Here is an 81,703-nt window from a genome sequence, read left to right as displayed (position 1 = left end):
AGCACCTCTCGCAACTGCTGCCTCAGGCCCAGGCTCTCCCGGTACGCCTCCAGCGCCTGTCCGCCTTGCCCTGCCTTGCGCTGCGCATCTCCCAGCTTGTCCAGCGAGATCGACAGATCCCTCAGCAGCTGCGGGCTGTCTCCCAGCGTCTCGCGCAATCGACGGAATCGAAGCACCTCCTCGGCCATCGTCGCGACATGGGCAGACCACTGCGCCCAATGGATCGCCTCACCGTCGGCGGGCGCCGACGATACGGGCTGCGCCGGCACGGGGTCGACCGGCACCACGGATTGCATGCGGGCCGAATAGGCGCGGACATGCCACAGATCCGGCGCCTCGGTGGCCAGCCGGCTCGACCAGTGCAAGGGCAGGCACAGCACCAGCGGCCGCGCCAGGTCGCGCATCAGCCAAGAGCGGGCTTCGTTGAGGCGCGCCACGCTGTGGTGACGGGCCCGTTCCCAAGGCGCCAGGGCATTTTCAGCGTCTGGCGCGGTGCAGAGGTCCAGCCATACGGGCACCTGAACGTCCGGCAGGCGGGCACGGTGCTGCTCCAGCTCCGAAAAGACATGCTCGACCGCCGATTCGGCGTCAGGCGGGCGGATGACGGTGATGGCGGCCGTGCGCCACTGCCAGGCGTCGGCGAGTCGCTGCTGCAATCGCAGCAATTCGCGTGTCTGGTCGGTGAAGACGACACACAGACAGAAACCCTCGGCCCACTCGATGTGGAGCCGCATCTCCTGCCAGACCTGGTCGGCATCCACCGCCGCGCTCAGGCAGGCTGGGGCAGATAGGGCGCCACCTGGTCGTGCAGCAGGTACTGCACCTCGCACCAGTCGCCGATGCCGTTGCGGTACGACAGGATCAGCCCGCCATCGAACAGCCGTGCCACCTTGTGCAGGTTGTCCATGCTGTCGAGCGCGACCCCGTGGCGCACGCGCACCTGCGCCAGGTGCTTCAGGTCGTCCTCGGCCAGCGGCATCTCGTCGCGCAGCGTGCGCTCGGCAGTGGCGGGCAAGCTGTCATCCGGCAGGGGCAAGGCCGGCCGGATCACCGTCGCCTTGGCACAGACGGACTTGATGAGCCGGAAATAGTCGCGCACGCTGCCGCTGGACGCCAGCGCCAGCCGCTCCAGCATCGGCAGCGGAATGATCTCCTCGATCCGCGGGAAACGTCGCTGCACGCTCTGCACCATCCCGGCAATGCCCGGTGCATGCGGCGTGACGGGCTGGGCGCCCTTGGTCAGATCCGGTGTCGTGAACACCTTCACATGGGGCAGCTTGCACACATCCACCCCGAGATACCCGCCGATGCGCGGCACCAGGAACGGCAGGAAGGGCGGCACGCTGTAGACGGTGTGGACATGCTCCAGCTTGAGGTACTGGCCGCTCACGTCGAAGACCTGGATGATGGCCTCGTAGCACTCCTTGGCATTCGGCCCGGACACGCGCAGGCGTTCCAGCGAGTCGAGGATCAGCACCACCTCCATCTGCACGCCACGCAGGCGCTTGATGTCGTCGACCACCGAGGCGATGAAGCGCTTGACCTCCTCGAACCAAGCCCCTCGCGACGACTCCAGCGCCCGCTGCACCTCCGCCCGGAAGCTCGGGTTGTCGCGCAGCTGCGCCGTGAAGCTCACCTCGCCGCCGAGTTGCTCACTGGCCCTGGCCGACAGCTTGCCACCCAGGCCGGTCAGGTTGATCTCGGTGCGCGTCAGCCAGTCCCACAGGCGGCGGGCATAGGTGTGCTGCCCGGCCGTGCTGCCCAGATCCCGATCGGCCTGATCCGCCAGGGCGGCGGCCAGCGACACCAGCAGCGATTCGAGCTTGACCGCCTCGCCCAGGTTGAGCCGCTTCTCCATGTCGGCGACGACCACGTAGTAGTCGCCGGTCTGGCGCAGGTCATGCGCCATGCGGCGCAGCTCCGTCGATTTGCCGACCCCGCGGTGACCGGTGAACAGCCAGGTGCCAGGGCGATCCGACAGCTCGATGTTGGCCCGCAGCTCGTCCACCGGCGAGATCCCGCCGTCGCAATGCAGATTGGCGACATAGAGCGCGGCATCTGCAGGGTCGTCCAGATTCAGCTCCCGCTCGAAATCCAGCGCGCGGTAGAGAGTCTTGACATCGGAGAGCTGGGCCATCGAACGCCTCCGCTGGCTCAGGCCAGCTCTTCCTTGCGCAGACTCACGATCGGCGCCAGCACCGTCGGCAGCGCCTGCATCTGCGCCAGCGCGGCGCGCATCGCGCCTTCCTGGGTCTCGTGCGTCAGGATGATGACGTCGGTCTGGTGCTCGCCCTCGTTGGACTCGCGCTGCAGCACCGCATCGATCGAGATGTCGGAGGCAGCCAGGATCGAGGTGATCGACGACAGCACGCCCTTCTGGTCGGCCACGCGCAGGCGCAGGTAGAAGGCGGTGCGCACCTGATCGATCGACAGCACCGGCGTGTCGCGCAGCTCGTCGGCCTGGAAGGCCAGATGCGGCACGCGGTGGTCGGGGTCGGCGGTGTGCAGGCGGGTGATGTCGACCAGGTCGGCGATCACCGCCGAGGCGGTCGGCTCGGAGCCGGCGCCCTTGCCGTAGTAGAGCGTCGTGCCCACCGCGTCGCCCTGCACCATCACCGCGTTCATCGCGCCCTCGACATTGGCGATCAGGCGCTTGGCCGGCACCAGCGTCGGGTGCACGCGCAGCTCGATGCCGCCGACGTCGTCGCGGCGCTTGGCGATGCCCAGCAGCTTGATGCGGTAGCCGAGCTGCTCTGCATAGCGGATGTCGGCCGCGGCCAGCTTCGTGATGCCCTCGACATGCGCCTTGTCGAACTGCACCGGAATGCCGAAGGCCAGCGCGCTCATCAGCGTCGCCTTGTGCGCGGCGTCGACGCCCTCGATGTCGAAGGTCGGGTCGGCCTCGGCATAGCCCAGGCGCTGCGCTTCCTTCAGCACCACGTCGAAGTCCAGGCCCTTGTCGCGCATCTCCGACAGGATGAAGTTGGTCGTGCCGTTGATGATGCCGGCGACCCACTGCACCTGGTTGGCGGTCAGGCCCTCGCGCAGCGCCTTGATGATCGGGATGCCCCCGGCCACCGCGGCCTCGAAGGCCACCATCACGCCCTTGGCGCTGGCCGCTGCGAAGATCTCGGTGCCGTGCACCGCCAGCAGCGCCTTGTTGGCGGTGACCACATGCTTGCCGGCGTTGATGGCTTCGAGCACCAGCGCGCGGGCGATGCCATAGCCGCCGATCAGCTCGATGACGATGTCGATCTCGGGATTGGCGATGATCTCGCGCGCATCGGCCACGACGCGGGCGCGGTCGCCGACGATCTCGCGGGCGCGCTCGACGTTCAGGTCCGCCACCATCGTGATCTCGATGCCGCGGCCCGCGCGACGGCGGATCTCTTCCTGGTTGCGAGTGAGCACGTTGAAGGTGCCGCTACCGACAGTACCGATGCCCAGCAGGCCGACTTGGATGGGTTTCATGCGAACGGGTGGCGCTTGTGACTGCGCCGTCTCTTGGGTGAGAAACTGCACCGGAGTTCCGACGGTGCAGGCGAGAGAGGAGCGAGAGAAACGAGACAGGAGGCGGCTGAGCGCGCAGGCTCAGGCGCCATGCCGCCGGCGATAGCCGTCGAGGAAGCGGGCGATGCGCCCGATCGCGTCGGTCAGGTCGTCGGAGTTCGGCAGGAAGACGAGGCGGAAATGGTCCGGCGTCGGCCAGTTGAAGCCGGTGCCCTGCACGATCAGCACCTTCTCCTCGGCCAGCAGCTCGTAGGCGAACTGCTGGTCGTCCTGGATCGGGTACATCTTCGGGTCCAGGCGCGGGAACATGTAGAGCGCCGCCTTGGGCTTGACGCAGGACACGCCCGGGATCTCGGTCAGCAGCCGGTGCGCCAGATCGCGCTGGCGGCACAGCCGACCGCCCGGCGCGACCAGGTCCTTGATGCTCTGGTAGCCGCCCAAGGCGGTCTGGATCGCCAGCTGGCCCGGCGTGTTGGCGCACAGCCGCATCGAGGCCAGCATGTTCAGGCCCTCGATGTAGTCGCGCGCATGGCGCTTGTCGCCCGAGACCACCATCCAGCCGGCGCGGTAGCCGCAGGAGCGGTAGTTCTTCGACAGGCCGTTGAAGGTCAGGATCAGCACATCGTCGGCCAGCGAGGCGATGCTGGTGTGGCTGTGGCCGTCGAACAGCGTCTTGTCGTAGATCTCGTCGGCGAAGACGATCAGCTGGTGCTGGCGGGCGATCTCGATCAGCCCCTGCAGCACCGGCTCCGGATAGAGCGCGCCGGTCGGATTGTTCGGGTTGATGATCACCAGCGCCTTGGTGCGCGGGGTGATCTTGGCGCGGATGTCGTCGAGGTCGGGCATCCACTCCGACGACTCGTCGCAGAGGTAGTGCACCGGGCGGCCGCCCGACAGCGCCACCACCGCGGTGTAGAGCGGATAGTCGGGCGAGGGGATCAGCACCTCGTCGCCGTCGTCGAGCAGCGCGTTCATCGCCATCGAGATCAGCTCGGAGGCGCCGTTGCCCAGGTAGACGTCGTCGACGGTCACGCCGCGGATGCCCTTCTCCTGGGTGTAGTGCACGACCGACTTGCGCGGCGCGAACAGGCCCTTGGAGTCGGTGTAGCCGGCCGCGTGCGGCAGGTTGCGGATCATGTCCTGCACGATCTCGTCGGGCGGCTCCAGCCCGAACACCGCCAGGTTGCCGATGTTGAGCTTGATGATCTTGTGGCCCTCCTCCTCCATCTGGCGGGCCTTTTCCAGCACCGGGCCACGGATGTCGTAGCACACGTTGGCGAGCTTGCCGGACTTGGCGACGGTCTTGAGCACGAGGGATCCTGTTCGCGATGTAGAGGAGGAAAGCGCCGGAGAAACGGTACGGGACGCAGGGGGACAGCCGGGGCGGCCATTGTCGGCCAAAGGCTAGAATTTAGCGCATCCTGCCCCTGCCGCCCTGCCGTGAAACTCCAGCCCGACCGACTCGATGGCGTCAACGCCATCTTCAGCACCGCCACCGACGCCGTCTCGATCAACAACCAGAGCGCGCTGGTGCAGTGGCGCAGCAGCGTCATCGTGCCTTGGCGCGGCGAGGTGGTCGCCTGGCCGCGCAGCCGCGTCGAGGAGCTGCAGCGCGAGGACTTCGACGCGCTGCTGGCGCTGAAGCCGGAGCTGGTGATCTTCGGCAGCGGCCGCACGCTGCGCTTCGTTCATCCGTCGATCACCCGCGGCCTGATCGAGGCGCGCATCGGCATCGAGTGCATGGACACCGCCGCCGCCTGCCGCACCTACAACGTGCTGGTCAGCGAAGGCCGGCGTGCCGTGGCGGCGCTGATCATCGGCTGAAATCCCCCGCCCGGACGAAGCCGGGCACGTCAGAACGAGCCTTGAACTGGCAGTATAATGATGGGCTTATCCCCATCAGGGATCCACAAGACTACAGAACTTGCATGACGCCCGCTCTCAACAAACCTCTGCCGGAATTTGAAGCGAATGCAACCGGTGGCGTGAAGTTCACCCCCCAGGCTTTCCTCGGCAAGACGGTGGTGCTGTATTTCTACCCGAAGGACAGCACGCCCGGCTGCACCACCGAAGCGATGCAGTTCCGCGACCACCACAAGGACTTCGCCAACGCGGGCGCGGTGGTCTTTGGCGTGTCGCGCGACAACATGGCCTCGCACGACAAGTTCAAGCAGAACCTCGAGCTGCCCTTCGAGCTGATCGCCGACACCGAAGAGAAGCTTTGCCACATGTTCGGCGTCGTGAAGAACAAGATCATGTACGGCAAGAAGGTCAAGGGCATCGAGCGCTCGACCTTCCTGATCGACCCCGAAGGCCTGCTGCGCACCGAATGGCGCGGCATCAAGGTCGCCGGTCATGTCGAGGACGTCCTGAAGGCTGTTCAGGAGCTGAAGAAGCCGGCTTGAGCCGGATTGAGTCGGATTGGTACCGTGACAGCGGGCCTTGGCGCCTGCAGCGTCCTGTGCATAATGGGTTCATGCGCGTAAGCCCTGAACCGCATTCCCCGATCGAGAAGCCGCCCAGCTTGCTGTGCGGCTTTTTCTTTTCACGTTGACGCTTTCGCTCATGCCTCTGCCCAAACCCCCTGCCAAGCGCGGCTCCGTCCTCGACCCTTCCGCCTTCGACGCCCAGTCGGCGCCGAAACCGTCACGACGCTCGCTGCCCAAGCCAGCCGCCGTCGAGGACAGCAGCGCACTCGAACTCCAGCCGCCACAGCAGCCGGTGGCCGCGCCGCCGATCACCGCGGCGATCGCTCTTCCGGTGCCGGTCGAGGCCAAGGCGCCAGCTTCAGCGGCCACGCCGGTCAAGCCGGCACGTGCGCCCCGCGCCAAGGCAGCGGCCGCAGCTGCAGCCGCTGCACCGACCCCGGCGACCCGGCCCCGTCGCAACCGCGCCAGCACCGGCGGCCCGGCCAAGCTCTTCGTGCTCGACACCAATGTGCTGATGCACGACCCGATGTCGCTGTTCCGCTTCGAGGAGCATGACGTCTACCTGCCGATGATCACGCTCGAGGAGCTGGACGGCCACAAGAAGGGCATGAGCGAGGTCTCGCGCAACGTGCGCCAGGTCAGCCGCGAGCTCGACGCGCTGGCCGCCAGCCAGGGCGATGCCAAGGACTTCGACCCGGGCGCCGGCATCGCGCTGGCGCGCACCGGCCACCGCGAGGCCGGCGGCAAGCTGTTCTTCCAGACCACCTTCGTCGACTTCAAGCTGCCCGACGGCCTGCCGCAGGGCAAGGCCGACAACCAGATCCTCGGCGTGGTGCAGGCGCTGCGCACGCAGCAGCCCGAGCGCGAGGTCGTGCTGGTGTCGAAGGACATCAACATGCGCATCAAGGCCCGCGCGCTGGGCCTGGCTGCCGAGGACTACCTCAACGACAAGACGCTCGAAGACGCCGACCTGCTCTACACCGGCGTGCTGCAGCTGCCGGGCGACTTCTGGGAGCGCCACGGCAAGACGATGGAGAGCTGGCAGCAGGCCGGCTCGACCTTCTACCGGATCAGCGGGCCGCTGGTGCCCTCGCTGATGATCAACCAGTTCGTCTATCTGGAGAGCCCGGGCAACGCGCCGCTCTACGCGCGCGTCACCGAGATCACCGGCAAGACCGCCGTCATCCGCACGCTCAAGGACTTCACCCACGCGAAGAATTCCGTCTGGGGCGTGACCGCGCGCAACCGCGAGCAGAACTTCGCGCTGAACCTGCTGACCGACCCGGACTGCGACTTCATCACGCTGACCGGCACCGCCGGCACCGGCAAGACCCTGATGACGCTGGCCGCCGCGCTCAGCCAGGTGCTGGACGAGCGCCGCTACACCGAGATCATCGTCACCCGGGTGACGGTGCCGGTCGGCGAGGACATCGGCTTCCTGCCCGGCAACGAGGAGGAGAAGATGAGCCCGTGGATGGGCGCGCTCGACGACAACCTGGAGGTCCTGGCGCGCGGCGACACCAGCGCCGGCGAATGGGGCCGCGCGGCGACCAACGATCTCGTGCGCAGCAAGATCAAGATCAAGAGCCTGAACTTCATGCGCGGGCGCACCTTCCTGAACAAGATCGTCATCATCGACGAGGCGCAGAACCTGACGCCGAAGCAGATGAAGACGCTGATCACCCGCGCCGGCCCCGGCACCAAGATCATCTGCCTGGGCAACCTGGCGCAGATCGACACGCCCTACCTCACCGAGGGCTCGTCCGGCCTGACCTTCGCGGTCGACCGCTTCAAGGGCTGGCCGCACGCGGGCCACATCACGCTGGCACGCGGCGAGCGCTCGCGGCTGGCGGACTTCGCCTCCGAGGTGCTCTGACCGGTCTGCAGGCTCGGCCGACGAGCCTGCCATCACCCCGCAAGGGAGGTGCGATGCACCTCCCTTTTTTATGGTCGACTCTTGGTCGATTCGTGAGCTTTCGCACACATGAAACCGACATGAACCCAAGACACGCCAGCGTGCAGCACCTAAGCGAGTGTGAGATCGATCACTGCCGGGGGCCTGCAGCCGGTGTCAGCATGAAAGAAACAGGCCGTGGGTGGCGTGATCAGGTACGAAAATGTTTACCATTCGAAGTGATCAACCATCGCCATAGTCCATAACAGCAACAAGGCGTGATCCGGCTGAGGGGGGGCTCGCAAGAGCGGCCGAGGACGGATGATGCCGTTTCGAGCACATCACCACACATGCCATCCGGTCATGATGACCCGTCGGCGGCTTCGGCGCATCTTGCGCTGATCGCCGGCCATTGCGATCAGGCCGCAGCCCTGGCTCACGAGATGCTGGCCAGCGCCAAGCTGGGCGGCATGCTGCCCCGGCAGGCGGACGCCTTCCTGATCCTGGCTCGCGCCGAACTTCACCGCGAGCCGCCCTCGCCCGAGCTGGCCCTGGCCCAGGCCCGGCAGGCCGGGCATCTCTTCCATCTGGTCGGCGATGCGCGGCAGGAGTCGGATGCCCTGGCGCTGGCGGCGCTGCTGCTGACCCGGCTGGGCCGCTTCGAGGAAGCGATCGAGAACGCGACGCTGGCGGTCCGGCTGGCCGAGAGCCTGCCGGACGGCGCGCACACCGCAGTCGCCTACCACCATCTCGGCCTGGCCACCCATGCCCGCGACAGCGACTATGCCCGCCGGGCCCTGCTGCGCAGCATCGCGCTGGCACAGCAGCACTGCGGCGGTGAAGCCGCCACCGCCCAGCCGCGCCTGCAGCTGCTGCTGGGCGAGCTCTACCGGTTGGAGCAGTGCCGCCAGTCGGGCCAGCCGGCGCGCATCGACCCGATCGCGTTCGACATGCTGCAGGCGCTGCGCCAGATCCTGGCCAGCGGCACCGAGGCCCCGGCGCTGACGCCCCAGCCGGGCGGAGCCCAGCTGGCCGCGCTGCTGCCGCTGATCGAGACCGGAATCGGCTCTTTCCTGGCATCGGACGAGACGCTGCCCGCCGGACTGGCACCGCTGCAGGACGCCACCCGCACGCCGCCTGACCCTCTCCGGCCGGAGAGCCTGCGCGGACTGGCGGCCTGGATCTTCGCGCGCCGGGCGCTCGAGCGCGGCCAGCTCGCGCAGGCGCAGGCGTGCATCGCCGAGCTGCTCGACCCGGCCCTGCCGCGCGCCGATCAGCGTCTGGTGCAGACCGCACACCACCTGCACATCACCCTGCTCGAGCAGCAGGGGCGGCATGACGAGGCGCTGGCGGCCTTTCGCCGGCTGCGCGCCGATCAGCTGCTGCAGGACCGCGAGAACATGGCCTCGCGCGAACGCACCGCCACGCTGCGCATGGCCTGGCGCCAGCAGTCGCGCGCACTCGCCGAGCTGCGAACCAGCTCGCGCCAGTTCGAGCGGCTCTCGCTGGAAGATCCGCTGACCGGTCTGGCCAACCGCCGCCAGGTCGAGCGCGTGGCCGCCACGCTGCTGCAGCGCCTGCGCGACGAGCGCGAGCAGGCCGCGCCCTGGTGCCTGGTGATGATCGACATCGACCGCTTCAAGCAGATCAACAACCAGCATTCGCATGTGATCGGCGACGAGGTGCTGCGCGCGATGGCGCGACTGCTGCGCCATGTGCTGCGCCAGCACGATCTGGCTGCCCGGCTGGCCGGCGACGAGTTCGTGCTGATCCTGCCCGACACCGACGAGAACCTCGCCCGGCAGGTGATCGAGCGGCTGCGCGGCGAGATCTGCCGCCACGACTGGAGCGCGATCGCGCCCGGCCTGGCGGTCAGCGCCAGCCTGGGGCTGGCCGGCGCACGCGCCGAGGACAGTCTGGCCACGCTGATGCAGCGCAGCGACCTGCTGATGTACGCCGACAAGGCGCGGCGCGACCGGCCGCCCTTGCCGCCGTCGGTCTGAGCGCGGGCCAGGCGGCCCGCGCTCGCCCCAGACTCAGGCGTCCTCGCCGCCGGTCAGCAGCGGCAGCGCGCCGCCGGCCGAGCCGCCCAGCAGGCCGGCCTTGCCGTACAGGCCCAGCTTGGCGCGGGTGTCGCTGATGTCGAGGTTACGCATGGTCAGCTGGCCGATGCGGTCCAGCGGCGTGAACGCGGCGTCCTCCACCTTCTCCATCGACAGGCGCTCCGGCGCGTAGGTCAGGTTCGGGCTGTCGGTGTTCATGATGGTGTAGTCGTTGCCGCGGCGCAGCTCCAGCGTCACCTCGCCGGTGATCGCGCTGGCGACCCAGCGCTGCGCGGTCTCGCGCAGCATCATGGCCTGCGAGTCGAACCAGCGGCCGTGGTAGAGCAGCTTGCCCAGCACGCGGCCGTTGGCGCGGTACTGCGCCAGCGTGTCCTCGTTGTGGATGCCGGTGGCCAGGCGCTCGTAGCAGATGTGCAGCAGCGCCATGCCCGGGGCTTCGTAGATGCCGCGGCTCTTGGCCTCGATGATGCGGTTCTCGATCTGGTCGCACATGCCCAGGCCGTGGCGACCGCCGATGCGGTTGGCTTCCTCGAACAGCGCGACCAGGTCGGGGAAGGTCTGGCCGTTGAGCGCCACCGGCACGCCTTCCTCGAAGCGCACCGTCACGGTCTCCCGCTTGACCTCGACGTCGTCGCGCCAGAAGGCCACGCCCATGATGGGTTTGACGATGTGCATGCCGGCGTTCAGGAACTCCAGGTCCTTGGCCTCATGGGTCGCGCCCAGCATGTTCGAGTCGGTGGAATACGCCTTCTCGACCGACATCTTGTAGTCGAAGCCGTTCTTGATGAGGTATTCGCTCATCTCTTTGCGGCCGCCCAGCTCGTCGATGAAGGTCTGGTCCAGCCAGGGCTTGTAGATCTTCAGCGCCGGGTTGACCAGCAGGCCGTAGCGGTAGAAGCGCTCGATGTCGTTGCCCTTGTAGGTCGAGCCGTCGCCCCAGAGGTTGACGCCATCCTGCTTCATCGCGGCCACCAGCATCGTGCCGGTCACGGCGCGGCCCAGCGGGGTGGTGTTGAAGTAGGTGGCGCCGCCGGTGGTGATGTGGAAGGCACCGGACTGGATCGCGGCGATGCCCTCGGCCACCAGCGCGGCGCGGCAGTCGATCAGGCGGGCGATCTCGGCGCCGTAGGCCAGGGCCTTGCGCGGGATGTCCTCGTAGTCGCTCTCGTCGGGCTGGCCGAGGTTGGCGGTGTAGGCGCAAGGGACGGCGCCCTTGGCGCGCATCCAGTGCACGGCGGCCGAGGTGTCGAGACCGCCCGAGAAGGCGATGCCGACCTTCTGGCCGGCGGGGAGGTTTTGCAGGATGGTGGCAGACATGGCGCTGTTGACGGTCGCGACGGCCGCGACGACGAAGAACGGGATGAATCCACGATTGTCGCAAACTTGGGGCCCGGATCGAAAGCGCCGTCGCACGCGGCGCGCATGCCCCCATGGCCAGGTGCCAGGCACGGCTGGGCTAGACTGGCGCCGGGTGCCGGGCCGCAGGAGCCGTCAGGCAGGTATCACGCGAAGGTCGGGCCGCCTCGCGGGCCCTGCCCTTGGAGCGTCCGCGCATGACCCTGTCCGCGCCAGCCACCCCCGTCGAGCTGCTTGCCACCACCCTGTTCGCCATCGCGCTGCTGCACACCTTTGCGGCCAAGCAGTTCGAGCGCCTGGCCCACCGCCACCCCCGCCACGAAGGCGTCTTCCATCTGCTCGGCGAGGTCGAGGTCGTCTTCGGCTTCTGGGCCATCGTGCTGGTGCTGACGATGGCCCTCAGTGCCGGCGGCGACACCGCGCTGCAGTACGCCGAGTCGCGCAACTACACCGAACCGCTGTTCGTCTTCGTCGTGATGGTGATCGCCGGCTCGCGGCCGATCCTGGAGGCGGTGATGCGCACGGTGGCGGTGCTGTCGGCGCGGGCCGGCCGGGACGCGGCCCCACTGGCGGGCGCCTGGCTCGGGCTGGCGGCGGTGCCGCTGCTGGGCTCGCTGATCACCGAGCCGGCGGCGATGACCATCGCCGCGCTGCTGCTGGCCCCGCGCGTCTTCCGGCCGGACGTGCCGGAGCGGCTGAAGTATCTGGCCCTGGGCGTGCTGTTCGTCAACATCTCGATCGGCGGCACGCTGACCGCCTATGCCGCGCCGCCGGTGCTGATGGTCGCCGGTCCCTGGGGCTGGGACAGCGCCTTCATGCTGTCGACCTTCGGCTGGAAGGCGGCGGTGGCGGTGCTGATCAACGCCAGCGCAGCGGTCTGGATGCTGCGCCGGCACCTGATCGCACGGCCCGGCCTGCCCGCGGACGAGCCACCCGCCCGGCGCCCGGTGCCGTGGACGGTCACCGCGGTGCATGCCGCGCTGCTGGCCGGCGTGGTGCTGACCGCCCACCATCCGGTCGCCTTCCTCGGCCTCTTCCTGCTCTTCCTGGGCTTCACCCAGGCCTATGCACGCCATCAGGATCCGCTGCTGATCAAGGAGGCGCTGCTGGTGGGCTTCTTCCTGGCCGGGCTGGTGGTGCTTGGCGGCCTGCAGCGCTGGTGGCTGCAGCCGCTGGTGTCGGGGCTGGAGCCGATGGCGCTCTTCTTCGGCGCGGTCAGCCTGACGGCGATCACCGACAACGCCGCGCTCACCTACCTGGGCGCGCAGATCTCCGGCATCAGCGAGGCCGCGAAATACATGCTAGTGGCCGGTGCGGTGGCCGGCGGCGGCCTGACGGTGATCGCCAACGCGCCGAACCCGGCGGGTGCGGCGCTGCTGCGCCGTGGCTTCCTGGACGAGTCGATCGGCGCGCTCGGCCTGCTGGCCGGTGCACTGGCACCGACGCTGGTGGCGATGGGCGCCTTCCTGCTGCTCTGAGCGCTGCGGCAGGCGTGGATTCCCGCCTGCGCGCACCGCAGAACGACTGACTGACTATTCGAGCGCATCCTCCGACCAGATCTCGTCGGCGAACTTCGCTGCGGCATAGCCCATGATCCACTGGCCGCTGCGCACGAAATAGATCGGGCCATCCACGCCACGGTCATTCAGGAAGGCATCAAAGAGACTGACGCCGGCCAGCAGGTTGTCGCGCGAGAAGACCTCGACCACCCGGGCGGAATCCTTCTCGAAGACAGCCCGGGCCTTGGCGCTGGCCTTCGCGGACGGACGGTAGTTGGCCCAGCTTCGGTCATTGAGCGCGCCAAGAAAACGGCGCACATCGCTGCGCTCGAGCCTGACGAAGTCGCGAGCGCCCTGGTCGGGCCGCATGAAGGTGGCCAGGCTCCAGCCCGCGCCACCGATCCAGAAGACCTTCTTGCGGTTCATGACCCCCGGCAGCCGCGAGGAGATGTCCCGCAGGGCGGGCCGCACCGCGGAATCGACGGTCGAGCCCAGTGCACGGGAGAAGTCGGCCCCGCCGTCTGCCGCCTTCTTCGTCAGCGACACGCTGCCGTAAGGCAGATCGGCGGCACGGAAACGCCCTTCTCCCCGATAGCCGATCTTGGTGTTGGAACTGCCGATGTCGACCAGCACCGCCTGCGGCCAGTCCTTCTTCGGAATCGAGGAAATGAAGCCGAACTCGGCTTCCTGCTCGGCGGTGATGAAATCCATCGCACCGATGTCGATGCGCTGGGCCACCGCCTCGGCCAGACTGGCGGTGTTCTTGGCGAGCGCCACACCGCTGCTGCCCACGGCAAAGGCCTTGCAGCCCTCGCTGAGCCCGCGCATCTCCTTGATCACGGCGGCGACCGCATCGGCCGTCTCGGCGATCGCCGCCGCGCCCAGCTCGCCGTCCTTCATGCTGGCGATGATCGTGGTGTTGATGTCCTTCGAGAAGGACACGCGCAGCGAGGACTCCGAATCCTTGACACCGAACTCGAAGATTCTCGCCTTGACCCCCTTGGAGCCGACCTCGACGCCGCAGTAGATGCGGGATTGCGCCTGGGCCGGCGCCGCATGCAGGCACGACAGCGCCAGCAAGGCAGCGCCGCAAAAGGAAGTCATGAAACGCATGGTGGTCATCGCCCTTCTGTCTCCGCAGGACTCAGGATTCAGCACATGTCGAAATGAGGGATCGACATCGACAGGAATTCGTCGACCCGATTCAGTCAGTCACCGATCGCCGTCGTGAACGCCACGAATGAAACCGGTCGCCTGCCGCCATCCTTGTGAATGCCGAGAAAATCGGGGCGACCATCGCTGTCCACGTCATGCCATGACCGGGACACCTTGTCGCTGCGGGGGTTGATGTAATACCGGACATCGTAATAAGGCTCGGCCCCGCGCTCTGGCGCCCGGGTGCTGACATACAGGATGCGATCTTTTTCAGGATCGTCCGGCGTCAGCAAGGCGGCATTGGCCCGCCCCGTGCAACCGATGTCCATGACCACGATCTTGCCTGGCACTTTCTTCGATGGGCGCTCCTCGAGGGTGCGGGGTTCACATTTCTCTTCCGACTCCTGGGCCTGTCCATTCTCGGCCTTCGCGGAACGGGACGGCGCTGTCACCTGATGCTCGCCGCGCGAGGCCCGCTGCAGGAAAGCCTGCACCTCGTTGACCGCCACAGCGAAGTTGAGGTTCTGTGCGTCTCTACGAGAGAAGGTGTTGACCCCCACCAAGGCACCTGTACTGGAAATCAAGGGACCGCCTGAATTGCCTTGACTGATCGGAGCCTGGGTCTGGACGACATCCGCCACGAACGACGGAGCAAGCTGTTCTTTTTCACGGATCTGGCTTACCACGCCATTGGTGTAGGACCAGAGAATGCCTCGGGGATGTCCGATGGCATGGACTGTCTGACCGACCTCGACATCCTTCAGGCTGCCGATCGGCAAGGGCTTCAGCCCGGCGGGCGGTGACACGAGCGAGACCAGCGCCAGATCCTTGGTCGGATCAACCGCACGGACATGCAGCGCCAGAATGGGCGTGTCCTTGCCGATACTGACTTTTCCTTCAGGCTTGAGAACGGCAAAACATCTGTCGCTGCCCTCGATCACATGGGCATTGGTCAGGATCAATCCACTCTCAGCGATGATAGACCCCGCACCCAAAAAACCACCCGCGGACTTCCCGGATTTCTGGCATTCGATATAGACCACCGAGCGCACGCTGCGCGCATACACGGAACTGCCTGAGGGCTCCGGCGCGACACGCCCCTCCGTCACCGGTGCGGGTGCAACCGGGTTCGGCGACACATTCGGCACGTTCGGCAGATTGCGGGGGCTGGGTGAATTCTGGGCCTGAGCCGTCATCCAGCAGCCAGACAGTATGATGGCGATAATGCCCGCCGTGAGCCCTGCCGTGTTCACGTTTTGATGCATGGTGATCCCTGTTTCTTTTCCATCCCGATGGCAAACCATATCCAGCGCTCGGGCAAAGATCAAGGACAGGCAAACAACGCATGACTTTGGTCACAGATGACTTTGGTGACTGGCCATCGGCACGCGGTGGCCTCAGATTCGGCGGGAAAGGTCCGCCAGCCATGAAATTCACCTCGTCACAAGGAGTCACGATGGCCTCCCCGCGATCCGCACGCGCACGCGCACGCCTGGCTGTGTCCGCTGTTCTGGCCGCGCTGATGTTTGCCGCCAGCGGGATGCAAGCGGCCAGCGCCCAACTGGTCGACACCCGCATCCTGTTCGCCAACAGCAAGTGCAAATACCCGATCCGCTTCCTGATCCACCACAAGGACAGCGACAACCCGCACCATCCCCATGCCTGGTACCACTTCAGACCCTGGGAGGAGAAGCGCCTCCAGGCCAATGATGTCGTGCTGAGACAGATCGTCGGCCAGCCGTTGTATCTGTTCGCGGAAACGATCCAGGAGCCGGGTGTGCCCGGGCTGATCTGGGGCGGCGACGATGCCATCGCCACGCTCAACGATGTGGGCTATCGACTGCGCCGGGTCAGCCTGACCGTCAACAGCCGCGGTGAACTGGAGTTCGAGTTCAACTGCCCCGGCACCTGATGAGGCGCTGACACCGCCGCCCATCCGGCATTCATGCCTTGACCTGTCCCCATCGTGGCGCACGCATCGCAGGCGACGCCCGATTCAAGCGGCGCAGATGCACTGCAATAGTGCATTCCGGGGTTCACCAGACGTGTTTCCGGCCTGAACACGAGCCATGCAGACAGGCACGCATCCTGCTTGTCACCGTTTGACGCAAGCAAGGTAGCTCCGGCATCCGCTACCCCCAGCCTCTGCCAACGACGGCAGGGCGCGCACGCGCCGCACGGACCGGGCCTGATCGTTCATCGATCGCTGCCCCGTCGTCCGCGCCTTCTTCCCTTTCTTTCCCTCTCTCTCCGTTTCCCGGTGCGCCTGCGCTCGTCCCTCGAGCCGAGCCGGCCTCCCGGACGGAACCTTCGACGGCCGGGTTCTTCCGGTCCGTCATCACGGAGACCGCATGAAGATCGTCGTCGTCGGCCACGGCATGGTGGGCCACAAGTTTCTGGAAAGCCTCCACGAGGCCGGTGTGAAGGATGCCGAAGTCACGGTGCTGTGCGAGGAGCCGCGCGCCGCCTATGACCGCGTGCACCTGTCGGAGTTCTTCTCCGGCAAGAGCGCCGAGGACCTGTCGCTGGTGGCGCCCGGCTTCTTCGAGCAGAGCGGCTACACGCTGCGGCTGAAGTCGCAGGCGGTGAAGATCGAGCGCCGCGACAACACCGTCACCACCGCCGACGGCGAGGTGCTGCCCTACGACCGCCTGGTGCTGGCCACCGGCTCCTATCCCTTCGTTCCGGGCGTGCCGGGGCGCGACCGCGCCGACATCTTCGTCTACCGCACGATCGAGGATCTGGAAGGCATGAAGGCCTGCGGCGCGCGCTCGAAGAGCGGCGTGGTGGTCGGCGGCGGCCTGCTGGGGCTGGAATGCGCCAAGGCGCTGCGCGACCTGGGGCTGCAGACGCATGTGGTCGAGTTCGCGCCGCGGCTGATGGCGGTGCAGGTCGACGAGGCCGGCGGCCGGGTGCTGCGCACCAAGATCGAGGAACTCGGCGTGCAGGTGCACACCGGGCGCAACACCGTCGAGATCGTCGACGGCGCCACCGCGCGCCACCGCATGGTCTTCGCCGACGGCACCTGGCTGGAGACCGACATGATCGTGTTCTCCGCCGGCATCCGCCCGCGCGACGAGCTGGCGCGCCAGAGCCTGCTGCCGGTGGGCGCACGCGGCGGCGTCGCCATCGACAGCCAGTGCCGCACCGCCGACCCCGCGGTCTACGCGATCGGCGAATGCGCCGCCTGGAACGACCAGACCTTCGGCCTGGTCGCGCCCGGCTACGACATGGCCCGCGTGGTGGCCAGGCAGATCGCCGGCGATGCCTCGGCCGCCTTCACCGGCGCCGACATGAGCACCAAGCTCAAGCTGATGGGCGTGGACGTGGCCTCGATCGGCGATGCGCACGCCAGGACACCGCACTGCAAGACCTTCAGCTACACCGACGAGATCCGCCAGATCTACAAGAAGATCGTGGTCAGCGCCGATGGCAAACAGCTGCTGGGCGCGGTGCTGATCGGCGACGCGGCCGAATACGGCACGCTGCTGCAGATGGCGCTCAACGGCATCGCGCTGCCGGCCGACCCCGAGTTCCTGATCCTGCCCTCGGGCGAAGGCAAGGAAAAGCCGGGCCTGGGCCCGGACGCGCTGCCGGACTCGGCGCAGATCTGCTCGTGCAACAACGTCACCAAGGGCCAGATCTGCGAGGCCGTCGGCAACGGCGCCACCACCATCGCGCTGCTGAAGGCCGGCTGCAAGGCCGGCGCCACCTGCGGCGGCTGCGTGCCGCTGGTCACGCAGGTGATGAAGTCGGAGATGGCCAAGCGCGGCATGGCGGTCAACAACCACCTCTGCGAGCACTTCGCCTATTCGCGCCAGGAGCTGTATCACCTGGTGCGCGTCGGCCAGATCAGGAGCTTCGAGGAACTGCTCGAGAAGCACGGCAAGGGCCTGGGCTGCGACATCTGCAAGCCGGCCGCCGCCAGCGTGCTGGCCTCGGTCTGGAACGACTTCGTGCTGAAGCCCGAGCTGGCCGCGCTGCAGGATTCCAACGACTACTTCCTCGGCAACATCCAGAAGGACGGCACCTATTCGGTGGTGCCGCGCATGCCGGGCGGCGAGGTCACGCCCGACGGCCTGATCGCGGTCGGCACGGTGGCCAAGAAGTACGGCCTCTACACCAAGGTGACCGGCGGCGCGCGGGTCGACATGTTCGGCGCGCGGCTGGAGCAGCTGCCGCTGATCTGGGAGGAGCTGATCGCCGCCGGGTTCGAATCGGGCCACGCCTACGGCAAGTCGCTGCGCACGGTGAAGAGCTGCGTCGGCTCGACCTGGTGCCGCTATGGCGTCGACGATTCGGTCGGTCTGGCCGTCGAGCTGGAGAACCGCTACAAGGGCCTGCGCGCGCCGCACAAGATCAAGTTCGGCGTCTCGGGCTGCACCCGGGAATGCGCCGAGGCCCAGGGCAAGGACGTGGGCGTGATCGCCACCGACAAGGGCTGGAACCTGTATGTGTGCGGCAACGGCGGCATGAAGCCCCGCCACGCCGAGCTGATCGCCTCGGACCTGAGCAAGGCCGAGCTGATCCGCCTGATCGACCGCTTCCTGATGTTCTACGTGCGCACCGCCGACCGCCTGCAGCGCACCAGCACCTGGCGCGACAACATGGAAGGCGGCCTGGACTACCTCAAGAGCGTGCTGATCGACGACCGGCTGGGCCTGGCGGCCGAGCTGGAGGCGCAGATGCAGAGCGTGGTCGACACCTACCAGTGCGAATGGAAGACCGCGGTGACCACGCCGGCGGTGCGGGCGCGCTTCAGGAGCTTCGTCAACAGCGACAAGGCCGACGAGCGCATCGTCTTCGTCGAGGAGCGCGGCCAGATCCGTCCGGCCCGCCCCGAGGAGCGCGAGACCGCCGCCCTGACGGCCGCCGACGCCACCGACCGCACCACCGCCTGAGCCCGGAAGCCCGAGATGAGCCTTGACACCCTGAACTGGACCGCCGTCTGCGCGGTCGACGAGATCCTGCCCAACACCGGCGTGTGCGCCCTGGTCGAGGGCCGCCATGTCGCGGTCTTCCGCGTCGGCCCCGATCGTTTCTTCGCCATCGACAACATCGACCCGAAGTCCGGCGCCAGCGTGCTGTCGCGCGGCCTGGTCGGCAGCCTGGGCGAGCAGATCGTCGTGGCCTCGCCGCTGTACAAGCAGCACTACGACCTGAGCACCGGCGCCTGCCTGGAGCAGCCCGAGCTGTCGGTGCGCGCGCACGCGGCGCGGGTCGAGGCCGGCCGCGTGCTGGTGAGGCTGGCGAGCTGATTCGGCTGCGACCGTGAATTCAAAAGCCGGCGGGAGCCGGCTTTTTTCATGGGGCAAATCGCGTCGTCGTCAGTACCTGAACACACCTTTGCAGGCTGGACAGACGAAGTCGATGGCGTCGGCGGCAGCGGTCAGCGAATGACGGCAGGTCGGGCATGTGACGACCTTCGAGGGCGCGGGTTGCTGGCTTGGAATTGGAGCAATTGGAGCGGCGGGGGCGCTCTCGGGCGCGGCCGAAGGCTTGGGCGCTTTTTTCGATGGCGCAGGGGCTTTCAACTGCGGAATTTCCGAGATGCCGGGCCAGCGAGCGGCGGAAATTCCCCGCTCCTTGAGGTGAGCGATGAGCGGGTCGAAGCCGTTGTCTTTTGAAATGATGTGGAATGCTGCAGACGGATATCGTGCCGACAACTGCCCGATCCAGAACGCGATGTGGAAGTCCAAGGCGTTCTTGCCGTTTCCTGAGATCTTGACGTAGGCCGCGTCCGATCCCATTGGTTGAAGCGCCGCAGCCATCTCGAATGGCACTTTGGTCTGGCTGGCACCAACGAACACGATGACGCCAAACTTGGCCTGCGCAACCGAAGCCAGCATGCCTGGCTGCACATTCTCGAAGTCGACAAGTATGAAATTGCTGGTCATTTGTGAAGGTCTATGCAGTGGGCGTTGACGCCCGCACTCGGTCATCGCCACGCGCAATGATAGAATATCGCGCGAAATTCAGGTTTGAGTTCGAACGTTTATTGACACCCGGGTATTATAATGCGCGCTTGAGCCTACCAGGCCCCCGCAACAAAATCTATCTGAGCTTGAATTCTGCACACTCCAACTATTTTATAATTTGTTCTGTTGATTCAACAAATGCATCACAATACTCTTCTATTCTGCGTGGTTTTTTGGGGGTTGGCTCCATAAGAAACCGACCAACAGTGAAACCCGGCGGGAGTTTGGCGATTGACTTTTTCGCTTTCGCCAAGCGATTAAAATCCTGAACACATTTTTCCGACGAGTGAGCAACTCTATTTCTTATTAAAGTTGCCTCTCGGATTAAATTTTTATTATGATCCACCAACTCAGAATATGGTTTACCGTCAACAAAGAACAATGCGGCACGATTTTCCAAATGTTTTAAATTACTCCACGACAGATAATCTCTGCCTATTTTAAAGTCACTGGATCCGTTTAATAAATTGTACGCTGTTTGGATATTTTTGCACCCAGTGATGTTTAGTTTTGGAGCATATCCATTAGATGTTTTTGCCCCACACAAATACCGCACAAATGACTCTTCTAAAAAATCTTCCCACGCCGCGACAATTTTTAAAAAAGAAAGCCCAACAATTTGATGCGCTTGATTAGGATGCAATGGATTTACCGAAAATCCATCGCACGAATAATCAACATAAGGGTAAACGGCAGACAAAAGGTTAATTGCGCTGCTAAAGGCTGTATTGAAATTTTTAATTGCAACATCTACTTTTATCATTTTTATTTAGAGTAAGAAATTAATTCAAAATTGAAGGCATCATCTTGTCGGAACTTTTTCTCCAACGAATGACAGGCCCATGCGCTGCGCAGAGGATTGCATCAGTTTCTCGGGATCGATCTGGCCAACCATCACCCGCGCATGTATTTCATCAGGGTCAGCGGCACAGACAGCAGCAGCAAAGACCGGTTGTAGTTTTGCAGTCCGCACCTTGTTCTCCCTGTCAGTCGCTGGTTTCGTGTGCATTGACTGGATCGCTTGGACACTAATCAGGCGGGTTTCAGAAAAACTCGCCCGAAGAGGTTTTTTGGCTTTGTGAGGATGTCTTTTTTATTTTGAGCGGGCCAGCCCAGAATAATGAAATGACAGGTCAAATTCTGAATCGCTGAGCAGGGTCCGATTGAGCGAATTGTTAGACTTCTTTCGTGCTGAGCTTTTTGACGGAAATCACATTTGTTGAGAATATTTCGCTAATTCGGGCGTATAGGTAACCTTCATTCCCGTGCGGGAGCAAGTGAGTGTTACCTCATGTTCAGCATCGATATCAAGCGGGTCACCACGCAACCCTTGCCACATTGCCAAGTAAAGCAGTGATCCGTATTTCTGCGCTTGCTTTGTAGCGCGCTCGATACCACCCTTCCAAGGGAGGACAATCAATTCTCCATTGATCGCCGCTGCGGCAAGACTGGGATCTTCGCAGGCCTTCTCTCGCCCACGTTGCCAGCACGAAATTAGGCCGCCATCAGGACCTTCCCATCTTTCCTGCCAGGTCAGAGACGCGTGAGTGGGGTCCACTTCGACTATTTTGATTCGCATGGTGTAGTCACGCAGGATTGGAAGACAACGAGTTTGCCCAGCGATCTTCGTGAACGACGAGCAAAGACGCGCCCGCGCGCTTTAAGGCCATTGCCTTTTCGACTTTCGTCCCGAAGCTGCCGTGCTTCCATTCGGGGCTGCCAAGTCCGCCAACCACAAGGTAATTTAACTTTTTGCTCACTGCCGTTGCCACCTTGCCACCGCGACGCTCAATGGCTTCTGCGCAGAGCGACCGCGGCGCGAATACAAATTCACCTGTTAAGCAGAATGTATGCCCAGAAAAATTTACTGAGGGAACATCATCCAACATCAACTCAGAGACGTGTGTTGTCTGTTGTAATTCTTCAAGCGTACCACCGATCAATTTTTGCAAAGTCTCCAGCAAGTACTTTCTTTCGTCATCGCTCACTACACCATCCGCAAGAACATTTTTTACTCGTGCGTGAACAACGTCACCTGGCCACGACATTGATATATTTTCGTTTTCGTTCAACCAACTATTAAGAAAAGTTATCTCACTGTCATTTAGATGTGCATCGCAAACGAGCCCCTGGGCTATTCCGACGAGCGCACCAAGCGATCGATTCAGATCGTTTTTAAATGCTACGCCTTGGCGAACAAATAAGTTACTCATGGTATATAAAAAGGTCTATCGAATGAAAGGACCCTGTTGCATAAACAAATTTTCTTGCTGAGAAGGCCCAGATGAAGAAAAAAATGCTTAGCATATAGTGCAAGATTGTTGCGCTAGAGTAGAGTTCCGGAAAGAATACAGGTTTATGCAACAAAACCGTGCACCTCCAACCGACCATTATTCCGAGTCACCATAGTCAATTTCAACCTCAAATCTTTCGATAGAGTAGTTGCCATCAGCAATCTCGATTTCAGTAATCCAATCGCGCAGCGGTGTCTCTAAGTACACATCCGAACAGGTCAGGTAGACGTCAACGTCGACGCCATTTTGAGTGGTGAAGCTTTGTGATCCGAGGCTCAACTCTTCCTTGTCGATCCAATCCCACGCAAAGAACTCCACAGAAATGTGGACGTCTACAGTAATAGAAACTTTTAGCTCGACAACCCAAGTGGTGGGTTCGCCCTTCACGGACCAAACATTGACATCCCCCTCGATGCTGTACGCGGCAACGTCTGCGTCATAAAATTCTGATTCGACCCGGTACGACGAACTGGTGTAGATATCCGAGGTATCCCACTGTGAGTTGGCGACGTGTCGATTGATTTTCTCGATGAGAGCGGAGCCCAGCGGTGATCCAGCGTCTGCTATCGCGGCAGCGATCTTTTCTTTGATTGCTTTCGCGTGCTCGTTGGTTGCAGCGAACAGACGGGCTAACTCATCGATGGATTCTACGCAGTACAGCCTATCCGATCTTTCAGCGTACTGCTTCCATCCCTTGTCGTCCGAGGCGATGATGCCGATAGTGTCGTTTTCCTTGGCGTACTGCTCGAGAAGCCATAGGCACATTGCGTCGGGGAACTCGCACTTCTTCTTCTGACTCAGCCCGAATGGAGGTCTCTCAGCAAAGTAGTCGGCGAACAGACTTGCTGCTGCATCTGCACCCGCCGTGGGTAAGACTGCCCCTCGGCACTGCAACGCATAGTCGTGAACTTCTTCGGTGAATCGCTGGGTTGCCACCTCGATCGTGTTCAACTGGTCTATAGAGTCGCGCACCATTAAAGTATCGATTGCCGTTAGACGTTTCAATTCATCAGCCGAGTTTCTTAGCTGCGAGTGTGCCTTGTGCACTGAATTCATGCGATGCTTGACTATCTCGCTGACCACGATCTCCGGCAACTGAAGCCCGATTGACTCTGGCAACTGCTTTGGGAGTTGGTGCAGCGCACCTTGGGTGAAGTTGTAGCCTGCCGCCTGAATGAGATTAGTGTCAATCGAGAAAAATGTAGCCTTTTCCCAGGCTCGTGCGGGAGATAGAGGTTCTTTGGGCATGTTGGATTGTCTATGGTTTGATTGTGGTCGTCTGTGACAACCGCGACTTAAAACCCTACAGTAGGGTTTGACGTTCACGCCGTCTTTGCGACAGCAAACCAGCATAGCAACCGCAGATTTTTCCATCTACGGAACAATTTCACACTTGCCCCCTCCCCCGCTGTACCGGCCCCGCCCCCAGCACAGTGCGCGCGCGGACGGGCCGGCTGTGTCTGTGCGGGCCCCGAGGCGCTGGCCTAAAGTGCGGGATCGACCCTCATCGACCCCTCACCCCTCCCCGGAGTCCGCACCCATGACGCAGTCGTCCTCTCCTCTCGCCGCCCTCAAGGATCCCTCGCTGCTGAAGCTCGACGCGCTGATCAACGGCGAATGGGTCGCCGGCAGCAGCCGCTTCGACGTGACCGACCCGGCCACCGGCGCGACGCTGGCCAGCGTGCCGCGCCTGGGCGCCGCCGAGACCGAGGCCGCCATCGCCGCCGCCAACGCCGCCTGGCCGGCCTGGCGCGCCAAGACCGCCAAGGAGCGCGCCGCCATCCTGATGAAGTGGCACGCGCTGATGATCGAGAACGCCGACGACCTGGCGCGCATCATGACCGCCGAGCAGGGCAAGCCCCTGGCGGAAGCCCGCGGCGAGGTGGTCTACGGCGCCAGCTTCATCGAGTGGTTCGCCGAGGAGGCCAAGCGCGTCTACGGCGAGACCATCCCGACCACCGACCCGAACAAGCGCTTCGTCATCCTGAAGCAGGCCATCGGCGTGTGCGCGGCGATCACGCCGTGGAACTTCCCCGTCGCGATGATCACCCGCAAGGTCGCGCCGGCGCTGGCCGCGGGCTGCCCGGTCGTCATCAAGCCGGCCGAGCAGACGCCGCTGTCGGCGCTGGCCTGCGCCGAGCTGGCCCAGCGCGCGGGCCTGCCCGCTGGCGTGCTCAACATCGTCACCGGCGACGCCGACAGCTCGATCGAGATCGGCGGCGTGCTGTGCGCCTCCGACACCGTGCGCCACCTCAGCTTCACCGGCTCGACCGAGGTCGGCCGCATCCTGATGAAGCAGTGCGCGCCGACGATCAAGAAGATGTCGCTGGAGCTGGGCGGCAACGCGCCCTTCATCGTCTTCGACGACGCCGACATCGACTCGGCGGTCGAGGGCGCGATGATCTCCAAGTACCGCAACGCCGGCCAGACCTGCGTCTGCGCCAACCGCCTGTACGTGCAGGACAAGGTCTACGAGCAGTTCGTCGAGAAGCTCGCGGCCAAGGTCGCGGCGATCCGGGTCGGCAACGGCTTCGAGGCCGGCATCAACCAGGGCCCGCTGATCGACGAGGGCGCCTTCGCCAAGGTCGAGAGCCATGTGGCCGACGCGCTGGCCAAGGGCGCGCGCCTGGTCACCGGCGGCCAGCGCATCGGCGAGCGCTTCTACACGCCCACCGTGCTGGCCGACGTCACCGCCGACATGCTCTGCGCCACCGAGGAGACCTTCGGCCCGGTCGCGCCGATCTTCCGCTTCTCGACCGAGGCCGAGGTGGTGGCCGCGGCCAACGCGACCGAGTTCGGTCTGGCGAGCTACTTCTACAGCCGCGACATCGGCCGCATCTTCCGCGTCGGCGAAGCGCTGGAATACGGCATGGTCGGCATCAACACCGGCCTGATCTCGGTGGCCGAGGTGCCCTTCGGCGGCGTCAAGCAGTCGGGCCTGGGCCGCGAGGGCTCGCACCACGGCATCGACGACTATGTCGAGGTCAAGTACCTCTGCATCAGCGACATCCTGCGCTGACCCCTGCCCCGCGCCGACCCTCGACCCGGGTCGGGGGCGGTGCAACACGGCAGGCTCTATCATTTCGGGGCGCTGCCAGCCCCATCGGGAGACGCAAAAGTACACCGGGGATGCGGACCATCCCCGGCAGCCGAGTCGAGCGATTCCGTGTCCAATCCCGGCATCGGCCGTCTCGGCCCCACCGCGATTCCGGTTCACGCTCCCGACGAGATGCAGTCTTCTCCACGGTCCCTGCCCCTTCCCTCCGGCCCGCGCGCCCTCGGCGCGCTGGTGCTGATCCAGGCCCTGCTGCTGGCGGTGCCGATCGGTGCGGGCTGGTGGCATCTGGGGAAGGTCCGGCAGGAGGCGCTGACGCTGCGCGGCCAGGCCCTGCTGCACGGACTGGCCGATCCGGCCGGCAGCGATCCCGACCGCTTCGTGCGCCTGGCCATGGCCGCGCCCGACGTGCGCTATGCGCGGGTCAGCAGCGGCAACGGCCGGGTGCTGGCGCAGGCGGGCGACGCGCGTGTGCTGCTGCCCACCTCGCCCGGCCATGATGCGGCCGACGGCCTGATCCGGCTGGAGCGGCGCCAGGCAGGCGCCCAGCCGGGGCCGCGCGCCGAGCTGCGGCTGGAGATCGGCATGAGCGCCCAGCGCGACCGCGCCGCGCAGACCCGGCTGGCCTGGCAGGGCCTGGGGCTGGTGCTGCTGGAATCGCTGCTGCTCGGGGCGCTGCTGCTGGCGCGGCGGCGCCGGGCCCATGCCGAGGCGGCGCCGGCCGAGCCGACCCAGCCGCCCGCACCCGCCGAACTCGAGACGCTGCGGCAGGCCGAGCAGCGCCAGCGCCACATCCTCGAGCACATTCTGGACGGCATCCTGACGCTGGACGCGCACCAGCGCATCCGCCTGGTCAGCCCGGCGGCCGGCCGCATCCTGCACCGCGAGCCCGAGGCGCTCGGCGGCCTGTGGCTGGGCGATCTGTTCGCCGAGCCGGCCCGCGAGCTGATCGAGGACCTGCTGCGGCAGGACGATCCGATGGCGCTGGCCGAGCCGATGATCGTCGAGGCGCTGCTGCCCGAGGGGCGCGGCAGCGTGCCGCTGGAGCTGCGCCTGGCGCGACTCGACGGCGCCGGCAGGCAGACCGGCGCGGACCGCCATCTGCTGGTGATGCGCGACATGAGCGAGCAGCTCGCCGCGCAGGAGGCGCTGCGGCTGCGCGGGCGCATCATCGACGCGATCGGGGTCGGCATCGTCATCGCCGACGCCCGCCAGCCCGACCAGCCGATCGTCTACACCAATGTCGCCTTCGAGCGCATGACCGGCTGGCGCTTCGCCGAGGTGGTCGGGCGCAACTGCCGGCTGCTGCAGGGCCCGGGCACCGACGCGCAGCAAGTGGCGCGACTGCGCGAGGCGGTGCGCACCGGCAGCGACATCGAGGTGCTGCTGCTGAACTACACCCGCGAGGGACGTCCCTTCTGGAACGAGCTGCGGGTGATGCCGATCCATGACGGCGCCGGACTGCCGACGCACTTCGTCGCGCTGCAGACCGACGTCAGCGCCCGCATCGCCTCGCAGCAGGCGATCGAGCGCAGCGAGGCCCGCCTGCGCCGGGTCCAGGACGCCAGCCATGACGGCATGGTGGTGGTGGATGCGGCCGGGCGCATCGAGTCGATCAACGCCGGCGCCTCGCGCATGTTCGGCTACCCCGAGCCGGAGCTGCTCGGCCACGGCTTCGACATGCTGGTGCCGGGTGCCTTCGCCGAGGCCGGGCTCGAGCCGGCCGAGCGCGAGTTCGAGGCCCGCCACCGCGACGGCACCGGGCGCTGGATCGCGCTGCGCTGGAGCCGCCTCGACGACCACGATCGTCCCGACCCGGACGAGCTGCACTACCTCGGCGTGATCCACGACATTTCCGGGCGCAAGCGCACCGAGCAGGAGCTGCGCCACGCCAAGGAGGCCGCCGAGGACGCCGCCAGCGCCAAGAGCGAGTTCCTGGCCAACATGAGCCACGAGATCCGCACGCCGATGCACGGCGTGCTCGGCGCCATCGAGATGCTGCAGGACACGCCGCTGTCGGGCCGCCAGGAGCGCTACCTCGACACCGCGCGCACCTCGGCCTCGATCCTGCTGGGCGTCATCGACGAGATTCTCGACTTCTCGCGGCTGGAGGCCGGCAAGCTGCGCATCGAGTCGATCGACTTCGACCTGCGCCGCACCGTCGAGGACGTGACCGCGATGCTGGCGCAGCGCGCGCACGCCAAGAAGCTGGAGCTGGCCTGCTTCATCGCGCCGGAGGTGCCCGAGACGGTGCGCGGCGACCCGATCCGGCTGCGCCAGGTGCTGGTCAACCTGGTCGGCAACGCGATCAAGTTCACCGAGCGCGGCGAGGTGGTGGTCAGCGTCGCGCTGGAGGACGGCGCGCGGCTGCGGCTGGAGGTGCGCGACACCGGCATCGGCATCGCGCCGGACAAGCAGGCACAGCTCTTCCAGCCCTTCACCCAGGCCGACAGCTCGACCAGCCGGCGCTTCGGCGGCAGCGGCCTGGGCCTGAGCATCGCGCGCCGGCTGGTCGAGCTGATGCAGGGCGCGATCGGCCTGGACAGCCGCGGCGAGGGCCAGGGCGCGCGCTTCTGGTTCACGCTGCCGCTGCAGGCGGCCCCGCAGGGCGCGGGCGGCGGCGGGCTGCGCGGGCGCGACTTCAGCGGCACGCGCATCCTGGTGGTCGACGACAACGCCACCAACCGGGTCATCCTGCACCGCTACCTCACCGCCTGGAGCAGCCAGTCCGGCAGCGCCTCCAGCGGCGAGGAGGCGCTGGCCAAGCTGCAGGACGCGGCCGCCTCCGGCCGCCCCTACGAGGTCGCGCTGCTGGACCTGAACATGCCCGAGATGGACGGCTACACCCTGGTGCGCGCCATCCAGGCCGATCCGCTGCTCGCGCCGATGCCGCTGATCATGCTGAGCTCGTCGATCCAGGATCCGCAGCGGCTCGAGGGCCTGCGGGTCGACATCTGGCTGGACAAGCCGGTGCGCCAGTCCGACCTGCATGACGCGATCGCCACCGTGCTGCAGCGCCGGCCGCTGCCGGCGCCGGGCAGCCGACGCGCGGGCCGCCGTGAGCCGGTGCAGTTCGCCGGCGAGCGGGTGCTGCTGGTCGAGGACAACGAGATCACCCGCGAGGTCGGCGCGCAGATGCTGCGCAAGCGCGGCCTGGAGGTCGGTCTGGCCGAAGACGGCCTCAAGGCGGTCGAGGCCATCATGACCGGGGACTGGGACATCGTGCTGATGGACATCCAGATGCCCGGCATGGACGGCCATGACGCCACCCGGGCGGTGCGCCAGTGGGAGCTGCGGCAGGACCGGCCACGGCTGCCGATCATCGCGCTGACCGCGCACGCGCTCCCGGCCGACCGCGACAAGTGCCTGGCCGCCGGCATGGACGACCATGTGGTCAAGCCCTACAGCGCCGACACGCTGGCGGCGGCGATCGCGCGCAGGCTGCGGCCGGCGTCCAGCCGCGAGGGCCTGGCGCCGGCGACCCTGCCGGCCGAGGGCGAGGCCGAGCTGGATGCCGGCCGGCTGGCTGAGGTGCGCGCGCTGATGGGCGAGGCCTTCGACGCGCTGCTCGACAAGGCGCTGGAATCGCTGGCCGACGAGATCGCGCTGCTGCGCCAGGCCTGCGCGCACGACGACGCGCAGGCCGCCGGCGAGCTGCTGCACCGGCTGAAGAACACCGCCGGCGACATCGGCGCGATGCGGCTGCACGCGCTGGCGGCGCGGCTCGAGAAGGAAGGGGCCGGCAGTGCCGCGGCGCCGCACGGCCGGCTGCCGGCGCCGCAGGATCTGGCAGCGCTGGAGCAGGCCACCGGCCGGGTCGGCCAGGCGCTGCACGCGCTGCGCGACGACCGGCAGCGGAACACAGGACGAAGCGATTGACGCAGCCATTGAAGAGGCGATCGAGATGGGCTTGAACATGAACCCGCCGGGCCTGCTGCCCGGCAGCAACGAGGCCGACCCCGGCGCCCGGGTGCTGATCGTCGACGACGAAGGCCTGACCCGGATGATGATCCGCCGGGTGCTCGAGGACTCCGGCTACCGGGTGCTCGAGGCGCAGGACGGCCAGACCGCCACCCGGCTGTGCGATGCCGAGCAGCCCGACCTGGTGCTGATGGATGTGCGCATGCCGGTGATGAACGGCTTCGACGCCTGCCGCGCGATCCGCCGCTCGCTGCGCAGCCGTCACACCCCGGTGCTGATGCTGACCGCGCTCGACGACGTGATGGCGGTGCGGCTGGCCTTCGAGGCCGGCGCCACCGACTTCATCACCAAGCCGATCAACTGGGCGCTGCTGTCGCAGCGGGTGCGCTATGCGCTGCGCACCGCCCGCACCGAGCGCGAGCTGCGCGAGAGCCAGCTGGCGCTCGCACGGGCGCAGAAGATCGCGCGGCTGGCGCCGTGGCGGCTCGAGCTCGACGACGGCCGGCTGCACTGCTCGCGCGAGCTGCGCGACATGCTCGGCCTGCCCGGCAACGAGCCGGTGGCGATGCGCCGGCTGCTGCGCCAGGTCGCCTTCGAGGACCGCGGCGCGCTGCTGGCCTTCGTGCGCCGGGTGCGCGACGGCCGCAGCGAGTCCGAGGTCGAGATCCGCCTGGACGGCAGCCAGCAGCCCTCGCGCCATCTCTTCCTGTCGGGCGACGCGATGCTCGACGAGGGCGGGCGCACCTGCGCGATCTTCGGCGTCGCCCAGGATGTGTCCGAGCGCCGCCATGCCGAGGCCGAGCGCAGCTACCGCGCCCATTTCGACCCGCTCACCGGCCTGCCCAACCGGGTGCTGTTCCGCGACCGGGTCGCCACCGCGGCGGCGGCGGCGCAGCAGCGCCAGCAGCGCTTCGCGGTGCTCAACATCGATGTCGACGTGCTGCAGCGCACCCAGGCCTCGGTCGCGGCCGATGCCAGCGAGCGCATCCTGCGCGCGGTGGCCCGCCGGCTCGAGTCGGTCATGCGCGAGCCCGACTCGCTGTGCCGGCTCGAGGGCGACACCTTCGCGATGCTGCTGACCGACATCGAGGCCGAGGCGCAGATCGCCGGCGCCACCCGGCGCCTGGTGGAGGCCTTCGCGGTGCCGCTGCAGGTCGACGACTGGGAGCTGCTGGCCAGCGTGCATGTCGGCGTGGCGATCTGGCCCGGCGACGGCCAGGAGGTCGACACGCTGCTGCTGCATTCCGGCGCCGCCCGATCGCGCGCCCGCGAGGCGATCGGCTCGAGCTGCCACTTCTACACCGCCGACATGCACAACCGGGTCATCGACCGCCTCAACACCGAGGTGGCGCTGTACCGCGGCCTGGAGCGCGGCGAGTTCGAGCTGCACTACCAGCCCAAGGTCGACCTCGCCAGCGGCCGGGTCAGCGGGGTCGAGGCGCTGCTGCGCTGGAACCGTCCGGGCTGCGGGCTGCAGATGCCCGACCGCTTCATCGACATCCTCGAGCAGACCGGCCTGATCATGGACGCCGGCGACTGGGTGCTGCGCGAGGCCTGCGCGGCGGTGCGCCACCTGCCGCTGTCGCTGGCGGTCAATGTGTCGCCGCGACAGTTCCAGCATCCGCGCCTGGGCGAGCGGCTGATGCGCATCCTCGACGAGATCGGCTTTCCCGCCGACCGGCTCGAGCTGGAGATCACCGAGCAGATCGTCGTCGAGGACGAGGAAGGCGCGATCGCCACGCTGCATGACCTGGCCAGCCGCGGCATCCGCATCGCGCTGGACGACTACGGCACCGGCTTCTCCTCGCTGCAGCGCCTCAAGCGCCTGCCGCTGCACACGCTGAAGATCGACAAGGACTTCGTGATGTCGCTGGAGACCAGCCGGGCCGATGCGGCGATCGTGCGCTCGACCATCGAGCTGTGCCACCAGCTGGACATCCATGTGGTCGCCGAGGGCGTCGAGAACGATGCCGCGATGGCGATGCTGCGCGGCTTCGGCTGCGACATCGGCCAGGGCTACGGCATCTGCCGGCCGCTGCCGCTGGCACGGCTGACCGACTGGCTGGGCACGGCGACCGTCAGCGCGCTGGCCGGCAGGCGGCCCGGCGGCTGATCCGTCGCATCAGTCGTCGTTGGCGGCAGCCACCTGGCCGCGCTCGCGGCGGTCGGCAAAGCCCTGGCGGCCCAGGCCGCGCCGCGCCGCCGCCGCGCCCAGCGCCAGCTTGAGCAGCTCGTCGGGCTGGCGGCCATGCTCCGGATAGAGCGCCACCCCGGTCGAGACGGTCACCACGGTGGTCTGGCCGCTGACCATGAAGGGCTCGCGCAGCCCCTGCGCCAGCTTGGCGGCGACCCGCTCGCCATCGGCCGGCGTGTCGAGCCGGGTCAGTACCACGCCGAAGGCATCGGGCGCCAGCGCCGAGACCACATCGCTGGCGCGCAGCACGCTGCGCAGCCGCACCGCCAGCTTGCGCCGCAGCGCCTGCGAGGCAGCCACGCCCAGCCGCGCCTCGGTGGTCGCCAGCCCCTCGATGCGCAGCACCAGCAGCGCCATCGGCGCGGGCTCGCGCTCGCGCAGCGCGCAGAGCTGGTGCAGCAGCTCCATCAGCTGGACCCGGTTCGGCAGCCCGGTGGCCAGGTCGATCGACCAGGCCCGGCGCAGCTCCTGCTCCTGGCGCTTGCGCTCGATGGCCATGCACAGGCTGCGGGCGATCTGATCGCCGTCGTCGACTCCGCCCGGATGCAGCGCATGGGGCGACAGCGGCAGCACGTCCTGCGCACCGGCGCGCAGCAGCCGCACCATCAGGTCGCGGTTCGGCGTGGGCGTGCCGACCACCACCGCCGAGCCCAGCACCGCCTGCGTCCAGCAGGACCAGTGCGGCAGCGCCTCGGCCTGGGCATCGCTGTCGCAGCTGAACAGGATGGCCTCGGGCGCCGCCTCGGCGATCGCCGCCTGCGCCTGATCGAGCGTGTCGCAGTGGCGCCAGATGCAGCGCCCGAAATCGGTGTCGGACGCCAGCGCCGGTGCGGCGGAACCCACATGAAGAACGGAAATGGAGGCGGCCATGGAACGCTCGGGGGGATGGATCGGGGCGATGATGCAGGAAACCTTGAGGGGCCAGCCCCCGAAATGGCAGGATATCGTCGTGCAAAACCGCACGAAATGCGCAACAAGAAGCGTATGGCCTGGGACCCCCGAATCTCCGGGGTACCGATTCGATGCAGGGCTGCGCCAAGACGTCTTTCCTGCGCCACCCATGCCCTAAAGGGTATATTCCGGCTCCATTTCGCCATTCACAAGGAGTTTCGATTGAGCCTCGGACTGGTCCCCGACTGGGCTGCATTCACCCCCTGGAGCGCGCTGGCAGGCGGCGCACTGATCGGTCTGGCCGCGGCGATGCTGCTGCTGGGCAGCGGACGCATCGCCGGCATTGCCGGTCTGGTGGGCCAGCCTCTGCGCGATCTGCTGCAGGGGCAGGCTGGCGGCTGGCTGGCCCGGCACCGGCTGCGGCTGCTGTTCGTGGCCGGCCTGCTGATCGCGCCGTGGCTGTGGCGGCTGGCCGCGCCGCTGCCACCGATGCGGCTGGATGTCGGCACGCCGGTGCTGATCGTCGCCGGGCTGCTGGTGGGCTTCGGCTCGCGGCTGGGCAACGGCTGCACCAGCGGCCACGGTGTCTGCGGACTGAGCCGGCTGTCGCTGCGCTCGCTGGTCAATGTGCTGTGCTTCATGGGCAGCGGCTTCGTGACGGTGTTCGTCATGCGCCATCTGCTCGGTGGCTGAGAGGTCGCGATGGACTGCAAGGACAAGAACTGCGGCCTGAAGGCCGCGCTGTCGAGCCTGCTGGCCGGGCTGGTGTTCGGCCTGGGGCTGATCGCCGCCGGCATGACCGATCCGATGAAGGTGCGCGCCTTCCTGGACCTGGCCGGGGCCTGGGATCCGAGCCTGGCGCTGGTGATGGGCGCGGCGATCGCGGTCGGCCTGCCAGCCGCCCTGATCGCGCGCCGACGCGGGCGCAGCTGGAGCGGCGCGCCGATCGAGTGGCCGCAGTCGAACGCGATCGATGCCCGGCTGATCGGCGGCGGCGTGCTGTTCGGCATCGGCTGGGGCCTGGCCGGGCTGTGCCCGGGGCCGGCGCTGGTGGCGCTGGGCAGCGGCTGGGGCGAGGCGGCGATCTTCGTCGCCGCGATGCTGGGCGGCATGGCGCTGCACGCGCTGCTCGACCGCCCGCGCTGAGGCCTGCGCCGAGGCTCAGCCGCCGATGCGATCGAGCGCCTGCTCGAGCCGCGCCACCGTGCCGTCGATGTCGGCGAGCTTGTCGAGGCCGAACAGGCCGATGCGGAAGCTGCGGAAGTCCGCCGGCTCGTCGCACTGCAGCGGCACGCCGGTGGCGGTCTGCAGACCCTGCGCGAGAAAGGCGCGCGCCGACTGGATCTCCGGGTCGAGCGTGTGGCTCACCACCACGCCCGGCGCCTGGAAGCCCTCGGCGGCGACGCTGGGAAAGCCGCGCGCCTGCAGCAGCGCCCTCACCCGCCGGCCCAGCTCGAGCTGACGCTCGCGCAGCGCACCGAAGCCCTGTGCGCGCGTCTCCTCCATCGCCTCCAGGCAGCGCGCCAGCGCGTCGGTGGGCATGGTGGCGTGGTAGAGATGGCCGCCCGACTCGTAGGTCTCCATGATCTGCAGCCACTTCTTCAGGTCGCAGGCGAAGCTGGAGCTGGTGGTCTGGTCGATGCGAGCGCGTGCGGCCTCGCCCAGCATCACGAAGGCGCAGCAGGGCGAGCCGCTCCAGCCCTTCTGCGGCGCGCTGATCAGCACGTCGACGCCGGTGGCGGCCATGTCGACCCACATCGCGCCAGAGGCGATGCAGTCGAGCACGAACAGACCGCCGACCGCGTGCACCGCGTCGGCCACCGCCTTCAGGTAGGCGTCGGGCAGCATCATGCCGCTGGCGGTCTCGACATGCGGCGCGAAGACCACGCCGGGGCGCTGCGCCTCGATCGCGGCCAGCACCTCGTGCAGCGGCGCCGGCGTCCAGGCCGACTGCGCCGCGCCCGGCTCGACCTGGCGGGCCTTGAGCACCTGCACGCCCGCGGCGATGCCGCCCATCTCGAGGATCTGCGACCAGCGGAAGCTGAACCAGCCGTTGCGCAGCACCAGCACCTGCTGCTGGCCGGCGAACTGGCGCGCCACCGCCTCCATGCCGAAGGAGCCGCTGCCCGGCACGACGATGGCCGAGCGGGCCGCGTAGGCCTCCTTCAGCACCGAGGAGACGCCGCGCATCACGCGCTGGAAGCGCTGCGACATGTGGTTGAGCGCACGGTCGGTGTAGACCACCGAGTATTCGAGCAGGCCGTCAGGGTCGACGTGGGGCAGCAGGCCGGGCATGGGACAGGTCTCCGTTCGTGGTGCGTGGATTCGAGATTCCATTCGAGATTCCATTCAACCACAGTCCCGGCAGCAGGCCCGCACGGCCGGCCGGCGGCGCTAGACTCGCGACCCCCGGCCTGCAGGCCAGCACCTGGAATCCGCCCCCGATGAGCACCCCGACCTTCGCCGAGCAGCTCGCGCTGCTGCCCCCGATCGCCCACCTCGCCGCCGTCGAGCTGCTCGATGCCGCCGGCACGGTGGTGGCCACGCTGGTCAACCGCCCCGGCACCGCCGGCTCGGCCGCCGTCTATCACGCGCTGGCCGCACGCCACGGCGCGATCACGCCCGAGGCCGCCCGCGAGGGCCTGGCGCTCTATGCCGAGCACACCGCCGATGCCCGCGCCTTCCCCGGCAAGCATCCGAACATCGACCGGCTGATCGACATCGAGGCCGGCCGTCTGGCGCCGCTGACGGTGCGGCTGCAGCCCGCGGCCGCGGCCTGAGCCGGTCAGTCCGAGCGGCTCAGTGCACCGGCGGCCGCGATGAGGGCACGACCTGGGCGCCGCCGCAGCCGCAGCGCTGGTGCACGAAGTCGAGGAACTGGGTGAAGGGCTGCGGGCGGCCGTAGCCGAAGCCCTGCACCGCGTCGCACTGCATGCGGCGCAGCATCTCCATTTCCTCGTCGGTCTCCGCGCCTTCGGCGACCACCTGCAGCTGCAGCGCGTGCGACAGCCGCACCAGGCTGTGCACGATGGTGCGGCTGCTGGTCTGGCCGACCATGTCATGCACGAAGGAGCGGTCGATCTTCAGGGTGTGGACCGGAAAGCGCGCCAGATAGGCGAAGGACGAGTAGCCGGTGCCGAAGTCGTCGATCGACAGCCGCACGCCCAGCGCCGACAGCGCCGACAGCACCCGGGTGCTGACCTCGACATCGCGCATCAGCGCGTTCTCCGGGATCTCGATCTCGAGCAGCTCCGGCGGCACGCCGTGGCGCTCGATCGCGTGCTGCACGTTCTCCACCAGCAGCAGGTCGGCCAGCGACTCGACCGACAGGTTGATGCTGATCGGCAGCCGGTGGCCGCCATCGATCAGCAGGCGCTGCAGCCGCAGCACCTCGTCGATCACCCAGCGGTCGAGCTCGACCATCAGCTGGCATTCCTGCGCGATCGGCAGGAAGCTGGCCGGCGTCAGCGCGCCGCGCACCGGATGCTGCCAGCGGATCAGCGCCTCCGCGCCGATGACCGCGCGGTCGCGCAGCCGGCCCTTGGGCTGCAGCGCCAGGCTCAGCCAGCCGGCGCTGCCCGGCGCGGTGCCGCGCAGCACCGCGCGGAAATCCTGCTCCAGCTCGGCGCGCAGCCGCCCGGCCGCCTCCAGCTCGTCGTCGAACAGCGCCAGCGCCGTGCCGTCGCGCTTGGCCTGGCGCAGCGCCAGCGCGGCGCGGCGCAGCAGCAGCGGCGCCTCGTCGCCATGCGAGGGAAACAGCACGCCACCGGCCAGGCTGCCCAGCACGAAGATCTGGTCGCGCAGCAGGATCGGCTGGGCGATGCGCGAGGCCATCCCCATCACCCGCTCGCGCAGCGTCGCCTCGTCGCAGGCCGGGCTGAGCAGCACGAACTCGACGCCGGTGAGCCGGTAGAGCACCTCGCCCTCGAGCAGCGTGGCCTGCATGCGCGAGACCACTTCCATCAGCGCCAGATCGCCCAGGCCATGGCCCAGCGTGTCGTTGATCGCATTGAAGCGGCGCAGCCCGATCAGCCCCAGACCGCCCTGGCGGCCCTGCACCAGCCGCGCCTCGAGCTCGGCCAGCAGCGCGCGCTTGTTGTCGATGCCGGTCAGCGGATCGCGCAGCGCCTCGCGCGCCAGCTCGAACTGGCCGACGGTGTGCTCGTCGGCATCATTGGCCAGCGCGACGATGTCGTCGCCGAACGGAAAGGCCCGCACCATCAGCCAGCGCCCGACCGCCTTCGAGAAGCCGATGCCCAGACGCGGCCGGCGCTCGCGGCGGCAGGCCTCGATCACCCGGTGGAACAGCGAGCCCTCGAAGTCCGGCCGGACCGCAAAGGGCGTCTGGCCGATCACGCGTGCAGCGGGCAGTCCGAGCCCGTGCAGATAGGCCGGGTTGCAGTGCCTGACCACCCAGTGCGCATCGACACGCACCACGCATTCGCCGATGCCCGAGAGCAGCACGTCCAGCGGCGAGGCGTCGAAGGCGGCGCCGACCTCGGCATCGGCACGGGCATCGGCGCCAGTGTCAGTGTCGGCCGCGATCGGCTGCGCTCCCCATTTCGTGTCTCGATCTTCATGCACTGGCAAGACTCCCCGGGCCACGACGGCCCCATGCCGTCCGTCGCTCTCTGCCGCCCCCCGCGACAGATGAGAACGGAATGCGCAAAACTCATCCTGTATCGGCGGGCCCGGGACGAGATTGAGGTCGACAGAGGTCGGGAGCGGGTCGGATGTCAGTCCAGCGACAGTCGGGGCGCCACGGCCGGCATCAGCCGGTCGTCATGGCCGGTGACGACGATCAGCCGCCCGGCCGGCGCGTCGTGGTGCTGGCGCAGCGCCTCGGCGAGATGGCGCTGCGAGCGCGCGTCCAGTGCCGCGCCAGGATCGTCGAGCAGCACCAGCGTCGCGCCCGAGGCCAGCGCGGCGGCCAGCCGCAGCTTGCGCCGGGTGCCGGTGGAGAGCATCTCCAGGCGCTTGTCCAGATGCTCGTGCAGCGCGAAGCCCTCGAGCTGCGCGGCCAGCGCCGCCTCGCTCCAGCCGGGTCGGCCCTGGCGCTGCATCGCCAGATAGTCGCGCGCGACAAGCCCGTCATGGCGATCGGACTGCGGATCGCACCAGAACAGCCGCTGGCGCGGCGCCACCGGATCGGCCGGGGCGCCGATCAGGATGCTGCCCGCGTCCGGGCGCAGCTCGCCGGCGATCAGCCGCAGCAGCGCGCTCTTGCCGCGGCCCTCGTCGCCGATCACGCCGAGCACGCCGGCGCCGGCCTGCAGCGTCAGTCGGTCGAACAGGATCAGCGCGCCCGGAAACGGCGCGGACCAGCACAGCGCGTCGAGGTGCAGCAGCGGCTGCGCGCAGGCCGCCGGGCAGGAGGCGGGACAAGCGACAGGAAGGGTGGCAGGAGGGGTGGCAGGACGGACGGGCATGAATCGGATTATCGAGCCCGGGGCAAGCGGTTAGAGTTCGGGCCCTGACCGTTCCGGAATCCTCATGGCCACGACAACAACAACACCTCGCCCGCTGCCCCATCCGCGCCATGCCGCGCGCATTCCCGCCCACATCGACCCGCTGGCCCTCGACCGCATCCGCCTGGCCGGCTATGTGCTGCCGCAGGTGGTGCGCCCGGCCGACATGCTGGAAGAAGGCACGCCCGAGCCCGAGGCGGAGATGGACCGCCTCGGCCTGATCCTGCTGCAGCGCGGCGCCGCCGGCCAGCGCCCGAGCCGCTGGATCGATCCGGCGCTGATCGAGGAGGCGCTGCGCCACCTCGACGCGGTGGGCAGCGGCCAGACGATCCGTCCGCTGATGACCGAGCGCGCCGCGGTGCTCGACGGCCTGGGCGTGAACCGCCGGCTCGGCGCCTGGGAGCGCGAGGCGCGCCAGGGCCTGGAGCTGCCCTCGGCCGACATGCGGCTGACGGTCGCCTACGGCCAGGCGGTGCCGGCTGCAGCGGTCTGGGACTTCTTCCGCACCGGCGACCGCCCGGCGCTGGTGCGTGCGCTCTCCGCGCTGCCCGGCCACCCGCAGGCGGCCGAGCTGACCGCGCAGCTCGATGCGCTGGTCGAGCGCGCGCAGGCCTTCGCCGACGACCAGCTCGGCTCGCTGGAGCCGGCGCTGCAGGCCGAGTGCGCGCAGCCGCAGGCCGCCGAGACGCTGATCGCCGCCTGCCAGCGCGCCTTCGAGCGCTGGGTGCACCGCGTGCACGAGCAGGACACGCTCGAGGACCTGAACGACGAGCTGGCCTTCCAGGGCTATCCCGACAGCTTCGGCGCGGCGCGGCGCCTGCAGCGCCAGGTCACGCTCTTCGTCGGCCCGCCCAACAGCGGCAAGACCTACCAGGCCTTCGAGCGCCTGGCGCAGGCCGAAAAGGGCGCCTATCTGGCGCCGCTGCGCCTGCTCGCGCTGGAGGGCCGCGACCGGCTGGCCGGGCGCGGCGTGCCCTGCTCGCTGCGCACCGGCGAGGAGAACGTGCCGGCGCCGGACGCGCGCGTCATTTCCAGCACCATCGAGATGGTCGACACCAACACGCCGATCGAGGTGGCGGTGATCGACGAGGCGCAGATGATCTTCGACCCCAGCCGCGGCTGGGCCTGGACGCAGGCCATCGTCGGCGTGCCGGCCAAGGAGCTGCTGATCATCTGCTCGGACTATGCGGTGGAGGCGCTGCGCAACCTGCTGGGCCTGTGCGGCGAGCAGGTCACGGTGCGCCGCTTCGAGCGCAAGCAGCATGTCGAGCTGCTGCCCGCGCCGGTGTCGCTGCATGCGCTGAAGAAGGGCGATGCGGTGGTGGCCTTCAGCCGCCGCGACGTGCTGATGCTGCGCGACCAGGCCTCGGCCGACGGCACGCCGGTGTCGGTGATCTATGGCGCGCTGCCGCCTGAGGTGCGCCGGCGCGAGGCCGAGCGCTTCGCACAGGGCGAGTCGCACATCCTGATCGCCACCGACGCGATCGGCATGGGCCTGAACCTGCCGGTGCGCCGGGTGCTGTTCAGCACGCTGACCAAGTTCGACGGCCAGGGCGACCGCTCGCTGACCGAGTCCGAGGTGCACCAGATCGCCGGCCGTGCCGGGCGCTTCGGCATCCACGAGGAAGGCTTCGCCGGCGTGCTCAAGGAGGCCGAGCCGAGCGCGCTCAAGCAGCTGCGCCTGCTGATGCCGCGCGCGCCCAAGGCGCCGCGCCACTTCAAGGCGCCGGTGGCGCCGAACTGGTGGCACATCGAGACCATCGCCGAGCGCCTGGGCAAGAACAGCCTGGCCGAGGTGCTGAGGGTGTTCGTCGAGCAGCTGCAGCTCGACAACTCGCATTTCGCGGTAGCCGAGCTGGAGCAGATGCTGGAGCTGGCCGGCGAGATCGACCGCGTCGCGGCCAAGCTGCCGCTGCGCCAGCGCTTCACCTACGCGCAGGCACCGGTCGACACCCGCACCGCCGGCCAGGTGGCGCAGTTCCTGGAATGGGTCGCGCACCACGCCCGCAGCGGCCAGGCCGGCCCGGCCTGGTTCCTGAACGACACCGACGAGAACAGCCGCCTCGAGCGCATGGAGCAGGCGCTGCGCACCTGCACGCTGTGGCTGTGGCTGGACCTGCGCTTCCCCGGCGTCTACGGCGAGGTCGACGAGGTGATGGACCTGCGCTCGCGCCTGAACGACGGCATCGAGCGCGCGCTCAAGGCCAAGCGGCCGCTGTGGCAGAAGCGCGGCGGCCCCGGCGGTGGCGGCCGCCGCCGCTGAGGCCCGCGCCGCTCAGCGGCAGGTGCGATCGGTCGACCGGTTGCTGCGGTCGACCACCCGGTTCTGCGTCAGCGAGAAATAGGGATCGCAGGGCGGTGGCAGCGGCCCGGTGACCGCCTGCACCGGCGCGGAGACCGGGCCGTCCCGGCCCGCCAGCACCGCGCTGACGGTGTAGCGATAGATCTTCTGCGGTGTCAGGCCCCGGTCGACGAAGAAGGGCTGCGTGCTCTGCTGCACCGTCACGCTGCCGCCGGCGTTGCTGCCGCTGCTGCGGCTGACCTTGTAGGCCTGGGCGCCCGCCACCGGGGCCCAGCGCAGCAGCACCTGCGTGGCGCTGCGGTCCAGCAGCATCGGCGCCGGCCGCTCGCTGGCGGCGATCTCGCCCGCACGGGCCAGACTGCCGCCCAGCCGCGCATCGGCCAGCTGCTCGGCCATGCGCCAGACCGCGGCGATCTGCACCCCCTGGCGGGACGCGAAGCTGCCGCTGGGCCACTTCCCGGAGAGCGCACGCGCCGGCACATCGTCGTTGTAGCCCCACCAGTCCCAGCAGCCCATCGGGTTGTAGGGCAGCGTCCGGGTCGGCGTGGCCTGCGGATACAGCACCACGATGCGGTTGCGGTCGGCCCATTCGTTCAGGCCGGCATGGCGGGCGAAGTAGTCGCGCTGACCGGTGACCTTCGCGATGTCGACCGCGCTCTGCATGCAGCCGTGAAAGGCGATGTGCAGCCGGCAGGTGGCGGTGCCGCCGGCCTCGCAGTCGCGGGGCAGGTAGACAAAGGCCTCGTCGTCCATCGCGATGTCGGCGGCCGCCCCCACTGCGGTGCGGCCGTCGATCAGCTTCAGGAACGGTGTCTGGCGCACGCTGAACAGCCGCCCGGTCAGCCGCGCCGGCTCGACCCGCTCGAGCGGCCCGTAGAACATCTGCAGCGCCGAGCCGGCCGCGTCATACGGTCCCTCGGGCAGCGGGCAGCTGTTGATGAAGGAGCCGCCCTGCTGCTCGCAGGGATTGCACAGCGCCCCGGTGCAGGCCGAGCTGATCTGCGCGTGCCCGGCACTCAGATCATCCTTGTGGAAGACCTGGCTGGCGGGCAGCCTGGCCGCCATGCCCGAGGCGGGGCTGCCGTCCGGATGGCGGCCGGTGTACCAGCCCTCCAGCGCCTGCGACACCGGCAGCTTGACGATGCCGTCGTTGTAGCCATGAAAGATCCAGATCGCCTGGCGTGGCAGGCTGGCGATCGGATCGATGCGGCCGGCCTTGGCCATGCGCTCGACATCACGCCGGGCCTTGCCCTGGAAGCCGTAGGTGAAGCGGCCATCGGACGGATCGACCAGGCGCTCGGTCGCGGCAGGCTGGGCCAGCGGATCGCCCTGCATGCAGCGGCTCACCGCCGCAAGCGCCGAGCCGACATCGCCATCGGTCGCGCACATGTAGGGCCCGCCGGCGGTGGCGGCCACGCCGCGCACATCGCCGGAACGGGCAACGCCCATCTGCACCGCCATGTAGGCGCCCGATGAAATGCCCGAGACGGTGGTTTCCTTCAGGTCGATGCGCAGCTTCGGCAAGTTCTGCAGCGCCTGCGACGCCTGCACCGGCTCGACGACCTGCGCGACAGCGGTTGTTGCGCTGCCCAGGCCCGCCAGGCCGATCACGCCCAGCAGTCCGGCCGCGATGTTCGATTCCAGCCTCATGGCACCTCCCTGATGTTGCACTGCACAAGAATCAGGATCGAACCCTACACGAAGAAGGTGCAATGGCATCATGCGCGTCACCATGCCTTACTCGCTCACCGACAAGCTCGTCATCGGCATCTCCTCGCGGGCCCTCTTCGACCTGGAGCACGAGAACCGGCTCTTCGACGCCCAGGGCGTCGAGGCCTTCTCCTGCTACCAGCGCGAGCATGAGGACGAGCCGCTGCGCCCCGGCACCGCCTTCCCGCTGGTGCAGGCGCTGCTGGGGCTCAACGCGCTGCTGCCGGCGCGGCGCATCGAGGTGGTGGTGATCTCGCGCAACTCGCCCGACACCGGCCTGCGCGCCTTCAACGCGATCGAGGCGCACGGCCTGGCGATCGAGCGCGCGGCCTTCACCGGCGGCGCACGCTCGCTGGTGGGCTACCTGAAGGCCTTCGATGTCGACCTTTTCCTGTCGCGCAATCCCGGCGACGTGCAGGAGGCGATCGACCACGGCGTGGCCGCGGCGCTGCTCTACGACCCGCCGGCGGACTTCCGCGCGCCGGCCGGCCAGATCCGCATCGCCTTCGACGGCGACGCGGTGCTGTTCTCGCCCGAGTCCGAGCGCATCTACAAGACGCAGGGGCTGGAGGCCTTCATCGCGCACGAGCGGCTGCACCGCCATGACGCGATGGCCGAAGGGCCCTTCGCCAAGCTGCTGATGCGGCTGTCGGCGCTGCAGCGCGAGTTCGCCGCCGGCACCTGCCCGGTGCGCATCGCCATCGTGACCGCGCGCAGCAGCCCGGCGCACGCCCGGGTGATCCACACGCTGCGCGACTGGGGCGTGAATGTCGACGAGGCCTTCTTCCTGGGCGGCGCGCCGAAGGAGACGGTGCTGGCCGCCTTCGGCGCGCAGATGTTCTTCGACGACCAGGACAGCCATGTGCGCCCGGCCTCCGGGCATGTGCCGGCGGGCATCGTGCCCTATGCGGGCGGGCGGCTGCTGCCCGATGCCGCGCAGATCACTTCACCGGAATCGCCTTGCCCACCGGCACCGCGGTGATGCTGTTCTTCGGCGAACCCTCGATCAGCTTGTCGGAATAGGTCATGTAGACCAGCGACTGGCGCTTCGGGTCGACGATGCGCACGATCTGCAGGCTCTTGAACAGGATGGACAGGCGGGCGCTGAAGACCTCTTCCTGCTTGGGCAGCGCCTCCTTGATGCGGATCTCGCCGACCTGGCGGCAGGCAATCGAGGCGTCCGACTTGTCAGTGGCCAGGCCAACCGCGCCGGTGATGCCGCCGGTCTTGGCACGCGAGACGAAGCAGGTCACGCCCTCGACCTTGGGGTCGTCATAGGCCTCGACGATGATCTTGTGGTTCGGCCCGATCAGCTTGAAGACGGTGGACACCTCGCCGAGCAGTTCGGCGCGGGCGGAGGTCGCCAGCAGCAGCGCGCCAGCGGCCACCGAGCAGGCCCGCAGCCAGGGACGACGGGGGGCGGAGCGCGCCGGACGGGTCGACAGGATCGGATTCATCAGGTTCATCGGTTTCATCATGGACAGATGCGAGACGGAATGACCGATTGTGCGGCCGGATCATGGCAGCCCAGGGGCTGCGGGGACAAGGTCACCGACGCGCAGCCGCCAGGGCTCGTCGTCAAGCACCGCATGCAGCCCGAGCGATGCGGCCAGATGGCGCACCGCCTCGGCATCGAGGCGGGCGCGCACCGGCACGGGCAGGTCCGGCAGACCGGGCATCAGCGTGGCGGCAGGGGCCGGCCCGGTCTCGGACTGGCGCTCGGTGCGCACGGTCAGCACCGGCGCCTCGCCCTCGGGGCCGGCCGCCAGATGCAGGCGTAGCCGCTGTCCCGGAGAGAGGCCGTCCTGCGCATGGCAGAGCAGCGCCAGCGTGCCCAGCAGCAGCGGCGCCAGCGGCAGCTCCGGTCCCTGCCCGGCCTCGCAGCCGGCCTCCATGCCCACCTCCAGGCCGGCCAGTCGCAGCGGCTGCTCCATCAGCGCCAGCGCCAGCCGCACGATCGAGCCGGCCGGCATGAGCTCGGTGTCCAGCGGATCCCAGCGGCGCAGCTCGCGCAGCCCTCGGGTCAGATCGACCAGATGGGCATCGAGCTGCTGGACCCGGCGCAGCCCGTCCTGAGGCACCAGATCGGCCCGCTCCAGGCGCCGGCGCATCACCGCCAGCTCCATGCGCGCCACCGAGATCGGCCCGAGCAGGTCATGGCGTAGCGTCGGCAGCACCCGCATCAGGATCTCGTGGCGCACGCCGGCAGCCATCCAGTCGGCGGCGATCGCAGGGGAAGTGGCAGTGCGGTTCATCGGGAAGGCGTCCTTTGCAGCAGGTCCAGCAGATGCGCCAGATCGGCCGGCTTGGCCAGACACGCATCGAACGGCCCGGTGCGCGCCACCTGCTCCGGGTCATCGCCCGACAGCGCGATCAGCCGGGCCCGCGCACCGCCCGGCAGCGCACGCAGCCGCCGTGCCAGCTCGCCGCCCGCCAGATCCGGCAGGCGCGAGTCGATCAGCACCGCATCGGCCGGCCAGCTCGCCCAGCACTGCAGCGCCTGCGCACCGTCGTGCGTGCACTGCACCTCGAAACCCTCGAGCAACAGCCATTCGCCGAGCAGCTCGGCCGCATCGACATGGTCGTCGACCACCAGCACACGACGGACGGGAATCACGGCAGAAGACGGTGGGGACAGATCAGGCAGCATGCGGAAAAATTCATGAGTTTTCGCATTCTCGACCCGAGTCTGGCGGCGTCGCATCCGGAAACGGCGTTGTCCTACAAGGCCGCGGCCCGGAGTCACCCGCCTCGCGTGGCCAGCGCCTTGGCGATGCGCTGCCGCGACACCGTCGGCTTCGGCACCCGGCCGCGCAGCTTCGGGTGCTCGAACCAGGCGCGCACGTCCTGCTCCAGGCCGATGCCGTGCATGTAGTTGTAGAGCGCCTTCTTGAGACCCTGGCCCAGCGCGTCGTGGTCGGTGCCGGTCGGGTCATGAAAGCCCACATCGTTCTTCGCGAAGCCGCCGGCGGGCAGCGGCAGCAGCGTGATGCCGTATTCCTCGGGATTCAGGCCGACCGGCGAATGCACCGTGCAGGCGAAGCGGTGGAAGAAGCCGCTCTGGATGCAGCCCTGCTCGAAGAGCTGGCGCACGTATTCCAGCGCGTCGACCGTGTCCTGCACCGTCTGGGTCGGGAAGCCGTACATCAGGTAGGCGTGCACCAGGATGCCGGCGTCGCTGAAGCCCTTGGTCACCCGCGCGACCTGCTCGACCGACACGCCCTTCTTCATCAGCGCCAGCAGCCGGTCGGAGGCCACCTCCAGCCCGCCCGACATCGCGATGCAGCCGCTCTCGGCCAGCAGCTCGGCCAGCTCCGGCGTGAAGGTCTTCTCGAAGCGGATGTTGCCCCACCACGAGATCTGCACGCCGCGCTTGATCAGCTCCAGCGCCAGCGCCTTGAGCGCCTTCGGCGGCGCGGCCTCGTCGACGAAGTGGAAGCCGGTCTGGCCGGTCTCATTGACGATGCGCTCGATGCGGTCGACCAGCTCGGTGGCCGAAGCCCCTTCATAGCGCGAGATGTAGTCCAGCGAGACGTCGCAGAACGAACACTTCTTCCAGTAGCAGCCATGCGCCACGGTGAGCTTGTTCCAGCGCCCGTCGCTCCAGAGCCGGTTCATCGGGTTGAGCATGTCGAGCAGCGACAGATACTTCTGCAGCGGCAGCCCGTCCCAGGTCGGCGTGCCGACCTCGGCGAAGGCGATGTCGGGCTCGGGAAAGCTGATGAAGCGCACCCGCGCGGCGTCGCCCTCGCCTTCGCGCACGAAGGCGCGCACCAGCCGCTCGCGCGAGCGCCGGCCCTGCAGGTGATCGATCAGCGCCAGCAGCGGGCGCTCGCCGGCATCGAGCGTGATGACGTCGACGTAGTCGAACAGGCGCGGCTCGGCCAGCTCGCGCAGCTCGGTGTTGACGAAGCCGCCGCCCAGCGCGATGCACAGCGAGTCGCCGCCGGCCGCGACCCGCTCGGCCGCCCAGGCCCGCGCGGCCTCGGCGATGCGCAGCGCCGCGTAGACCGCGCCCGGAAACGGCACCGACAGCAGCAGCAGGCGCGGCTGGTGGCGGGCCAGCGCGGCGCGGGTCAGATCGGCCAGCAGCTCGTCGATCAGGTTGGGCGGCGCGGCCAGCGCCTCGGCCAGCGGGTCGAAGCTGGGCTGGCTGGTGGCGAGCTTCTCGGCGTAGCGCACGAACTCGAAGCGCGGGTCGACCGCCTCCTTCAGCACGTCGGCCAGATCGTTCAGGTAGAGCGTGGCCAGGTGGCGCGCCTTGTCCTGCAGGCCCAGAGCGCCGAAGGCCCAGGCCAGCGGATCGCCGCCGTCGTCGTCGCCATAGGCGTCGATCGGCGCGAAGCGCGCGCCCTCGGGCAGGAACATGCGGCTGTTGATGCGGTGCGCCAGCGTGGGATCGCGCCCCTGCAGAAAGGCGATGACCCGCTCGATCGTCGCCTCGTAGGCGTCGAAGGCCGCCAGGAAGTGCGCAACCTGCGGCGTGTGGCCGCGCTTCGGCGCCGGCGCCGCCTCGATGCGGCGGCGGATCTCGCGCAGGCCCTCGCGGCTGAGCAGGCGCAGCACCAGCGCCAGCGCCAGATCCTCCTGCACCGCATCGAAGCCGCGCGAGCGCAGGAAGCCGGTCAGGTAGGCGGTGGACGGGTACGGGGTGTTGAGCTGCGTCATCGGCGGGATGACGGACAGCACGCGCAGCGGCGCGGGATCAGCGGCAGAGGTCATGGCACCGGCGGGGTTCGGGCAGCGAGGCGCGACCGCCAGGGGCCGCGAAGGGCGCGATTGTGCCAGTGCGCCTCAACCCCCGCGCACCGGCAGCCGGACCCGCACGCAGGTCCCCCGCCCCGGCGCGTCGAGCAGGTCGACCCGGCCGCCGTGGGCCTCGACGATGTCGCGCACGATGGCCAGACCGAGGCCGGCGCCGTCCTCGCGGCACTGGCCCTCGCCGCCCTGCCAGCCGCGCTCGAACAGGCGCGCGCGGTGCGCCGGGTCGATGCCGGGGCCGTTGTCGCTGACGTCGATGTGCAACGCCTCGGCGTCGCCCGAGGCCCGGCCCGGCGAGCCGGCCACCTCGACCCGGATGCGGCTGCCTTCCGGGCAGTACTTGACCGCGTTGCCGATCAGGTTGGTCAGCACCCGCAGCATGCGGCCGTAGTCGACCTGCACCGCCATCACCTCCAGCGCTCCCACCGACAGGTCGTGCCGGCGCCGCTCGGCGATCGGCTGCATCATCAGCACCGCATCGCGTGCCAGCTGCGCCGCGCACAGGCGCTCCAGCCGCAGCGAGGCCGCCCCGCCGGTGCGCGCGGCGCTGACCAGCTCGTCGGCCAGGCGCTGCATCGCGTCGAGCGAATGGCGCATGCGCTCGAGCGTGCGCCGCGGCGGCTCCTCGCCGGCGCCGGCCCGGCCGATCATCTGGACACCCATCGACAGCACCTGCAGCGGTGCGCGCAGGTCGTGCGCGACCGTCGCGACCAGCTCCTCGCGCTCCCGTGCCAGCACGCGCGTGCGCTCCAGCGCCTCGCGCAGGTCCAGCTCGCGCTGCAGCGAGGCAGCCAGCTGCACCAGCACCTCGACCTCGTTGGCCCCCCAGAAGCGCGGCTTCATGTCGATCGCGCACAGGCTGCCGATCACCCTCCCCTGGCGGCGCAGCGGCACGCCCGCATAGGCGCGCACGCCCAGCGTCTGCACCGTCGGCACCGCGGCGAACACCGGATCGAGCAGCGTGTCCTCGATCACCAGCGGCGCATCGCGCAGCAGCGTGTGGTGGCAGAAGGTGCGCCCGCTCAGCTCGCGGGTCTCGGCCAGCTCGCCGCAGAAGCCGTGCTGGCTCTTGTAGAAGTCGCGGTCGGCGGCCATGACCGACACGAAGGCGGCCGGCACGCCCAGCAGCGAGGCGGCCAGCGCGGTCAGCGAATCGAAGACGGCCTCGGGCGGCGAGTCGAGCAGGCGGCTGTCGTGCACGGCCTGCAGCCGGCGCGCGTCGTTCAGCGTGGCATGGATCCGGGCGGTCAGCGCGGCGGGCTCGACATCAGCGGAAAGGGCAGGATCGGAGCGGCTCATCGGCATGGGTCCGGACGGGAGGTCCGGGCAAGGACGCGGAACGGTCCACATCCTATCCCAAGCGTGAATTATTTTGCGTTTCAGGCATCGACCAGCTGCCGCACGACCAGCGCCTTGACCGGCGGCAGGCGCTCGGCCAGATGCAGCGTGGCCTGGCGGGCAAGCCGCGCGGCCGGGCGGTCGTCGGTGAACAGGCGCACGATGGCGTTGGTGCCGCGGAAGATCCAGCGTGCGGTGTGGCGATGCTCGCGGTCATAGGCCTCGAGCGCACGGGCGTCGGCCGGATCAACCTGGCCGCCGCGGGCCCGGCGCGCGATCTGGCGCGCCAGCGTCTCGGCGCTGTAGAGCCCGAGGTTGAAGCCATGCGCGGTCACCGGATGCATGCCGACCGCGGCGTCGCCCACCAGCACGACACGCTGCGACACCAGCCGCGGTGCCCAGGTCGCCACCAGCGGGTACAGATGCCGGCGTGATTCCTCGCCGGGTCCGGGCTGGATGCGGCCGAGCTGGCCGTCCAGCCAGGGCTCGATGGTGGCGGCATAGTCGGCCGCCGGCAGCGCCATCCAGCGCTGCGCCAGCTCGCTCGGCGCGGTCACGACGAAGGACGAGCAGTGAGGCGGCAGCGCGCCGGCCTGCCCGCCCCCGCCAAGGTCAGGCGCATCGGCCAGCGGCAGCACCGCCAGCGTGTGGCCATGATGGAAGGCCTCGTGCGCGACCTGCCGGTGCGGCTGCTCGTGGCGCATGCGGCAGACGATGGCACTGCGGCCGAAGTCGTGCAGCTCGGCGACCAGTCCGGCCATGCGCCGCACCGCCGACAGCCGCCCGTCGGCCGCCACCAGCAGCGAGGCACGCAGCACCAGGGCCTGGCCCTGCGGACCGACCAGGCGCACCGTCACGCCGTCGTCGTCGCGCTGCATCGACTCCAGCCGGTGGCCGGCCAGCACCTGGATGCCGGGCAGCGCAGCGCAGCCCTCCCACAGCACGCGGCGCAGCGCGTTCTGCGACACCAGCGTGCCCAGGTGCGTGTCGGCGTCGATCGGCGCCTGGCCCGCCCGGCCCAGCGCACGCACGGCCAGATCGGGCAGCCAGGGCAGCGCCTGCGGCAGCCAGCCCGGCCGCGGCAAGGCGGGCAGCGGCGGCAGGCCGACACGCGCATGCGAGGCGTCCAGCCGCAGCGCGGCCTGCGCGCCGCCGGTGCTGACCGAGGCGGCCTGCAGCGGCGCACGCGCCTGCGCGGGCAGCCGATCCCACAGCCTCCACTGGCGCAGCAGTGCCTCGGTGCGGTGCGTCAGCGCCAGCTCGCGGCCGTCGGGCGGGGGATCGGCCAGCCGGGCGGCATCCTGGGGATCGGCCAGCACGACGCGCAGGCCCAGCGGCGCCAGCGCCAGCGCGGTCGACAGCCCGGTCGGGCCGGCACCGGCGATCAGCACATCGACCTGCTCGGCAGCTTCGTTCGGATTCATGTCGGGTCTCGGCACAGGCAATCTGGGAGGCCAGATGGTGCCGAAGCCGACACGCCCGGAGCTTGTCCGGGGTCAAGCAAGGCCGGTCTCAGTGCATCAGATCATCGACCGAGGCCACCGCGAGGCGATGGTCGGGCAGATGCGCCTGCAGCCAGTCCAGATCGAGCTTCAGATGCTGGATCAGGTCCGGATGGGTGGACTGCAGCGCCTCGATCGGATCGAGCTCGCGCTCGCGGGCCTCGGCGATGACGCCGGCCAGCCGCAGCGCCGCGCCCATGCGCGAGAACGGCCGGATCTCCATCGGGTGCGAGGCCGCGCCGAAGGCGGTCACCAGCGTGTTGGGAAAGCGCCAGTGGCGCGCCAGCTCGGCGGTGATCTCCGGATGCGAGCAGCCCAGCAGCGAGTTCTCGAAGCTGATGCGGCTGTCGATCTCCAGCGACAGGCGGCCGATGCGCTGCGTCATGTCGGGGTCGACCATCAGCATCAGCAGCTGGCCGGTGCGCAGCATCAGGCCGCCCAGATAGGCGGCGTCCTCGTCCTCCTCGAGGAAGCGCGCCAGAGGCTGCGCGTAGGCCGCAGTGGCCAGCGTGGTGCGCCAGAAGGCCAGACGATCGAAGCCGGGAATCGACGGGAACATGCCCACCATGCAGGCCGACAGCGCCAGATCGCGCAGCGTGCGCGTGCCCAGCGTCATCGCCGCCTCGTTGAGCGAGGTCACCGAGCGCGACGGGCTGTAGCGGGCCGAGTTCGCCAGCCGCAGCACCCGGGCCGACAGCGTCTGGTCACGACCGATCAGGCCGGCGAGCTCGTTCAGCGACAGGTCATCGCGGTCGAAGGACCGCAGCAGCTTGTTGGCCACCTCGGGCATGGCCGGCAGCGCACAGGCTTGCTGGACGAAGCGATCGGTGCGGGACGTGACGACAGCATTCATGGGCGGACCTCCTCGGGTCGGGAATGAGAACCTGCTCATCGGTCGGCAAAGCCCTGTCTTGAACAGGGACAGACCCGCTTGTGAACAGCTGCACGAAGGTGTAGCGACCTCGGTCGATGCCGACGAGTTCGGACCGGACCGGGGCGGCCAGCATCGGCAGGATGCGTGGTACGGGTTCGGTTTGTGCGGATTCGAAGTGCGAAAAGTGCCGCCATATCCGGCGATCGAGCCCGGGTCGCGCGAACAGAATCGGCCGTGACGATACGCGCCGACACGCGCACAAGACATCAAAACAAGACCCATGACTGCCAACCGAGGACATGCTGCGATGAACGAGCGGATCCACCACATCTCTCCCTCGGGCCGCAAGCCCGACATGCCGATGGGGCCCGCCGCCTTCGACGACACGCTGGCGATGATCGCCCGCAAGGTGGGCGAACAGACGGTCCGTCTCGACCTGAACACCCAGGAGCTGCTCAAGCACCAGGACACCCTGGCCGAGCAGCAGGCCGGCCTGGAGCATCTGGTCAACGACTACTACCAGCTGCGCGAGCAGAGCCAGGACGGCCACCGCCGCGTGGTGGCGCTGAACAAGGAAATCCAGGGCCTGCGCGAGACGCTGATGCGCCAGGTCGAGGAGGCCCTGGCCTCCGGCTCGGCCAGCGTCGATGCCCGGCTGCTGCAGTCCGGCGAGGAGGCTGCGCGACTGAAGACGCAGATGACCGAGCAGATCGCCACGCTGACCAGCAAGGTCAGCGCGCTGGGCGACCAGCTCACCGCGCTGGGCGAGCGCAACGACGGGGTGATGACCGAGCTGGGCAACACCCGCCGCTCGCTGGCGCGCTATGTCGACACCAAGTTCGCGCAGCAGCAGACCGACCAGCAGAAGACCGCCGCCGATGTCGCCGAGATCGCCTTCGCGATCGACCGCGAGATCAGCGCGCGCAAGGCAGATCTGGAACAGATGGAAGCCGCGATCGCCAAGCAGCGCGAGCTGCTCGACATGCAGTCACGCGACATCGACAACCGGCTGGGCCGGCTGCGCGACGACATGTCGTCGCAGCGCGAAGAGGGTCAGTCGCGGCTGAAGATCATCCATGTCGCGCTGGCGGGCCTCGGCGTGACGGTCGTCGGGCTGCTGGCGCTGGTGCTGGTCACCATGTGATCTGTTGGCACGGCCGGGGTGGCTGAAGGTGCGGCGATGACCGGCGCAACCGGCAGGCCCGCAGCCGAAGCGGCGGCCGGCCCGACGGTGTCGGCCGCCAGAAGATCCCAGGCCGCGATGAACAGCGCCGCGATGGCCGGCCCCAGCACGATGCCGTGCACCCCGAACAGCGACAGCCCGCCCAGCGTGGAGATCAGCACCAGATAGTCGGGCAGACGGGTGTCCTTGCCGACCAGGAGCGGTCGCAGCAGGTTGTCGGCCAGACCGATCACCAGTACCCCCCAGGCCACCAGCGCCGCCGCCGCACCGATGCGGCCGTCCGCCGCCAGCCACAGCACCGCCGGCACCCAGACCAACCCAGCTCCCACCGCCGGCAGCAGCGACAGCAGTGCCATCAGTGCGCCCCACAGCAGGGGCGCACGCAGATCCAGCACCATGAAGGCCAGGCCGCCCAGCAGCCCCTGGACCAGCGCGACCACGATGCTGCCCTTGACGGTGGCCTTCACGACCGTGGCGAACTTGCCGATCAATCTGGTCTTGTGTTCGGCCGCCAGCGGCATGGCCTGACGCACGCGCCGGCTGAGATGGGCGCCATCACGCAGCAGGAAGAACATCAGATAGAGCGTGAGCGCCAGCGACAGCAGAGACTCGAACAGGTTCTGCCCCAGAGACAGCACCTGGGCGGCAATCGCCTGGCTGCCCCGCGCCAGTGCGGCCAGCAGGCGGTCGCGCAGCGCCGCGGCATCGGACAGACCGAACTGCTGCAGCATGCCGGTCAAGGTCGGCGGCAGCCGTCCGATCAGCGTGTCGACATGCCGGGCCAGCTGCTGTGGATCGCTGGCATGCTGCTGATAGAAGGCCAGCACCTCGGCCGACAGGGCCAGCGCGAACAGCCCCACAGGCACGATGCCACCCAGCAGCACCATCAGCACCGTCAAGGCCGAGGCGGTGCCCGGCTGAGCCTGCAACCAGGACACGCGCTGCATCATCTGCCGACGCATCGGCACGGCCATCATGGCCAGCACCGCCCCCCAGAAGACAGGCACCCAAAGCGGCAGCAGCACCAGCGCAAAGGCGATGCTGGCGAGGATCAGCAGGATCAGGAAGGTCTTCTGCTGCAGGGTTCGGCGGTTGTACATGGCGGGCGGAGCATGGCGGCATCGATGGATGCCCCCATGCTGCCGGACCGCTCAGGCCGGCGCCGCCGTCCGCAGGCCCGCCGCGCTGTCGGACGATGCCGACAGCGGCAGCACCGCGCCCCTCGGCGCGCGCTCCCGCACCCAGTCCTGCAGAGCTTCGGCATCCATCGGCCGGGCGAACAGATAGCCCTGCAGCACATCGCAGTCCGCCTCGACCAGCACCTGGCGCTGGGCCTCGGTCTCGACCCCTTCGGCGACCACTTCCATGTCCAGCGCATGGGCCAGCTTGATCACCGACTCCAGCACCGTGCGTGCCTGGCGATCCACATCGATGCCGGTGACCATGCTGCGGTCGATCTTCAGCTGCGAGGCAGGCAGTCGCCGCAGGTAGGACAGGCTGGAATAGCCGGTGCCGAAGTCGTCGATCGACACCCGCACGCCCGCCGCATCCAGCTCGTCGAGCACGCTGCAGCCGTCCTTGATCGACTCCATCATCGCGGTCTCGGTCAGCTCGCAGACCAGCAGCGAGGGATTCAGGCCATGCCGCTCGAGCGTCGACAGGATGCGCCGGGCCAGATCGGGCTGGCGCAGCTGGTGCGCCGACAGATTGATCGCCACTCGGCAGACCAGACCCTGCGCCTGCCAGCGCGCCAGCTGCTCGCAGGCCTGCTCGATGACCCAGTCGCCGATGCGTCCGATCAGGCCGAAGCGCTCGGCCACCGGGATGAAGACCGCCGGGCTGATCATGCCGCGCTCGGGATGGCGCCAGCGCAGCAGCGCCTCGACCCCATGCAGGGCGCCGTCAGCGGCCGACAGCTTGGGCTGGAAGTGCAGCGCCAGCTGACCGCGCTGCAGCGCCTCGCGCAGCCCCTGCTGGAGCTGCAGCTGATCGGCGGAATCGGCCGAGGCCATGTGGGTGTCGTAGCACAGCGCGCAGCTGCCACCGCTGCGCTTGGCGGCATACATGGCGGCATCGGCACAGCCCAGCAGCGTGTCGCCGGCGCCATGCCGGGGTGCAAAGGCCATGCCGATCGAGCACGACAGCGTGACCTGCTGCGCCGGAAGCAGGAAGGGATGCTGCAGGTCGGACAGCAGCTGGCGCGCGATGCGCATCGCCCGCGCCTCGGCATCCCCCCCTTCAAGCAGCAGCACGAACTCGTCGCCTCCAAGGCGCACCGCCATGTCCACCGGTCGCAGCCGCCGGCGAATGCGCCGGGCGGTCTTGCCCAGCAGGCGGTCGCCTGCCGCATGGCCGAGCGAATCGTTGATCGCCTTGAAGCCGTCCAGATCGATGAAGATCAGCGCCGCCTGCCCGCCCTCGGAGCCGGCCTCGGCCGACAGCCGCGCCAGCCGATCCTCCAGACCCAGGCGATTGGCCAGGCCGGTCAGCGGATCGGTCAGGGTGCGGCGGCGCAGTTCCTCGTTGGCGCTCTGCAGCTCGGCATTGGCCTCGGCCAGGGATTGCGACATCAGGCGCTCGCGGCGCTGCATCCGGGCATCGAAGATCGCGGTGCCCAGCGCCGCGCACAGGATCAGCACGGTGAACAGCAGCACCACCAGCAGCAGGCCCCGCCCGCTCAGCGCATCCGCGCTCAGGCAGACCACGCCCTCGGGCAGCCGCGCGGCGGCCATCGCGGTGTAGTGCATGCCGCAGATCGCCGCGGCCATCACCAGCGCCGAGCGGACCTGCGCCAGCAGACGCGCCCGCCCGCGCAGCGCACGCAGCCGCAGGAACAGCGCCAGCGCCGCCGCCGAGGCGATCAGCGCGATCAGCACCGAGGCCCCCACCAGCGGCCAGTCCCAGTCGATGCCCGGCTGCAGATCGATCGCGGCCATGCCCAGGTAGTGCATCGAGACGATGCCTGCGGTCATCACCAGCGAGGCCACCAGATGCAGACGCCGGTCCACCTGCCGGTGACCGGCCACCGCCATCGCCATGCCGGCAGCCACCAGCGCTGCCAGCCAGGACAGCGCGGTCAGGTCATGGCGATAGCCCAGCGCCAGCGGCGCGTCGAAGGCCAGCATGCCGACGAAGTGCATCGACCAGACGCCGGTGCCCATGGTGAGCGAGCCCGCCAGCCACCAGGCATGCGCCACCGCCCCGTCGAGGTCGCGCACCCGGCGCGAGAGCTCGAGCGACACATAGGACGCGAAGGTCGCCACCAGCACCGACAGCAGCACGGTGCCGGGGTGCCAGCCGACATCAAGATAGGAGACCGCATTCATCGTCCCCCTTTGTCGGCCCGCCTCCGCCGGGATTGAGGGGGATGACCCGGATCAGCGCGCGGCCATCGCCTCGCCCAGGCGGATCGCCCGGGTCGGGCGCCAGTCGGGGTGGAAGCGCAGCGGCGCCTGGCCGGCGGCCGCCTTCGGGAACAGCATCACCACGGTCGAGCCGAGCAGGAAGCGGCCCATTTCCTCGCCCTGCTTCAGCAGGATCGGTGCCTGGCCCGGCGCGTCGTAGCGCCAGTCGCGCAGCGCGCCGGAGCGCGGCGGGTTGACGATGCCGTGCCAGACGGTGGCCATGCTGCCGACGATGGTCGCGCCCACCAGCACCAGCACGAACTCGCCCAGGCCGGCGCCGCGGTCGAAGACGCAGACCACCCGCTCGTTGCGGGCGAACAGGCCGGGAACGCCGCGCGCCGTCGTCGGGTTGACCGAGAACAGCTCGCCCGGCACATGGATCATGCGCAGCAGCCGCCCGGCGCAGGGCATGTGGATGCGGTGGTAGTCGCGCGGGCTCAGATACAGCGTCGCGAACAGGCCGTCGTCGAACTTCGCCGCCAGCTGCGCGTCGCCGCCGACCAGCGTGGTGGTCGAGTAGCGGTGGCCCTTGGCCTGGAAGACCTGATCGCGCTCGATCGGGCCGAACTGGCTGATCGCGCCGTCGACCGGACAGATCAGCTCGGCCTGCGCCAGCGGGCGCGCGCCCGGCTTCAGCGGCCGGGTGAAGAACTCGTTGAAGGTGGGATAGGCGGCAGGATCCGGATTCAGCGCCTCGGCCATGTTCACGCCGTAGCGGCGGATGAACCAGCGGATCACCGCGGTGGTGCGCGCGCCGGCGGCCCGGTTCGCCTGCCGGCCGGCCAGCTCGGTCAGCGCCTGCTTGGGCAGGAGGTACTGGGGCAGGACGGCAAGGCGATCGTTCATGGCGGACGGTGCGGTGGACAGAACAGGGAACCGGCGATTCTAGCGACCGGTCTGTCGGACATCGCCCACGCCACCACGCCCCCTCCTCCGGCAGACCCCGAACACTTTGGCGGCGACCATGCGGCCTGTCACCAACCACCGAAGGAGCCTGCCCATGAACACCTCGAACGCACGCATCACCGGTCAGGTCGAATACCGCCTGGGCGACGGTCCAAAGTGCCGCATTCCCCGTGGTCCGGTCGAGATCCAGCAGACACCGCAGGACGTGACGATCAGCTGGGAGTCCGGCGACACCCACCAGAACGCCGCGCTGCCGCAGTCGGAGTTCCGCCGCTACATCAACGAGAAGGCCATCGTGCTGACGCAGTGAGCGCCGACGCGGCGCCCCATGCGGCGCCGCCTCCGCCTCAGCCCACCAACACCAGCCCCGGCGGCAGCGACTCGCCGAAGAGCGCCTGCTCGTCGGCAGCGTCGAGCTGCACCACCTCGCTCACCATGCGCGCCCAGCTCGGCGCCGCGCCCGAGGCGGCCAGGCGCTCGAGCACCTGCGCACGCCGGTCCGGATCCAGGTCGCGCACCCGGTCGCCGGTCAGGCGCGCGAGCTGCGCGGCCGCAAACGCCGCCATGCGCCGGCGGCGCCAGTCCAGCGCCAGCAGCGCGTCGATCCAGCGCGCCGCCACCTCGGCCGGCACCACGCCGTGCACGCTGCCGTGGAAAGGCTGGCGCGCGCCCAGCCGGCCCAGCGCCCACAGCCGCAGCTCGTCGCGCTCGGGCGAGGCCTTCGCGACCTTCTCGCCCTGCAGCGGCGCCAGCAGCCAGTCGCCGACCTCCGCCTTGTGCTCGGGCGGGATGCGCTCCAGCGCCGCGCCTAGGCGCACCATGTCGTCGTGCCCGCCCTTGACCAGGCCGGGCGGCCTGGGCGGCAAGGGCGCGCCGGGGTGCTCGGCCGCCTGCAGGTTGTAGCCGAAGTCGTCGAGCAGGCGCAGCTGCGCCGCCTCGTCCAGGCCGCCGGCGACCCGGCGCCACAGCGTCCACCACTGGATCGCCACCTGCGCGTCGCTGCGGTGCTCGACGCCCGCCTCGAAGATCGTCCAGAGCTGGCCCAGGCGCCAGCCGTCGAGCGGGTCGCCGAAGCCCGGGCGCAGGCACCAGCCGGCCAGGTTCAGCCACACCCGCTCATGGTCGGCCGAACGGCGCCGCCCCTTGGCACGCTGCCACAGCACGTCGAAGAGCCGCCGCGCCAGCGGCCGCGCCCAGCTTTCCCTCGGGCCCAGCAGCGTCTCCAGCGTCTGGCGCAGCTGCTTGATCTCCTTCGGCGCCGGGCGCTCGCCGCCCGAGCGCGCACCGAACAGCCGCTCGATCGCCGCGATCGCCTCGGGCAGGCGCGGCGCGATCTGCGCGTCCTGCAGCGTCTGTGCCGGCTGCACCTGATCGGCCGGGCCGCTGGCGCGCAGCTGGAAGTCCAGCGCCCAGCGTCGACCGGGGTCGTCGACCGCCACCGCCTGCAGCGCCAGCACGCCGATCTCGCTGAGCTGCGCCTCCAGCCGCACGGTGACCGAGGCGCCGCGCGCGCCGATGCCGTCGCCGGCCTCGATCACGGTGGCCACCGGCGGCAGCGGGTTGAGCGCCTCGTCGCCCGCCTCGCCCAGGTCGAGCAGCGCGCCGGGCTCGGGCGGCGGGCCCGCCTCGCCGCGCAGCGAGGCCAGCTGGAAGCGCACCGGCTGGCCCAGCCGCAGCCGGAAGCTGCGCCCGTCGAGGGCCAGCGCGCGGCCGGCGTCGGTGCCGCGCGGCAGCAGGCAGACGGCGCGGCCGTCGTCCAGCCGCAGCACCACGGTGCGCGCCGCGCCGCCGCCGATGCGCGGCCCTCGCCCCTGGCGCGCCAGCGCATGCGCCACCGCGCCGCGCGCCACCGCCACGTCCGGATCGGCGTTGTGCAGCAAGCGCGGCAATGCGCCGCCCCGCCACGCGGCCAGCACCTCGACCAGCCGCGCCGCGAGCTGTCCGGCGCGGAAGACGCCGCCGTTGAGCAGCACCGCATCGGGCAGCGCCTCGCCCGGCAGCAGGCTGCGGCGCAGGAAGGCGGCCAGATGGCGGGTCACCGCCGCGTCGCTGGCGTAGGGCAGGCCGAACTCGACCAGCGCGGTGCGGGCGCGCTGCGGCTCGGCCTCGAAGGGCACGGCGGGGAAGAAACCGTCGACCAGCAGCGCCCTCACCTCCTCGCGGCCGAGCGTGACGCTGCGCGCACCGCCCACCAGCTTCGAGCCGCCGCCCAGCAGCGTGACCGCCACCGAATCGGGCGCATCGTCGGCCAGCAGCGTCTCCTTCGCGACCCGGCAGCGCGCCACCAGCTGCGACAGCCGCGCGCCCGACAGCGGCGGCGCCGCGCCGCCACCGGCCAGCCGGCGCTCGACCAGGTGCGCCAGCGCCAGGTCCATGTTGTCGCCGCCGAGCATCAGGTGCTGGCCGACCGCGCGACGGCGCAGCGTCGGCGGCGCGCCGGCATCGGCCGACTCGGGCGGCTCGACGTCGATCAGCGTGAAGTCGCTGGTGCCGCCGCCCACGTCGCAGACCAGCACCCGGCGCACGCCGTCCAGCGCCTCGGCCAGGCGATCGCGGTGGCGCCAGACCCAGTCGCCGAAGGCCGCCTGCGGCTCCTCGAGCAGCTGCGGCTCGGGCAGGCCGGCCTCGCGCGCGGCCTGCAGCGTCAGCGCGCGCGCCGCCTCGTCGAAGGAGGCCGGCAGCGTCAGCACCAGGCGCTGGCGCTCCAGCGGCGCGTCCGGGTGATGGCGGTTCCAGGCAGCGCGCACCTGCGCCAGATAGCTGGCGCTGGCGGTGACCGGCGAGACACGCGACACGCTGTCGTCGGCGCCCCACGGCAGGATGGCGGCCAGCCGGTCGGCCTGCGGATGCGACAGCCAGCTCTTGGCGCTGGCCACCAGCCGGCCCGGCACCTCGCCGCCGCGCTGGCGCGCCAGCACGCCGATCAGCGCCGGCGGCTCGGTGGTGTCGCCTGCGGCGCGCTCGCCCCAGGGCAAGGCGCTCTCGGGCAGCTCGCCCGGCGCCGGGTGGTAGCGCACGCTGGGCAGCAGCGCCGGCCGGCCCAGCTCGCCCGGCGCGACCCACTGGTCGATGCCGAAGAGCGTGATCGCGCCGGCCTCGCCGCCGCGCTCGCCGCCCGCACCCAGCGGCGCGCTGGCGACGACGGTGTGCGTCGTGCCCAGGTCGATGCCGACGACGAAGGCCGCCGCCACCGCCTCAGCCCTCGATCGGCTGGCCGCGCATGTCGAACTCGACCTTCCAGCGCTCGGTGCCACCCGCCGGCACCGCGGCCAGCTCCAGCGTGCCGGCCTCGGTCACCGCCGCATGCAGCGTGACCGCCACCACCTCGCCGGGCGTGCGCCCCTGCGCCGGCAGCGTGGCCTGGATCTCGCCGGCCGGCATCAGCTCGTCCGGACCCCAGAAGTCGAGCAGCACGCCGGCGGTGTCCTGGCGGCGCACCGTCGAGCCCAGGAAGCGGAAATGCACCGGCTCGCCCACCACCAGGCCGAACTGCGCGTCGATCGCGACATCGGTGCCCTCCTCCATGCCGAAGGGCGCGACGCACAGCGCCTGGATCGGCGCCTCGAAGCCCGGCACCGCCGGCATCGAGGACTCGATCGCGACATAGTAGGCCTGCGCGGTGCCGCCGCGGATGCGCACGCCGCGCCCCTGGCGCACATGGCCGTAGTAGGCCGCGCCGCGCGCCACCGCCAGATCCAGATCGGCGCCCTCGAGCGATCTCGCCGCCGGCGCGCCTTCGCTGGCCAGCCAGGCGTTGATCGTCTCCAGCAGCCGCTCGGCCAGCACGCCGGCGCGGAACACGCCGCCGTTGAACAGGATCGCGGTCGGATGCAGGAAGCTGGCCGACTCGGCCTGGCGCGCGGCCAGCTCCGGCAGCTCGGCCAGCGCCCCGACCTGCCGGCCCAGGAAGGCGGCCAGATGGCGGGTGACGGCCGCATCCTGCGCATAGGGCAGGCCCAGCTGCTGCAGGCCGATGCGCGGGCGCTGCACCGGGCGCGCCGCCGCCTCCACCTTCGGGAAGAAGCCTTCCAGGATGACCGCGGTCACGTCCTCGCGGCTCAGCTCGGTGCGGATCGAGCCGCCGATCAGCTTCGAGCCGCGGCTGGGCACCACCAGCGGCTGCGCCAGCGCGGCCGCATCCGACAGCAGCACCTCCTTGGCGGCGCGGCAGGCCTGGGTCAGCGCGCGCATCTGCCAGGCATCGAGCGTCTTGCCCTCGGCGGCGAGCCGGCGCGCGACGGTGTGCGCCAGCGCCAGGTCCATGTTGTCGCCGCCCAGCAGGATGTGGTCGCCCACCGCGATGCGGGTCAGCTCGAGGTTGCCGTCGATCTCGCGCACCGCGATCAGCGAGAAGTCGCTGGTGCCGCCGCCCACGTCGACCACCAGGATCACGTCGCCCGGCTTGACCGTCTTGCGCCAGCCGCCCTGGCTGTTCTGGATCCAGCTGTAGAGCGCGGCCTGCGGCTCCTCCAGCAGCGTGACCGGACCGTAGCCGGCCAGGCGCGCGGCCTCGGCGGTCAGCTCGCGCGCGGCCGGGTCGAACGAGGCCGGCATCGTCACCGTGACCGACTGGCGCTCGAAGGGCGCGTCCGGGTGCGCATGGTTCCAGGCCTCGCGCAGGTGCGCCAGATAGCGCCGCGAGGCCTCCAGCGGCGAGACGCGCTCGACCTCGGCCGGCGCGTCGGCCGGCAGGATCGGGCCGCGGCGATCGACGCCGGGGTGGCACAGCCAGCTCTTGGCGCTCGACACCAGCCGGATCGGCGTGGTGGCGCCGCGTGCGCGCGCCATCGTGCCGACCGAGGCGCCGACTTCGGCCCCCCAGGGCAGCGACAGGTCGCCGGCGGCCAGCTCGTCCGGGTGCGGCAGATAGAGGAAGGACGGCAGCAGCGGCAGCGCCTGCACCGCGCCGGGCGCCGTCACCTGCGGCACCGCCAGCACCTCGTGCACCGTCTTCTCGCCGTCGCTGGCGGCCAGATCGACATAGGCCAGCGCGCTGTGCGTGGTGCCCAGGTCGATGCCGATGCTGTAGCGGATGTCCTTGTTGTCCTGGCTCACAGTTCCACCTCCGCCTGCGCCACGATCGACGCGTCATGTCCTTCGGCGAGCTGCGGCAGGCGCAGCTCGGTCACCTTCCAGCCGCGGTGGCTGAGCGTGCCGGTGAACGGCGCCTGGCCGACGACGTTGCCGGTCAGCCGCACCTGCGCGGCATCGAAGCCGGCCGGCAGCGTGATGCGCGCGCCCTCGCTCTCGGTGCGCACCGGCGCGAGTGTCAGGTGTTCCTTCAGCACCTTGCGGCAGCCCTCGTGCACCAGCCGCGCGGCGGCGCCGATGTCGGCGTCGCCATAGGCCGTGATGTCTTCCTGCACGAAGTCGATCAGGCGCGCGTCGCGCTGCAGCAGGCCCAGCAGTTGCAGCGCCGCATCCGGCGTGGCCTCCTTCAGCGTGATGATCTGCGGCGGCGGCGGAGGCGGCGGCTCGACCGGCGCAGGCGCGGCCACCGGGGCCGGCGCCGGGGCGGGCGCGGGCGGAGCCACCACCACCGGCGGCTCGACCAGCCGGCGCGCCAGCTCGCCGCTGAACAGCACCGACAGCGCCAGCGACAGGCGGCGGAGGAAAGAAGGCGGAGGCGCGGAGCGGTCTGGGTTCGACATCGGGCGAGTCTGGTCTGGATCGGAACTTGATCTGGAAAATCCGGGGCAGCCCGGGGCTGCAGGCCGGGGATTCTATCGGTCCGGGAACGCCCGCAGGCCCGGGCGGGCACATTCGGCGCGGCGCGGCGAAGAAGACGCTCAAGCCGGCATCTTCTCGGCCGATCGTGACGAAACACCCACCCGAGGAGACCCCGATGTCAAGAATCCTGCGTGCCGGATGCGCCGCGCTGACCAGCGCGGCCCTGCTGGGCCTGAGCGGCTGCGGAGGCGGCGGCAGCGACGAGTCCGGCAGCACGCCCGTCGCGGCCCGCCCGGCCGCGGTCACGCTGTCGGGCACCGTCGCCACCGGCGCCGCCTTCGAGGGCGCGACGCTGGTCGTCACCGACCGCAGCGGCGCGGAAGTCGGCCGCATCGACGCGGTCGGCGCCGACGGCAGCTACACGCTGACGCTGGCAGCCGGCGCGCAGGCGCCCTTCGTGATCACCGCGACACGCGACGAGCTGCGCCTGGTCAGCGTGCACGACAGCGCCAGCGACGCCACCGTCAACGTGACCCCGGTGACGACGCTGATCGCCGCGCGGCTCAGCCCCTCGGGCGATCCGGCACGGCTGGTCGACGAGGTGGCCGGCGGCAGCGCACGCATCGATGCCGCCGCACTGGCCAGCCGGGTCGAGGAAGTCCGCTCGCTGCTGCAGCCGGTGCTGGACGCCACCGGCAACCGCGACACCGACCTGCTGCGCGGCGCGCTGCAGACCGACGGCCGCGGCCATGCCCGCCTGCTCGACAGCCTGAAGATCACCATCACGCCCGACAGCAGCGGCAGCAGCAACATCCAGATCACCGTGCGGCAGCAGACCGCCGAGGACAGCGAGCCCGCCAGCATCAGCTTCAACAGCGCCAGCACCGCCGCGCCGCCGGCGCTGCCGACGGTCGCGGCCGCCGACCTGGTGCCCGACGGCAGCTCCGCGCTGATCGCCGACCTGCTGGCACGCGCCACCGCCTGCTACGCGCTGCCGCTGGAGAGCCGGGTCAGCCGCACCGACGCCGCGGCCGGCCCGGCCGACGTGCAGGCCGCCGCCTGCCGGGATCTCTTCGTCGACGCCGATCCGGCCGGCTATCTGCACAACGGCGCACGCGTGGGCCCGTCGGGCGCCTTCGGCGGCCTGTTCCGCGCCGGCGCGACCGGCATGGTCTTCAGCCGTGGCAGCTACGAGTTCAGCCGCGTCAACGGCGACCTGGTCATCGGCTACACCACCACCACGACCGGCGGCAGCACCGACACCGGCGCGCTGGTCGTGCGCCGCGTCAACGAGGCCGGCTCCGGGCGGCCGGTGCTGCGCGTGATCGGCAACCAGTACGCGCACGACGGCGGCGTGGCCGCCTTCCACCAGCACCGGCGCTTCCTGTCGCTGGCGCAGTCGGGCTGGGACTACCACAGCGTCGGCTACACGCTCAGCGTGGCCAACCGCACCGACGGCAGCGGCAACCCCGTCTACGACCGGGTCGTCGTCACCTCGCCACGCGGCCACCAGCTCACGCTGCGCCCGACCAGCGGCAGCAGCTACCTGGCGCTGGTCAAGTCCGGCGGCACGCCGACCGGCACGAACTTCGTGCGCCTGCGCAGCCGCTACGCGGCGGCCGACGCCAGCGGCCACCCGTCCGAGCGCGACACCTCGCTGTTCTTCGCACCGAACGACATGGAGGACACCGAGCTGTCGGGCCTGTCGGCGCACTCGGTCTGGAAGTTCGAGTACTACCTGGCCTCGGCGCCCGGCACGCTCGCGGCGACGCAGCACTACAAGACCCGCGCGCGGCCGCTGTCGATCGCCGAGCTGCGCCAGCGCGGCCTGGCCACGCTGACCGAGGCCGGACAGAGCGCCCTCGCCGCCGCCGCCCTGCCGAGCAACGGCCGGCTGCCGCTGCCCGACAGCGGCGGCGTCACGCTGGACTGGCAGGTGCCGGCCGGTGCGCTGGCGCCGACCCACCTGAAGCTCTTCGGCCGCGCCAGCGCCTCGGGCGGCAGCTTCAACGACCAGCAGAACGTGGCCTCGACCGCCCGCAGCGGCACGATCGGCTGCTCGGCGCAGACCGCCAGCGACGCGCACTGCACCAGCGGCGGCGACTTCGTGCCGGCCGCCACCGCCGACGGCCTGCACCTGTGGGCACGCGACGGCGACGGCCGCGAGTTCGCGTCCTTCTACGCGATGTACCGGCTGGCCACGCCGCAGTGAGCGCCAGCGGCCGCGGACGCAGCGGGCGGGCTCAGGCCGGCGCGAGCCAGCCCACCCGCCCCTGCGCGGCCTCGTCGAGCCGGGCCTTCAGCGCGGCGGCCCGGGTCTCGGGCAGCTGGAAGTTCAGCTCGACCTGCGCGCCGTGGCTCACCTCGCCCAGCAGCGCGCCGGCGGCCTCGAGCTCGCGGCGCATGCGGCCCTCCAGCGCATAGGGCACGGTGCAGCGCAGCGCGGTCATGCGCTGCAGCAGCACCTTCTCGGCGCCCAGCAGCGCCTGCGCGACCGCATCGGTGTAGGCACGCACCAGGCCGCCGGCGCCCAGCTTCACGCCGCCGAAGTAGCGCACCACCGTCGCCAGCACGCCCTCCAGCTCCTGATGGCGCAGCACGTCGAGCATCGGCCGCCCGGCGGTGCCGCCGGGCTCGCCGTCGTCGTTGGCGGCCGACTGCCCGCCCGCCAGCAGCGCCCAGCAGACATGGGCCGCGCCCGGATGCTCGGCCTTCAGCCGCGCCACCACCTCCAGGGCGCCGGCACGGTCGGCCATCGGCTGCACGCAGCCGATGAAGCGGCTCTTCTTGATCAGCAGATCGCTGTGGACCGGGACGGCGAGGGTCTGGGGCATGGGGCGGCGATCTTAGTTCAGCCGCCGTCCAGCGGTCGCAGCCGCGCCCGCTCCGCCTCGCGCAGCACCCGCAGGTGCGGTTCGCCGTCGCGCATCGCCAGGCCGTGCAGCTCGATGGAGCGCTGCGACTGCAGCAGCCGCACCAGGTAGCCCAGGATGGCCGCGTCGATCACCTGCCCCGGCACCAGCACCGGGATGCCCGGCGGATAGGGCACGATCTGGTCGCAGCAGACCCGCCCGACCAGCGCCGGATTGGGCAGGCCGCTGTCGTCGAGCAGCGCCAGACGCTCGCCCGCCTCGTAGAAGGCATCGCGCGGCAGGCAGGCCAGCCGGGTGAAATGCGGAATGCGCGGCAGCCGCGCCGCCGGGCGGGGCTCGCGGCGCTCCTTCTGCGCCTGGCGCGCCAGCCGCAGCATCGCGTCGAACAGCCGCGAGACCTTGCTGCGCGTCGTGCCGATGGTCAGCAGCAGCGTCAGCGTGCTGTGGGTGTTCTTCTCGATCTGGATGTTGAAGCGCTCGATCAGCTCGTCGCGCAGCTCGTCGGCGCCCCAGCCGGAGGCCGAGATGTCGATCGTCAGCTTGGTCGGATCGAGCCGGATGCCGTCGCTGCGCACCTCGTCGGCCAGCAGCTCGTCCAGGCCCAGCACCCGGAACACGCCGGTGGCGTCGATCTTCTCGCGCAGCTCGGCGGCGAAGCCCAGCGAGCGCTCGAGCAGGCCGTAGCCCTCCATCACCGCCTGCCGGCGCGCCACGTCCAGGCTGGCGATCAGGCCGTACTGCGGGCTGGTCGAGGCATGCATGTTGAAGTTCTCCCGGAACAGGTGCTCGTCGAAGCCGGGATCGTTCACATGGATCATGCTGGCCTGCGAGAAGGCCGACAGCACCTTGTGCGTGCTCTGGGTGACATAGTCGGCGCCGGCCTCCAGCGCGGTCGGGCGCAGCTCGGGGTGGAAGCGCGCGTGCCCGTACCAGGCCTCGTCGACGATCACCTTGATGCCGGCGGCGTGCGCTGCCTCGATGATCGGCGCCAGCTCGTAGCGCAGGCCGTCGTAGGTGCAGCTGGTCAGGATCAGCACGCGCGCCTCGGGGTGATCCTGGATCGCCTGCAGCACCCGCGCGCGCGGCACCGGCCCGAACAGGCCGTGGCGCTCGTTGACCGAGGAGTCCAGGTACACCGGCCGCGCGCCCGACAGGATCACGCCGTGGTGCACCGACTTGTGGCAGTTGCGGTCGAGCAGCAGCGTGTCGCCCGGCGCCAGCAGGGTCTGGAAGATGACCTTGTTCGAGGTCGAGGTGCCGTTGGTGGCGAAATAGGTGCGCCGCGCGCCGAAGGCCTGCGCGGCCAGGCGCTGCGCCTGCGCGATCACGCCGGTGGGATGCAGCAGCGAGTCGAGCTGCGGCACCGACACCGAGAGATCCGCGCGCAGCATCTGCTCGCCCACGAAGTCGTGGAAGTCGCCGACCCAGGGGCTGGCGCGGTAGGCGTCGCCGCCGGCATGGCCCGGCGTGTGCCAGGAATCCTTGGCCTGCGCCACATAGGCGCGCAGCGCGTCGTAGAAGGGCGTGGCCGCGGTCTCGGCCACCTCGGCCGCCAGGATGCGCACCCAGCCGGCCGGATCGGCATCGCTCCGGAAGAAATAGCCGTCGACCCGCTCGCTGGCCAGCGCCTCGACCAGGCCGCGGGTGTCGTCGTCGTCGAGCAGCAGGTAGATCGACAGCTCCGGCCGGCACTGGGCCAGCGCCTGCGCCAGCGCGACCGCCTCGTCGCCCTGATGCAGGTCGATCAGCACCAGCTGCACCGCCGCATCGGCACGCACCGCCGCCAGCGCCTGCCCGGGCGCGGCACCCTGCACCGCCAGCGCCGGGCGCAGTGCAGCGCGGCACGCCTCGGCCGCCAGCGCCGCGACCAGCGCGGCGCGGCCGGCCTCGTCATGGCCGACGACAAGAAGATGGACGACGGGATCGGTGCTTGGAAGGCTCATCGCAGGCTCATGGCAAAAGGTTGCAGATGTGCGGCCGCGTGACGGGATGCATCATTCCTGAAACCGCCATGGTCTTGGCGCAACCATCCCCCACGAATCGGTGGTCAAGAGTCACTGCGTTCAGGATAGCCTGCGCGCAGATGCCTGAACTGCAAGAACTTCACAGGCACTCCGAACCCGCCTTCAGCCCCACGCCAAGACAAGGTCAGAACAACATGCTGGCTCATGCCCGACACGATACCGCCCCCTCCCCGGCGCTGAGCGCCGTTCCGAAGTCCGCGCCCGAGCGCGCGCGTTCGGTCCCGGCGGCCGACGTGGCAAGCATCGGCCTGAGCCAGCCGTCCGACTGGGTGGAGATGCTGGAACTGGTCGACCGCTGCTTTCCCTATGCGACCGAGGACATGATGGGCTGGTGGCTGTGCTACCAGCGTCCGCTGCTGCATGTGGCGCGTCTGGACGGGCGCGTCGCCGGCTTCGTGCATGTGCAGGCCCGGCCCGAGAGCGACACGCTGTGGATCAACATCCTGGCGGTGACCGAGGAGTTCCGCCACCGTGGCATCGCCCGCCAGCTGCTGGCGCACTGCGAGCGTCTGGCCGCCGAGTGGGGCCTGGGCCGGCTGGGCCTGCAGTGCCACGAGGCCAATGCCTCGGCGCTGCGGCTGTATGCGCTGCAGGGCCATGCACAGGTCGGCGAGGACTTTCATGCCGATGCCGGCGGCCGCTACATCGTGCATGACAAGGCGCTGCCGGCCAGCGCCATCGCCGCGGCGGTGCGCACGCCGGCCGCCGATCCGCGCTGGCGCTGCATCGCGCACCGCCTGATCTATCGCGCCTGGACCCGCCGGCGCGCGCGCACCACGCGCTGACTGGCCGCTGAACGCCCGAACTGCAAGTCCGCTGCGGCTTGTGTCATCCTCACGCCCGCGGCGATCGGGGCCGCACATCGAGGCAAGGGATGACGAGCAGGCGGGGATCGGAGACAGGGCGACGACAGCGGGTCGCCGACGTGGTGGCGGCGCAGATCGAGCCGCTGACCCGATTCAGGGCCCAGGACCTGCGCGAGCTCGGGCCCGAGCAGGAGTCCTGGGCCGACCTCACCGTCACCACCCGTCAGCGGGTCGAGCTGGACTGGATTGTCACCGCGCACCCCGGCGCGCTGCCTGAGGGCATCGCCGCCTGCGCCGACGCCCAGGCGCTCGAGACCGAACTGCAGGCCCGGCTGGCCGAAGCCGAGCGCACCGCGCCGGCCCTGATCCAGCACTGGGCCCATGAGGACAGCGGCCGCTACCGTCGGCTGCTGCCCGGCGGGCTGTTCAGCTCCGGGCTGGAAGCGCCGCTGGGCCTGGACGAGACCTGCCCGGCCTGCGAGGGCCGCGCCCGGCTCGACTGCCCCGACTGCAGCGGCGGGCAGCAGCCCTGCGCCGGCTGCCACGGCAGCGGCCGGATCGGCTGCGCCGACTGCCGCGGCCTGGGCCGCATCGCCTGCGGCGCCTGTCACGGCAGCGGCCGCACCGCGTCGGCACCGGCCGGCGGCACGACCGGCTGCCAGGCCTGCAGCGCCAGCGGCTGGATCGACTGCCGCACCTGCCAGCGCCAAGGCGAGCTGCCCTGCCCCGACTGCGGCGGCCGAGGCCGCCGGGACTGTGCACGCTGCCAGGCCCGCGGCGAGATCGACTGCACCGACTGCCAGGCCAGCGGCCGACGCCACCGCATCGGCCGGCTGCGCGAGCAGATCCTCGTCGAGGACCAGATCGACATTCATCATCCGGATGCCACGGTGGCGGCGCTGTGCGCCCGCCATCTGGCCGACCCGGCAGCGCTGGGCCCGCTGGCGACGCTCGAGGCGGTGCGCTGGACCACCGCGCCCTTCGCGGTCCAGGCCACCCACCGGCTGCGCCTGCCGGTGCGACAGGTCACGCTGCAGATCGGCGCACAGCCGCAGACCTTCACCGCGCTCGGGCCCGAGCTGCGGGTGCCGGAGCTGCACCACGCGGCCTCCCGGCTGCTCGCGCTCGACCTGCAGACGCTCGAGCGCAATGCGCTGGGCAGTGGCCGGCATGTGTCCGAGGCCCTGCAGCGCTTCCTGGCCTCGCCGCTGAACGCACGCATCGCGGTGATCGGCCCTGCGGCGGCCACCGGCGACGACCGGGTCGCGCCGGACTATCCGGCCCAGGCCCGCGAGCGCATGCAGCAGGCGGTGGAGCGCCTGTGGCAGCAGCGGCTGTGGCGCCCGGGCGTGGCGCTGCTGGCCGGCGCGGCGCTGCTCTCGGGGGGCTTCGCGCTGCTCACCGCGCCGCGGCCGGACTGGATGCTGAGCGCGCTGGGCGGGGGCGTGGCGGCGGCGACCGGTGCGCTGGCGCTCGACTGGCGACTGCGGCGCCAGCTCGCCGCCGAATTCGGCGGCGAGGCCGGCGCGGCGCTGGTGCGCCTGCTGCGGCGTGCGCCGGTCTGGCGCCGCGGCATGGGCCTGGGCATCGGCATGACGCTGCTGGCCTGCGCGCTGCTCGCCTGGTCAGCCACCCGGCTGCCGCCGGCCAGCACCCGCATCGCGGCGCAGCAGGCCGAGCAGCAGGCGCAGGCGCAGCTCGCGCACTGGGCCCAGACCGGCCGCGACTACCGGCTGCGCACCTACCCGCCCGCCGACTGGCTGCGGACCCGCATGGAAGCGGGCGACCGGCAGGCGCAGCAGGTGCTGGCCTGGGCGCTGCTGCTGGGCGTGGCGGACCGGCCGGTCGATGCCGCCGCGGCGCGCCGCCTGCTCAAGCCCCTGGCGACGGAAGTGCCCACCGTCGACCCGGCGGTGCGCATCGGTCTGGCCCGAGCGACCTTGCTGCTCGAGCCGCGCTCCGCTGCGGCGCTGCAGGCGGCCGCCGACGATCTGGCCTCGATCCAGGAAAGCCAGGTGCCCGAGGCCACCTACACCATCGCGCTGCTGAGGCTGGCCCCGGCGCTTGTCGCCCGCCACGGCACGGCCGCCGGCCTGGAGGCGCTGCAGCATGCCGCCGACATGGGCCACCCTTCGGCCTGCCTGGACCTGGGCCGTCGTCTGGCCACCGGCCACGGACTGCGCCGCGATCCGGTCGCGGCCCGGCGCTATCTCGGCTTCGCCGCCGAACGCGGCCTGCCCGGTGCGCAGCAGGCGCTGACCACGCTGAAATGAGCGGGCAAACCGCGCGGCCCCGCAGCGACATCCTCTCGTTGCACCGAAGCGACATTTCGCCAAAGATGGCTTGATCCGCATCAGCAAGGGATGACAAGCCCGGACCCGAGCTGTTCCAATCGCGGTCCTGAAGGGGAGTAGTCCCGCGCAGGTTCCAGTCCCGGATCACCTGCCGAGCGCGATTCGTCAATACGTGGCGGCCTTGCGGCCGCCTCCGGATCGAGCGTCGAGCCACCCGGCACGATGGACAAGACCTTCGACCCGCTGCAGTCGCGGCGCGGGTTGAAGGCCGAACCGCTCCCGGGTCGCCTGCCGGATGCCTGCACGCGTGCTGCGTTGAATCGAACGAACAGCCGTTCTTGCCTGCGCACACCGCACCGTCCTCATGGAACTCTTCTCCTCCGCCTGGTTCTCGGCCCTGCTGGCCATCATCCTGATCGACATCGTCCTGGCCGGCGACAACGCCATCGTCATCGCGCTGGCCGCGCGCAACCTGCCCCCGCATCTGCAGAAGAAGGCGATCATGTGGGGCACCGTCGGCGCGATCGCGGTGCGCTCGCTGATGACGCTGGGCGTGGTCTGGCTGCTGAAGATTCCCGGCCTGATGCTGGTCGGCGGCCTGGGCCTGCTGTGGGTCGCCTACGGCCTGATCAAGCCGCAGGACGGCGGCGATGACCACGGCCCGGTGGCTAGCACCTTCTGGGGCGCGATGCGCACCATCATCGTCGCCGACGCGCTGATGGGCGTCGACAACGTGCTGGGCGTGGCGGGCGCTGCGCATGGCGCCTTCGACCTGGTGGTCATCGGCCTGCTGATCAGCGTGCCGATCGTCGTCTGGGGCAGCCGCCTGGTGCTGGGTCTGGTCGAGCGCTTCCCGGTCATCACCGAGATCGGTGCCGCGGTGCTGGCCTTCACCGCCGCCAAGATGATCCTGGGCGAGAAGCTGCTGGGCGACCTCTTCACCGCGCAGCCGGCGCTGAGCTGGGTGCTCTACGCGGTGTGCATCATCGGCGTGCTGGGTGCCGGCCGCCTGGCCGCGCGACGTGCGTCGCGTGAGGATGCCGCACCCGCGGCCTGAACCTCGGGGGACATCGAACAAGGGGGATGCAGCCGTGCCGGAATTGTCAAGGCCGATTTGACCAAGGGTTTACCCTCAGGTACAAACCGGACCCAGACAGAACTTGCACAAGATCATCATGCTGTACACCCCGATGAACCCGCTGACCGCCCTCTCTCCGCTGCGCGCCGCGCTGCCCTCGCAGCAGCGCGACGCCGACCGCGCGCTGCGCAACTGGCTGGCCCTGCCCTTCGACATGGCCCGCGCGCAGTACGCCAACGCGGTGCGCGGCGGCCTGATCCGGCCGTCGAAGCTGGCCTCGCGCGACTTCGAGCAGTTGGTCGGCTCGATGGAGCGCCTGACGCTGGGCCCGCTGGCCCGCCGCGTCTGAGCCTTGTGCGGCCTCAGCCGAGCCGGCGCCCGCTGAACTCGGCCAGATAGAACCACTCGGCGCCGGTGCGCGCCCGCGGGTTCGGGAACACCACCCGCCCGTCGGCCGGCGCGAGCACCTCGCGACCATCGGCGCGCCAGCCGATCACCTCGCCGGCGCGCACCGCGTCGAAGCTCGCCCAGTCGCGCGCCAGGCGGTCGCCGTCGGCCTCGCGGTCGATCACGTCGACCAGGCGCACCACCTCGAAGTCCGGCCGCGCGCAGGGCGCGGACGCGCCGATGTCGATCATGCCCAGGTGCTCGAGCGTGCGCAGCGTCGCCTGCCAGGCCACCTCGGGCGCGGCCGGATCGTCATGGCGGCCGCACTCCAGCGTCAGCCCCCAGCCGCCGGCCGAGCGCATGTACTCGGTCGTGCCGATGCCGTACTGCGCATCGCCCCCGCGCCGCGCCACGCCCTTCGCATAGGCCTCCAGCCAGCCCTCGACCACCTGGCGCACGCCCAGCGCCGCCGCCAGCGCGGTCTCGGCCGCCTCGTGGCGGAAGGGCTCGAGATCGCCGTCGTTGTCGCGCGGGCCGACCATCACGAAGGGCTCGCCGTCGGTGTGGAAGGAATGCAGGTCCAACAGCACCTCGTGGCGCGCCAGCAGCGGGCACAGCACCCGCGCGATGCGGTCCTCATGGTCCTGCGGGATCGCCACCGGCAGCAGCCGGCGGTTCAGGTTGCGCTCGCCCTCGCGCCGGCCGGCCCGGTGCGCCATCGGGTTGCAGACCGGCACCAGCGTCAGCTCGCCGCGGCGCAGCTGCAGCCGGCCGGCATCCAGCGCCTCGATCAGCCGGCCCAGCGCGACCGTGCCGCAGGTCTCGTCGCCGTGCACGCCACCGAGCACGATCAGCTTCGGGCCGGGCTGCAGCCCGAGGTACTGGTGCACGCGCAGCACGCCGGCCGGTGTGCGCGGGAAATCGTTTCGGTTCATGAAGGCAGCATAGCCCGGCGCGCAGGCCGGCGTCAGCGGGATGGCCCGATGGGCACAGGCACCGCCTCGCGGTCGCTCAATGGGCGGCGCCGCCGGCGCCCGGATGCAGCCGCCGCCAGGTCTGCGAGAGCAGCTCGCCGTACATGCGCCGGTAGTCCTGGGCGAAATGGCCGAAGTGCCAGAAGCCCCACTGCGCCGCCGCCTCGGTGACCGAGGGCGCCTGGCGCAGCGCCCGGCGCGCGCCGGCCAGCCGGGTCGCGCGCAGATAGGCCGCCGGCGCCAGCCCCAGCACCTGCTGGAAGGCCGCCTGCAGCGTGCGCCGGCTGGTCCCCAGCTCGGCGCAGAGCGTGGCGACCGTGACCGGCGTTTCCGGATCGCGGTCGACGATCGCGCGGGCCTGCTCGACCAGCAGGCGCGGGCGCTGGCCGGCATCGGGCGGCAGCGCCGCCGCCCCGACCAGCAGCTCCAGCGCATTGGACTGCGCCGCCTGCCGCAGCATGCTGCGCATCGCCGGATTGCCCAGCAGCCGGGGCTGCGCGGCCAGCATCTCGAAGGCGCCGCGCATGAAGTCGCGCAGCGTCGCCAGCGCGCCCTGGGGCGCGCGGTGCAGCGTCGCCACCTGGCCGATGCGCTCGAGCAGTGCCTGCTCCTCGGGCGTGGCCAGCCGTGCCAGCTCGGCACGGTCGAACTCCATGCCGGCCATCACCAGTCCGGCCGGCGTGAAGAACTCGAAACCGCCACGGCCGGAAAAGGTGCAGAAATGGCCCGCGCCGTCCTGCGCCTCGGCGTCATCCCCCGTGGCCTGCCAGTCGGAGCGGCCGCAGAAGCGCGCCGGCCCGGCCTGCACCACCTCCGGCAGCGCCAGCGGCAGCCCGAGCGCGAGCCGGTCGGCGCGCAGCTCCCCGCGCTGGTGCAGCCGCTGGCTGGTGGCCTCGACGAAGAGATGCACGCCGTCAAGCCAGGCCTCGTCGATGCGGCCCTCGAAGCCACCGGCCGACAGCTGCGCGTAGTCCTGATGCCAGTCGGTCAGCAGCGCGGCCTGCTCATCGACATCGCGGGTGTCGACATGCTGCACCGCGACAGCGGGACAGGCGGTCAGGGCGGCATCGGGCGGAGCGGAAAGAGCGGTCATGGCAAGGGCGGCGGCAGGCGGAAGACGGCGGCGGGAGCCACGCACCAGCACTGGGCGGCCGGACTCCGGTCGCCCAGCATCCAGCAAGCGCCATGCCGGCGCATCGGGATCGCTCCGGAACCCGGCACTGCCAAAACTGGATAGCGCGCCCGTGGCCGGCGCAGCCACCATCGGCGCCATTCCCGAACGTCTTCCTCTTTGCAAGGAGTCCGCGTCCATGACGACACCCGAGACGACATCCGCAACCACACAGCTGAAGCCGGCGCTGAACGCCTGGCACCTCTGGGGCCTGGCCGTCGGCCTGGTGATTTCCGGCGAATACTTCGGCTGGAGCTACGGCTGGGCCAGCGCCGGCACGCTGGGCTTTCTGGTGACCGCGCTGCTGGTGGCGCTGATGTACACCAGCTTCATCTTCAGCTTCACCGAGCTGACCACCGCGATTCCGCATGCCGGCGGGCCCTTCGCCTACGCCTCGCGGGCGCTGGGGCCGACCGGCGGCTTCGTCGCCGGCTTCGCCACGCTGGTGGAATTCGTGTTCGCGCCGCCCGCCATCGCGCTGGCGATCGGCGCCTACCTGAACGTGCAGTACCCCGCGCTCGATCCGAAGCTGATGGCCGTCGGCGCCTATCTGGTGTTCATGACGCTCAACATCGTCGGCGTGAAGACCGCCGCCACCTTCGAGCTGTTCGTGACGGTGGTGGCGATCGGCGAGCTGCTGATCTTCATGGGCGTGGTCGCCCCCGGCTTCTCCTGGGACAACTTCACCGCCAAGGGCTGGGCCGGCGCGGACGAGTTCTCGATCGGCACGCTGGCGGGCATCGCCGCAGCGGTGCCGTTCGCGATCTGGTTCTTCCTGGCGATCGAGGGCGTGGCGATGGCCGCCGAGGAGGCCAAGGATCCGAAGGTGACCATTCCGCGCGCCTACATCGGCGGCATCCTGACGCTGCTGGTGCTGGCGATCGGCGTGATGATCTTCGCCGGTGGTGCCGGCGACTGGACGAAGCTCTCCAACATCAACGACCCGCTGCCGCAGGCGATGAAGATGATCGTCGGCGAGAACAGCGGCTGGCTGCACATGCTGGTGTGGATCGGCCTGTTCGGCCTGATCGCCAGCTTCCACGGCATCATCCTGGGCTACTCGCGACAGATCTTCGCGCTGGCCCGCGCAGGCTACCTGCCGGCCCGCCTGGCCAGCGTGCATCCGCGCTTCGGCACGCCGTGGCTGGCGGTCATCGCCGGCGGCGTGATCGGCATCCTGGCGATCTTCAGCGACGAGGTGATCAGGATCGGCGGCCAGACGCTGACCGCCAACATCGTCACCATGTCGGTGCTCGGCGCCATCGTCATGTACATCATGTCGATGTGGAGCCTGTTCGTGCTGCGCCGCAAGGAGCCGACGCTCGAGCGTCCCTTCCCCGCGATCGGCTATCCGGTGCTGCCGGCGATCGCGCTCGGTCTGGCGCTGCTGTGCCTGATCACGATGGTCTGGTTCAATCCGCTGGTGTCGGCGATCTTCGCCGGGCTGATGGCGCTGGCCTACGGCTACTTCCGCCTGACCGCCGGCCACCGCGCGACGCTGGCCGCCGACGAGGACCTCCTCCCGCAGACCTGATCCCCCACTCCGCTCACTCAGGCTGGATGCCCATGCCCTATTCCCACACGCTGGGCGGCCAGGTCTGGCAATTCGCCGACCTGGCCACGCTGATGGCCCGAGCCACCCCGCTGCGCTCGGGCGACGTGCTCGCCGGCGTGGCCGCGCGCACCATGACCGAGCGCATGGCCGCGCGCATGGCGCTGGCCGAGCTGCCGCTGAAGGTCTTCCTGTCCGAGGCGCTGGTGCCCTATGAAGTCGACGAGGTCACCCGGCTGATCGTCGACAGCCATGACGCGGCCGCCTTCGCCGAGATCGCGCACCTGACGGTGGGCGACTTCCGCGACTGGCTGCTGCTCGATGCCACCGACGAGGCCACGCTGGCGCGGGTGCGCCGCGGCATCACGCCGGAGATGGCCGCAGCCGTCTCCAAGCTGATGCGCAACCAGGACCTGATCCGGGTGGCGCGCAAGTGCCGGGTGATCACGCGCTTCCGCAACACGCTCGGCCTGCCCGGGCGCATGGCGATGCGGCTGCAGCCCAACCACCCGACCGACGACGCGCGCGGCATCGCGCTGTCGATGCTCGACGGGCTGATGTACGGCGCCGGCGACGCGGTGATCGGCATCAACCCGGCCGGCGACGGGCTCGACGCGCTGGGCGACCTGATGCGGCTGACCGACGAGGTGATCCAGCGCTTCGGGATCCCGACCCAGTCCTGCGTGCTGACGCATGTGACGAACCAGATCCGCGCCATCGAGCAGGGCGCGCCGGTCGATCTGGTCTTCCAGTCGATCGCCGGCACCGAGGCGGCCAACCGCAGCTTCGGCATCGACCTGGCGGTGCTGCGCGAGGCGCGCGAGGCGGCGCTCTCGCTCGGGCGCGGCACGCTGGGCGACAACGTCATGTACTTCGAGACCGGCCAGGGCTCGGCGCTGTCGGCCGGTGCCCACCACGGCCTGGACCAGCAGACCTGCGAGGTGCGCGCCTACGCGGTGGCGCGCGCCTTCGAGCCGATGATCTGCAACACGGTGGTCGGCTTCATCGGCCCGGAATACCTCTTCGACGGCAAGCAGATCGTGCGCGCCGGGCTGGAGGACCATTTCTGCGGCAAGCTGCTGGGTCTGCCGATCGGCTGCGATGTCTGCTACACCAACCATGCCGAGGCCGACTCGGACGACATGGACAACCTGATGCTGCTGCTGGGCGCGGCCGGCGTCACCTTCCTGATCGGCGTGCCCGGCGCCGACGATGTGATGCTGAACTACCAGAGCACCTCCTTCCACGACGCGCTGGTGCTGCGCGAGGTGCTGGGCCTGAAGCGCGCGCCCGAGTTCGAGGCCTGGCTGCAGCGCATGGGCCTGGCCGACGCCGAGGGCCGGCTGCTGCCCTCCCCGTCGCGGCATGCGCTGCTGGAGCATTTCGCATGAGCGACGCCGACCACGACGCCGACCGCCGACACGACGAGGGCGCGCTGGTACCCGCCGATACCTGGGCCGCACTGCGCAGGCTGACGCCGGCGCGCATCGGCCTGGGCCGCGCCGGCGCCAGCCTGCCCACCCGCGAGCTGCTGGCCTTCGGCGCGGCGCATGCGCAGGCGCGCGACGCGGTGCACCTGCCGCTCGACGTCGCCGCGCTGCGCCCGCGCCTGCAGGCGCTCGGGCTGCAGACGCTCGAGGTGGCCAGCGCCGCCGCCGACCGCCCGACCTATCTGCTGCGCCCGGACCTGGGCCGGCGGCTCGGCGGCACCGGCGGCGCGCTGCTCGACGCGCACACGGCCGCGCACGGCCCGCTGGCCGACGACGCGCTGCTGATCGTCGTCGGCGACGGCCTGTCCTCGGCGGCGATCGAGCGCCAGGCGGTGCCGCTGCTGGCCGAGATCCGGCGCCAGCGCCCGCCCGGCTGGTCACTCGGCCCGGTGGTGGTGGCCACGCAGGCGCGGGTCGCGCTGGGCGACGACATCGGCCAGCGCCTGGGCGCGGCGATGGTGGCGGTGCTGATCGGCGAGCGCCCGGGCCTGAGTTCGCCCGACAGCCTCGGCGTCTACCTGACCCGCGCGCCGAAGGTCGGCCGCAGCGATGCCGAGCGCAACTGCCTGTCCAATGTGCGCGCCGAAGGCCTGGTGCACGCCGAGGCGGCGCGCAAGCTGTGGTGGCTGGCCGAGGCCGCACGCCGGCTGGGCGCCACCGGCGTGGCGCTGAAGGACGACAGCGGCCTGGCGCCCGGCGCCGGTCTGGGCGTTGCCGAGGCGACTCCGCTGCCATCCGGCCGGAGCGGCTGAAGCCGGCCCCTGGCACCGCGCCGGCCCGCGATCCGGTGCATCATCGCGGCCGTGCCGCACCAGGATCTTCTCTTCGACCCGCCCGAGCCCGCCGCCGTCGCGCCGGCCCGCCTCGACCCCGCGCTGACCGCGCTGGCCCGGCAGCTGCCCGCCGGCCTGCGCCTGGGCACCTCGTCCTGGAGCTTTCCCGGCTGGACCGGCCTGGTCTGGGCCGGACGGCATGACGAGGCGACGCTGGCCCGCGAAGGCCTGGCCGCCTACGCGCGCCACCCGCTGCTGCGCACCGTCAGCCTCGACCGCAGCTACTACCGGCCGATGACGGCGGCGCAGTTCGCCGCGCTGGCCGCGCAGGTGCCCGAGGACTTCCGCTTCGTCGTCAAGGCCCCGGCGCTGATCAGCGACGGCGCGCAGCGCGACGCCGGCGGCCGGCCGGTCGGGCTCAACCCGGCCTTCCTCGACCCGGTGCTGACCACCGAGCAGTTCGTGCAGCCGGTGCTCGAGGGCCTGGGCGCGAAGGCCGGCGCGCTGGTGATCGAGATCGGGCCGCTGCCCGGCGCGCTGAAGGCCGACCTGCCGGCGCTGCTGCAGCGGCTGGCGCGTCTGCTCGACGCGCTGCCGGCGCTGGCGCCGCAGGCCCCGGAGGCGGTGATCGCGGTCGAGGTGCGCGATCCGGAATGGCTGGTGCCCGCCTTCCGCGATGTGCTGAAGGCCGCAGGCGCGCGCTACTGCCTGGGCCTGCACCCGCGGCTGCCGCCGATCGAGGCGCAGCTGCCGTTGCTGCGCGCGATGTGGCCCGGCGCCTTCGTCTGCCGCTGGAACCTCAACCGGCGCCACGGCGCGCACGGCTACGAGGCCGCCAAGGCCGGCTACGCGCCCTTCGACCGGCTGGTCGATCCCGATCCGGCCACCCGCGAGGCGCTGGCGCGCATCATGCGCGGCACCGCCGCGGCCGGACACCCGGTGCTGGTCACCGTCAACAACAAGGCCGAGGGCTCGGCGCCCTGCTCGGTGGTCGAGCTGGCACGGGCGGTCGCGCCGGCCTGAGCGCCGGCCTCAGGCGAAGGCCCGCAGCCATGCGCCCAGGCTGGCCGGATCGCGGCAGTAGCCCAAGTCGCGTTCCAGTGCGGTCGCGCGGGCGCGCAGCTCGCGGATCTCGGTGCCGAGCAGCGTCTCGACCAGCTGCGGCGTGATGGTGTCGGCGCGCGCGGGCAGGTCCGGGCGCAGCACCGCGAAGCGGCGCACCATCTCGTCGATCTCGGCCTGCAGGCGCTCGCGCTGCGCGCCCAGCAGCGCGATCAGGTCGCGCAGCCGCGCCTCCTCGTCGCCCCCGGCGGCGGCAGCGGCCGCAGCGGCCACCACCGGCGCGGCGACCGGCTCGGGCAGATGGAGGCGCTGCAGCTCCAGCAGCGCCAGCAGGTCGCCGGCGGCGTAGGCCTGGTTGGCCTGCTGCATCAGCGCGGTCTTGCGCGCGCGCTCGGCCTCGTCGGGCTCGCGGTCCGGGTGCAGCCGGCTGGCCAGACGGCGGTAGACCTCGCGCAGCGAGGCCGCGCCGGCGCTGGCGGTGCGCCCGCCGTGGCGCTCGCGGCGCTCGCGCTCGGCCTGGGCCTTGCGGCCCTGCTTGGCGGCCTGGCGGCTGGCCTCGGCCTGGGCGCGGCGGCGCGCGGCCTCGCGCTCCCAGGGCTCCAGGCCGTCGTCGGGATCCTCGGCCGGGGCGGCGGCCTCCTCGGCGTCCTGCTCGTCCTCGGCATCCTCGGCGGGCAGATCGTCCTGATGGCGCGCGCGCAGCGCCAGCATCTCGGCGTCGTCCGGCCGCTCGGCCAGCACCGCCGCGGCCAGCGACAGCATCCACTGGCCTGCCTTCAGCCGCGCCGCGCGGCCGATCGGCTTGCCCGGCGGCGGATCGAGGAACAGCGCACCCTCCATGCGCAGCGCCAGCTCGCGCAGCCGCTCGCACCAGCGCTTGAGCTCCGGCTGCAGCTCGCGCGCGACCCGCTCGTGATAGCGGCTCTCGCACTGCTGCCACTGCTGCAGCCGCTCGCGCAGCTGCTTGATCTCGCGCATCAGGCGGTCGTGGCGCTGCTGCGCCTCGCTGGCGCGGCGCGCGGGAACGGCGCCGGCCTCCTGCGCGGGCGAAGGGTCGTCGGCGGGCAGCGTCGCCGGCAGGGCCGGGTTCGGACAATCAGGACTCATGGGCGGCATTGTGCCGGCCCCTGAGCGCGGCCCGGTCTCCCGCCCAGCCCGCCTGTCAGCTCACCAGCCGACCTTGCCGCGCCCGGCCTTGACCTCGCCGCGCTGCGACTTGGCCTCGAGCCGGCGGCGCTGCGAGCCGCGCGTCGGCTTCGTCGCCTTGCGCGGCGGCAGCACCCGCGCGGCCTCGGCCACCAGCGCCTGCAGCCGCGCGACCGCCTCCAGCTTGTTCTGCTCCAGGCTGCGCGAGGCCTGCGCCTTGATGACGATGACGCCATCACGGCTGACGCGCTGGTCGGGCGACTGCAGCAGCCGCTCCTTGACCGCCTCCGGCAGCGAGGAGGCGCGGATGTCGAAGCGCAGGTGCACCGCGCACGACACCTTGTTGACGTTCTGCCCGCCCGGCCCCTGGGCGCGGATCGCGGTGAAATGCAGCTCGTGCGGGGAAAGGATCATCGCGCGGCCCCGGATGCGCTCATGCCGCGTCGTCGCCCACCGGGCTGAAGCGCAGCACGCGCTGCCCCTGGTGCTCCACGGTCTCGAGGAACATCGCGAACGGCCGCACCCAGTCGCCGACATCGCGGCCCAGCGGGCGATAGAGCACCATCGGCTCGAGGGACTCGCTGTGGCGCACCACGCCGAGCACCTGGTACTCGCCGCCCTTGTAGTGGCGATAGCGGCCGGTACGGATCGTCGGCAGCGGGGAGAGATCGTCGTCGTTCGTCATGGCGCGCATGGTGCGGCGGGCGGACGCGGGGCGCAAGCCCGGCGGGGCCGGGCGGGCCGCGGGGCAGCGGATCTTCGTTCAGGGCGCCGGGGGGAACTGCGCCCGGCCCTTCACGGTGGCATTCGCCTGGAAGGGAATGCGCTCGTCGACGAGCTGATGCCCGAACAGGTCGGTGACGCGAAAGCGGTAATGACCCGGCCCCTGCTTCGGCAGCGTCATCTCGAAGTAGTTGTGGTCCTTGCGCGGCACCTCGACCCACTGGCCACCGACGTCGTATTCCAGCCGCACCAGCGGGTTGCGGTGGTTGCGCACCTGCACCGCCAGCCAGTGGGGATTGAGCTTGAGGTCGCTGTCGTGCTTGAAGTGATACGCGATCGGCCCCGACAGCGCCGGGCTGACGAGCTGCCAGCGGATCGGCACGATGCCGGTCACCAGATCGGCGATCTGCGCGAAGGCCTCGCGACTCAGGTCGAGGTGGCCGGCCGGGCATTCCGGACAGCGGTTGACGATGCGCACCACGACGCTGCCCTTCGGCCCGTCGACCCGCACCGAGGCGCCGCACCATTCGGCCTGTCCGTACTGCACCGCGTTCATCGCCGCGATCAGGCGCTCGCGCGGGTCGGGATCGAAGCTGCAGTTCCCCGGGCCGGTGGCGTCGTAGTGGGTGGCGACGCCCTGCTGCGGCTCGGGCGTGGCCTGGGCGCGGGACTGCAGGGGCGAGAGCAGCAGGGGCAGGCAGAGCGCGATCCGGGCCAGCGAAGGAAGACGCCGCGCGGCTTTGTTGCATAAAGCGGCATTCTTTCCAAACCCCTACTCTGGCGCAACAATCGTGCGCCTCATGCTGAGCAAGGTTCTTTCTTGATATGGAATTTCTCAGCAAGGAAATTTGTTTCTGCAACAGAGCCACGCCGCGCGCGTCTTTTGTCGGAGGGTGCGAGGCAGAACGCCGCAGCAAAGACCGGTTGTAGTTTTGCAGTCGGCACCTTGTTCTCCCTGTCAGTCGCTGGTTTCGTGTGCGTTGGTTGGATCGTTTGAACTCTGCTCAGGCGGTTTCATGAAAACCTGCCCGGAGAGGTTTTGTTGACTTCGCGGGGATGCCCTTGTAGCCAAGGTAAACGGCGCTCAGCATGGAGCGCTTGATCGGGCAACGATGACGAAGCCATGCCCGATCAAGTGCGGAGTGCTGAGCGTCCGAATGAGGAGCAAAGCGACGAATGGCTTGACCGCCTTGTTATGTGTTCATTCATGCGGAAACCGATACCCTGCATTCACGCAGCCCATGAGCAAATCGTGAATCCGTTCGACCTCTGCCACGATAGGCAGTAGCTCATATTCGTTGCCTAGAAGAACGAACACCCGCGGATTGATATAGAAGCCTTTGAAAATATGAAGAGGAACCTCGCTTACCGGGACTTCGGCCCGTACATCATTCGGCAAAAATTCACCTACGTGATTTTCTTCCAAATACTTATCAAGCTTTTCATCGAAATGTTCCATTCCATCTCTGAGACTTCTGCACTTCAGAGCGCTGGACTCACCCGTTTTTAGCGCATTTCGGATCTTCTTGCCTCTTCTTTGGTGAGAGCTATTCGCGCCACCCCGGATGGGCCAAAGATACTTCGACAATAGAGCTGCGTGTTGAATGATGAGCTGAAGCTGTTCGAACAGTTTTTCTTTGGGTAGATCAAGTGCCTTTTCGTCATCGGATACGACAAGCTCAATCCAGTCTCCGACCACTTTCACAGCATCCAACGCGGAATTGGTGTGCCAAAGCATGGCTTCAATATAGAAGGCTTCAAATGGAGGATGAATATCGAAGTCGGCTTCCATGATTTTTACACATAACGAATGAAAGGGCCATCCCCTCGCACCGCGCCCGGCACAGAGGATTCTGCCAATAGGCTCAGCGCTTGCCCAGCGCGCACCATGGGGCGGCAAAAGCTCAACCCGCGGCTGCGGGCCGCAAGGAGATGACCATGACGGTGGTGTTTCTCGGGATCGATCTGGCCAAGAATGTCTTCGCGCTGCACG

General features: G+C 69.7%; 66 protein-coding genes. 27 read left to right on the top strand and 39 right to left on the bottom strand.

All coding sequences use genetic code 11. The annotated features are described in order from the left end of the window. The 4 genes from HZU84_RS11865 to HZU84_RS11850 all read right to left on the bottom strand — a co-directional run. A partial coding sequence (locus HZU84_RS11865) for a hypothetical protein (protein WP_219340925.1) occupies positions 1 to 761 on the bottom strand: 761 nt, incomplete at its 3' end. 8 nt (positions 762 to 769) lie between these two features. Beyond that, positions 770 to 2,137 carry a hypothetical protein gene (locus HZU84_RS11860; RefSeq protein WP_149503414.1) on the bottom strand — a complete coding sequence of 456 codons (1,368 nt, stop codon included), beginning with the start codon at positions 2,135 to 2,137 and terminating at the stop codon, positions 770 to 772. Between the two features lie 17 nt (positions 2,138 to 2,154). Next, positions 2,155 to 3,471: a homoserine dehydrogenase gene (locus HZU84_RS11855; RefSeq protein WP_149503413.1), complete on the bottom strand. Its 1,317-nt coding sequence runs from the start codon at positions 3,469 to 3,471 to the stop codon at positions 2,155 to 2,157. A 120-nt stretch (positions 3,472 to 3,591) separates the two neighbouring features. Beyond that, the gene (locus HZU84_RS11850; protein ID WP_149503412.1) at positions 3,592 to 4,821 is read right to left on the bottom strand and encodes a pyridoxal phosphate-dependent aminotransferase; all 1,230 of its coding nucleotides are present in this window, start codon (positions 4,819 to 4,821) and stop codon (positions 3,592 to 3,594) included. A 129-nt stretch (positions 4,822 to 4,950) separates the two neighbouring features. Between HZU84_RS11850 and HZU84_RS20980 the strand changes: the two genes are divergently transcribed. The 4 genes from HZU84_RS20980 to HZU84_RS11830 all read left to right on the top strand — a co-directional run bounded on the left by HZU84_RS20980 (position 4,951) and on the right by HZU84_RS11830 (position 9,836). Continuing rightward, positions 4,951 to 5,334 (top strand): Mth938-like domain-containing protein, encoded by a 384-nt coding sequence (locus tag HZU84_RS20980; RefSeq protein WP_149503411.1) that lies wholly within the window; start codon positions 4,951 to 4,953, stop codon positions 5,332 to 5,334. A 104-nt stretch (positions 5,335 to 5,438) separates the two neighbouring features. Then, positions 5,439 to 5,915 carry a peroxiredoxin gene (locus HZU84_RS11840; protein ID WP_149503410.1) on the top strand — a complete coding sequence of 159 codons (477 nt, stop codon included), beginning with the start codon at positions 5,439 to 5,441 and terminating at the stop codon, positions 5,913 to 5,915. 160 nt (positions 5,916 to 6,075) lie between these two features. Beyond that, a complete protein-coding gene (locus HZU84_RS11835; RefSeq protein WP_149503409.1) occupies positions 6,076 to 7,815 on the top strand; it encodes a PhoH family protein in 1,740 nt (579 codons plus the stop codon). A gap of 368 nt (positions 7,816 to 8,183) precedes the next feature. Next, positions 8,184 to 9,836, top strand: coding sequence for a GGDEF domain-containing protein (locus tag HZU84_RS11830; protein WP_149503408.1), 1,653 nt, complete (start codon positions 8,184 to 8,186; stop codon positions 9,834 to 9,836). Positions 9,837 to 9,869: 33 nt separating this feature from the next. Here HZU84_RS11830 and argG read toward each other — a convergent pair whose 3' ends face one another. Then, on the bottom strand, positions 9,870 to 11,213 hold the full coding sequence (argG, locus tag HZU84_RS11825; protein ID WP_149503407.1) for an argininosuccinate synthase: 1,344 nt from the start codon (positions 11,211 to 11,213) through the stop codon (positions 9,870 to 9,872). Between the two features lie 236 nt (positions 11,214 to 11,449). On the opposite strand from argG, the gene HZU84_RS11820 reads away from it, so the two are divergent. Next, a complete protein-coding gene (locus HZU84_RS11820; RefSeq protein WP_149503406.1) occupies positions 11,450 to 12,730 on the top strand; it encodes a putative Na+/H+ antiporter in 1,281 nt (426 codons plus the stop codon). Between the two features lie 54 nt (positions 12,731 to 12,784). Here the strand turns inward: HZU84_RS11820 and HZU84_RS11815 are convergent, their stop codons facing one another. Both HZU84_RS11815 and HZU84_RS11810 read right to left on the bottom strand, forming a co-directional pair. After that, the gene (locus HZU84_RS11815; RefSeq protein WP_180692928.1) at positions 12,785 to 13,855 is read right to left on the bottom strand and encodes a hypothetical protein; all 1,071 of its coding nucleotides are present in this window, start codon (positions 13,853 to 13,855) and stop codon (positions 12,785 to 12,787) included. Between the two features lie 104 nt (positions 13,856 to 13,959). After that, positions 13,960 to 15,234, bottom strand: coding sequence for a S1C family serine protease (locus tag HZU84_RS11810; protein WP_149503404.1), 1,275 nt, complete (start codon positions 15,232 to 15,234; stop codon positions 13,960 to 13,962). A 128-nt stretch (positions 15,235 to 15,362) separates the two neighbouring features. On the opposite strand from HZU84_RS11810, the gene HZU84_RS11805 reads away from it, so the two are divergent. The 3 genes from HZU84_RS11805 to nirD all read left to right on the top strand — a co-directional run bounded on the left by HZU84_RS11805 (position 15,363) and on the right by nirD (position 19,164). Continuing rightward, positions 15,363 to 15,818 (top strand): hypothetical protein, encoded by a 456-nt coding sequence (locus HZU84_RS11805; RefSeq protein ID WP_149503403.1) that lies wholly within the window; start codon positions 15,363 to 15,365, stop codon positions 15,816 to 15,818. Between the two features lie 439 nt (positions 15,819 to 16,257). Further along, positions 16,258 to 18,807 carry a nitrite reductase large subunit NirB gene (gene nirB / locus HZU84_RS11800; protein WP_149503402.1) on the top strand — a complete coding sequence of 850 codons (2,550 nt, stop codon included), beginning with the start codon at positions 16,258 to 16,260 and terminating at the stop codon, positions 18,805 to 18,807. Between the two features lie 15 nt (positions 18,808 to 18,822). Then, the gene (nirD, locus tag HZU84_RS11795) at positions 18,823 to 19,164 is read left to right on the top strand and encodes a nitrite reductase small subunit NirD (protein WP_149503401.1); all 342 of its coding nucleotides are present in this window, start codon (positions 18,823 to 18,825) and stop codon (positions 19,162 to 19,164) included. Between the two features lie 69 nt (positions 19,165 to 19,233). On the opposite strand, the gene HZU84_RS11790 is transcribed toward nirD, so the two are convergent. The 5 genes from HZU84_RS11790 to HZU84_RS11770 form a co-directional block, all read right to left on the bottom strand. After that, the gene (locus HZU84_RS11790; protein ID WP_149503400.1) at positions 19,234 to 19,803 is read right to left on the bottom strand and encodes a PIN domain-containing protein; all 570 of its coding nucleotides are present in this window, start codon (positions 19,801 to 19,803) and stop codon (positions 19,234 to 19,236) included. Between the two features lie 187 nt (positions 19,804 to 19,990). Beyond that, positions 19,991 to 20,647, bottom strand: coding sequence for a hypothetical protein (locus tag HZU84_RS11785; protein WP_149503399.1), 657 nt, complete (start codon positions 20,645 to 20,647; stop codon positions 19,991 to 19,993). Between the two features lie 447 nt (positions 20,648 to 21,094). Next, complete coding sequence (locus tag HZU84_RS11780) at positions 21,095 to 21,463, bottom strand: hypothetical protein (protein WP_149503398.1); 369 nt, start codon at positions 21,461 to 21,463, stop codon at positions 21,095 to 21,097. Positions 21,464 to 21,470: 7 nt separating this feature from the next. Next, positions 21,471 to 22,097, bottom strand: a complete 627-nt coding sequence (locus HZU84_RS11775) for a BRCT domain-containing protein (protein ID WP_149503397.1) — start codon at positions 22,095 to 22,097, stop codon at positions 21,471 to 21,473. Positions 22,098 to 22,274: 177 nt separating this feature from the next. Next, positions 22,275 to 23,426 (bottom strand): PIN domain-containing protein, encoded by a 1,152-nt coding sequence (locus HZU84_RS11770; protein ID WP_149503396.1) that lies wholly within the window; start codon positions 23,424 to 23,426, stop codon positions 22,275 to 22,277. A 292-nt stretch (positions 23,427 to 23,718) separates the two neighbouring features. Here HZU84_RS11770 and HZU84_RS11765 point away from each other — a divergent pair, with 292 nt between their 5' ends. The 3 genes from HZU84_RS11765 (at position 23,719) to HZU84_RS11755 (ending at position 31,267) form a co-directional block, all read left to right on the top strand. Then, entirely contained in the window at positions 23,719 to 25,197 is a 1,479-nt protein-coding gene (locus HZU84_RS11765) for an NAD-dependent succinate-semialdehyde dehydrogenase (RefSeq protein WP_149503395.1), read from the top strand. Positions 25,198 to 25,344: 147 nt separating this feature from the next. Beyond that, entirely contained in the window at positions 25,345 to 29,112 is a 3,768-nt protein-coding gene (locus HZU84_RS11760) for a response regulator (RefSeq protein ID WP_180692927.1), read from the top strand. Between the two features lie 37 nt (positions 29,113 to 29,149). Continuing rightward, positions 29,150 to 31,267 (top strand): putative bifunctional diguanylate cyclase/phosphodiesterase, encoded by a 2,118-nt coding sequence (locus tag HZU84_RS11755; protein WP_244954512.1) that lies wholly within the window; start codon positions 29,150 to 29,152, stop codon positions 31,265 to 31,267. Between the two features lie 9 nt (positions 31,268 to 31,276). Here the strand turns inward: HZU84_RS11755 and HZU84_RS11750 are convergent, their stop codons facing one another. Beyond that, the gene (locus HZU84_RS11750; protein WP_180692925.1) at positions 31,277 to 32,218 is read right to left on the bottom strand and encodes a GGDEF domain-containing protein; all 942 of its coding nucleotides are present in this window, start codon (positions 32,216 to 32,218) and stop codon (positions 31,277 to 31,279) included. 255 nt (positions 32,219 to 32,473) lie between these two features. On the opposite strand from HZU84_RS11750, the gene HZU84_RS11745 reads away from it, so the two are divergent. Further along, the gene (locus tag HZU84_RS11745) at positions 32,474 to 32,932 is read left to right on the top strand and encodes a YeeE/YedE family protein (RefSeq protein ID WP_149505211.1); all 459 of its coding nucleotides are present in this window, start codon (positions 32,474 to 32,476) and stop codon (positions 32,930 to 32,932) included. A 9-nt stretch (positions 32,933 to 32,941) separates the two neighbouring features. Beyond that, positions 32,942 to 33,385, top strand: a complete 444-nt coding sequence (locus tag HZU84_RS11740; RefSeq protein ID WP_149503391.1) for a DUF6691 family protein — start codon at positions 32,942 to 32,944, stop codon at positions 33,383 to 33,385. 15 nt (positions 33,386 to 33,400) lie between these two features. Here the strand turns inward: HZU84_RS11740 and HZU84_RS11735 are convergent, their stop codons facing one another. Then, a complete protein-coding gene (locus tag HZU84_RS11735) occupies positions 33,401 to 34,534 on the bottom strand; it encodes an aminotransferase class V-fold PLP-dependent enzyme (protein WP_149503390.1) in 1,134 nt (377 codons plus the stop codon). Between the two features lie 149 nt (positions 34,535 to 34,683). On the opposite strand from HZU84_RS11735, the gene HZU84_RS11730 reads away from it, so the two are divergent. Next, positions 34,684 to 35,019, top strand: coding sequence for a DUF2322 family protein (locus HZU84_RS11730; protein ID WP_149503389.1), 336 nt, complete (start codon positions 34,684 to 34,686; stop codon positions 35,017 to 35,019). A 19-nt stretch (positions 35,020 to 35,038) separates the two neighbouring features. Here HZU84_RS11730 and HZU84_RS11725 read toward each other — a convergent pair whose 3' ends face one another. Then, positions 35,039 to 36,823, bottom strand: coding sequence for a putative bifunctional diguanylate cyclase/phosphodiesterase (locus HZU84_RS11725; RefSeq protein ID WP_149503388.1), 1,785 nt, complete (start codon positions 36,821 to 36,823; stop codon positions 35,039 to 35,041). Between the two features lie 152 nt (positions 36,824 to 36,975). Continuing rightward, on the bottom strand, positions 36,976 to 37,668 hold the full coding sequence (locus HZU84_RS11720) for an ABC transporter ATP-binding protein (RefSeq protein WP_149503387.1): 693 nt from the start codon (positions 37,666 to 37,668) through the stop codon (positions 36,976 to 36,978). Between the two features lie 64 nt (positions 37,669 to 37,732). On the opposite strand from HZU84_RS11720, the gene HZU84_RS11715 reads away from it, so the two are divergent. Then, positions 37,733 to 39,970 (top strand): helicase-related protein, encoded by a 2,238-nt coding sequence (locus HZU84_RS11715; protein ID WP_149503386.1) that lies wholly within the window; start codon positions 37,733 to 37,735, stop codon positions 39,968 to 39,970. 12 nt (positions 39,971 to 39,982) lie between these two features. On the opposite strand, the gene HZU84_RS11710 is transcribed toward HZU84_RS11715, so the two are convergent. Further along, the gene (locus tag HZU84_RS11710; protein ID WP_149503385.1) at positions 39,983 to 41,659 is read right to left on the bottom strand and encodes an alpha/beta hydrolase family protein; all 1,677 of its coding nucleotides are present in this window, start codon (positions 41,657 to 41,659) and stop codon (positions 39,983 to 39,985) included. Positions 41,660 to 41,741: 82 nt separating this feature from the next. On the opposite strand from HZU84_RS11710, the gene HZU84_RS11705 reads away from it, so the two are divergent. Next, positions 41,742 to 42,701, top strand: coding sequence for a 5'-nucleotidase (locus HZU84_RS11705; protein WP_149503384.1), 960 nt, complete (start codon positions 41,742 to 41,744; stop codon positions 42,699 to 42,701). On the opposite strand, the gene HZU84_RS11700 is transcribed toward HZU84_RS11705, so the two are convergent. The 7 genes from HZU84_RS11700 to HZU84_RS11670 all read right to left on the bottom strand — a co-directional run bounded on the left by HZU84_RS11700 (position 42,661) and on the right by HZU84_RS11670 (position 50,173). Continuing rightward, a complete protein-coding gene (locus HZU84_RS11700) occupies positions 42,661 to 43,176 on the bottom strand; it encodes a CreA family protein (RefSeq protein WP_149505210.1) in 516 nt (171 codons plus the stop codon). The two genes, HZU84_RS11705 and HZU84_RS11700, sit on opposite strands and share 41 nt — an antisense overlap. Positions 43,177 to 43,236: 60 nt before the next feature. Further along, a complete protein-coding gene (locus tag HZU84_RS11695; protein ID WP_149503383.1) occupies positions 43,237 to 43,974 on the bottom strand; it encodes a hypothetical protein in 738 nt (245 codons plus the stop codon). Continuing rightward, positions 43,971 to 44,336 (bottom strand): response regulator, encoded by a 366-nt coding sequence (locus HZU84_RS11690; protein ID WP_180692924.1) that lies wholly within the window; start codon positions 44,334 to 44,336, stop codon positions 43,971 to 43,973. The genes HZU84_RS11695 and HZU84_RS11690 overlap by 4 nt, the downstream gene beginning before the upstream one ends. A 125-nt stretch (positions 44,337 to 44,461) precedes the next feature. Further along, on the bottom strand, positions 44,462 to 46,441 hold the full coding sequence (locus HZU84_RS11685) for a B12-binding domain-containing radical SAM protein (RefSeq protein WP_149503381.1): 1,980 nt from the start codon (positions 46,439 to 46,441) through the stop codon (positions 44,462 to 44,464). 72 nt (positions 46,442 to 46,513) lie between these two features. Then, positions 46,514 to 47,779, bottom strand: a complete 1,266-nt coding sequence (locus tag HZU84_RS11680) for a GAF domain-containing sensor histidine kinase (RefSeq protein WP_149503380.1) — start codon at positions 47,777 to 47,779, stop codon at positions 46,514 to 46,516. Between the two features lie 80 nt (positions 47,780 to 47,859). Further along, on the bottom strand, positions 47,860 to 49,242 hold the full coding sequence (locus tag HZU84_RS11675; protein ID WP_149503379.1) for an FAD-dependent monooxygenase: 1,383 nt from the start codon (positions 49,240 to 49,242) through the stop codon (positions 47,860 to 47,862). 88 nt (positions 49,243 to 49,330) lie between these two features. Beyond that, positions 49,331 to 50,173 carry an HDOD domain-containing protein gene (locus HZU84_RS11670; protein WP_180692923.1) on the bottom strand — a complete coding sequence of 281 codons (843 nt, stop codon included), beginning with the start codon at positions 50,171 to 50,173 and terminating at the stop codon, positions 49,331 to 49,333. A 328-nt stretch (positions 50,174 to 50,501) separates the two neighbouring features. Here HZU84_RS11670 and HZU84_RS11665 point away from each other — a divergent pair, with 328 nt between their 5' ends. After that, positions 50,502 to 51,338 carry a hypothetical protein gene (locus HZU84_RS11665; protein ID WP_180692922.1) on the top strand — a complete coding sequence of 279 codons (837 nt, stop codon included), beginning with the start codon at positions 50,502 to 50,504 and terminating at the stop codon, positions 51,336 to 51,338. On the opposite strand, the gene HZU84_RS11660 is transcribed toward HZU84_RS11665, so the two are convergent. Genes HZU84_RS11660 through asd form a run of 3 tightly spaced genes read right to left on the bottom strand, consistent with a single transcriptional unit; the run spans position 51,248 to position 55,627 of the window. Then, on the bottom strand, positions 51,248 to 52,477 hold the full coding sequence (locus HZU84_RS11660; protein ID WP_149503376.1) for an AI-2E family transporter: 1,230 nt from the start codon (positions 52,475 to 52,477) through the stop codon (positions 51,248 to 51,250). The genes HZU84_RS11665 and HZU84_RS11660 overlap by 91 nt on opposite strands. A gap of 51 nt (positions 52,478 to 52,528) precedes the next feature. Beyond that, the gene (locus tag HZU84_RS11655; protein WP_149503375.1) at positions 52,529 to 54,703 is read right to left on the bottom strand and encodes a putative bifunctional diguanylate cyclase/phosphodiesterase; all 2,175 of its coding nucleotides are present in this window, start codon (positions 54,701 to 54,703) and stop codon (positions 52,529 to 52,531) included. A gap of 51 nt (positions 54,704 to 54,754) precedes the next feature. After that, positions 54,755 to 55,627 (bottom strand): archaetidylserine decarboxylase, encoded by an 873-nt coding sequence (gene asd, locus HZU84_RS11650; RefSeq protein ID WP_149503374.1) that lies wholly within the window; start codon positions 55,625 to 55,627, stop codon positions 54,755 to 54,757. A gap of 154 nt (positions 55,628 to 55,781) precedes the next feature. On the opposite strand from asd, the gene HZU84_RS11645 reads away from it, so the two are divergent. After that, positions 55,782 to 55,997, top strand: a complete 216-nt coding sequence (locus HZU84_RS11645) for a hypothetical protein (RefSeq protein WP_149503373.1) — start codon at positions 55,782 to 55,784, stop codon at positions 55,995 to 55,997. Between the two features lie 37 nt (positions 55,998 to 56,034). On the opposite strand, the gene HZU84_RS11640 is transcribed toward HZU84_RS11645, so the two are convergent. Genes HZU84_RS11640 through HZU84_RS11630 form a run of 3 tightly spaced genes read right to left on the bottom strand, consistent with a single transcriptional unit; the run spans position 56,035 to position 61,338 of the window. Further along, entirely contained in the window at positions 56,035 to 58,878 is a 2,844-nt protein-coding gene (locus tag HZU84_RS11640; RefSeq protein WP_149503372.1) for an Hsp70 family protein, read from the bottom strand. Between the two features lie 4 nt (positions 58,879 to 58,882). Continuing rightward, the gene (locus HZU84_RS11635; RefSeq protein ID WP_149503371.1) at positions 58,883 to 60,742 is read right to left on the bottom strand and encodes an Hsp70 family protein; all 1,860 of its coding nucleotides are present in this window, start codon (positions 60,740 to 60,742) and stop codon (positions 58,883 to 58,885) included. After that, a complete protein-coding gene (locus HZU84_RS11630; RefSeq protein ID WP_149503370.1) occupies positions 60,739 to 61,338 on the bottom strand; it encodes a DUF2760 domain-containing protein in 600 nt (199 codons plus the stop codon). Before HZU84_RS11630 ends, HZU84_RS11635 begins: the two co-directional genes overlap by 4 nt. Positions 61,339 to 61,532: 194 nt before the next feature. Here HZU84_RS11630 and HZU84_RS11625 point away from each other — a divergent pair, with 194 nt between their 5' ends. Continuing rightward, the gene (locus HZU84_RS11625; protein WP_149503369.1) at positions 61,533 to 63,569 is read left to right on the top strand and encodes an Ig-like domain-containing protein; all 2,037 of its coding nucleotides are present in this window, start codon (positions 61,533 to 61,535) and stop codon (positions 63,567 to 63,569) included. A 31-nt stretch (positions 63,570 to 63,600) separates the two neighbouring features. On the opposite strand, the gene HZU84_RS11620 is transcribed toward HZU84_RS11625, so the two are convergent. Both HZU84_RS11620 and HZU84_RS11615 read right to left on the bottom strand, forming a co-directional pair. Further along, entirely contained in the window at positions 63,601 to 64,191 is a 591-nt protein-coding gene (locus tag HZU84_RS11620; RefSeq protein WP_149503368.1) for an IMPACT family protein, read from the bottom strand. Positions 64,192 to 64,208: 17 nt separating this feature from the next. Further along, positions 64,209 to 66,173 carry an aminotransferase class I/II-fold pyridoxal phosphate-dependent enzyme gene (locus HZU84_RS11615; protein ID WP_149503367.1) on the bottom strand — a complete coding sequence of 655 codons (1,965 nt, stop codon included), beginning with the start codon at positions 66,171 to 66,173 and terminating at the stop codon, positions 64,209 to 64,211. 314 nt (positions 66,174 to 66,487) lie between these two features. On the opposite strand from HZU84_RS11615, the gene HZU84_RS11610 reads away from it, so the two are divergent. From HZU84_RS11610 to HZU84_RS11595, 4 genes are all read left to right on the top strand, one after another. Next, complete coding sequence (locus tag HZU84_RS11610; protein ID WP_180692921.1) at positions 66,488 to 67,039, top strand: GNAT family N-acetyltransferase; 552 nt, start codon at positions 66,488 to 66,490, stop codon at positions 67,037 to 67,039. Between the two features lie 89 nt (positions 67,040 to 67,128). Then, positions 67,129 to 69,333 (top strand): hypothetical protein, encoded by a 2,205-nt coding sequence (locus HZU84_RS11605; protein WP_149503365.1) that lies wholly within the window; start codon positions 67,129 to 67,131, stop codon positions 69,331 to 69,333. 385 nt (positions 69,334 to 69,718) lie between these two features. Next, positions 69,719 to 70,411, top strand: a complete 693-nt coding sequence (locus tag HZU84_RS11600) for a TerC family protein (RefSeq protein WP_149503364.1) — start codon at positions 69,719 to 69,721, stop codon at positions 70,409 to 70,411. 118 nt (positions 70,412 to 70,529) lie between these two features. After that, positions 70,530 to 70,781, top strand: a complete 252-nt coding sequence (locus tag HZU84_RS11595; RefSeq protein ID WP_149503363.1) for a hypothetical protein — start codon at positions 70,530 to 70,532, stop codon at positions 70,779 to 70,781. Positions 70,782 to 70,794: 13 nt separating this feature from the next. On the opposite strand, the gene HZU84_RS11590 is transcribed toward HZU84_RS11595, so the two are convergent. Both HZU84_RS11590 and HZU84_RS11585 read right to left on the bottom strand, forming a co-directional pair. Continuing rightward, positions 70,795 to 71,754 (bottom strand): M14 family metallopeptidase, encoded by a 960-nt coding sequence (locus HZU84_RS11590; RefSeq protein WP_149503362.1) that lies wholly within the window; start codon positions 71,752 to 71,754, stop codon positions 70,795 to 70,797. A 76-nt stretch (positions 71,755 to 71,830) separates the two neighbouring features. Further along, a complete protein-coding gene (locus HZU84_RS11585; protein WP_149503361.1) occupies positions 71,831 to 72,886 on the bottom strand; it encodes a helix-turn-helix domain-containing protein in 1,056 nt (351 codons plus the stop codon). 217 nt (positions 72,887 to 73,103) lie between these two features. Between HZU84_RS11585 and eat the strand changes: the two genes are divergently transcribed. From eat to HZU84_RS11565, 4 genes are read left to right on the top strand one after another with little or no spacing between them, the layout of a single operon-like run. Then, positions 73,104 to 74,498, top strand: coding sequence for an ethanolamine permease (eat, locus tag HZU84_RS11580; protein WP_149503360.1), 1,395 nt, complete (start codon positions 73,104 to 73,106; stop codon positions 74,496 to 74,498). Between the two features lie 32 nt (positions 74,499 to 74,530). Then, on the top strand, positions 74,531 to 75,907 hold the full coding sequence (locus tag HZU84_RS11575; protein ID WP_149503359.1) for an ethanolamine ammonia-lyase subunit EutB: 1,377 nt from the start codon (positions 74,531 to 74,533) through the stop codon (positions 75,905 to 75,907). Then, positions 75,904 to 76,758, top strand: coding sequence for an ethanolamine ammonia-lyase subunit EutC (gene eutC / locus HZU84_RS11570; RefSeq protein WP_149503358.1), 855 nt, complete (start codon positions 75,904 to 75,906; stop codon positions 76,756 to 76,758). Before HZU84_RS11575 ends, eutC begins: the two co-directional genes overlap by 4 nt. 51 nt (positions 76,759 to 76,809) lie before the next feature. Beyond that, positions 76,810 to 77,802: a DUF72 domain-containing protein gene (locus HZU84_RS11565; protein ID WP_244954468.1), complete on the top strand. Its 993-nt coding sequence runs from the start codon at positions 76,810 to 76,812 to the stop codon at positions 77,800 to 77,802. A gap of 9 nt (positions 77,803 to 77,811) precedes the next feature. Here the strand turns inward: HZU84_RS11565 and HZU84_RS11560 are convergent, their stop codons facing one another. The 5 genes from HZU84_RS11560 to HZU84_RS11540 all read right to left on the bottom strand — a co-directional run bounded on the left by HZU84_RS11560 (position 77,812) and on the right by HZU84_RS11540 (position 81,502). Further along, positions 77,812 to 78,948, bottom strand: coding sequence for a J domain-containing protein (locus tag HZU84_RS11560; protein WP_149503356.1), 1,137 nt, complete (start codon positions 78,946 to 78,948; stop codon positions 77,812 to 77,814). Between the two features lie 60 nt (positions 78,949 to 79,008). Then, positions 79,009 to 79,401, bottom strand: a complete 393-nt coding sequence (gene arfB, locus HZU84_RS11555; RefSeq protein WP_149503355.1) for an alternative ribosome rescue aminoacyl-tRNA hydrolase ArfB — start codon at positions 79,399 to 79,401, stop codon at positions 79,009 to 79,011. Between the two features lie 19 nt (positions 79,402 to 79,420). Next, the gene (locus tag HZU84_RS11550) at positions 79,421 to 79,672 is read right to left on the bottom strand and encodes a DUF1653 domain-containing protein (RefSeq protein WP_149503354.1); all 252 of its coding nucleotides are present in this window, start codon (positions 79,670 to 79,672) and stop codon (positions 79,421 to 79,423) included. A 78-nt stretch (positions 79,673 to 79,750) separates the two neighbouring features. Beyond that, positions 79,751 to 80,386 carry an expansin EXLX1 family cellulose-binding protein gene (locus HZU84_RS11545; RefSeq protein WP_276528787.1) on the bottom strand — a complete coding sequence of 212 codons (636 nt, stop codon included), beginning with the start codon at positions 80,384 to 80,386 and terminating at the stop codon, positions 79,751 to 79,753. A 525-nt stretch (positions 80,387 to 80,911) separates the two neighbouring features. Then, positions 80,912 to 81,502, bottom strand: coding sequence for a hypothetical protein (locus HZU84_RS11540; RefSeq protein ID WP_149503352.1), 591 nt, complete (start codon positions 81,500 to 81,502; stop codon positions 80,912 to 80,914). Positions 81,503 to 81,703 lie beyond the last annotated feature (201 nt).

This window comes from Sphaerotilus sulfidivorans (assembly GCF_013426975.1).
Classification (GTDB): domain Bacteria; phylum Pseudomonadota; class Gammaproteobacteria; order Burkholderiales; family Burkholderiaceae_C; genus Sphaerotilus; species Sphaerotilus sulfidivorans.
This window is presented reverse-complemented; position numbering and strand designations above follow the sequence as displayed.

Excerpts from the sequence above, each read along its gene's own strand:
- eutC (WP_149503358.1), top strand. The coding sequence starts at position 75,904 with ATGAGCGACGCCGACCACGACGCCGACCGCCGACACGACGAGGGCGCG.
- HZU84_RS11665 (WP_180692922.1), top strand. The coding sequence starts at position 50,502 with ATGAACGAGCGGATCCACCACATCTCTCCCTCGGGCCGCAAGCCCGAC.
- HZU84_RS11735 (WP_149503390.1), bottom strand. The coding sequence starts at position 34,534 with ATGCCCGGCCTGCTGCCCCACGTCGACCCTGACGGCCTGCTCGAATAC.
- asd (WP_149503374.1), bottom strand. The coding sequence starts at position 55,627 with ATGAACGATCGCCTTGCCGTCCTGCCCCAGTACCTCCTGCCCAAGCAG.
- HZU84_RS11680 (WP_149503380.1), bottom strand. The coding sequence starts at position 47,779 with ATGAGCCGCTCCGATCCTGCCCTTTCCGCTGATGTCGAGCCCGCCGCG.
- HZU84_RS11770 (WP_149503396.1), bottom strand. The coding sequence starts at position 23,426 with ATGCCCAAAGAACCTCTATCTCCCGCACGAGCCTGGGAAAAGGCTACA.
- HZU84_RS11620 (WP_149503368.1), bottom strand. The coding sequence starts at position 64,191 with ATGCCCCAGACCCTCGCCGTCCCGGTCCACAGCGATCTGCTGATCAAG.
- HZU84_RS11730 (WP_149503389.1), top strand. The coding sequence starts at position 34,684 with ATGAGCACCCCGACCTTCGCCGAGCAGCTCGCGCTGCTGCCCCCGATC.
- HZU84_RS11815 (WP_180692928.1), bottom strand. The coding sequence starts at position 13,855 with ATGACTTCCTTTTGCGGCGCTGCCTTGCTGGCGCTGTCGTGCCTGCAT.
- arfB (WP_149503355.1), bottom strand. The coding sequence starts at position 79,401 with ATGATCCTTTCCCCGCACGAGCTGCATTTCACCGCGATCCGCGCCCAG.
- HZU84_RS11860 (WP_149503414.1), bottom strand. The coding sequence starts at position 2,137 with ATGGCCCAGCTCTCCGATGTCAAGACTCTCTACCGCGCGCTGGATTTC.
- HZU84_RS11625 (WP_149503369.1), top strand. The coding sequence starts at position 61,533 with ATGTCAAGAATCCTGCGTGCCGGATGCGCCGCGCTGACCAGCGCGGCC.
- argG (WP_149503407.1), bottom strand. The coding sequence starts at position 11,213 with ATGTCTGCCACCATCCTGCAAAACCTCCCCGCCGGCCAGAAGGTCGGC.
- HZU84_RS11790 (WP_149503400.1), bottom strand. The coding sequence starts at position 19,803 with ATGACCAGCAATTTCATACTTGTCGACTTCGAGAATGTGCAGCCAGGC.
- HZU84_RS11605 (WP_149503365.1), top strand. The coding sequence starts at position 67,129 with ATGACGAGCAGGCGGGGATCGGAGACAGGGCGACGACAGCGGGTCGCC.
- HZU84_RS11615 (WP_149503367.1), bottom strand. The coding sequence starts at position 66,173 with ATGAGCCTTCCAAGCACCGATCCCGTCGTCCATCTTCTTGTCGTCGGC.
- HZU84_RS11560 (WP_149503356.1), bottom strand. The coding sequence starts at position 78,948 with ATGAGTCCTGATTGTCCGAACCCGGCCCTGCCGGCGACGCTGCCCGCC.
- eat (WP_149503360.1), top strand. The coding sequence starts at position 73,104 with ATGACGACACCCGAGACGACATCCGCAACCACACAGCTGAAGCCGGCG.
- HZU84_RS11785 (WP_149503399.1), bottom strand. The coding sequence starts at position 20,647 with ATGATAAAAGTAGATGTTGCAATTAAAAATTTCAATACAGCCTTTAGC.
- HZU84_RS11655 (WP_149503375.1), bottom strand. The coding sequence starts at position 54,703 with ATGAATGCGGTCTCCTATCTTGATGTCGGCTGGCACCCCGGCACCGTG.
- HZU84_RS11755 (WP_244954512.1), top strand. The coding sequence starts at position 29,150 with ATGAACCCGCCGGGCCTGCTGCCCGGCAGCAACGAGGCCGACCCCGGC.
- HZU84_RS11820 (WP_149503406.1), top strand. The coding sequence starts at position 11,450 with ATGACCCTGTCCGCGCCAGCCACCCCCGTCGAGCTGCTTGCCACCACC.
- HZU84_RS11840 (WP_149503410.1), top strand. The coding sequence starts at position 5,439 with ATGACGCCCGCTCTCAACAAACCTCTGCCGGAATTTGAAGCGAATGCA.
- nirB (WP_149503402.1), top strand. The coding sequence starts at position 16,258 with ATGAAGATCGTCGTCGTCGGCCACGGCATGGTGGGCCACAAGTTTCTG.
- HZU84_RS11700 (WP_149505210.1), bottom strand. The coding sequence starts at position 43,176 with ATGAATCCGATCCTGTCGACCCGTCCGGCGCGCTCCGCCCCCCGTCGT.
- HZU84_RS11685 (WP_149503381.1), bottom strand. The coding sequence starts at position 46,441 with ATGACCTCTGCCGCTGATCCCGCGCCGCTGCGCGTGCTGTCCGTCATC.
- HZU84_RS11775 (WP_149503397.1), bottom strand. The coding sequence starts at position 22,097 with ATGAGTAACTTATTTGTTCGCCAAGGCGTAGCATTTAAAAACGATCTG.
- HZU84_RS11645 (WP_149503373.1), top strand. The coding sequence starts at position 55,782 with ATGAACACCTCGAACGCACGCATCACCGGTCAGGTCGAATACCGCCTG.
- HZU84_RS11765 (WP_149503395.1), top strand. The coding sequence starts at position 23,719 with ATGACGCAGTCGTCCTCTCCTCTCGCCGCCCTCAAGGATCCCTCGCTG.
- HZU84_RS11750 (WP_180692925.1), bottom strand. The coding sequence starts at position 32,218 with ATGGCCGCCTCCATTTCCGTTCTTCATGTGGGTTCCGCCGCACCGGCG.
- HZU84_RS11595 (WP_149503363.1), top strand. The coding sequence starts at position 70,530 with ATGCTGTACACCCCGATGAACCCGCTGACCGCCCTCTCTCCGCTGCGC.
- HZU84_RS11705 (WP_149503384.1), top strand. The coding sequence starts at position 41,742 with ATGCCTTACTCGCTCACCGACAAGCTCGTCATCGGCATCTCCTCGCGG.
- HZU84_RS11550 (WP_149503354.1), bottom strand. The coding sequence starts at position 79,672 with ATGACGAACGACGACGATCTCTCCCCGCTGCCGACGATCCGTACCGGC.
- HZU84_RS11695 (WP_149503383.1), bottom strand. The coding sequence starts at position 43,974 with ATGAACCGCACTGCCACTTCCCCTGCGATCGCCGCCGACTGGATGGCT.
- HZU84_RS11675 (WP_149503379.1), bottom strand. The coding sequence starts at position 49,242 with ATGAATCCGAACGAAGCTGCCGAGCAGGTCGATGTGCTGATCGCCGGT.
- HZU84_RS11575 (WP_149503359.1), top strand. The coding sequence starts at position 74,531 with ATGCCCTATTCCCACACGCTGGGCGGCCAGGTCTGGCAATTCGCCGAC.
- HZU84_RS11600 (WP_149503364.1), top strand. The coding sequence starts at position 69,719 with ATGGAACTCTTCTCCTCCGCCTGGTTCTCGGCCCTGCTGGCCATCATC.
- HZU84_RS11540 (WP_149503352.1), bottom strand. The coding sequence starts at position 81,502 with ATGGAAGCCGACTTCGATATTCATCCTCCATTTGAAGCCTTCTATATT.
- HZU84_RS11780 (WP_149503398.1), bottom strand. The coding sequence starts at position 21,463 with ATGCGAATCAAAATAGTCGAAGTGGACCCCACTCACGCGTCTCTGACC.
- HZU84_RS11855 (WP_149503413.1), bottom strand. The coding sequence starts at position 3,471 with ATGAAACCCATCCAAGTCGGCCTGCTGGGCATCGGTACTGTCGGTAGC.
- HZU84_RS11830 (WP_149503408.1), top strand. The coding sequence starts at position 8,184 with ATGCCATCCGGTCATGATGACCCGTCGGCGGCTTCGGCGCATCTTGCG.
- HZU84_RS11715 (WP_149503386.1), top strand. The coding sequence starts at position 37,733 with ATGGCCACGACAACAACAACACCTCGCCCGCTGCCCCATCCGCGCCAT.
- HZU84_RS11630 (WP_149503370.1), bottom strand. The coding sequence starts at position 61,338 with ATGTCGAACCCAGACCGCTCCGCGCCTCCGCCTTCTTTCCTCCGCCGC.
- HZU84_RS11835 (WP_149503409.1), top strand. The coding sequence starts at position 6,076 with ATGCCTCTGCCCAAACCCCCTGCCAAGCGCGGCTCCGTCCTCGACCCT.
- HZU84_RS11670 (WP_180692923.1), bottom strand. The coding sequence starts at position 50,173 with ATGAATGCTGTCGTCACGTCCCGCACCGATCGCTTCGTCCAGCAAGCC.
- HZU84_RS11740 (WP_149503391.1), top strand. The coding sequence starts at position 32,942 with ATGGACTGCAAGGACAAGAACTGCGGCCTGAAGGCCGCGCTGTCGAGC.
- nirD (WP_149503401.1), top strand. The coding sequence starts at position 18,823 with ATGAGCCTTGACACCCTGAACTGGACCGCCGTCTGCGCGGTCGACGAG.
- HZU84_RS11585 (WP_149503361.1), bottom strand. The coding sequence starts at position 72,886 with ATGACCGCTCTTTCCGCTCCGCCCGATGCCGCCCTGACCGCCTGTCCC.
- HZU84_RS11660 (WP_149503376.1), bottom strand. The coding sequence starts at position 52,477 with ATGTACAACCGCCGAACCCTGCAGCAGAAGACCTTCCTGATCCTGCTG.
- HZU84_RS11805 (WP_149503403.1), top strand. The coding sequence starts at position 15,363 with ATGGCCTCCCCGCGATCCGCACGCGCACGCGCACGCCTGGCTGTGTCC.
- HZU84_RS11720 (WP_149503387.1), bottom strand. The coding sequence starts at position 37,668 with ATGCCCGTCCGTCCTGCCACCCCTCCTGCCACCCTTCCTGTCGCTTGT.
- HZU84_RS11590 (WP_149503362.1), bottom strand. The coding sequence starts at position 71,754 with ATGAACCGAAACGATTTCCCGCGCACACCGGCCGGCGTGCTGCGCGTG.
- HZU84_RS11710 (WP_149503385.1), bottom strand. The coding sequence starts at position 41,659 with ATGAGGCTGGAATCGAACATCGCGGCCGGACTGCTGGGCGTGATCGGC.